The sequence below is a fragment of the Erysipelatoclostridium sp. DFI.2.3 genome (genome assembly GCF_019132535.1).
Taxonomy (GTDB): domain Bacteria; phylum Bacillota_I; class Bacilli_A; order Erysipelotrichales; family Erysipelotrichaceae; genus Clostridium_AQ; species Clostridium_AQ innocuum.
In genome coordinates this window covers 57,672-139,536 of sequence record NZ_JAHOOJ010000013.1, presented here as the reverse complement: position 1 = coordinate 139,536, position 81,865 = coordinate 57,672, and the positions used below count along the sequence as shown (strand labels likewise).

The window sequence follows — 81,865 nt, the reverse complement described above, 5'->3', positions numbered from 1 at the left end:
TAGATATAAAAAAGGATATATGAAAGACTAAATGCAATTGTAAGTGTAAATTCAACTAGATTGTTGTGTAAGAGTCTTTTCTACTTAGCTACTTTGAAAGTGGAATTTAACTTTTCACTTCAGCAAAAGTTTGAAAACCATAGGAAAAACTAACAAAAAACCTTTAAATATGATATAATATATAGGAATGTGAAAGAGGTTTTATAATGGATATAAAGATAACCGGTGAATACATAACATTAGGTCAGCTGCTTAAAATGACGGATTTTATCCAGAGCGGCGGTGAAGCAAAATTTGCGGTAAAATCCCTGAAAATCAAAGTGAACGGGGAACAGGAAAACCGCAGAGGACGCAAGCTGTATGCAGGTGATGTCATTGACATTGAGGGCAGCGTATTTTCTTTGTCATGAGACTGGAATCACTTCGTCTTCATGATTTTCGCAATTATGCAGATGTAAATGTCAGTTTTACCGACGGCATTCATATTCTGACAGGAAAGAATGCACAGGGAAAGACCAACCTGCTGGAATCTATCCTTTATTTATCAACGACCAGATCCCATCGAACCAGTGAAGATAAAGATCTAATCAAAGAAGGTGAGCAGGCCTTCTTTATTAAAGCCTTGATTGCAAAGGAACAGAAAACGGAGGAAATCCGTGTGACGGTAAATGAAAAGGGGAAAAATCTTTTTATTTATCAGAGTCCCGTGAATCGCGTCAGTGACTTCATAGGTGAATTTAACTCCGTTATGTTCTGTCCGGATGATATGAATCTGTTCCAGGCCTCTCCCCGCGTCAGAAGACGCTTTGTGGACATGGAGCTGAGTAAGATAAGTAAGAAGTATGTATCAACGCTTTACGTCGCTACACGGCTCTTAAAAGAGCGGAATGCTTATCTGAAGCAGGAACGGGTGGACCGCTCCTATCTCGAGGTCTTAACCTCACAGCTTGTGGATGCATCTGTTGTCATCATGAAGCAGCGGCATTTCTTTCTGGAGGAGCTGCTGGACAAATGCAGGACATTTTACCGCCAGCTTTCCAATGATGATACGGATATAACGGTTCGCTATCTCAGCTGTGTTCCTTTTTCGGACAGTGAGGAAGCGCTGAAGGAAGCTCTGCTGAAGAAATATCAAAAGCATCAGGATCGTGACCTGCTGTTGAAACAGACGACGGCCGGTATTCATAAAGAGGATTTTATCTTTGAAATGAATGGGCACGAGCTTGTCAGCTTTGCTTCCCAGGGACAGAAGCGAAGTGTATTGCTGGCATTGAAAATCGGTATGATTCATATGATTCATGAAATCATACAGGAATATCCGGTGTTATTGCTGGATGATGTATTTTCGGAGCTGGACAGCTATCGGAAACAGGAATTATTAAAATCTCTGCCCAAAGAGGTGCAGATTTTCATCTCCACAACAGATTTTGTGGAAATGGATGATATGAAAAGTGATCGCAGAGTCACGTTGTGGAATGTAAGCAACGGTACAATCGAGAGATGTTAGGAGGATGAACTATGGATGAGAATCAGATGAAAGAAATCGAAGAAATGGAAGATAAGGTTGATCATTCTTATACGGCTGATGATATTCAGGTCCTGGAAGGACTGGAAGCTGTACGGAAACGACCTGGTATGTATATCGGTTCTACCAGTGAGAGAGGTCTTCATCACCTTGTCTGGGAAATTGTTGATAACTCGATCGATGAGGCTCTTGCCGGATTCGCTACGGATATTGAAATAACGATTGAAAAAAATAACATCATCCGTGTAGAGGATAATGGTCGAGGAATGCCGACGGGAATCGTTGAAAAGACAGGAATATCCGGTGTGGAAACGATTTTTACTGTACTGCATGCCGGTGGTAAATTCGGCGGTGGTGCTTATAAGGTTTCCGGAGGTCTGCATGGTGTCGGTGCCAGTGTTGTTAATGCATTGAGTGAATGGCTGGAGGTTAACGTACATCAGAACGGACATGAGTTTTTCCTTCGTTTTGAAGACGGAGGCAAGGCAACAGGACCTTTGAAAATCATCAATGACAGCGAAAAGCATGGTTCCATTGTGCGTTTCAAGGCAGATCCTGAAATCTTTCAGGAAACACAGGAATATGATTTTGATACTTTGAATGCACGTATTCGTCAGCTGGCTTTCCTGAACAAAAGCATTCGTCTGGTGCTTTGTGATGAACGGGAAGCGGAGCCGAAACGAATTGAATATAAATACGATGGCGGTATCCGCCAGTATGTGGAATATCTGAACAAGAACAAGACGCCGCTGCATGAAGAGGTTGTGTATGTGGAAGGGATAGAGGACGGGATTCTTGCGGAAATCGCCATGCAGTATAACGATGGCTACATTCCAAGCATCTATTCCTTCTGTAACAACATCAACACGATGGAAGGCGGGACGCATGAGGATGGCTTCCGACTCGCTCTGACAAGGATTATCAATGCCTATGCGAGAGAGCAGGGAATGATAAAAAAAGACGAGACACTGGCTGGAGATGATGTGCGTGAGGGATTAACGGCTATTATCTCGGTAAAGCACCCCGATCCGCAGTATGAAGGACAGACAAAGACGAAGCTGGGAAACTCAGAGGTACGAAAAATTGTTTCCAGTATACTGGGTGAACAGCTGGATCGTTTCTTCATGGAGAATCCGGAAACAGCAAAGATTATTGTAGATAAGGCGATTCTTGCGAGCAAGGCACGTCTTGCGGCAAAAAAGGCAAGAGAGCTGACAAGAAGAAAATCAGCCCTGGAAATCACATCACTGCCCGGTAAGCTTGCGGATTGTTCCAGCAAGGATGCCTCGGAATGTGAAATCTATATCGTCGAGGGTGATTCCGCCGGCGGAAGTGCAAAGCAGGGAAGAAATTCCAAGTTTCAGGCAATTCTGCCACTGCGTGGTAAGATATTGAACGTCGAGAAGGCGCGTTTGCAGAGAATCTTCGAAAATAATGAAATTCGCTCTATGATCACAGCATTCGGCTGTGGAATCGGAGAGGAAATGGATGTCAGTAAGCTGCGTTATCATAAAATTATTATCATGACCGATGCCGATGTCGATGGTGCGCATATCTGTACACTGATGCTGACGTTCTTCTACCGTTACCTGCGTCCGATCATTGAGGGTGGCTATGTATATATCGCCATGCCACCGCTGTTCAAGGTTGCCAAGGGAAACCGTGTGGAATATGTGTATAAAGAGGAAGAAGTGGAAACGGTACGTGCTTCTATGGGGGAGAATGTAAACGTACAGCGATATAAAGGTCTGGGAGAGATGAATCCGGAGCAGCTGTGGGAGACAACCATGGACCCAGCATTCCGTACGCTGAAGCAGGTAAATATTGATGATGCTATGGAAGCTGACAGTATTTTTGAAATGCTGATGGGAGAAGAGGTTGAACCAAGACGTGACTTTATTCAGGAAAATGCAATCTATGCAACACTGGATATCTAAGGAGGTGTAAGGGAACATGGATTTAAACAAGGAAAAACTGATTCAGGTAGATATTTCAAAAGAAATGAAAACCTCCTTTCTGGACTATTCAATGTCTGTAATCGTAGATCGTGCACTGCCTGATGTTCGTGATGGAATGAAGCCTGTTCATCGCCGTATTCTGCATGCGATGAATGAGCTGGGAATTGTGGCAAGCAAGCCGTTTAAAAAGTCAGCGCGTATCGTTGGTGAAGTAATCGGTAAGTATCATCCGCACGGTGATACAGCCGTATATGATGCCATGGTTCGTATGGCACAGGACTTCAGCTACCGCTACATGCTGGTACAGGGACATGGTAACTTCGGTTCCATGGATGGTGACGGTGCGGCGGCAATGCGTTATACCGAAGCCCGTATGTCTAAAATCGCTATGGAAATGATGAAGGATATCAATAAGGATACCGTTGATTTCATACCCAACTATGACAATGAGGAAACTGAGCCGGCTGTGCTGCCTGCCAGATTCCCGAATCTGCTGGTAAACGGTTCTGTCGGTATTGCGGTAGGTATGGCGACCAATATACCGCCGCATAATCTTACAGAAACAATAGACGCAACCTTTGCCATTATGGATAATCCGGAGATTTCCGTTGTGGAGCTGATGGACAATTATATCAAGGGTCCTGATTTTCCAACAGGCGGTATCATTCTGGGAAGAGCCGGAATTCGACAGGCATTTGAAACAGGCCGCGGCTCTATCATGGTACGCAGTAAGCATCATCTGGAGGATATGGGCAACGGTAAGACAAGAATTGTTGTGACTGAAATCCCGTATCAGGTGAATAAAGCGAATCTGATTACCAAAATCGCAGACCTGGTAAGAGAAAAGCAGATTGAAGGTATCACCTATCTGAATGACGAATCAAACCGTGAGGGTATTCGAATCGTGATTGAGCTGCGTAAGGATGCTCAACCGGATGTTATTTTGAATCAGCTGTATCGTATGACACAGCTTCAGACCTCTTTCGGTGTCAACATGCTGGCACTGGTAGAGAAAACACCGAAGCAGATGGGAATCCGGGAGGCACTTCAGCATTATGTGAATCATCAGATTGACGTTACGGTACGCCGTACAAAATTTGAATTGAAAAAAGCTGAGGATCGTGCTCATATATTGGAAGGTTTGCGTATCGCACTGGATCACATTGATGAAATTATTCATCTGATTCGCTCCAGTCAGAATGATGCGGAAGCAAGAACTGGTCTGATGGAGCAGTTTAAACTCACGGAGATTCAGGCAAATGCAATCCTGGAGATGCGTTTGCGTCGTTTAACAGGCTTGGAACGCGATAAGATTGAAAATGAATATCGTGAGCTGATGAATACGATAGCAGATTTACGTGATATTCTTGCAAACCATGATCGTGTTCTCGGGATTATCCGTGATGAGCTGACTGAGGTTAAAAATCGCTTTGGCGATGAGCGTCGTACAGAAATCAGTGAGGCAGATTACGATATGCAGGATGAAGATTTAATTCCTGTTGAGGATGTTGTTATCACAATGACAACAAACGGTTATATCAAGCGTATGCCGACAGATACCTATCGTACACAGAACCGTGGAGGCCGCGGTGTGAAGGGTATGTCTGTAAATGAGGATGATATTGTTGATCTGCTGATTACAATGTCCACTCACGACTATCTGATGCTGTTTACCAATCTTGGCAAGGTTTACCGTATCAAGGGGTATAAGGTGCCGAATTCTGGTAGAACGGCTAAGGGCCTTCCGGTCGTGAATCTGTTAAATCTGGACAAGGAGGAGAAGGTGCGTGCACTTGTTCCTGTTCGTCCGGATAGTGAATCCTCCTTCCTGCTGTTTGTCACAAAGAACGGACTGGTTAAGCGAACACCGATGAGTGAATTCGATTCTATACGTCAGAATGGTAAAATCGCCATTACACTACGTGAATTTGATGAGCTGGTTGGTGTGAAGGAAACAACCGGAGATGATGAAATTATTATCGCAGGCTCCAATGGTAAGGCAGTTCGATTCCATGAAGATGATATTCGTGCTATGGGACGTACGGCAAGCGGTGTGAAGGGCTTTAATGTTGATGGCTCAATCGTAGTAGGTGCTGCCACTTCTAAAGAGGGAACACATCTGCTGGCTGTTAGTGAAAATGGTTATGGTAAGCGTACCGCTATTGAGGAATACCGTCTGACAACACGTGGAGCGAAGGGTGTAAAGACAATCAATGTTACCAATAAAACTGGTGAGCTTGTTTCCGTTCGCGCTGTAAATGGTGATGAGGATGCCATGATTGTTACAAACTCCGGTATTATTATCCGAATATCTGTTGATGATATTGGTATTTACAGCCGTAATACTCAGGGTGTTAAGCTGATCAACGTGGCAGATGAAGAATCTGTTGCCAAGGTGGCTATTGTTGAAAAGGAAGAAGAGGAGCCGGAAGAAGCTGCAGCTGGTGAAGCTTTGGAAAATAATGAAGAAACTACGGAACAGATAATTGACAATCCTGTAGAAGAATGATATAAAATAATAAAACGTTGAAAAGGTCAAGTAAGAAAGCAGGCTACTTTCAGAGATATAACGGTAGGTGTGAGTTATAATAGCTGCTTATGAAATCCGCCTTTGAGTGAATCAATGAACTATTAGTAGTTGATTACGGTAGCACCGTTATAGCTATGAGAGGGTATATCTTTATAGGTATATCAAAAAGGGTGGCAACACGAGGTATCGTCCCTTTATGGACATACCTCTTTTTTATATTCTAGGAGGTTATGATTATGCTTGATATGAAATTTTTACGCGAAAATCCTGAAATTGTAAAAGAAAACATAAAAAAGAAGTTTCAGGATCACAAGATTGAGCTTGTAGATAAAGTGATTGCTATGGATAAAGAGAATCGCTCTCTTAAACAACGAGGGGATGAGCTGCGAAGCAAGAGAAATGCTATGAGCAAGGAAATCGGCGGTCTGATGGCCAAAGGTTTAAAGGATGAGGCAAATGCTATTAAAGCCAAGGTTCAGGCTATGGCAGATGAAATGAAGGAAACAGAGGTTAAGGAAACTGAGCTTGCTGAGAAAATCAAGGAAATGATGATGCAGATTCCAAATATCATTCATCCTACGGTCCCGGTTGGTAAGGATGATTCAGAAAATGTTGAACTGCAGAAGTACGGCGAGCCTGTGATTCCTGATTTTGAAATTCCATATCATACAGATATTATGGAACGGTTTGAAGGTATTGATCTGGATAGTGCAAGAAAAGTTGCAGGGAACGGGTTCTATTATCTGATGGGAGATATTGCACGACTTCATTCTGCTGTCATTTCATATGCACGTGATTTTATGATTGATAGAGGATTTACATATGTTGTACCGCCTTTTATGATTCGTAGTAATGTTGTGACCGGGGTTATGAGCTTTGCGGAAATGGAAGGAATGATGTATAAGATTGAGGGCGAGGATTTGTATCTGATCGGTACCAGTGAGCATTCTATGATTGGAAAATTCATTGATACAATTCTTGATGAGAAAAAACTTCCTTATACTTATACAAGCTATTCTCCTTGCTTCCGTAAAGAAAAAGGTGCACACGGTATTGAAGAAAGAGGAGTTTACCGCATTCACCAGTTTGAGAAACAGGAAATGATTGTTGTTTGCAAACCGGAAGAAAGTGCAGACTGGTTTGTAAAGCTGTATACGAATACTGTTGATTTATTCAGAAGTCTGGATATACCAGTGAGAACCTTAGAGTGCTGTTCCGGTGATCTTGCTGATTTGAAGAATAAGTCTGTTGATGTCGAAGCATGGAGTCCACGTCAGAAAAAATATTTTGAAGTGGGAAGCTGTTCTAATTTGACAGATGCACAGGCAAGACGTCTTGGCATTCGCGTAAAGGGTGAGAATGGAAAATATTTTGCTCATACTTTGAATAATACGGTGGTAGCTCCACCTCGAATGCTGATTGCTTTTTTAGAGAATAATCTGAACAAGGACGGCAGTGTGAATATTCCGGAAAAATTGCAGCCATATATGGGAGGCACAAAAATATTGATGCCAAAAAATTAAGCAGTATTGAAAAGGTGATTTTTATATAAATTTCACCTTTTTTTAGTATCTAAAACAGCTTATTATTTGTTGGTTAAAAATAGCAGAAAAGCCTTTGTTTATCGTATTATTTGGATAAATAATACGATATTGTGACTCTCTGATTTACATCGATATTTGAATAATTGGACAATTGGTCATGTCGTTGCAAATGATTGCACAGCTTTTTTAGGCATTTTTGTTTCACGTGAAACAATTAAGGATAAATCAAGGAATTTCAGCTGTTACTTATGCTTGTTTCATAATGTTTTAAAAGAGATAATAAAAAATGTGTAAGCAAATAGAAGATAAGTTATAATGATGCTATACATAAAAAGGTAACCTTATATATGAAAATTATTTTTATACGAAGTAGGCGCAAATCCAATGTTAAGACAATTTCAAACTTTCTTATGTATGCACTAATGATTTTCTAATAATAAAATAAGAAAGCTTCCTCCAGTTGTAACGTGTTTGAGAAAAGAAAGTATCAAATTCTGTTGAATAATATAATGGTGATAAGTACTCAATGTAGTTATGTTCAACCTGAGTTTATGAACTGTTTAGAAAATTAGCCTGCTCACTTTTCTTAAAGAGGATAAAAAGTATTCCGTTTCATTACAATATATTGTATTTGAAATACAATTCATATTACTATCTTGTTAATAGCTCAGATAAAAAAAATAGTGTTAATCTTAAGGATAAAGGAGTTTCCTTTATGAAATACAGGATAGACTTGTTCATCACTTGTAAAAGTCAAAATGGCAATTATAAAATATGTGAAAGCAAATTAACTGTTGAAAAAATCAGAGAATATGCTATAATATATAAGCTACTACAATGGTATCTACTGAATTAGGTCAGATTGGGAACAAAGCAGCCTTAAGGGAGCTCTATCATGTGTGGTAGCCCTTTTTTATATCTGAGGTAATTTTATGAAAGAAGAATATATGCGGGCTGCTTTAAGAGAGGCAGAGAAGGCTAAAAAAATAGATGAGGTACCCATTGGCTGTGTTATTGTTAAGGATGATAAAATTATAGCAAGAGGTCATAATCTCAGAGAAACAAAACAGCAGTCAATAAACCATGCTGAAATCATTGCAATTCAAAAAGCTTGTAAAAAGGTAGGAAGCTGGCGTCTTGAGGATTGTGATTTATATGTTACTCTGGAGCCCTGTTGCATGTGTGCCGGTGCTATTCTGCAATCACGTATCAGAACTGTTATCTATGGAACTGCTGATCCAAAGGGTGGAAGCATTGAAAGTACCTTGCATATGTATGAACAGCCGGGATATAACCATTATCCGAAAGTTGAATCCGGTGTTCTTCAAAACGAATGTTCACAGCTCTTAAAGAATTTCTTTAAAGAAAAAAGACTAAAAAAGAAATAAAAGCAAATACTGTAAGAAAGAAAAGTATTTGCTTTTCTTATGTAAAATTCATTGTCAGCATGATATAATTGACAGTGGAGAAAGCAGGTGAAGTATGGCATATAAAGCGCTATATCGTACTTATCGTCCAAACAGTTTTGATGAAGTAGCAGGACAAAAGCACGTTGTACAAACCTTGCAGCATGCAGTGGAACAGCATAAGATTGCACATGCTTATTTGTTCTGCGGCCCCCGTGGTACAGGAAAAACATCAATTGCGAAAATCTTTGCGAAAACTATAAATTGTGAGAATCCAAATCATAAACCATGTTTGGAATGTGATAACTGTAGGGCAGTACAGGATGGAAGCCATCCGGATATTATTGAGATAGATGCTGCCAGCAATAATGGTGTAGAAGAAGTACGTACACTGATAGAAAAAGTTAAGTATGCGCCATTGAAGGGTAAATATAAAATTTATATTATTGATGAGGTCCATATGATGTCAACGGGTGCATTTAATGCGCTGTTAAAGACGATTGAGGAACCACCGGAACATGTTATTTTTATTTTAGCTACGACAGAGCCGCATAAGGTGCTGCCTACGATTATTTCACGTTGTCAGCGATTTGATTTTACTAAAGTTCCACGTGAAGAAATCGTTCAGAGGATACATACTATTCTGGAGAGAGAACAGATTACGTGTGAAGAGGAAGTAATTCGGATTATTGCACAGCTTGCTGATGGCGGATTGCGTGATGCTTTATCTATTCTTGATCAATGTATTGCTTATGCACAGAATCATATCCAGGTGCATCATATCAATGAAATTTATGGCATTACAACCATACAGGAAAAATTAGATTTGTATCGTTATATCTATGGAAAAGATGCAGTATCCCTGTTAAATGCGATAGATCAGCTTATTGAAAAAGGTATTGATATCAAAAGGCTGACTGTTGATTTAATTGAAATATTAAAGGAGAGTATCATTTTCGAGTATACAAAGGATGCATCTCTGCTGCATATTCTAAATAGTGAAGAGGTTTTAACTCTGATTGATGGAAAATCTATTGCAGAGAGGTTTCAAATGATACATCTTCTAATGGAAACATATGATAAATATAGAAGTGCAGCAAATGCAGGATCTTATTTTGAGGTCTGTTTACTGCAAATGCTGGATGTAAAGGCAACTGTGGTGACAACGACGATATCACATCCATTGGAGACTCCTAGGCAGGAACAAAAACCAGTAAGCACTGTTAATAATGTTTCACGTGAAACATCTAAGAAGAAACCTATACTTGAGGTTCCTATGGATGATGAACCATTTACACCATATGATACACCAGTATTTGATTCACCAGTAACAAAGAGTGCGAAGTCTTCACATATACCGGAAAATATAGTAAGCAAGGAAATTACTGCTGTTTCAACAAAAGCTTTAAAACCATTGGATAATGAATTTGTTCTTGGACTTCTTGCCGGGGCAAATAAACCTGAAAAAGCAAAGGATAGTCAGCATTTTCAGAAAATACCTGAATTCATGCTCGATTTTAAATATGCTAAATATGGAAGTCTTTTAAAGAATGCAGGTATTGTAGGCAGTGGTAATACCTATATAGTGGTATGTGTCGATAATCAGGCAGTAGCAAATGAAATAAATGAGATGGACAGTAAAAATGAATTTCATGATTTCATTACTGAATTGATGGAAAAGAATAAAAAAATATTTGCTATTTCTGCTGATCAGCAGAAATATGTTATCAAAGAGTTTAAAGACCGTATGATTGCAGGTACATTGCCGGAGCCTATACAGATTGAAGCTGTGACGATTGAAAGAAAAGAAGTAAAAGAATTAACACAGGAAGAAGCTGTATTGGATTTGTTCGGTCAGGAAAATATAATAATAACGGAGGAATAAGATTATGAATATGCAGGGATTATTAAAACAGGCACAGAAAATGCAAAAGGAACTTACTAAGCTGGAAGATGAATTAAATGAAAAAGTATATGAAACAACAATGGGTGGTGGCGTTATCAAGGTAGAAGTAAAAGGAAGCATGTCTGTAGAAAGTATCTCAATTGATGAAAGCTTGCTGGAGAAAGATAACAAAGAAGATTTAGAGGATATGCTGAAATCTGCCTTGAATGATGCATTCGCTAAAGCAGTCGAGGATAAAGAAAAAAATATGAATCAAATTACAGGCGGAGTGAAAATGCCAGGTGGCTTCTAATGTATCCTAAGAAATTTGAAGCACTTGTTGAATGCTATCGGAGACTACCGGGTGTAGGAATAAAAACTGCAGAACGCTATGCATTTCAAACGCTCGAATGGGATGATGAAACTATGGACTCTTGGATTCATGCATTTCAAAACGCAAAAGAAGGCTTAAAAAAATGCGCGGTATGCGGCAACTTATCGGAAGATGACACATGTGATATTTGTGGAGATCAAAGTAGAAATAGTCAGATTATATGTGTTGTACAAAGTCCAAAGGATGTTATTGCAATGGAGAAAACAAAAGAATACTCTGGAGTATATCATGTGTTGAATGGTGTAATCTCAACATCAAAAGGTATACTGCCTGAGGACATCAACATAGACTCTCTATTAAACAGAATTAGTGAGGAAACCGAGGAAATTATTATTGCAACCAATCCGACAGTCGAAGGTGAAACTACAGCATTGTACTTATCAAAGCTGCTGGAAAAATATCCGGTTACTGTAACAAGGATTGCACATGGTCTTCCAATGGGCGGACATTTGGACTATGCGGATGAATTAACCTTGATTAAAGCAATTGAAGGAAGAAAGAAAATGGAACCATAATGTTGGTTCTTTTCTTTACTGTATTATAAAACGTAAGAAGTATATAGTAAATGAGGAAGGACAGGAATACCCTGCTTTCAAATGTATGGATGTTTAAATAGCGTTTAAATCAAGAATATGAAAAAGGGAACAACCTCCTACAGCAACAGCAAAATAGGCGATACACAGAAAAAGCATCATCACTATATGAACTAATTGTATAAATCCAAAATCACCAGCACCTTACATATATAGAAAAGAAATATTTTCATTTTACTGCAAGCGCTATCATGGTAAAATGGATATATAGGAAGAAGGCGAACATATGGGCTCAATTGCTTATATTACTGATAAAAATATGATGGAGTACCATAGACTTCATGGTAACTCTGTTATCAATTTCTGGAAGCCAAGTATCAAAAGTATTACTGATTTTAAAAAGGGAGACATGCTGTTTTTCTTGACAAAGGGGACAGAGCGTGGGAAAAAAAGAGAAAAGGGAATACTTGGATACGGTCATCTTCGAAAGCAACAAAACATGGGGTTTACACAAATGTGGAATGTATATAAAACTCTGAGTGGCTATCCGGATAAGGAATCATTAAAGCAGGCAATCTGCAAAATTACAAAACAGGAGGAAGTACCTGAGCTACTTTCCTGCATGGAATTAGAAAATGTTATCTATTTTCAATATCCGATTTACCTAAGTGAAATCGGTATGAAAATTTCCAATAATATTGAAAGCTTTTTCTATATAGATAAAGAGGATATACAAAATACAGGAAGACTACTGCATCTGGCATCCTCTATTGGTACGGATATGTGGGTGAACAGTACTGTTATTACAAAGGAAAAGAATATGCAGGAGGATGCTGTACTTCAAATACTGGAGAACCTGAGCAGACGTATAGAGACTAGCTTCTATTCAGAATATGAAGAATCAAAAATACGTCATTATATACAAAAACTTCAGGATGCAAATATACAGTCAATTAGAAACAGTAAAACAGAGTATTGGACAAAACGCGATGGAAAAATAATGATTCTACTTCCATGCCTCTTAAACTTTATAGATGCTGAAAGTAAAATGCAGTATAGCATTGGTCATTATCAGTTATTTAAAGTATATATAAATCAAAGTGAATATGCTGATCAGATTTCCATCAAACTATTGTTTAACCAAAAGATCCACAGTAATTGGAGACTTGCTCTCAGCTATTTAAAGATAGAATATGAAGAAAGGCTAGTCGAAGAGGACTAGCCTTATAGCTATTACCTGAAGAATACAAAAGAAAGGGACCATAAGAATGAATTTTGTTTTCCTTATTTTGTGTCGGAAAGCAATCATTCCAAGACCAATACCAAAAGCTCCTCCAAGGAATGCATACAGTAATAGAAATCGCTCAGGTATTCGATAACGCTTATGAATGGCTTTCCATTTATCAATTCCCATCATACAAAATGAAATCACGTTCCAGAAGACGACGTAGATCATTCCTCCACTGCCTGCAAAGCACGCTGAATCTTAGATGTGCAGTTTTTTTCATAAACAAGCTGCACATGAGAAAGAAGCTTCTGAAAAACAGAAAGCCCGTCATGTGGCTGCTTATATTCATATTCAATTTCATAATCTGTATGATTTCCATAGGTGCTGATATCAAAGCATAGTTCAGCATTCTCTGTTTCTACAACAGCTCTTTTTGTCACGAGAGTAGTTAACGGAATGATTGCAGCTTCAATTTGATACTCATGCAATAGCTGAACAATTTCCTCTGATTGCAGAGCATGAATACTGTTTTCAGATACTTCACACTCACACTCGCACAGCCCATCAAGATTCTCCTGCCGCATCTTTAATGTAAACAGAAACCTTCCATTTCGCTCACGTATACGCATTGCACCCTTCTTTTTCTGAATGTCCCCGTTTACCGTATCATAATAGGTATTGGTCTGGGTTATAAAATTCAGATTTTCATACAAACTACACAGCTTATCAAACTGTTCCTTGTTCACAAGCATTTTATATTCTTTTTCAACATGTTTATTCATCTTTCATCACCTTATAGGATATGATACAATAGTACCATAACAAAAGGAAGTGATTTGTGATGAAATATTCAGTAGTTGCGAAAAAAGATGCAAAATCACATGCAGTAGAGGAGAAAATCAAAGAGCGTCTGCAGTCTTCTGGCTGGATTTATGACAAAGCAGAACCACAGCTTGTTATCTGTGTGGGAGGGGACGGTACACTGCTGTATGGCGTGCATCAGTATCTGCATCGAATCAGCGAAGTAAACTTCCTTGGCATTCATACAGGAACCCTTGGCTTTTTCACGGACTATACGGAAGAGGAACTGGAGGAATGCCTGCATGATGTATTGGAAAAGGAGCCTGTGATATTTGAATCCGGTTTATTGAAAATAAAGCTGGATAATAATCCAAACCCTTATTATGCATTAAATGAGATGCGTGTTGAGAATATTGTGAAATCTCAAATCATGGATATATATGTAGACGGTGAGTTTTTTGAAACCTGCAGAGGCTCCGGCATCTGTCTATCCACTCAGGCAGGCTCCACTGCATATAATCGATCTCTTGGAGGAGCAGTTATAGACTGTGGATTATCTCTTATGCAGCTGGCGGAAATAACAGCTATTCAGCACTCCAAGCACCGCTCCCTCGGAAATCCGTATATCATGATGGAGAACCGTCATGTAACAATGAAAAGTGAAACCTTTGATACAGCAATACTCTGCTATGATCATTTGAATGTGCCGTTGGAAGCCACCAAAGAAATCTATTGCGAGATGTCTGATCGGAAGGTTAGATTCGCACGTTATCGTCATTACAGTTATTTGAGAAGATTAAAAAATTTATACTGACAGATAGTATGGATGAAGGGATATGATTTAGTCATAAGCTGCTTCATTAGTCTATTCAGCTGCAGGGAGAACGAGGATTATCGCATCATGAAAAGTAAAAAAACAGATACGCGGGGAATCTGTTTTTTATATCCGTTTATTCCTGTATCACCCATTATTTACTTTTGAGAAATGTATCAAATATCAATAAATTGAAGTAGCATGCGCATTTCATTCGTTATAAAAAAAGCAAGCAAAATAAAACCAATCACAAAACTTATGATTGGCTTATTCATATACATAATCAGAGAGCTTTTTTGCTTTTGCACTGGCATTCATAATGATTCCAAATGCAATCAGATATGACAGTAATGATGAACCGCCATACGATATCATAGGAAGCGTGATTCCGGTAATCGGCAATAAACCGATTATCATCCCGATATTTTGTATCTGTTGATACAGCAGCATCCCCAGAATACCCAGAATGAAATACTTTTCAAACATATTCTTTGACATGCTGGCAATACGGCATAAATGAATATCAAGCCCAAGACACAGAACCACTATGAATAATGTTCCGATCAAGCCCCAGCTTTGTCCAATAACAGCAAAGATAAAGTCGGTCTGTGCTTCCGGTATGGATACCAGCTCGATTCCCATACCATGACCTGTAAGGCCGGCCGAGCCAAGAGCAAGCAGGGCCATATACAGCTGATGCCCCTCTCCATTGATATCTGTTTCCGGATTCAGCCATGCTGTTATTCGTTTCAGACGATATCCTCCTTCACCACCAATCAGCTCATTCAGAACATTGAAATGATAGTAATACATATAGAAGAATAATACCAGCACAATGACAATCAGGATACCTATGATGACAAACCATTGTTTTTTTATACCGGAACATACGATCATCGCCACCAGTGAAATAGCGATAATCAATACCACTCCGGTATCTGGCTGAGCAAGAATCAGAAGGATAGGGGGAACTGCCCATTTCGCTACATTCATAAACAAAGAGAAATCCATTTCATAGGACTCTGTTAATTTGTTATTGTTATGCTCATCAATCACACCGGCAGTTATTAAAATCAAAACGATTTTCATAAACTCACTGGGCTGAAAAGAACCAAACGGCCCCAGCTTAAACCAGGATGTGGCACCGTTTGTTGTGATGATCATTCCCAGCAGACTGCCTCCGGTCAACATATTGTATACCTTACCAATCAGCAGCACCACAAGACAAACCATAAGAAACCAGTATCCTATTTTTGCGAACTGCAGCATAGAATCATTACCGAGATACATAATCACACCGATCGCGATTGATCCGATAATAAACCACATTGCCTGCTTCATCATATAGTCAATACCGGCAGCCTGACCGATAATACCAAAAGCGGAATAGATGGACAGAAGGCTCATGACAATCATTAAAATCAAATATGTAACTAAAACAAAATCGAACTTATCCGGACTCTTTGCCCTGGATAATCCTACTTTCATTTGCACCACTCCAGACAAAAACCTTTTTGAAACAAGGTTGTACTTATTATAACACGGTTTATATTTCTTATGTTGCAGCATGGTCAATTATTTTCTGAATTTCTATTAAGAAATGAGAATAAGCATACACTGCAGGTTAGGATGATTGTATGAAAAAACAAAAGCATATAGGATTATACCCAATGGTCATGTTATAATAATAAGCAGTGAGTGGAGTTGATAAAATGACTAAAAAAGCTACCTATACACCGATGATGAAGCATTATCTGGAATTAAAAGAACAGCATGAGGATGCAATCATATTCTATCGTCTCGGTGATTTTTATGAAATGTTTTTCGAAGATGCAAAGACGGCATCCAGTGAGCTTGATCTGGTTCTGACAGGAAGAAATGCCGGTGTTGAAGAACGGGTACCGATGTGTGGAATTCCACATCACGCCGCAAAGGGATATATACAGCGACTGATTCAAAAAGGATATAAAGTCGCAATTGTTGAGCAGCTGGAGGATCCGGCACTGGCAAAGGGACTGGTGAAGCGGGATGTCATCAAAATCGTTACACCCGGAACCATCATGGATGAAGTAAGTGATGAGAAAACAACTGTCTATATTGCTTCTCTGCATGACTTTCAATTCGGTCTTGCCGTCATACTCTGTGAAATGACAACCGGAGAGCTGCGTGCGCAGCTGATTGATAAGCATGTCATGGCAATACAGAAGGTTCTGCTGGGAAACAATGTACGAGAAATTGTAATACAGGAGAAGTTTGATAAGAAAATCGTGAAGATGATAGAAGAAATGCAGACGATTACCGTTTCCTATCATAATGATAACGCATTAAAGGAAGAATACCGTCATTTGCTGAATGGAATTGAAGATGATCGTGTGGAAACTGCCTTTGGCGTTCTCACCAATTATCTGGATGAAACACAGAAGCGAAATATGGCTCATCTGAATGCTGTTGAAATGGTATATGAAAATGATTTTCTTCAGATGGATTTTTCGACAAAGCAGAATCTGGAGCTGACCTCCAGTCTGCGCAGCAATTCACGCTCACAGACATTATGGAGCTTTCTTGATAAATGCCGCAGCTCCATGGGCTCTCGGTTATTAAAAAAATGGATTGAATACCCGCTGGTTGATACAGCGATGATTAACCGGCGTCTGGATGCTGTTGAATATTTGAATGATAACTTCATTACGAAGGATGAACTGCGTGAGCATCTGGGCTTTGTCTATGATATGGAGAGACTGAGTGCCAGAGTGGCCTATGGTTCTGCAAATCCGCGGGATATCCTGCGACTGATCAAAACGCTGGAGCATACACCGCAGATTTTTGAATTATTTCATGACTGCAGTGCCTATGAGGAATTTCAGAGTATCGATCCATGCCGGGAGCTGTACGATATGATCGAGGGTGCCATTATTGATAATCCTCCTTTGACATTAAAGGATGGCGGTGTGTTTGTGGAGGGCTATAATGAAGAGCTCGATCAGGTGCGCGAAATCGGTAAAAACGGGAAGAACTGGATTCTTGAGCTTGAAAACAAGGAGCGGGAAAGAACCGGTGTAAAGTCTTTGAAAATTGGATACAACCGTGTATTCGGGTATTATATTGAGGTTACAAAAACCAATCTGGATTCTATAAAGGATGAATTTGGTTATGTCAGAAAGCAGACACTGACCAACGCAGAACGCTTTATCACGCAGGAGCTGAAGGATAAAGAGGACGCGATTGTACATGCGCAGGAAAGAAGTATCCGTCTGGAAGCAGAGCTATTCAATCACCTTCTGAATCAAATCAAGGTATATCTGCCTAAGCTGCATGATCTTTCACATGCATTGGCCACAATTGATGCATTATATGCCCTTGCAGAGATTTCCAGTGAAAACGGATATACACGGCCACAGTTTCATACCGGTCATTCCATTCACATGAAGGAGGCAAGACATCCGATTCTGGATCGAATGATGAAAACAACACGTTATGTTTCCAATGATCTGGAGATGGGTGAGGACAATGACATTCTGATGATTACCGGACCGAACATGGGTGGTAAATCCACCTATATGCGACAGACCGTTCTTCTTGTCATCATGGCCCAGATAGGCTGCTTTGTCCCTGCAAAGAAAGCGGAAATGCCAATCTTTGATCAGATATTCACACGGATCGGCGCAAGTGATGATATCATGTCGGGACAGTCAACCTTTATGGTGGAGATGATCGAAGCGAACAATGCATTACAGAATGCCACAGCAAATTCACTCATTTTATTCGATGAGATCGGGCGCGGTACCTCCACATATGACGGTATGGCACTGGCGCAGGCTATGATTGAATATATAATGCGAAATATCAAAGCGAAAACGCTATTCTCTACCCATTACCATGAGCTGACAGAAATGGCAGAAAAGAATGCAGGTATCCGCAATGTGCATGTGGATGTACATGAAGAGGATGATAAGGTTACATTTTTATACCGCGTGCTTGACGGCAAAGCAGATAAATCCTATGGAATCAATGTTGCACGTCTTGCACATCTTCCTTCCTCCGTGCTGGAGCGTGCCAAGCAGATTCTGGACAATCTGGAGCTGCAGCCGAATATGGTAAAAGAGGTGAAGCCACCACTCGTCATAGAAAAAGAGAATCCGCAGCACATGCAAATCATCAATCAGGTTAAACAGGTAGATGTAAATAAAATGACACCGATGGAAGCCATGCAGTTTCTGTATGAGCTGAAGGAAAAAATGTCATAGAAGAGAACTCTGTAATCCCGGATTACAGGTTTTCTGTTTTATAAGAAAGAAGGTGTACTTATGGGTAGAATCAATCGACTGGACGAACATCTCAGCAATATGATTGCGGCTGGAGAGGTCGTGGAACGTCCGCAGGGTATTGTAAAGGAACTGGTTGAAAACTGTATCGATGCACACGCATCAAATATAGAAATACAAATATCACAGGGTGGTATTGCGACCATTACGATTATAGATGATGGTGACGGTATGGATCCTGAGGATGCCACGCTGGCATTTGAGCGGCATGCCACAAGCAAGCTGAAAGAGGTTAATGATCTCTGGAATATACATACAATGGGATTTCGCGGGGAGGCACTGCCTTCCATCGCATCTGTTTCTCATGTACTGCTGCGAACAAATGACGGCACAAGCTCTACCGAGGTGGAGATCAACTACGGCAAGCTGATCAGTGCCAGACCATGCGGGACTCCGAAGGGAACCATGATAGAAATTCAGAATCTGTTTCAGAAAACACCGGCACGCTTCAAGCATCTGAAAAGTCCGCAGTATGAATTTTCTCTTATTTCGGATGTAGTTCAGAAGTTTGCCCTTTCCCATCCGGAAATCGGATTCTGCCTGTCTCATGATGGAAGAACGGTTTTTAAAACCAAGGGCAGCGGTAATCTTTTGGAAGTACTTATGCAGATTTATGGAAGAGACAGTGCGAAGAGTGCGATTTCGCTGGATGGAAGTGATCAGGATTATAAGATAAAAGGCTATATCATGCAGCCGCAGTTTAACCGTGCAACAAAATATTATATGCTGCTGTACATTAATGGTCGTATGATACGTAATTACCATTTGCAGAAGGCAATACTGGATGCATATTCACCTTATATGCCGAAGGACAGATATCCCATCGTTGTCATTGATTTACTGATGGATGCACAGCTGGTGGATGTCAATGTACATCCGTCCAAATGGGAAATTCGTCTGTCCAAGGAAAAGCAGCTGGAAAAGCTCCTCTATGAGACCATTCGCAAAGCACTGCAGGAACAGCTTGAGGTTCCACGCGTTAATATTACAAAGGAAACCGTAAAAGAGAAGGTGGAAGAGCAGGAGCTGCAGTTTACGTATGAACGTGATGATAGCATTTCAAGACTGCATGAGGAAGTAAACGACAGCTTTATACATCCGGAAAAGAATGAAAAGCCCTCTCTGGATATGGAAGAGCTGCGTAGAAAAATCGAAGCAGATAAAAACCGGAGAAAAGAATCAGCTGCTCCGATACAGCCTAAGACTAAGGAACTTCTTCCTGAAATCCGGGAAGAAACAGCATCCTACGAGTCTGAGGATTCAACATCGGTAAAGGCGGAGACAGAGGAAGCAGATGTCAAGGTTCAGCATGAGGACACTGACAAAACAGAAGTGCTGCCCGCTGCCGACACCGGGTCTGAGGCACACACACAAGCTATAGAACCAGACATTTCTTCGGATGCAGCTGTTGCATACATGGAAATCAGTCAGTCCGAGGAGCTTGTCTATGAGAAAAAGGCAGAGGTGGAACAGTCACAGCCTTTGAATCCGAGTCTTCCACAGCTTCGTGTGATTGGTCAGTTCCACAGCTGCTATATCTTGGCAGAGGGTGAAAAGGGCCTGTACATAATTGATCAGCATGCAGCACAGGAGCGCTATCATTATGAAATTATTAGAAAGCAGATTCTTGATGGAAACAATGATACCCAGCCGCTGCTGCTGCCTATAACAATAGAATCTACGATTTCTGCTGTTTCGCAGGCAGATGATTTGAACGCATTGCTGGAACAGCTCGGCATCCATCTTGAGGTGTTTGGAGATCATACCTTTGTGTGCCGTCAGCTGCCGCTGTGGATGAAGGATGTTGAAGAAGAGGCTTTTCTCTGCGATATGATTGATATATGGGAAAAGGATAAGGAAATCAGTCTGGATAAGCTGCGGAAGCATGCAATAGCTACCATGGCATGTCACAGCTCCATACGCTTTAACCGCAGTCTTACACTGGATGAAATGAAGCGTGTCATAGAGGATTTAGCACATTGTGAGCAGCCGTTTCATTGCCCGCATGGAAGACCGACAATGATCTGTATGGAGGATAAGGCATTGATCCATGAATTTGAACGTGGATAAGCAGCAGGAGGAAACAGCCTGCAAGCATATAGCTGCTTGTAGTCGCTGCCTTTTGAAATGGCATACCTCTGGCTACAGTGAGAACGGATACTGTGAATTTTGAGGATATCTTGTGAGAGAACGGAGTTAATTATGGAAAAAGTACTGGTGATTGCAGGTCCCACAGGCGTAGGAAAAACAAGCCTTAGTGTGGAGCTGGCAAAAGCCTGTCATGGAGAGGTTATCAGCGGAGATTCCATGCAGGTTTATAAAGAAATGAGTATCGGAACAGCAAAAATAACAAAGGAGGAAATGCAGGAGGTACCGCATTATCTGATTGATTTCTGTTCCTTTACAGAGGAATACAATGTTAAAATTTTTCAGGAGAAGGCCAGAGAATACATAGCGGAAATCACCAAACATGGGCATCTTCCCATCATATGTGGAGGAACAGGGCTATATATAAAGTCCTGTCTGTATGATTATCAGTTTGTCGATCAGCCGCAGGATACGGAGTTTATGAATTTTCTGGCAGAGCGAAGTACGGATGAAATATGGGGAATGCTGTCAGTCATTGATCCAAAAGCCTGTGAGAATCTGCATCCGCATAACAGGCAGAGAATCGTTCGTGCTCTTGCGATGGCACATACCGGAGAGAAAAAAAGTGAAATCGTTGAGTCACAGGAACACCGTCCTGTTTACGATGCCTATATCATAGGACTTACAATGGATCGTTCGCGGCTGTATGAGAGAATCAATGCAAGAGTCGATACCATGATGGAACAGGGACTGCTGCAGGAAATCGAACAGCTCCATACCCTGCAGGAGGATGTCTGGAGTCTGCAAAGCTTTCAGGGAATCGGCTATAAGGAATGGAAAGCTTACATAGAGGACAGGGAATCAGTTGCCACCTGTGTGGAACGTATTAAGAAAAATTCACGTAATTTTGCGAAACGCCAGTATACATGGTTCCGCAATCAGATGCAGGTGCACTGGTATGATGTTGAAGATGAGAACTATCGCGAAAAGATTTTAGAAGATGTAAAAGCATGGATGGAGAACTGAGATGGAAACACCTTTACAGAGAATGGAGCTTCTGATTGGAGAAAACAATCTGGAAATATTAAAGCGTTCCACCGTCATGGTTGTAGGTGTCGGAGGTGTTGGCTCCTATGCTGCGGAGGCACTGGCAAGAAGTGGAGTCGGAACCCTGATTCTTGTTGATGGTGATACCGTTGCACCCAGCAATCTGAACCGTCAGATACATGCCGTCTATGCTACCATCGGTCGATCAAAAACAGAGGTTATGAAGGAACGGATAGAAAGCTATCGCAGGGACTGTACAATCATCTGCAAGGATATATTTTATAAGGAAGAGGAAAATGCAGTCCTCTTTGATAAACCGGTGGATTTCGTTATCGATGCAATTGATACCATGAGCAGTAAGCTTTCCCTAATCACATACTGCCTGAAACATAAAATACCCTTTATCAGCAGCATGGGGATGGCAAACCGTCTGGATCCGACAAAGGTGGAGTGCTGCGAGCTTATGAAAACAAGCTATGACCCTGTTGCGAAAATTATGCGAAATCTGATTCGGAAGCATCATATAAAAGGAAAGATTCCGGTTGTGTTTTCCAGCGAACAGCCCAGCGTACAAACCAAAATCATAAATGAAAACGGTGTTACCAGAAAGCAGAAAATGCCGCCTGCCAGCTCACCGTTTGTTCCGAGTGCTGCCGGTCTTGCAGCTGCTTCCTATGCTATGCGCATACTGCTTGAGAAAGGAGAACACCATGGACAATGAAACTCTGAAGGTTATTCGTAGCCGTACATCCCTGCGTACCTACGCTGCGAAACCGCTGCGTGAGGAAGAAGAAAACGCCATTATCGAGAGTGCTCTTCTTGCCCCTACTGCTGGAAATCAGATGCTGTATTCCATGATCATCATCCGTGATCAGGAAAAGAAAAAGAAGCTAAGTAAGCTTTGTGACTATCAGATGTTTATACAGGATGCCCCGCTTGTTATTGTATTTGTCGCAGATCATCACCGCTGGTTTGATTATTATCGCATGAACGGCGTAAAGAGGTATGCGGAAAAGCACGGATTATCATTTACATCACCTGCGGAGGGGGATTTAATGCTTGCGGTGGAGGATGCGATGGCTGCAGCGCAAAACAGTGTCATAGCTGCGGAATCTATGGGAATCGGTTCCTGTTATATTGGTGATATACTGGAAAATTATGAAACGGTAAAGGAACTGCTTCAGCTTCCCGATGAGACCTTCCCCATCGCAATGCTATGCTACGGACATTATAAACAAGAGCACAAAAAGGTGTTTAGAAAACGCTTTGATAGAAGGTTTGTGGTATTTGAGGATTCCTATCGGCAGCTGCAAAAAGAGGAATATGAGCAAATGTTTGCCGAGCGTGCGGAAAAGGAATTTCTGACACAGAATAAATACGCAGCGAAAAACTATGCACAGCAGTTCTATGCGAGAAAAACGGGAGCCTCCTTCAGTAAGGAAATGACTAGAAGTGTAAAGGAAGCCTTAAAGGCCTGGACAGGAAAATAACGTCTTATTGCTAACAGACTTTATTTGGAAAGGATATTATGAGACAAATAGATGTTGTCTATTCACCGATGTGTGAAGCTACAGCTGCAATGATTGAAAAGCTTCGGATCTGGCTGGAGGGCACAGACATACAAATCAATTTAATTCCGTATCATCAGCTGCCATCGGATAAAAAAAAATTGCGAAAATGTGAAAATTGCTTTATCGATGTATACGATCGTGGTCGAAAAATAGACACGGTACCGTTGCATAAGCAACAGCTGTATGCAGCCCTGCAGATTGAAAGAAATGCAGAGGATGAAGAACCTGTATTCTCAAAGTGGAATGGTTTGACAGCAGAGCAGTTTAAAAATTGTTTACATAAGGATGAAATTTCATTCATACCTATCACAAAACAAAATTATCTCAGAGAAATGTCGATGTGTCTTACCAATTATCCCTTTGGTAATCCCTCTGAGCAATATCATCAAAGCTGTATATCATTAAAATCCAAGGTGTTTTCAGAGGTATGGCAAAAGGAAGATATTGCTGGAATTTTTGCAGTTTTGGATGATAGGGTAATTGGCTTACTGGAGGTAATGCCAAGAGAGATTTTACAAAAATATGGCTATATGACAGGAACAGCAGGGAATAGCGACAGCTATTTGACAATAGGCTGCTACGAGGTTGGATATGGTGTTCCTCGGGTTGAAATGCTGGATGCTCTGATGGAGAACCTGGAAAAGGTATATCCGCTCTTCCATCGGAAATACCTCGAAGGTATCGGTATTTATGAATGGAGGGATGGATTCAATCCATACTGGGTATATGAAAAATATGGGTACAGCAGAACGGAAAAATTAGCTGACAATATTATTGTAATGCCAAAGAAGCTTTGCAAGTAGTGCAATCCATAGCAGATGAGAAGAGGAACAGCTGTTAAGGATGCAGGGTACTTTGTGTCATAGTAAATATATAACATATAAGGAATCAAATTTATCAGTTTATGATATTTGATTCTTTTTATTATGTTCGCTTAATTTCTTGTTGTTATAGAAAAGCCTTATGATCACTGATTGTATCTATAAATGAATAAAAGGAATGAAGCATGCAGCAGCCTTTGAGACAGCAGAGTCAGTTTCTATTGACATATAGATAGCACTGCGATATAGTATATATAGAGGTTCGATATATAGAGATACAATGTAGTGGAGGTTATCTATGGATGAAAAAATAAGACGTGTTTATGTGCCGATGACAGAAACCGGTTTTTATATTCTGTTTTCCCTGCAGGAGGAACGCCATGGTTATCATGTAATTCAATATGTGAAAAAAATTACAGATAACGAAATCATTATAAGTGCAGGAACCTTGTATGGAACTCTTTCAAAAATGGAAAAGGATCAGCTGATCAGGTTTACAAGAGAGGAAGAAAAAAGAAAATATTATCAAATTACAGAGCTTGGCAGTACGGTACTGCAGCTGGAGCTGGCCCGTATTAACCGCTTATATATCAACAGTAAAGGAGGATGCTATCATGGAAACAAAGAGAATCTTTAGATTCTTCTCACTTGCGGAATATGGCGAAGAACAGAAGTTTCTGGAAGAAATGCATCAAAAGGGCTGGAAGCTGAAAAGCTATACGGTTTTCAGGGGGTATGTCTTTGAGAAATGCATACCGGAAAACTGGATTTATCAACTGGATTATCGTGATGAAGTAGAGGATCTGAATGCTTATATACAGCTGTTTCAGGATTGCGGCTGGGAATATGTCATGATGTTTAATTCCTTCTATTATTTTCGCAGAAAAGAGAATGGGGAAGAAAACAATTCGGAGATTTTCAGTGATCGTGAAACGCGGCGGGAATATTGTGAGTCTATTTATAAGCGAAGTGTATTTCTTACCTTGTTTTGTGCAATCATATTTTCTATTATCATAGTTCCCGGTCTGTGGAAGGCTTTGCAAATGTTTGACAGAGATCCATGGTTTCTTGTTGTATATTCTTTGATTTCCGGTATTATGCTGTTTGAACTCCTGTTTTTAATAAAATGCACGCTGAAATTATATGCGGCAAAGAAAGAGCAGGAAAGCACTTAAAGCGATGCAGTATGCTTCATAATCTGTTACTTTGTGTTTACGAAAAAACCAGAGCTTATTCATAATGAATGTTCTCTGGTTTTTATTATAATTGTTTTACTTATGCGCAGGAGTATTTGTTTTACTGGTTACGTGAGATCAATCAGTATTAGAATCAACAGGCTTTATGAAAATGATATGCTTATATAGAATAATTTCGCTTACCGAAAATCACAGTACCCAGGCGAATCATATTCGAACCATGCTTCAAAGCAATCGGATAATCATCACTCATCCCCATGGACAGATAGCGGATCTGCTCACTTCCATATTCACTTTGCAGCTTGTGAAAGAGGATATTCATCCTTTCAAAGCATTCCTCAATACGGTCACGGTCCGCATCCAGTGGACCAACACACATTAGTCCCTGAACATCCAGGTGTTTATACTGCATGCACTGTTTTACAAAGGCAGGACATTCTTCCATATACACACCAGTCTTGTTTGCTTCTCTTGATATATTTACTTCAATCAGTACCGGCATAATTTTATCGATTTTCGCACACTGCTTTTCTATTTCCTCAGCCAGACGCAGACTGTCGAGACTTTGGATCATATCAGCGAGAGGAACAACATCCTTTACTTTATTGCGCTGTAAATGACCAATCATATGCCATTGATAGCGATCATCATATTTTTCTTTTAATTCCTGTACCTTATTTTCACCAAACACCCGACATCCGCAGGCATAGGCTTCATCAATTTCTTCTTTCGTATGTGTTTTACTTACTGCAATCAGTGTAACATGATCCGGAAGATGTTTCTGTATTTCCTGAAGTTTCTTTTTATCCATTTTGCATCACCTGTATCATATTATAGCACTATTTTGTATAGATAGAAAAGAATCTGTTTCATATGCGGAAAATGAAGAAGAAATTAGATATTGAATCCCAAAATGTTATGCTTATACGCGTTTGCAGTAATCCTTTATTTTACAGTTATTTTGTATAGGATAGGCAGTGAATGTTTACTGCAAAGAAAAATTCAATATATGAAATGGCAAAAGACATTAGGAAGAGGCGAACATCAGAGAACAGAAAAGACAGAATCTATTGACTCTGTCCATCTGGCAGGTATGCTGCCTGTATGTTGAAGGGAATGAATGAAGTTCCCTAACACTATCTTATGCAGGGACTGGTGTTTTATACGAAAATTTTGATCGATAAAGAAAAAAGAGAATGCAGGAGCAATCTTATCATATTTTTTATGCATTCTTAAGTTTGTACTGTGACTGTCAACATAAAAGCCTATGCGTGTATTTTTATTATCCATGTGTATTGTATCCAGTAATCATTCATCGGAACCAGTACAGATAAGACCAGAGCAAAGAACTTAATAGAAAAGCTGTGAGGCTTTCCTTATGATGGAAAATTCAAAGCTTACTCCTCAGTATGAATTCATAATTATGCCTGAAAACATATTCTGCAGCTTATCAGTACACAATGCTGTAAATAGCATGAGAAATCTCTTTGTAGTGCAATAGCTGATTATGCTATAATGATAGGGTCTAGTTAAAGGAGTGTCAGGCTATGAACAAGGGATTGTTTATCACATTTGAAGGAAATGACGGAAGCGGGAAAACAACCATCAGTAAGCTTGCATATGAAAAGCTGAAAGAGATGGGGTATCCTGTACTATATACAAGAGAACCGGGAGGCATAGATATTGCGGAACAGATTCGCAGCATCATACTGGACCCGGCCAATACGGCAATGGATGAACGCTGTGAGGCATTGCTGTATGCCGCCAGCCGCCGCCAGCATCTTATAGAAAAGGTACTGCCTGCGCTGAAGGAAGGAAAAATCGTTCTCTGCGACCGCTTCGTGGACAGCTCTCTGGTTTATCAGGGAATTGCCAGAGGTATCGGTGTTGAGGAGGTCTTTGCTATCAATCAGTTCGCAATTGAAGGGCATCTGCCGGATGCTACGGTATTTCTTTCTGTTGATTTTGAAACAGGACTGTCCCGCGTCACAAGCCGTGGCAATAAGGATCGACTGGACAATGAAAGTATGGAGTTCCATAAGCTGGTTGCACAGGGCTATGAGCTGATCAAAGACAAATTTAAGGAACGTATGCATATTGTGGATGCCAATCCTGATGTGGATACAGTTTTGAACAATACAGTAGCCTGTCTTATGGAGATTATAAAAAACCATGTTTAAAGATATTCTGAGAGAACAGCAGCCGGTGGTATATCACACTCTGCGAAATGCTCTGGAGCATAACCGTCTTGCGCATGCCTATATGTTCAGCGGTCCCAGCGGTACGCCTAAAAAAGAAACAGCATATCTGCTGGCCCAGAGTCTGGTTTGCAGGGAATCAGGCTTCGCCTGTGAGGTATGTGATACGTGTGAGCGTATTGCACACAACGAATATGCCGATATGATATATCTGGATGGAACAAGTGTTTCCATTAAGAAGGACGATATTCTGAAGCTGCAGCATGCATTCGCAAAAACCGGCCTTGAAAAAACCGGAAAGAAAATATATGTGCTGGATCATGCGGAAAATGCGACACCGGATGCATTAAACTCCCTGTTGAAATTTCTGGAGGAACCGGGAAGTGATATGATTGCAATACTGATTGTGGAACAGCTGGACAGAGTTCTTCCTACCATCATATCCCGCTGTCAGAATATCCCCTTTACCCCGTTGAGCGCATCACAGTGCCATGCGGCGGTACAGGAGGATCTGGAGGCGCTGGATGCCTATCTGCTCAGCAGCATGATCCGCCAGAAATCGGAAATTCTGGAGGCTTCGGAAAGTGAGGATTATCAGCATGCCCGCTTTTTAATGAAGGGAATGCTGGAGCGTTATCTTTCCTCACCATATGATGCTTTGCTGTTTCTGCAGTTGGAAGGCTTTCCTTCAAAACAGAAAAAGCACGGAAAGCAGGCAATGCTCTATCTGCTTGATATGCTTACTATATTCTTCCGTGACTGTCTGCGTGGCAGTCATCGGCAATCGGATACATGGTATCAGAATATGCTTAAGGAATATCAGAAGAAAAATATGGATATGGCGGCAATTCTGCAGATTCTCATGCAGACGAAGGATACATTACTGCGTTCGGTCAACCTGCAGCTGCTCGTTGATCAGATGCTATACAGAATGAAAGAGGTGACAGAATGAATCAGTCGGAAGACAGGAACTGGATTTCAAAAGGAAATCCGAATCCGAAGCAGGATAAAAAGAAGCATCATGACAGAGGCTTTGAACAGAAACGGGATATGAAGCATCATCCCAAGCATGATGGAAAACCCAATATGAAGTCGGAAGCGAAGGAACCACGACAGGAAGTAAAGAAGGAAATGAAGCAGGAACAAAGGCCTGCACAAAAGCCGGAGCACAAGAAGGCAAACCACAATGAACGCAAGCCGGAAGGCAGAATTTATAAATACATCGCGTTTGTATCCTTTAAGGATTCAAAAAAAATCTATACCTTCGGTACCGATGTGGATGAGTACCGGGTGGGTGATGATGTGGTGGTTGAAACGATTCGTGGTCTGGAGCTTGGAAAAATCGTTAAGGAAACAGAAACCTTTTTGTCCAACGGAATGGAGATCAAGCCAATCACACGCAAAGCAACAGAGCGTGATTTAAAGCAGGCACAGGAAAATATTGAAAAGGCCGGTAAGGCTATGGAGATATGTGCGGAATGTATCCGTAAGCTTGGATTGGATATGAATCTGATTGAAGCGGAGTATACGCTGGATTGCAGTAAAATCATCTTTGTTTATGTTGCGGATGAGCGTGTGGATTTCCGTGAGCTTCTCAAGGAGCTGGCAAGTATTTTTAAATGCCGCATTGAGCTTCGTCAGATTGGTCCCCGTAACAAATCAAAAATCATTGGTGGTCTGGGAACCTGCGGTATGGAAACTTGCTGTTCCAGATTTATGAATGACTTTGATGTCGTATCTATCAATATGGCAAAGAATCAGCTGCTGGCATTGAATATTCAAAAGCTGAGCGGACAGTGCGGCAAGCTGATGTGCTGTCTGAAATTTGAAGACAGTCAGTATAAGCGGCTGCGTGAGGGTCTGCCGAAAATGAATTCCCAGATTGAATACAAGGGAAGCCGGTATCGAATTACCAGTATGAATGTACTGCTTCAGCAGGTAAAGATTGAAAATAAAGAGGATGTACAGTTTCTTTCCTTTAAGGAATTGTGGCCGGATATAGATTTCTCCGATCGGTAGGTGAACAAAATGAATCGTCAGAAGAGCTTCGAAAACGAGAAAGCAACCCTGTATGTGGTGGCAACGCCAATCGGGAATCTGCAGGAAATGACACCAAGAGCATTGAAAGTGCTGGAGTCTGTCGATGTAATTGCGGCAGAGGATACCAGAAACACACTGAAGCTGTTAACGCATTTCGGTATTCATACCAGACTGATTTCCCATCATCAGCATAATGAGACTCAAAGTGCGAACGGTCTTTTGGAGCTGCTGCGTCAGGGACAGGATATCGCGCTTGTGAGTGATGCCGGCTATCCTTTGATCAGCGATCCGGGCTGTGTTGTAACACAGAAGGTAATCGAGGAGGGCTTTAATGTCGTTCCGATATCCGGAAGCAATGCGATGCTGAATGCCCTGGTATCCAGTGGCATGGACACCAGACATTTTCTGTTTTACGGATTTTTGAAATCCGGTGAAAAGGAACGGATTCGTGAATTGTATGAATTAAAATACTATCCGTTTACCATGGTCTTTTATGAAGCACCGCACCGTGTGAAAAAAATGCTTGCTTCCTGTCTTGAGGTACTGGGCAACCGCAATATCTGTCTGGCTCGTGAGCTTACAAAAAAGCATGAGGAGTTTCTGAGAGGTACTATCGAAGAAATTCTGGAAATTGCGGAGGAGCTTAAGGGTGAAATGGTAATTGTTATGGAGGGCTCCAGAGAAACCAAGGATCCGGGAGAAGATTCCGCAATGCCGCTTGTTCATGAACAGATCAATACCTATATTAAAGAAGGATTGACTACCAATGAAGCAATCAAGCGTGTCGCAAGAGAGCGCGGCCTCAGTAAAAATGAAATATATAAGCAGTACCACGGATTATGTTAAAATACCTGAACGTAAGTGAATCAATTGTTTGAACTACGTTATTGAGCTGTTAATAAGGATTGATTTCTGTATGGAACAGGAGTTAATCCTTTTTTAAAAGGAGAAGAGCATGAATTTAACAAAGGAACCCTGTCTGTATGCGGATATGCTGCAGTGCAGAAATGCAGGCGGGTTAGTTTTATATGAAACAGAGACAGCCCTGCTTTTACAGGGAAGAATTTCAAAGATTTTATACAGTGCTGCGGCAGATAATCAGGCAGGGAAAGAAATCGTGGAGCACCTTCCAAAGCAGTTTGGCATACTGGTTGCCCATGACACCTATACGGATCCCTGGCTGAAATCCATGCGAAAGCTGGAAAGCGAGCTGGAGTGTGTTCACTGTGTATATGTTGAGGATGTACCCCCTGCAGTAGCCCTGCCGGAAGGCTTTGTAATAAATAGGCTGGATGCATCACATACACAGAAAATCATTGCATTATACAGGCATTCAATGGAATCTCTGGCAAATGAACAGTATATCGGTGAATGTCTGCAGGATGGTATGTATGGTGCATTTTACAAGGGTGAGCTATGCGGATTTATCGGGGTACATGAGCAGGAAAGTATCGGAATTCTGGAGGTTCATCCCAAATGGCGGAGAAAAGGATTAGCTGTGGCTCTGGAGCAGGTGATGATTGGCAAACAGCTGGAGCGCGGCAGACTGCCCTATGGTGAAATTGTAAAGGATAATACTGCCAGTATCCGGCTTCAGAAAAAAGCAGGGATGATTACAGATGAAAAGCTTACCTACTGGTATTTTCCCTGAATATTCATGAAATCATCACATAAGGGTATGGCATTCAAGTTATAATACAGATAGAGGTGATAACATGAGCAAACTGCTGGTTGTGGACGATGAGGAACGTATCAGAAGCATGATTCGTAAGTATGGTGAATTTGAGGGACATGAAATTGAGGAAGCAGTGGATGGAATGGATGCCATCGAAAAGTGTAAGCAGGCGGAATATGATCTAATCATTATGGATATCATGATGCCGAATCTGGACGGCTTTTCTGCGGTAAAGGAAATCCGTAAGGATGTGCAGACTCCTGTCATTATGCTCTCCGCAAGAGGAGAGGAATATGATAGAATCCACGGCTTTGAAATCGGTGTTGATGATTATGTGGTAAAACCGTTTTCTCCTAAGGAGCTGATGATGCGTGTCAGTGCCATATTAAAGCGATATCATGGTGATGTAAACACCAGAAAAAAGGATATCTATACCTATGAAGGCTTGAAAATCGATTTTACGGCACGCAAGGTCTTTATTGATGATAAAGAGGTGGAAATGTCGCCAAAGGAATATGTTCTATTATTTTATCTGGTACGCAATGAAGGAATCGCACTGACAAGAGAACAGCTGATTCATGATGTATGGGGGTATGATTTCTATGGGGATGACAGAACGCTGGATACGCATATCAAGCTGCTGAGAAAAAGTCTGCAGGATTACAGCCGCCTGATTATTACACTGCGCGGAGTAGGGTATCGTTTTGAAGCTGAAAAATAAACAGGTGGCAGGCGTCGACAGAAAAGAGCGCAAACCAATCAGCGTCAAGTGGAAGATTTTTGTCACACTGGTGTTCTTTATTGTCATTATCATTGCAGTACTATGGTTTTTTCAGGTATTTTTTCTGGAAAAATTTTATATGTTTATCAAATCCAATTCCGTAAAAAAGGCCGCCAGTGAAGTAAATGAAGTCATTACGCAGAAGCTGGATGGCTCACTGGATATGGAATCCTATAAAACAAAAATTTCAAACATTTCCCGCAATGGGGATTTCTGTGTCATCGTTTATGATGAGGATACGAGCAAGGATCCGATTATGGGCAATGAAAGCGATGGCAAATGTATGCTCAGCAAATCTGCCAGCTATGCTGCCCATGCAGATGTTATTGATGAACTGAAGGGGGAAGCCCTGTCACAGAAGGATGGAATAGCTTCCAGACTGATTGAGGATACTGCCAAGGTGGAGGTGCCCTTTGAATCCTTTCGTTTCTCTTTGACAAAGGAAGGTCTTATGATACCGCGTCCGGAGGCATTTCCATCACGGCTTACATCGGATATCAGAGACAACGGCAGAAATAAACAGAATATGAAAATTTCCAAGGGTGTGCAGAATATGACCTACATCAGTGTGGTCACAGGAAGCAATTCCCATATGAAAATCAGTGTGATCAATGCACAGCTGACACCGGTAAATGCTACGATTGAAACAATCAAGACACAGTTTATCATCATTGCGGCAATATTGACTGTAGTGGCGCTTATGCTGGCCTTTTATCTTTCAAGAAAGATTGCACGTCCCATCATCTCCATTAACAACGGAGCGAAAACGCTTGCGACCGGTCAGTATGATGTTGCCTTCAGCGGTAAGGGATATCTGGAAATTGAGGAGCTGAGCAATACGCTGAACTATGCTTCCAGAGAGCTGAGGAAGGTGGAGAATCTGCGGCGTGAGCTGATTGCGAATATGAGCCATGACCTGCGAACACCGCTGACAATGATCAGCGGATACGGGGAGGTTATGCGGGATATCCCCGGTGAGAACACACCGGAGAATGTACAGATTATCATTGATGAGACAAAACGTCTGACCAATCTGGTGAACGATATGCTGGATCTATCCAAGCTGCAGGCAGGTGTACAGGAGCTGCATGCGGTTTCCATGAATCTGACGGATGAAATCCGCAGCATCATCGAACGCTATGAAACCCTTTTAAAGCAGGATGAGTATGATATTCGCTTTGAATATAGAGAAGATGTCATAATTCAGGGAGATGTAATCAAGCTTGATCAGGTTATCTATAATCTGATTAACAATGCCATCAACTACAGCGGAGAGGATCATCAGGTCATCGTGAAGCAGCTGCTTGAACAGGGAAGGGTTCGTATCGAAATAATCGATCATGGTCCGGGTATCGAAAAGGATAAGCTTGCGTATATCTGGGAACGGTATTACAAGGTGGATAAGACGCATGTGCGCTCCCGGGTTGGCAGCGGTCTGGGTCTGAGCATTGTTAAAGCTGTTCTGGAGCTTCATAAGGCTGAATACGGCGTACTTAGTGAAGAAGGAGTAGGAAGTACCTTCTGGTTCTCTCTGCCTTACAGCAAAAGCCAAAACGAGGATGGATAGTGTCTGTATCAAGCTGAATCACTAGAAACTATGATAATAAACACAGCTGTTTTAAAACGATGTCAGGGAGGCAGCAGGTACAGACTCAAAACAAGGGGTGCTCGTTATAAAATACATACCATACATATTCATATAGAATAAAAATATCTGTGGATGACATTTCATGGATATTTTTTATTAAACCTCACGTAAATGGAAGAAAAATATCAGGAAAAATGCTTACACTTTTTCATGTAAATAAAAAAAAGCATTTACAGTCCCACAAACACTGAAATTGAGGTATAATAAGTGTCAGAGCAAATAGAGATGAAGGTTCATCTACAATATAAACAATCTGAATACACGTAAATGCCGCGTGTATTTTCTATTGTCATTGTTCTAGGTTAAGGAGGATTCTATGATCACTAGCATTAAGAAAAGGGACGGACGTGAAATACATTTCTCTCCGGAAAAAATCACAAGAGCTATTTTCCTGGCAGCAAGCAGAGTAGCACAGGAGGAAGGCAGCAAAGCAGATTATGAAACAGCGGAAATACTGACGGAGAAAGTCGTAAATCTTCTGAATAATACATACCAGGGCACAACACCAACCGTGGAAAATGTGCAGGATGCAGTTATTAAGGTATTGATTGAAACCGGTCATGCGAGAACCAGTGAAGCATATATCCTGTATCGTGCAGAACGTACAAGAATCCGCAGCATGAAGACAAGACTGATGAAATCCATTGAGGAAATTACGTTTGCGGACAGCAACGATGCGGATATCAAGCGTGAGAATGCCAATATTGACGGAAATACGGCAATGGGTACCATGCTGCAGTACGGAAGTGCTGTATCCAAGGAATTCTGTATGAGTCAGCTGATGAATCCGCAGCATGCGGCGCTTCATGAAAACGGAGATATCCATATTCATGATATGGATTTTATGAATATGGGGACGCTGACCTGCTGTCAGATTGATTTGGAAAAGCTGTTTGACGGCGGTTTTTCAACCGGTCACGGGCATTTGCGTGAACCGCAGGATATCACCAGCTATGCAGCTCTTGCGGCAATCGCAATCCAGAGTAACCAGAACGATCAGCATGGCGGTCAGAGTATACCTGCCTTTGATTTCTACCTGGCAAAGGGTGTCGCAAAAACCTTCCGCAAGGAATATATCAGTAATCTCAACAAAGCGCTGGAGCTGTTTATCAATCTGGATGCTGATGTGAGAGAACCGTTCAAGGCAGTGGAGAAGGAAACAGGAAAAACTGCAGCTATGATCATGGACGACAGCTTCCTGAACAGCCTGAATGCCATGCTGAAGGAAACCTTCGGTCTTGGTGAGGAACAAATCGAGCTGATCAATAAATTCGCTTATAAAGAAGCAAACGTTGCCACAAGAAGAAAAACCTATCAGGCAATGGAAGCCTTTGTACATAATCTGAACACCATGCATTCACGTGCCGGTGCACAGGTACCGTTTTCCAGTATAAACTTCGGTACGGATATGACACCGGAGGGTAGACTGATCAGTGAAAATCTGATGCTGGCACAGGAAGCAGGTTTAGGGAACGGAGAAACACCGATTTTCCCGATTCTGATTTTCAAGGTTAAGGAAGGCATTAACTATAATCCTGAGGATCCTAACTACGACCTGTTTAAGCTGGCAATGCGTGTATCCGCAAAACGTCTGTTTCCGAATTTCAGCTTTATGGATGCTCCGTTCAACAAGCAGTATTACAAGGAAGGACATCCGGAAACAGAAACAACCTATATGGGATGCCGTACCCGCGTTATGGGAAATATCAACGGTCCGGAAATTGCGACAGGAAGAGGAAACAACTCCTTTACCTCCATCAACCTGCCGCGTCTTGGAATCAAGCACGGAGTTGCTGTAAATGGTGATTTCAATGAGGCTGCTTTCTTTAATGAGCTGGATGAAAAGATGGAAATCGTTATTCAGCAGCTGCTGGAGCGTCTGGAAATTCAGGGAAGAAAGAAAGTGAAAAACTTCCCATTCCTGATGGGACAGGGTGTCTGGATCGGCAGTGAGAATCTGAGCTGGGAGGATACGCTGGAGGAAATCATCAAGCAGGGAACGCTGACGATTGGTTTCATCGGTCTGGCGGAATGTTTAAAGGCGCTGATCGGAGAACATCACGGAGAAAGTGAAGAAGCGCAGAAGCTTGGTCTGAAAATCGTAGGGCATATGCGTGAAATCTGTGATGAAGCTACAGAGAAATACGGTCTGAACTTCTCTCTTATTGCAACTCCTGCAGAAGGTCTGTCTGGAAGATTTACACGGATTGATAAGAAAATCTACGGTATCATACCGGGTGTTACAGATCGTGATTACTATACAAATTCCTTCCATGTACCGGTATACTATCACATAACAGCATTTAAGAAGATTCAGAAGGAAGCTCCTTATCATGAATTCACAAACGGCGGACATATCTCCTATGTGGAAGTGGACGGAGATCCTACAAATAATCTGGAAGCATTTGAATCCATCGTTCGCTGTATGAAGGATGCGGGAATCGGTTACGGCAGCATCAACCATCCGGTAGACCGTGATCCATGCTGCGGCTACAGTGGTGTAATTGAAGGGCATGTCTGTCCAAAATGCGGAAGAGACGAGCGTGAGGAAGAATATAAGTTTGAGAAAATCCGCCGTATTACCGGTTATCTGGTAGGTACGGTAGACCGTTTCAATGATGCAAAGGCATCTGAAGAACGGGATCGTGTAAAGCATGGATAGCAAAACCATCCGACTGGCTTCCCCTATGCAGGAGGACAGCTTTGTAGATGGTCCCGGTGTTCGTATGGTTATCTGGACGCAGGGGTGCAGACATCACTGCCCAAACTGTCACAATCCGCAAACCTGGGATACGGAAGGCGGCACCCTGTATTCCGTTGAACAGCTGCAGCAGCAGATTCGTGATGCACAGCTGCAGAGCGGTCTGACACTTTCAGGCGGAGAGCCGTTTCTGCAGGTTGAGCCATTGCTGGAAATCGTAAGAACGGCAAAGGAAAAACAGCTGAACATCTGGGCTTACAGCGGGTTCACCTATGAAGAGCTTCTTGCGGATGAGCGTAAGAAAAGGCTGCTTGTGCAACTTGATGTGCTGGTTGACGGTAAGTTTGTGAATGAGCTGAAGGATTACCGTCTTGTCTTTAAGGGAAGCCGGAATCAGAGAATCATCGATGTACAGAAATCACTGCAAAGCGGCAGTGTCATCCTGTCAGAAAAGGATGAACAGAATCAGAAGCTGAAGGAAGAGGATATGATCAATGCATGACCATATCCTTTCTTTTATCTCTTTCTATAGCATAAGAGGAATAGCTGAATCATCGATTCTCTGTGAAACTGCAAACAGCGTCATATGAGCCAAAAGGAAGAGGGAATGCGGCTGTTCTTAATTACTGCATACCTTTTTCCAAAGGTGATGCTTTGTGCCCTTGTTATTATAATTTCATTCTATACAGAAAACTTTATAGATAATTATTTTGATGTGTGAACTATACAGGCACTGAAGCTGTACAGCAAGATTGCATATATGCTATGGAAGTTCTTCCATAAGATTTTAAGGAATAGATTGCATGACAGATAAGTGTGTTGATACGAATATAATGTAAAAGGCTGTTGTAAAAGGAAATATGGGGAATTCTACTATTGGTTGAGAAGCAGACAACGAGCAGTTGTGACATTCAACCAGCTCTATCTTCCTTTAGGAAGGAATCATTTCTATAATGAGGGTGTGAAGAAAGGTGGAACACTATATGAAAGCATTAGGAACCAAAATAAGTGAATTGAGAAAAGCAAGGGGTATGACACAGGATGAGCTTGCAGATAAAATGGGAGTTTCGCCGCAGGCTGTATCAAAATGGGAGAATGATCTTTCTATGCCGGATCTTCCAGTATTGATTGAGCTGTCAGACTTCTTCCATATTTCTCTGGATGATTTTCTAAAAGAAAAGGTGCAGACAGTCGAACTGCTTCCGGAAGATAAGCGAAAGGATATCGAACAGATGTTTTTGAGAGTGTATGTGGATTCAGAGAATGGAGACAGAGTACGTGTCAACCTGCCGCTGGCTCTGGTAAAAATGGCCAGAGATATGGGGCTGGACATCCCGCAGATGACAGACAATCCAATGATGCAGAAAATCGATCTGGGAATGATTATGCAGCTGATAGAGAGTGGTGTGATCGGGAAGCTTGTAGAAGTCGATTCTGCAAACGGAGATCATGTTGAAGTGATTGTCGAATAGCATGAAGATACGGATTCATGCACAGTCCTGCCGTCTAAATCTTCGCATTCCCGATAGCATGCTTTATAATATGCTCACCTGTACAGTGATTAGAAAGACAATACAGGAGAATACGGAAATAGCATGGACAATGGATAAGGAGACCACAAGAAAGATGATGCGGCTTCTAAAGCATTTCAGTAAGGAATACAGGGGATTAACCATCGTTGATGTAGAAACGGCTGATGGGGAAATTGTGCAGATAACATTATAAAAGGATCATGGCTATGATCTTTTTTCTGTTTACACCTGTGCTCCTGAACAAAGAAGAGAAGCATTTTGAAAAAAAGAAACAGGTGCCGTTGACCTGTTTCTAAGCTGCTTCCTATCTTTTACTGATTATGTAACATGCAAAGCTGTAGTTTTATCTTCAGCTAATGCTGCATTCTTCCAGCAGCTGCAGACAGCCGTCCGGATTGTCTGAATGAAGAAGCGCATTTGTAAATCCCAAATCCATCAGCTTTCTTGCCAGGTTGGAAAGGATTCTAAGATGCTCATTCCCGCTGTTTTCCTTGCGTACAGCAATACCGAATACCATCTGAACCTGATCATCATCCCATTGAATTGGATTTTGTAGTCGAAGAAAGACCAGAGATGTATGCCTGACGCCCAATGACAATGCATGCGGTATAGCGATGCTGGAGCCCATGGCTGTAGATATTTCGTCCTCTCTTGAATAAACATCGTCTATATATTGCTGCTTATCACACAGCCGCTGATTATTCTCCAGTGTATCCGCAATGCAGGAAATAATGTCATCCTTGGACTGCAGATTCATATCAAGGAGAATCAGATTCTCATTGATCAACTTCATGTCTTACTCCTGATCCGGTTCATTTCTGATAAAGAAATAAATCATACAGACAGCAACTGCTGTCCCTGCTGCAAACGATAACAGATATAATGGGATATTGCTGACAAGAAGCAATGTTTCCAGACCGCCAATCGGTGCAGATAGTGTAATTCCAAACATGGCTACCAAGGCTCCTGTTACTGCTGCTCCAACACATAAGGAAGGAAGAATTTTCTTAGGCCGGTCTGCTACAAAGGGAATGGCTCCTTCAACAAAGAAACTGAGTCCCATAATATATGCAGCAATTTTTGCCCCCCGTAAATTTTCGCTGAACTTTTTAGGAAACAGCGTACAGGCGACAGCACAGCTTGTAGCAATTACCATGGCACTGCAGCCGCAGGAAGCCATGACAACAGACGGTACGGTTCCTCCATCTGCTGCAGTCAGTGTTGCAACAGAGAACAGATATGCAGTTTTGTTGATGGGACCGCCAAGATCAAGTGCCAGCATACCGCCGATTACTGCCCCAAGCAGTGCAGCATTTGTACCGCTGAGACCGGACAGGAAATCTGTAAGCGCATTGCTGACAGGGGCAACGACAGAATTGATTGCCAGCATGGCAAGACTTGTTAATGCAAGACCCAGTATCGGGAATAACAGCAGTGTTTTGATTCCCTCCAGAGATCGAGGTATCCCGGCAGTCAACTTTTTCAGACCGAGAATGATATAACCCGCTGCGAAGCCGCCGATCACAGCGCCAAGAAAACTAGAGCCGCCGTTTGCTGCCAAAGCACCGGCTACCATACCGGTCAGCAATCCCGGCCGATCCGCTATGGAATAGGCAATATAAGCTCCCATAATCGGAAACATATACCCCATAGCCAGCCCGCCAATCTGATTCAGCCAGGAAACGAAAACATTGGATGAGCCGAAGGTCGCTGTGTTGGCATTCTGAAAATCAAACAGATAGGCACATGCCAGCATAATTCCACCACCTACAACAAATGGCAGGAAGTAAGAAACACCGGACATCAGATGATTATAGCTTTTTTTCCAATTCATAATTTTCTCCTCTTTCTCATTTAATATTCTTTTAGTGCATCATTCAGTTTTTCATATACGCTTTCTACTTTTCTAACGGCATCTGTTACAGAAACCTCCAGGAGCTTTTTCCCTCGAAAGCGCTCCATTTCCACACGGGTATCTGCCGCAATGATAACGTAGTCTGCTTCCTTAATATCTTCCTCACGTAATCGGTTCTCTACACCTCCGGAACCATTTGTTTCAATTTTTACCTGAAAGCCCAGTTTCTTACCCTGCCGCTCCAGATTCTCAGCGGCCATATACGTATGGGCAATTCCTGCCGGGCAGGCACATACTCCGATAATGCGTTTCATAAACAAGTCCTCCTTTATGTTCTTTCTATCTGTATCATTCTGAGCTCACCCTTACGCAGAGGCTCCAGCTCATTGGACAGCGGTTTGTGTATTGTATGATCCAGTGTCGTCAGTGTGTAAACAAGCGCTTCATCACTATGTATTATGCCGCAGGATACCGGCTCTATTTCATTGTTATACAGACGAAGCAGCCAGTAATCTTTTTCCTTCACCAGTGATCCGAAGCAGCCCTGAAGCTCATCCATATTCAGAAAGCTCCAGGAATCCGGAAGTCTCTGCTCTGGTGGATTGGTAGGAAAATAGGATATCGGATGCACGGACTTATCAAAATGCTGTCCTTCAAAACAGAGTTGCGGGCAGGCATATTGAATGTAGTCTTGGCAGATACGATTACCGTCATAGCTTTCATACCACGTTAAGGCCAGATCAAAGCTGTTTTCTTTCAGCATCTGACATTTCGGTGTTTGGAATATCATGTAGTCCAGACCGCTGGGCCTGCCCGGACGACGATGCAGATCCGGATAGCCCATAGCACCATAGGAACGAAACAATACTACAGCGATATCCTTGTTACCTTCGTCTATCAGCTCATATTCCTTACTGCTTTTCGTCATAACAGTCATGACTTCATCATCCTCTACCGATACATAATTCAATAACGGCCATGTTGGACTGGGCTCTTCAAACCAGCCATCCGCCTTCCAGGTCTTTAAAGCTGCCGGAGTGCTTTCGCGTTTGATGTAGCTGTATTGTGTCCCTGCAAGTGAATACGTATGCGGTGCCTGTCCGGTGAAAACCAGACGTACACGATGATCCGTTGCATGATTATCAATCGTTCCCGAAATACGGATATTATTCTTATCTATCAGCTCAAGCTTAATTTTATATCGCATACCGGAATTTCGTATTCTATCTTTTCTATTCTTCAGATTCTGAGGTATCTCCAAGGTACCTGTCAGGGTCATACAGCTGTAAGTCATATTCTGTACGCAGGAAACTTCTGCATGTTCAAAGTAATCTGTAAGAATCCAGTCATATTCTGGAGGAGAATAGTCAAAGCTGTCTCCCTCATCCCCGGACTCCTCCAGATAGATAGCGCTGCGATGCTCCCTATGACTCCTGTAATCAAAGATATGTACACCCTCTTCATCCTTGTGAATACGGAAACGGTTATTTTCAATATAAGGAACCTGCGCCAGTTCATAGCTGACAGATGGCTGATCAATATCCTGAATATACAATGTGCGATAGGAAAGCCCCTTCATATGATCAATCTGCAATATGATTTCTGTTTCATAGAAATAGCCCTTGGGATCCATATCACGGATATCTTTACGTAAAACACCACAGTTCTTTTTTACTGTCCCTGCACGCGTATACGGCAGCTCCTTTCCATCCAGAAGGATTCGGAAATCAGGTTTTCCAGTCTGTACAGTTGTATGCAGTGTCTGTGTTCTTGTATATGGCAGCGTATTGCATACCAGCAGAGGATATCCATCCTCCCTCTTCTGTACAGAAAGAGAAAGCAGCTTCATCAGAAATACCGTTTGAGAGGTTATCAGATTGTAAGCATTCTGTGTTTCCTGCTGAATATAGTCATTTGTTTCATCTGTCAGTGTCGCAGAGGAATGTGTCTGGCAGCGCAGCAGACGATTCCATATTTCATCGATCAGTCCGTGGTCATACGGGATACCCTGTGCATCCAGCATGGACATAAGAGGCTGAAGACCGTATGTGATCTTTCGCTCACAGGCATCCTGCAGTGCTTTGATATCTGCGCGTGCGGAGAAAATGGAACGGTGAACCCGATGATACTGCGTCGAGAACAGTTCATGCTCATGGCATTTTAAATTGTGACCATGCTCTCTTACACGATTGCAGAAGTCCTGCCATGTTGTTGATACAAATGCAATGTCTGTTTGCTGTGCGTTATACTCTGCTATTCGTTTTGGTATATCCAGCATTGCCGGATTTTGATCAAAGCCCAGCGGAAATACAAATTCGTGATCCAGTGTGGAATAGGACAGGAGCCGGTCAATCAGACTTTGTACACTGATTTTATTGTAGTCAAGAGCTGATTCATCAAATAATGTACCATTACGGAATGCATAGCATCCGTATCCATAGCCTGCAATCATTGTGCATACCAGCAGCTCACTGCCATCATTTGATTTCATGTAAAATTCGCTGCCAAGCTTATAATCATCTCCAACACCGCGTGTTATGACAAAATCCTTAATTCCAAACTGATGAAATATCTTGGGAAAATCCCAGGAATGTCCAAAGGAATCCGGCAGATATGCAACCCTGGAAACATATCCGAGATTTTCGGCAGACTGCATGCCGAGTCTCAGGTTGTTAATGACAGATTCACCATTGCAGATAAAGCAGTCAAGCTGTGAGTGAAAGGGTCCGATTACGAGCTTTTTTTCCGTTACGAGAGTTCGTATGTATGCTTCGTCCTCCGGGTGAAGCTTTCTGTACTCATCCATCGGCGCACTCTGTCCGTCGAAAAAGAAATCTGTAATTCTTCCGCTTCGAAAGCCTTCCAGCATCTCCTTCATATTATAGCACAGCTGAACAGTTGCATCCTGTGCTGTGAAATACCAGATCAGATCCCAATGTGTATGATGAATACAATGTGCTGTTTTCTTCATTGCTGTTCCTCCTTGCACCTCTACTATATCAACCGCTGTCTTCAACAATCAATAGAGCACGGCACTTCCTTTTTTCAACATCTACAGGTATTCCTGCAATTTTTTCCAGACAGCTGTATATAGAAATTATGATATAATTTCTATGGAAGAAAGCGGATATCAGATGCTGTTTATTTTAGGCATACAGCTCTCACCTTCGGTATGCGTTCCGAAAGAAAAGCAGAAATTAAATCTGTATCTTTTCCGCAGGATCGAGATAGATACCGTATGGAAGGCTCTTGGCATACTATAATGGGTGATAAAAACAAAAAGGACAGTGAACTGGAGGCTTATCATGAAAAAAACACAAAGGTGGATGGAACTTCTGAATATACTTGTAGAGGAACAGAATTTTCAGACTGTGGCAGAGCTTGCAGAACAGGTCGCAGTATCTTCGCGAACGATACACAGCGATTTGCAGGATACCAGTTTTCTACAGCTCCTTCATGGTGCCGAGCTGATAAAAAAACCGAACATCGGAATACGTCTTCACTGTACACAAAAACAGAGAGAGGCGATTTACCGGCAGCTTCAAAAAAATCGCTTTGAGACATCTGTCCCCTTGGAAAAGGGAAATGATTTACATACGGTTTTGCATATGCTTTTAACTTATAGGGATGCGATCCGTATGGAGGATCTTGCAGATGCATTATACCGTTCAAAGTCCTCACTGACCACTGTTCTGGAGGAAGCTGAGAGACTTGCTGAGAACTATGACTGCAGACTTCGAAAACGTTCAAACTATGGTCTGTCTCTGGAAGGTCACGAAGAGGATATCCGAAATCTTTTTTACCGTTTTGTAGACACTCTTCCGGTGCAGGGATATCAGCATAATGATCTGGATGTCCGTCTGCCGGATGCATTATATGAAAAAATGAAAATGGTATTTGATGTTCAGATGATTCGAATGATTATCCCGATTGTAAAATCATCGGAAATCAATCTGAATACTCATTATTGTGATTATGATTTCGGTATGCTGATTCTCAAATGCTGTATATTACTTACGCGCTGTCAGATTGACAGGTCAGTACAAAAGCAGACAACCATCAGCACCGATCTTCAGGAATATTATGTAGCCACCATCATGAAGCTGAAAATGGAGCAGACATTTCATGTAAGCCTACCCGAAGAGGAAATATATTATCTGGAACGGGTGATTCTTTCAACCCGCAAGCAGCAAAACCAGGAGCAGTTTCAGGAGCTGGACAGTGCCATGCTGGATAGATTCATTTATCTGGTATCGGAACGTCTGAATGTCGATCTGTCAGAAGATAAACAGCTCAAACAAAACCTTTGCAATCATATGAAACCGGCAATCCGGAGAATGAAGTATGGTATCTCAAGTGAGAATCCTCTGCTGGAAGCAATCAAAACGAAATACACGGAGGTCTATGTCGCAATCATGACAACGATTGATAAGATAGAGGAAAGGGAACACATCTATTTTGACGCCAATGAGCTTGGCTTTATCTGTCTGCATATCGTCGGAGCCTTAAACCGCTCCAGGAATATCCGTTCCATACGCTGTTTATTGATCTGTGATGCCGGAATCACCTTTGAATCCTATATTAAAAGCATGGTTGAAACATCCTTTCGTGAAATAGAAATTGTGAACATTATAGGCAGTGATGAAATGAAAAAAGAAACGGGGCACCAGCATGATCTTATACTGAATGCTACAACGAACCGTCTGCATGCTTCCAATATTATAAATATCGATCACTTGTTTACAGAAGCATCCTGTTCGCAGGTTCGTCATTGGATTTTTGCAAGAGAAATCAAGCATACGCTGGAGCTTCGCACAAAGTTTGACAGCTATCTTTCTTATTTTCAGGACAGCTGTGAAAATCGCAGAAGTCTCATTCATAAATACTGCACATATCTGGAGGATAACGGATATGTTACAGAAGCGTTTGAGGCGTCGGTTTATGATCGTATTCAGTATTCTTCAACAGCAATCGGACGTGGTGTTGCAGTCCCTCACGGTACGAAAAAAGCAGTGAAGAATTCCGTTATTTTAATTATCAAACTCGATCATACGATCACATGGGATGATCAGCTTGTTGACCTTGTATTCTTTGCGGCCATCGGTGAGGATATCAGTACGGAATACAGTAAAATATTTCGCCGCATTGTACGGATTGTCTCTGATGATGAGCAGACGCACATGCTGAAAAGCTGTAACAGTCTTGAAGAAATCAGAAAATATCTGTTTGATACCGAACAAAAAGCATAAGCTTTTTATATTTGCTCTTGCAATCCTTTCAGCTGCGTGTAGGATTTATGGTGAGGTGGTTACTATGAAAGAATTGGAAAGCTATATACAATCCGTCAATACCTGCAGTGATTCGCTGATTCGTGAGGTGTGGAGTGATCAGGATGAATGCTCCATGATATTTCCAAAAGGGGAAGTGGAAGGACTGGACGCTATCCTTGCTTCCTTTTATCACGGAGCGATGGCTCAGTATGAAACGCGCGACCTTCAACAGGATGATGTTAAGATTCAGGAATTCTGTGATATTACAATCGTACGCTTTTACTGGACGCTGTATGCGACGATGAAGGACAGCGGGGAACATATCATGAACAAGGGAAGGGAAACACAGATTTACCGCAGCTATCCGCAGGGGAAAAAGCTGGTGCATGTGCATTATTCCAAACTGCCGTAAGGAATGGCGTTAACACCTGTGAACATTCGTATATATCGACATGATTGCTGAACAGCAGAACAAGAAAAAAGCACGATTTTTCACAACCGTGCTTTTTCTATTGTCTGGAATGTAGTGTTTCACGAGTCTGTTCATCAAAATCCAGACCTTCAAACTGCATATGATAATACTTGGCATAGGTGCCGCCCTTCGCAAGCAGTTCATTGTGTGTTCCTCTTTCTTCCATGCCGTTTTCAGAGATAACGATAATTTCATCTGCATTGCGTATGGTGGAAAGACGGTGCGCAATTGTGATACAGGTTCTGTTTTTTGCCAGCTCTTCCAGACTTTTCTGAATATGCCGTTCACTTTCATTATCCAGTGCACTTGTGGCCTCATCCAGAATCAATATTCTTGGATCCTTCAGGAAGACGCGGGCAATACTGATGCGCTGCTTCTGTCCTCCTGACAGTCGTGTACCACGCTCACCGACATAGGTATCATAGCCATCCGGCAGTCCCATAATGAAATCATGAATATTTGCCTTTTTGGCTGCTTCGATGATTTCCTCATCCGTGCATCCGGGTTTTCCATATGCAATGTTTTCTTTTACACTTCCGGTAAACAGATATACATCCTGCTGAACGATACCGATTGCCTTGCGAAGGCTTTCCAGTGTCAGCGTTCGAATATCCTGACCATCCACACGAACAGCTCCGTTCTTCACATCATAAAACCTTGGAAGCAGGGAACAGATTGTCGTTTTCCCTCCGCCGCTTGGTCCAACCAGAGCAATGGAACGGCCTGCTTCGATATGTATAGAAACATCATCCAAAACATGCTCTTCCTCATTATAAGAGAAGGTCACATGATCATAATCTATGACACCCTGAACATTCTTCAGCTCCTGTGCATCCGGTGCATCCTGAATATCCGGCTCTGTTTCAATGACTTCAAGGAATCGTTTAAACCCGGAATAGCCCTTTTGAAACATCTCTGTAAATTCAACGAGCACCTCAATCGGGGCAACAAAGATGTTGATATACAGGGCATAGGTCGCAAGAGAAATTGGATCGAGTGTTCCGTTGGCAATAAAATATCCACCCGCAACCAGAATCGTCAGGTACAGCATCCCCTGAAAGAAATTATTTCCTGCATGAAACAGTCCCATCCGGTAATAGTTATTCGTCTTGGATTGCAGAAACAGCTGATTGCTGTGAGAAAATTTATCACGCTCAATGTCTTCATTGGCGAAGGATTTGACAACACGGATACCGGCCAGAGAATCCTGCAGGCTTGCATTGACACCGGCAATCTTACGGCGGTTATCCATAAAGGTTGCCTGCATTTTCTTATTCTGAAGCATACTGAAAATCAGCATGACCAGCGTTACTGCAATCAGAATCAGGGTCAGCGGTACGTGGATGTACAGCAGCAACAGAAAGGAACCGATAATTTTCAATAGCGAGATAAATACATTTTCCGGTCCGTGATGCGCGAATTCTGAAATATCAAACAAATCAGAAACCAGCTTGCTCATCATTTCCCCGGTATTGTTACGGTCATAATAGGAGAAGGACAGGCGCTCAAACTGATCAAACAGATCCTGACGCATATCGCTCTCCATACGTGCTCCCATAATATGTCCCTGCGCTGTTACATAATACCGGCAGATTGCACGAACGATATACATTACAAGCAGTCCTGCCCCAAGCAGAAGCAGACTGTCCATAATCATATCCTTTGGTTGAATATAAAATGTAGTATTCAGATAGCTCAGAATCTGCGGAAATGCAAGATCAACCGCACTGATCATAAGTGCACAGAACATATCAAGAAAGAACACAGTCTTATATGGCTTATAATAGCTTATAAATTTCTTCATAACTTCCATTCAAAAATCCCTCCGTTTCGCATACTGCATTATTATACACGAATTAGAAGCGGCTTACAATTCATATCCACTGATTCCAAATCGTATAAAAACAGCTGTAAGCAAAAAAGGAGATATCTCCCTCCTGCATGCGGTCTGTGGAAACATACGCATGCAATCATGCAGTTTAGATTTCTCATTCCGATACAATGGTAATTTGATTATCGTATTTTTTAAATCTGGCGGCAGATGTATCCTGTTCGATAAGAATGATATCGCCATTGGAATCCTTAACGATGTAGGCATCCTTCAAATGCCCGGATAGCAGCTTGAAAACCTGTTCATTAAGCTTTTTATATGTACCATGAGATACACGATCACCAGATAAATAATAAAGCTGATCCTCATCATCCAGACTGATATTCGTAAAGCTATCGGCACTGGTATAGGTTCCACGGATACCTTTTGCGAATCGATGCTCTTCCTTGCGTTCACTGACATAGGTGCCTATGGCATACAGCACAATAAAAAATAAGCAGGATACGAGGATGAAAGAGATTTTAACAATACGGTACTTTTTCTCTAAATTCATGATTTTCCTTTCTATGAATACCTGACTGCGATTTACAGCCTCTGAAAATATAGTGTATACAGCTGTGTAATCATCAGTAATCATTTCAACCGTAATCATCATAGCATACCGTCTATAGGGATTAAACTCCATTTAAGCATTATTAAGATTGTTTCAGGCAAGTCTTTTTGCATAAAATGAGAGCTGCATGCAATATAAAAAGATCTAAGTATTTACTTTGAAAATAATCAAAAACCCCTTATAATGAAAAAAGGGTGATACGATGGGCATACGAATGTTAACAATCAACGTGAATGGGTATGGCATACAGGCAAAATACAGGGAAGAGGATATCAAAACAGTATTTATGCCATTTCTTCAACATGTCATACAGCTGCAAAAGGAATCAGGAAAAAGACTCATAGTCTTTCTGGCGGCTCCTCCTGCAACAGGGAAATCCACACTTGCGATAGCACTCTGTCAGTTCGCCAGAGAATTGGGCTGTATGGATATGCAGTATGCCGGTATGGATGGATTTCATTATACGAATGCCTGGCTCGATAACCATTTTCAGTATGGAAAAAAACTAAAGGAACTAAAAGGCGCTCCGGAAACATTTGATGCAGAAGCAATGTATGCATTGATAAAGGAAACAAAAGGAAGCGATACCTGGTGGCCGGTATATGACCGTAATCTGCATGAGCCGCTGAAGCATAGGCTGCATATTACAGGCAGTATTCTTCTTGTGGAAGGTAATTATCTTCTGTTGGACGAGAAACCCTATCGCTCCCTTTCTGCACTATGCGACTATTGTGTGTTTATTCAAGCGGAGGAAAACCTGCTGCGTGACAGACTCATTGACAGAAAAAGCCGCGGTGGGCTAAGCAAGGAGCAGGCAGAGTTTTTTTATGAAAAAAGTGATCGCTGCAATGTACAGCGTGTCTTACATAACCGTTTGAATAGTGATGAGGTGTGGAAGCTTTGTACAGATGGAGGGTATCGGCTCATTTCTCGCAGCTTTGACGAATCGTGGCAAACATTCTGTGAATGAGAAAGGCAGCGATACACATTGCCGTGATATAAAAGAGATTGCCTATCCATATCCCGGTACGCTTCATAATTTGAGAGAATACAGGCTGGGTAGTGATTTTGTAAGGACTGATATAAAACATATTGATATCCCCGTAGGAATGAAATAAAACATTGAGCAGTGTGGCAGCTCCTATGCAGATAAGTAAAATCGGAAGGGTTTTTATAAACCCTGAAAGAGAGGTATCACCGTGTCTTGAAAAGCCGATGAAAAAGCCGACAAACAGAAGAAGAAAGTGCCAGACAAAGGCATGCAGCGTCAAGGTGATATAAGGATGCATGAGGCCATCCGGAACCAGCAGCGCCATAAGACCGCCAAGCAGATTGAAATCCATCAGGAAGGTTTCCAGAGGAATCAGCTATCTGCTTTTTTTCATAAAGGGAAGAATTGCACAAAGATACATGGGAAGACTGCATAGCTGAAAAGGGAAAATCCACCAGTCATAGGTTTTGTTATCCATAACATAAAAATGAAAGAGCTGCTTGTATAGTTCGGAAAGCAGTAAAATAACTGCAATAGCAAACAATATACGGTGATAGCTGCGATCACTCACCCTGCGCAGCTTCCATGTCAGCGCAATAGACACAGGGATACCGCCTAGCAGCATAACGATATGAAATAGTCCATAGGGCTTTGTCTCAGCCATTGTCCATGCCGTCGCATTCAGAAAATTCTCCATGCGATCACCTCCTGCCTATAGTATGGACACGATAGTATGAAACTGCAATAGAAAAAAGTGTTTTCACTGGAAGCAGCATTGAATCAGGAGGTATTCCATACTGCTTAGCAATTTTCCTTCCTGTATGTTCCCCCTTGTGATACATAGGGATCGTTCCATGATTTCACTTGATAAACTGCATACCCGCTTTATGGTTCATGCAGACTTGAGAAACTCAAATCATAACAGCATACTGCGTCTATCAATTCTGTTATACATATGTCCGCTAGAAAGAAATAAAAGGGATGCTCCTTTCTGCCGTGAGTGTGCAGGCAGGCGCATCCTTGTTTTATGTACGTTGAAAGCTTGTAATCATAATGAAAACACATAAGACCAGAAAGAGGATCGATATCCAGTTACTGAAAAAGGTACGAACACGGGAACCTCTGTTATGAATTATATAATTCCGTATGATCAGTCTTTTCTGATAGAGAGTAAACATCGCATACAGCAGAAACAGCGCTTCCAGTATAAGAAAGACTGTAGAAATCTGGCCGTTGTCTGAAAGCAGTGAGACTTCCATGATTGCGAAAGCGTTATTCAGAAAATGAATCGCTATACCTGGCAGGATACTACCCGACGTTAAAACAACATAGCAAATCATCATACTGAGAGCAAAAACAGGGACACTCTGCGGAAGATTTCCATGCAGCAATGCAAACAGCAGACTTGTCACAAGAATAGCGAAGACATTTCCATATCTTTTCAGCGTTTGCAGTATCAATCCGCGAAAGAGAAGCTCTTCCATGATCGGCGCAATGATACAGGTGGAGAGTACAATGCTTAGATTGTAGGTGATATCCGGCTTCATGGAGAAATCCGGCGTTGTCATGACCCAGCCAAAATGGATGAGGATCTGATTTATCAGCTGTATAAGAATTCCAGCTGCTCCAGACAATCCCATAGCGATAATCGTATAGCGAAGGATGGAAAGAAAATTCCATTCCTTGCATAGAGAGTACGGTATTGTTACATGCAGCTTCTTTTTATATATTACAAGCGTTAAAATCGTTACAAAGCAGGTTGCTATCATACTGAAGATGTTTGTGATTGTTTCAAGCTCTGTTTGCGAAGCGCCTGACATGATGTATGCACTGCTTATGATTCCTAAGGTAAAGGCACAGGCAAATAATAAAATATAATAGAAAAGCAGAGAGCCGGCTATACGTTTACAGTCCTTTTTGCATAGCTGATCTTTATGTTCCTCTTCCAGATACGGCTCATGTTCCATTCGGATACCTCCTATCGGTCAAAGAGCTTACGTCTTGCAGTAGATTGAATAAACAGCTCCTTTAGCCCGTCCACATCATCCTGCTCCAGGGTTGCTTTCAGATGATTGACCTCCTGTATGAAATCATCAATTTCCCGAATCAGGTTCTCTTTATTCAGAAAGAATACCTCACTCCACAGATTCTCGTTGATTTTCGCAATTCTTGTCAGATCACGAAAGGAGTCACCGGTGTATTCTACCAGGTGGGTGTTGTCATTGGTGTTCATAAGAGAAACCGCAATAGCATGTGTCAGATGTGAAACAAAGCCGATCATTTCATCATGCTGTGCAACGGTCAGCTCGGAGATGTTACTGAATCCGAGTATTTCGGCAAACTGGCGCATGGTCGCAACTGCTTCCTTCGTATTGCTTTCTGTGGGCAGAATAATGAAGTTGGCAATATGGAAGATGGAATCGTCTGCGAATTTTACTCCGCTGACTTCCTTACCTGCCATTGGATGGGAGCTTATGAACTCCACATCCCTGCGAATGATTTTCTGAATGGGTTCTACAACACCTGTTTTCACGGAGCTTACATCTGTAATCAGAGCACCGGGCTTGAAATATTTCTGATAGGTGGTTATCCAGTCTACCGTCATATTTGGATATAGTCCGCTTATTATGATATCAGCTTCCTTTATATAGTCAATATCAAATGTTGAACCGCGATCGATGATGTTATGCTTGATTGCATAGTCAATGCTGAGCTGGTTGATTTCAATGGCATCAACATGATAGCCGTTTTTCTTTAAGCCCATGGCATAGCTGCCACCGATCAGACCTAATCCGACAATAAGAAATCGTGTATTCTCCTGTATCATAACAGCTCCACCTTTCCACCAATGGACTGTAAATCTTCAAAGAATGTAGGATAGCTTTTTTGAATTGCCTGAGCACCATCAATGATGCAGGAGATGTTGCTGCAGGTCGCTGCGACACTGAGCGCCATAACGATACGGTGATCATTATGGGAGGAAAGCTCGCTCGTACAGGTATAGGAGGAGTTGCCGGTAATAAAGATTTCATCCTCTGTGGAATGAATATCCACACCGAATTTGCGCAGCTCCTGTTCCATTGCTTCAATGCGGTCACTTTCCTTGATACGCAGTCTGCCTGCATTGTAGATATTGGTATTTCCCGGGGAATACATAGCAAGGACAGTTAGGATCGGCCCGAGATCCGGGCAGTCCGCAAGATCGATTCTACAGCCATGCAGGCTGCTTTTATAAATATGATAGCCGTTTTTTACCTCTTCAATGCGTACACCAAAGTCCTTTAGTATCGAGAGAATTTTTTTATCTCCCTGCCTGGAATCGTGATGAACACCGGTAATGGTAAGATCATGATTGCATGCGGCAAGCACAGCAAAGAAGGCAAGCTGGGAATAGTCTCCTTCGATCGTATAGTCACATGCTGTATACTGCTGATTGCCCGGAATATGAATGGTCAGATCATCTTCGAAGGAAGCTTGTATGCCATAGGTTTTCAGCATTTGCAGCGTGAGATCAACATAGCTTCTGGATTCAAAGGGTGGAAGGATGTGAATGGTGGAATCCTCCTGCAGGAGTGGCAGTGTGAACAGCAATCCGCTGATAAACTGTGAGCTGACATCACCTTGCAATGTAATATCACCGGATTTCAGACATTCACGGATCGTGATACCGGATGCATCCTGTCGGAAGGTGAGCCCCTGCGCGTGGAACAAATCCTCATAAACCTTCTGCGGGCGCTGCAGCAGTCTGCCTTGACCGGTGAAGGTGATTTCCTGATTGCAGAGAGAGAAAATCGGAATGAAGAAACGAAGAGTGGAGCCGGATTCACAGCAAAACACTTCTTTGTTCTTTATTGTAAAATCTTTGATTCCGGTAACAGTAACCTGATCTGCTTCCATGCGGATATCGGCACCAAGCTGCTGCATGCCGGCAATCGTGGTTTTGATATCCTGCGAATAGGCAACGTTTTTTATGACGCTGGTGCCGTTCGCCAGAGAGGCACAGATAATCGCACGATGTGCCATGCTTTTACTTGGCGGAATGACAACATGACCACTGCAGATGGATGGTGCTACATGGGCTTTCATTTACATCGCCCTCCCGATTACACCTGCGATAGCCTTTCCCTTGCGGATCAGCTCTTTAAAGTTATCCGGCTTGAGAGACTGTGCGCCATCACTCCATGCGCATTCCGGATGATCGTGTACCTCCACAATCAGTCCGTCGGCACCAGCTGCGATTGCTGCAAGCGAAGCTGCCTCCACCAGCTCCCAATCACCGGTCGCATGACTTGGATCAATGATAATCGGAAGATGTGTTTTTTTCTTGATAATAGGAACTACACTCAAATCGAGGGTATTTCGTGTATAAGGTTCAAAGGTGCGGATACCACGCTCACACAGCATGACATTCGTATTTCCTTCAGAAAGAATATACTCTGCGGACATGATCCATTCTTCAATCGTATTGGCCAGTCCACGTTTCAGCAGTACCGGCTTGTTTGTTTTTCCAACAGCCTTTAAAAGGTCAAAGTTCTGCATATTTCTGGCACCGATCTGAATGACATCGACATACTCTACAAATTCATCCAGCTTATCGGCACTCATCAGCTCAGTAACAACAGGAAGCCCGGTTTGCTTTCTTGCCTGTGCAAGCGCCAGAATTCCTTCTGTTCCCATACCCTGAAATGCATACGGACTTGTTCTTGGCTTGTAGGCTCCCCCACGAAGCATCACTCCTCCTGCATCCTTTACCTCATGAGCGATATGACAAATCATATCTTTCCCTTCAACAGAGCAGGGACCGCCAATGACAACGATTTTTTCCTTTCCGCCGATGTGAATGCCGTTTACCTCTACTATCGTATCCTCCGGATGAAACATCCGGCTTGCCTTCTTATACGGGGATGATACGCGGACAACACTTTCCACATGCTTGTTCGCCTCAATGCGCTTCGGGTCAACCTGTGATGTATCTCCAACAACGCCGAAGACATTGAGGTTTTCACCAATACTCTCATGAATCTGAAGCCCCTTATCCTTCAGCTGCTTCATGACATGCTCAATATCTGCTTTTGTTGCACTTTTCTTCATTGTGATAATCATATCTGCTTCCTCCTCTTATATATGTTACTGTGCCGGTGTTTTTTTTATTTCATTGTCAGGGTTGCTGATCGCTCCATCAGCTGATCCAGAATGCCAATGGCAAGCACACTGTCCACGACGATTCTTGCCCGATGAATAATTGCCGGATCATGACGCCCCTGAATCTGAAGCTTCACTGCTTCGTGAGTCTTTAAATCCACCGTATTCTGTTCCTTATATATAGACGCTGTCGGCTTGATAACCGTACGGATGCGAATCGGCATTCCATTGGAAATCCCGCCGTTGATTCCACCATTGTTATTTGTAGCGGTATGAAATCCCTTGTCATAGGTGATCGGATCATTGGCTTCACTTCCATACACATCCGAAAAACCAAAGCCCAGACCGAATTCAATTCCCTTTACCGCTGGAACACTGAATAACAGATGACTCAGTGTGCTTTCCAGCGAATCGAAGAACGGTTCTCCCAGACCTGCCGGAACGTTCAGAATACAGCTCTCCAGAATACCGCCCACACTGTCGCCTTCATTTGCCGCTTCCTCTATCATCGCTTTCATATCTGCAGCTGCTGTATCATCCAGTACCGCAAAATCCATTGTATTGACACGTTCCACCTGTTTCTGTAATTCCTCTATATTCTCAGAAAACGGAATATCCTCTATGGTTCTGCTTTTCTGAATATGGCTTCCTATCAGAATTCCCTTTTCCTTCAGTACCTGCATAGCGATTGCACCTGCCGCTACCAGCGGTGCAGTGATTCTGCCGCTGAAATGACCGCCACCGCGATAGTCCTGCCAGCCCATATACTTTTCATTGGCAGTATAGTCTGCATGAGAAGGGCGCAGCCGATATTTCGTCTTTTCGTAATCATGACTTCTTGTGTTTGTATTTTCAATGAGAATCGTCAACGGTGTACCGGTTGTATGACCATTGAAATAGCCACTGACGATATGCAGCTCATCTGCCTCTTTTCGCTGTGTGGATATTCTGCCCTTTGCTTTTCGCTTTTCCATGACGGAGGCTATAAAATCCATATCCAGTTTAATTCCCGGCGCAAGACCGTCAATCACGCAGCCGATGGCTTCCCCATGGCTTTCTCCAAAAATTGTCACAGAATAATTATGTCCGAATGTATTTTTCATGCTTGTGTTCCTTTCAATATAGTACGTACTTCATCAAGCGGGGTTTCTATCAGTTCCGCTGTTCCTGCCTTTGGAACATGAACGATCGTTACATGATCACCGTCCGCTTTCTTATCTCTGCATAAAAGCTGATATACCGCTTCCGGGTCAAAGTCCACATGTGTGGGGATACCCAGACGCTCATACACGCTGATAACACGCTGCTTCAGCTGTTCATCCTCGATAAAATACAGCATTCCCAAAGCAACACATTCCCCGTGCAGATACTCACTCAGGTGATAATAGCTTTCAATGGCATGTCCGATGGTATGACCGAAGTTCAGAATCTTGCGCAGTCCCTGTTCCCGTTCATCCTGCTCGACAACACTCTTTTTCACATACAAAGCTTTTTCAATAATCGTATCCAGATCTTTTTCAATATCTCCATGCTCAAACAATGCAAACAGGGAGGCATCATAGATCAGTCCGGCTTTCAGTGCTTCCATCAGGCCGTTGATATAGTGCCTTCTGGGAAGCGTATGCAATGTTTCCGGATCGATAAAGACCATTTTTGGCTGATAGAAGGCACCGACGATATTTTTAACCTCATCCAGATTGATAGCAACCTTTCCACCGATACTGGAGTCTATCTGTGAAAGTGTGGTTGTCGGTATCTGTATGAAGTCGATTCCCCGCATATAGGAGGCTGCCACATAACCTGCCAGATCACCGACGACTCCTCCTCCAAGAGCGACTACACAATCCTTTCTGGAAAACTTGTGTGCCAGCAGATCCTCATTGATTTCCTTGAAGACGGCAAGGTCCTTGGAATCCTCCCCCTGTTCTATGACATGCACATACCCTTTCTTACATTGTTCCCGTACGATATTTGCATAGGCCTCCGGTACGCCGCTGTCTGTAACAATCATCACCTTGCGGTTTAAATCAATATAGTCATTTAAACGATACAGTATCCCGTGTTCCATCAGGATGTCATATCCGTTCTCCTTTAAATCAACGTGTAATTTCATAACAATATCCTCCCTTTTATGAAAAAAAAGCATCCTGTGTGTATCGCAGATGCTTTTGTGTGCTCGTTATAAAGTGAAAATAACCATGACTTCTTCAATGGCTTTATAACGGACTATTCAAAGTAATAAAAGTATGCTTTCTGTATCATGGTCAAATCACTCCAATTACCAATATGATAATATACTTTATGCATAATTACAAGAAAAAAACACAAATTTATGAAAATAATTTCAGTTTATGAAAATGCAATGAAAACATGATGCCGCTATTGCTGATGACAGAGTTAAGACGGTATAGGAGGACTCTATACAGCTATCCGTTACAGCACAATGAGTTTTGGATGATACTATTTGCACACAATTTGTAAAACTTTTCATAAATTCATGTAAGTTTTGAATTTATGATAGGAAGTTAAATAGAATTATTGTATAATATTGTGGAAACAGGGGTGAGTTTATGAGTTTATTGGATGATGCCCGAAAACGGATCAATGCGATTGATGAGGAAATGGCAAAACTTTTTGAACAGCGCATGCAGGCGGTTGAAGATGTTATCCGTTACAAACAGGCGCATCAGATGAAGGTTTTGGATACATCAAGAGAACAGTATGTTATTGAACATAATACAGCATTTATTCAGCGTGAGGAATACAGGGACAGCTACATAGAATTTATCAGTGAAATGATGGCAATCTCTAGAAAATATCAGCGATCGATCATTAACCGGGATCTTATCGGTTATTCCGGGACAGAAGGAGCATTTTCCCATATTGCTGCTGAGCGGGTGTTTTTGGATCACCGAAAGAAAAGCTATGCCTCCTTTGAAGACGTATTTCATGCAGTAACGGAGCGGGAAGTGGCCTATGGAGTCATTCCGTTTGAAAATTCATATACTGGTGAAGTGGGAGAGGTACTGGATCTTCTGATGCGTTATGATGTATATATCAATGATATATACGATTTGCAGATATCACAGAATCTGCTAGGTGTAAAGGGAGCATCTCTAGCGGATATCAAACAGGTGTATTCCAAGGATCAGGCGATATATCAGTCAAAGAAATTTCTGGAGGGACGCGGCTATGAGCTGATACCATATCCGAACACTGCGCTTGCGGCAGAGTATGTTGCGAAAGAAAATGATAAATCCAAGGCTGCCATTGCCGCGAAGGAAAATGCAGAGCTGTATGGTCTGGATATACTTGCGGAGGATATCAATACAAGTGAACAGAATACGACACGCTTCATCATCATCAGTAAACAGCTGATACAGCAGGGCAATCGCTTCTCGCTCGCTTTTACCACACACCACAAGGCAGGTGCACTCGTACATGCGATGAATATTATCGCTCAGTATGGATTTAACATGCAGAGTATTAAGTCCAGGTCGATAAAGGAACGTCCATGGGAATACTATTTCTATGTGGAAATAGAAGGAAATCTGAAGGATGCAAAGGAACAGCATCTGATCCACGATTTAAAGGAAGCATGTGAAGAGGTAAAGATACTCGGAGCATATCAAAACGATGAAAGAAAGCAGGGATGAATATGAGTTTTGTAAAACAGAACGTCAATAAGGCGCCAATCGAAGATACAGTATTCGCTATTGTGAAAAAGGCAAAGGAAGCCAAGGCTGCCATCGGTGCAGAGCAGGTTGTCGATGCGACCATCGGCTCTTTATATAATGAAGAAGGGAACATCGTTGCCTTTGACAGCGTGTTTACACCTTATAACGAAATAGCAAAGGAAACAAAGGCTACCTACGCGGCCAGCTTTGTCGGCAATGATTCTTTCCGTAAGCAGGTTTATGAATGGATCGTGGGCGGCACGGGCTCAACTCTGGTACACAGTGTGATTGCCACACCGGGGGGGACCGGGGCAGTAGCGATCACCATGCAGGAAATACTGGATGAAGGGGAAACGGTTATTCTCCCTGAAATCGCATGGGGCAGCTATAGGCTGATGGCGACCATGGATAATCTGAAGGTGAAAACCTATTCTCTGTTTGAGGGAGATCATTTCAATGTAGAGTCCTTAAAGGAAGCTTGCCGTGAGGTTATGAAAACGCAGAAGAAGCTGCTGCTGGTAATCAATGATCCATGTCATAATCCAACTGGTTACTCTATGAGTATGGAGGAATGGCAGGAGATTGTGGCATTCCTGAACGAATGTGGAAAGGAAGTGCCGGTAGTGCTTCTCAATGACATTGCTTATATTGATTTTTCTTATGATTTAGAGCATTGCCGAAATTATATAAAGACATTTAATGATTTTTCAGAAAATGTTATGGCTGTAATTGCCTTCAGCTGCAGCAAGGCGCTGACCTCCTATGGCTTGCGTTGTGGTGCCGCTATTCTGTTGGCACAGACAAAGGAAGCTGTACGCGATGTGGAAATCGTATTTGAGAAGGCGGCCAGAGCTACCTGGAGCAATGTGCCGAATGCTGCTATGGAAAATTTCACATATGTTACAACAACCAATTATGATGCGTATATGAAGGAAAAGGCGATGTATGTGGAGCTTCTGAAAAAGAGAAGTGACATCTTTACAGAAGAAGCAGATGCCTGCGGATTGGATTACTATCCTTATAAAGAGGGCTTCTTCGTAACTGTGAGAATCGAGGACAATGCATTGCGTGATGTCTTCCACGAAAGCCTGATGAAGCAGCATATTTATACAGTAAAGGTAAATAAGGGCATTCGTGTTGCGGTGTGCTCTCTAAGCAGTGAGAAATGCAGAGGGCTTGCGAAGCGCATGAAGGAAATACTTGATACATGTAAATAGACGCATATTACATTAGCATGATATAGATAAGCAGACCGGGTATTGCGGTCTGCTTTTACGCTTTTCGTAATCCGATGTATTCACTTTGTATATCGTTTTTTTAGCTTTTCCAGTTCATAAAAATATAATCCTATAATCGGTAAATCGCTTTTTGTAATAATCTCCGCATTCTGACTTTAAAAGCTGCATCCTGAATACCATCTTCTAAATCCGGTAAGACATTGTAAAAAGTGCCGTTTTTTTCTGCTGCTTTTCTGAATTTACTATCATGGAGATACGGAGCTGTTATATATGACAAAATCAAGCACGCCTGTTGTTGCTGTCTGTCTGGGACAAGTCACCATGAACGCTTATTCCCATACATAATTCCTTCATCAGAGTCATTGTTATCGTTCAGTACTTCTCAGCTTCCTGTAACTTTTCCACCCTTATAATGGCGTAGTTTTGCAGCTTTACTTACCATTTTAAATTTCAATTTTACAATTTTCCCATCTTTTCAGTATTCGAAGGAATATGTAAATCAGAATATACATCATAGAAACCAAATTCGTGCAGTTCGAATGAAGGTTATGGTATAGTATAAGAAAAGAAATGAGGGATAGCATGATACTTTTTGTAAGCGGACGCTGTGATATACCGGCATTCTACAGCACATGGTTTTTCAATCGGCTTCAGGAAGGCTTCGTGGATGTTAGAAACCCGTTCAATCCTCATCAAATCAGTCGTATTTATCTGAATGAACAAAATATTGATGGTATTCTGTTTTGTACAAAAAATCCGATTCCCATGATGAACAGACTGGAGGAAGTACCCTTTCTCTATCAGTTTCAGATTACGCTGACACCTTATCATGAGGATATCGAGGAACATGTAGCATCCAAAAAGGAAATCGTAAATGCGGTAAGAGAAATGTCACTGCGACTGGGAAAGGATCGTGTAATCGTTCGCTATGACCCGATCCTGCTTACTCCCAAATATACCGTGGAGTACCATCGGCGGGCATTTGAAAAGCTGTGCAGCCAGTTGGAGGGCTATGTGGATACAATTATCATTTCATTTGTGGATATGTATAAGAATACGGCAGGCAATCAGAAGCGTATGCAGCTACAGGAAATGCGCCGACAGGATATGCTGGATGTCGGAAAGGCACTGGGCAGTGTCGCTGAGCGCTATGCTGTACATATACAAACATGTGCAGAGGATATTGATCTTTCCCCCTATCATATTCACAAGGGACTCTGTATGGATCGTAAAAAGCTTGAGAGACTGGTACAGCATTCCTTGGATCATATTCAGGGAAAGGGTGTGCGATCTGTCTGTGGCTGCATGCCGACGGTTGATATCGGTGATTATAACTGTTGTCCGCACGGCTGTCGGTACTGCTATGCCAATTATAATGAAAAACAGATTGCGGAAAGAATGAAGCTCCATGATCCGCAAAGCAGCGTCCTGCTGGGACACCTTGATGAAGAGGACAAGATTACGATACGGGAGGATAAGCATATCCGTCAGATTTCACTGCTGTAGGACGAAAATATTTTCAGGTATGATAAGGGAATCCTAACTTGAAGTTTCTATTGCATAACTTGTTCTATCCATGCCATTTTCCTTTTGTTCGTGATTCATAGCGTGGTATAATAAACACACAAGGGAGAATGAATTGTTTGCCAATTGGTATAGAGAACTTCAAACTATGATAGATGAAGGTTATTATTATGTTGATAAAACCCTATTCATTAAGGAAGTGCTTAATGAAAAAGTTGCACTGTACACAAGACCGCGTCGGTTTCACAGAATAGTATCGATACCTTTGGTATCCGACAAGAGGCGCGCTAGTAGCGGGAAAAACATTAAATATGAGTAGGCGCTGCCCATCCAGGCGTGCTATATTATTTCTTTTCTATGAAAGAGAAAGAGAATGCGTATCTTTTTGATAATCTTGAAATTTCAAATGATTGTGATGCTTTGCTTCATCAGCATGCATATCCAGTTGATTCATCACCTTAAAGGATATGAAAAGAGCTGATTATAAGATGCAGATTGAGAAATTCGGTTCTATAATTTCAGACATTGTTAATGCAAATCCGGAATTGCTGAATAGTCCAATGTTAAATACTGCACAGAAAAATTTGTTGACACAGTATCAAAATGAGACCTCAACCATAAGCAACTTAATGGATGCTTTGTTTAAAATCAGTATTTGTATGCAACTGCATTTTCAGAAAAAAGTCATTATTCTGATTGATGAATAGGCGCTGCCCGCCCATGGCGTGATGTTCCTTTACAGACTGCATATTTGAATGGCTACTATGATGAAATGGTAGACTTTCTCAGGCATGTGTTTAGTGCAGCCCTTAAAACAAATGATGCTTTAGAAAAAGGTATTTTGACAGGTTGCGGACCTAAAGCCGATGGCAGAAAAGGCTTGTGAACAAATCAAAAATCAGAAATATATAGAGGGATTGTATGCAGATGGCTATGAAGATATTATAGGATATGGAATAGCATTCCATAAAAAGTCCTGTGTAATTACATCCTTGAAAGATATTTGAATGCTTTACATTAAAAAAAGCTGTGATAACTAGAAAGTCTGGTTTCACGGTTTTTTTAAATAATTGTTTGCTATTTTTCATCGCTTATTTGTTAGTCGAAATTATAATGTTCTCTGAAACCTCTTTATTGCGTCTTATGATTCAAAAATTATCAGAATAAAGATGCAAGAAAATGCTTTTTATGGATATAGGATGCGTATGGAGTTGATATAATACGATATGATAAGTAATTTGGATAGGATAATTTTGAAAGTATATAGTTATAAAGCATGAAAAAGAATACGCCTATATTCTGAATAAACCGCATACATATCCCGTAGTTTCCTCAGGAATCCGAAATTGAGAAAATCAGATAAGAAAATTCACTTTATCTATTGTAATAAAATCAGGTTTCTAGTAAAATAGACATGTATTGACATACATGCTTGTATATACCCTGTAATAAGGTCAGGGAGTTTCTAGCCGTTCACCGTAAACGAACGGGCTACAAGCAAACAATTACTCTTTCTTTTTGTTCTGGGACGTACTTGTTTGCTTTTTATATTGCAGGCAGGTGCGTCTTTATAATTTTTATAGGAGGTCTTACTTATGGTCTTAAGAAGATACGCTATAACAATTACACAATTTAACGGTTTTTAGTGTACATATTGGTGAAAACGATATGTATTTTTTTATTTCAAGGAGGAAAAACAAATGAGTGAAATCAAACCTGTCGTCAGTATTTTAATGGGAAGCCGTTCCGACTTGCCAACAATGGAGAACTGTTTCAACCAGCTGAAGGAATTCGGTATTCCTTTTGAAGCACATGCATTAAGTGCCCATCGGACACCGAATGAAGTTATCAAACTGGCAGAAGGTGCCAAGGATCGTGGAATCAAGGTTATTATTGCGGCTGCAGGCGGAGCTGCTCATTTGGGTGGAGTTATCGCATCCAGCACAACACTGCCGGTAATCGGCGTTCCGATTCAAACAAGTGCACTGGGTGGAATGGATTCCTTGCTGTCCACTGTCCAGATGCCTGGAGGAATCCCGGTCGCAACAGTCGCAATCGGAAAAGCAGGCGCAAAGAATGCCGCTATTCTGGCAGCACAGATGCTTGCGTTAAGCGACGAAGCAATGGCTGAAAAAATGGTCGCATTCAAGGCTTCCATGGCAGAAAAAGTAATCAAAGATTCCGTGATTGAAGTGGAATAGGGAAAGGTGAATATACTATGAATTATCGCGTATTTGTGAAGAAAAAGGAAGCATTTCAGGTGGAATCCGCTTCTTTGTTTCATGAACTGAAGCAGAATCTGAATCTTTCAGGATTGCAGGGTGTACAGATGTATAACGTATATGATGTCTTCCATGGGGATAAACATGACATGGAGCTTCTGAAAGAAAAGGTTCTGAGTGAGAAGGTAACGGATGAGGTTTTTGATGAGATTGATCTGAAGGGAAAAACCTTTATTGCATATGAATGCCTGCCAGGACAGTATGACCAGCGTGCGGACAGCGCACAGCAGTGTCTGATGCTGTTGAATAACAAGCAGGATGTTGTAATCAAAAGCGGACGTATCGTCATTCTGGAGGGCAGTGTTACAGATGAAGAAATTCAGGCTGTCAAGAAATACCTGATCAACCCGGTAGAGATGAGAGAAAAGGATCTTGCCGTACTTGGGTATGAGGAGGATGTGGAGATTGAACCGGTACCTGTTTTAAGTGGCTTCCGTGATCTGGATGAAGCAGGTCTGGAGGCATTGCGCAGTGAACAGGGGCTGGCTATGACGCTGGCGGATGTTCAGCATATTCAGAAATACTTCAGGGAAGAGGAAGAGCGTGATCTGACGCTGACAGAGCTGAAGGTACTGGATACCTACTGGTCTGATCACTGTCGTCATACAACCTTTGAAACGATCCTTCAGAATGTAAAGATTGATGCAGGCAGTCTGCAGGATACCATACAGAAGGCATATGAGCTGTATCTGAAGCTGAGAAAAGATGTACATGATAATAAGAAATTTGTGACGCTGATGGATATGGCTACCATCGCGGGTAAATATCTGCGGAAAACAGGTAAGCTGGATGATATGGAAATCAGCGATGAAATCAATGCATGTTCCATTGAAGTAACCGTGGATGTAGATGGTGAGGATCAGCAGTGGCTGTTGATGTTTAAAAATGAAACACACAATCATCCGACGGAGATTGAACCGTTCGGCGGTGCAAGCACGTGCATCGGCGGAGCAATTCGTGATCCGCTGTCCGGAAGAAGCTATGTATATCAGGCAATGCGTATCACAGGTGCCGGAGATATTACAAAGGATATTAAAGAAGCACTTCCAAACAAGCTGCCGCAGAGCCGCATATCAAAGGGGGCTGCCGCAGGATATTCCTCCTACGGGAACCAGATTGGTCTGGCAACTACCTATGTAAAGGAAATCTTCAATGACGGCTATGTCGCAAAACGTATGGAGGTAGGTGCAGTCGTAGGCGCCGCACCAAAAGAAAATGTTGTGCGTAAAAAACCGGAAACCGGAGATATTGTCGTACTGATTGGTGGAGCAACCGGTCGTGACGGTGTCGGTGGAGCAACCGGTTCCAGTAAGGAGCATAACGATACCTCTCTTACAAAATGTTCCAGCGAGGTTCAGAAGGGAAATGCGCCAATCGAGCGTAAGCTGCAAAGATTGTTCCGTAATCCGAAGGCAACGAAACTGATCAAAAAGGCAAATGACTTCGGTGCCGGCGGTGTGAGTGTCGCAGTAGGTGAAATTGCGGATGGATTGAGAATTGACCTGGATAAGGTTCCTGTAAAATACAGTGGTTTATCCGGAACAGAGCTTGCCATTTCTGAATCACAGGAACGTATGGCTGTTTTGATTGAAGCGGATAAATTTGAGGAATTCAAGCAGCTTGCATATGAAGAGAATCTGGATTCCTGCATTGTCGCAGTCGTTACAGAGGAGCGCCGTCTGGTGATGAGCTTCCATGGAGAAGAAATCGTAAACATCTCCCGTGATTTTCTGGATACCAACGGTGTCCGCGGACTCCAGGATGTACTGATCCGTGAGGGCCTGAGTGATACCGACCCATTCCACAGCAAAGTGACCTCTGTGGAAGAAAACCTGAAACAGCCCAATGTGGCGTCCCAGATCGGACTTGCGGAAATGTTTGATGCTTCCATTGGAAAATCAACCGTACTCATGCCATTTGGCGGAAAATATCAGTTAACGGAAACTGAAGGAAGTGTACAGAAGCTGCCGGTATTCGGCTTTACCAATACATGCTCCATCATGACACACGGCTATCATCCGGAGCTGTCGCTATACTCTCCGTATCTTGGTGCCAGCTATTCTGTTGTTGAAGCACTTGCCCGTGTTACTGCCATGGGTGGCAACTATGAAACCTGCCGTCTGACAAATCAGGAGTACTTTGAGCGACTGCATACCGATCCTGAAAAATGGGGAAAACCAATGCAGGCACTGCTGGGGCTGATTGAAGCGGAAATGGCATTTGAAACTCCAGCCATCGGTGGTAAGGATTCCATGTCCGGAACATTTAACGACATCAGTGTTCCGCCAACCTTGATTACCTTTGCGGTCACAACGGAAAAAACAGAGCATATTATTTCACCGGAGTTCAAGGAAGCCGGACATCATATCTATTACATAAAGCATACACCGAACGATAATCAAACACCGAATTATGAAGAACTGAAAGCAAACTTCGCCAAGGTGCGTGAGCTGATTCGTAAAGGCGTGATTTGCTCAGCCGCAACTGTGAAATTCGGAGGACTTGCGGAAGCACTATGCAAGATGAGCTTCGGTAATAAAATCGGTGTTGAGGTGAAGACAAGCGAACATATCTTTGATCTCAGTATCGGAAGCATTGTTGTGGAGAGCAGTGAAGCGATTTACGATGAAGCCTTTGTATTACTTGGGAAAACGACGGATGCCGACACGATCTGCATCAATGAGGAATGCATCACAATCGATAAAGCTATCACCGCATGGTGTGAGCGCTACAACACCATGTATCCAATGACAGTGGATCAGGAAAAGGGTGTTATTGAAACACCGGAGTATACTGCAAACGAGCGTGTTCATGCGAAAAAGACGATAGACAAGCCTAAGGTTATTATTCCGGTATTCCCTGGACAGAACTGTGAATATGATACAAAACAGCAGTTTGAGCGCGCAGGTGCGGAAGCTGAAATCTATGTCTTTAACAATCTGAATGTAGAAAGCATTGAACGCAGTTTGAAGGAGCTGAGTGAAAAAATTGCATCGGCTCAGATTCTGATGGTTGTCGGCGGCTTCTCCAGTGGGGATGAACCGGATGGAAGCGGTAAATTTATCGCCAATGTCTTAAGCAATCCTTCCGTAAACAAGGCTGTGCAGACACTGTTGGCAAATGATGGTCTGATTCTCGGTATCTGTAATGGATTCCAGGCACTGATCAAATCCGGTCTGCTGCCATATGGAGATATTACCAAGCTGAGTGAGGAATCACCAACTCTGTTCAGAAACAATATCAATCGTCATGTATCCCATATGGCGACAACGAAAATAACCTCCAACAAATCACCATGGCTGTCCAGCTTTACACCGGGACAGGGACATTCCATCGCGATGTCACATGGCGAAGGTAAATTTGTCGTTAGTGATGAGGTTGCTAAGCAGCTGTTTGAAAACGGACAGGTTGCTACACAGTATGTAGATCTGGATGGCAATCCAACGATGAATGGTACTTATAATATCAACGGTTCCAGCTATGCCATTGAAGGTATTACTTCCTTGGATGGTAGAATCTTCGGTAAGATGGGACACAGTGAGCGTTATGAAGACGGACTGTTTAAAAATATTGATGGGGATAAATATCAGAATATTTTCCAGAATGGCGTAAACTACTTCAGAAATAAATAAAAACAAAACCTATATAGGAATAGGCAAAATGCGTAAAAGAGAAGCAATTGAAGCAAAACCTATATAGGATAACGCAAAATGCGTAGAAGAGGAGCAATTATGGATATACAATCCTTACTGCCTTATATCGGTGGGGCGATCGTTATTATTTTGCTTCTTCTGATCGTAACAATAGGCTATGTTAAGGCACCGCCTGACACAGCCTATATCATTTCCGGTTTGAGGAAGAAAATTATCGTGGGAAAGGCAAGTATCAAGATTCCGTTTCTGGAGCGTCTGGATAAGCTGAGTCTGAAGCTGATTCCAATTGATGTTAAAACAAGCAGTATGGTACCTACCGCTGATTATATCAATATTCAGGTAGATGCCGCAGTAAATGTTAAGGTTGGCAGTGACAGCAATAAGCTGGAGCTTGCAGCACAGAACTTCCTGAATCAGAACAGTGACTACATGGCACGCGTTGCCCGTGAGGTTCTGGAGGGAAATATGCGTGAAATCGTTGGACGTATGCGTCTGGAGGAAATGGTGAGTGACCGTCAGAAATTCGCTGAGCTGGTAAAAGAAAATGCGATGCCGGATTTAGCGGCCATGGGTCTGAATATCGTCAGCTTCAATGTTCAGAATTTCACAGATGCAAACGGGGTTATTGACGATCTGGGTATTGATAATATTTCACAGATCAAGAAGAAAGCCGCAATCGCAAAGGCGGAAGCCGATCGTCAGGCAAACGATGCCAGAGTTGCGGCAGAGCGTGAAATTGCAATCAAGAACAATGATTTGAGTATCCAGAAGGCAGAGCTGAAAAAGGTTGCCGATGTGAAGCAGGCGACAGCAGATGCGGCTTATGAAATTGAAAAGGAAAATCAGAGAAAAACGATTGAGGTCACCTCGGCGGATGCCAATATTGCGAAGCAGGAACGGGAAGTTCTTCTGAAGTCAAAAGAGGCAGAGGTTAAGGAAAAGGCACTGGAGGCAGAGGTCAAGAAACAGGCGGAGGCTGAAAAATTCGCAGTACAGCAGAAAGCAGATGCAGAGCTGTATACGCGTCAGAAGGAAGCAGAAGCAAAGAAGTTCGAAATTCAGCAGGAAGCGGAAGCACAGCGCGCAAAAGCGGATGCGGACCGATACAGCCGTGAACGGGAAGCACAGGGTATTCAGCTGGTTGGTGAAGCGGAGGCGGAAGCATTCGCGCAAAGGGTATTGCCGAGGCAGAGGCAATGGATAAAAAAGCAGAGGCATACCAGAAATATACCGGAGCTGCCGTGGCGGAAATGCTGATCAAGGTTCTTCCGGATGTGGCAGGTAAGATTGCAGAGCCGTTAACACAGATTGATAAGATCACCGTTATCGGTTCCGGAAATGATTCCAGCAGCATTGATTCTGTGGCCGGAAATGTTCCCGGTGTCATGACGAAGCTGTTTGAATCCATGAAGGAAACGACCGGTATTGATCTTGGTGAAATCGTCAGAGCGAATACATATGATGCCAAGGTCACAAGAAATGTGAATTTCTCCGGAATCCCAGCCAGTGATAACGATACAAATGTTGTGGTACAGGCAGTGGACAGCGTAAGGAAGCAGGATGAAAAAAAGCCTGAAAAACCGGTAAAGCCGGTAGAGGAAAAACCGGTTGAAAAGAAAGCGGACAATGATAAAATGTCCTGGGAAAAATAAAAGAAGAAAGCGAGAACGTGTATGAGTGATAAGTATAGAGAAGCCGGAGTCGATCTGGAAGCCGGATATGAATCCGTTCGTCTGATTAAGAGTCATGTCGCTAGAACAAAGGTAAGGGGAGCAATTGATTCCATCGGTGCCTTTGGCGGTATGTTTGATCTTTCCGTATTAAACATGAAGGAACCGGTTCTGGTAAGCGGAACCGATGGTGTTGGTACAAAGCTGCTTGTGGCATTTGAAATGGATAAGCATGACACAGTTGGTATTGATGCTGTGGCAATGTGCGTCAATGATGTTCTGGTACAGGGGGCAGCACCAATCTTCTTCCTGGATTATCTGGCAGTAGGCAAAAATGAACCGAAGAAAATCGAACAGCTGGTAAAGGGTGTAGCGGATGGCTGTGTGCAGGCAGAGTGTGCCCTGATCGGCGGGGAAACTGCCGAAATGCCGGATATGTATGATGTGAAGCATTATGATATTGCCGGCTTCTGTGTGGGTGCCGTGGATAAATGCAATCTGCTGGACGGACAGAAAATCGAGGAAGGCAATGTACTGATCGGTCTTCCAAGTACCGGCGTACATTCCAATGGATTCTCTTTGATCCGCAAGGTATTGTTAAAGGATGCCAAGCTGGATCTGCATAAGGAGTATGAAGAAATCGGAAATCAGAAGCTGGGAGATGTGCTGTTAACTCCGACGAAGATCTATGTCAAGGCAATCAAGCATCTGCTAGGCAAGGTTGATATCAAGGGAATGAGTCACATCACCGGAGGCGGCTTCTATGAAAATGTGCCTAGAATGCTGAAGGAAGGACAGGGTGTTACCATTGATACAACAGCTTATCCTCACAAGCCTATCTTTGATATGATTGCGAAATATGGAAATATTCCGATGGATGAAATGTGCAATGTATTCAACATGGGTATCGGCTTTATGATGGCTGTCGATAAAAAAGACGTGGACACCGTACAGAGCCTGTTGAAGGAAATTCATGAGGAATCCTATGTCATCGGTGAAGTTACAAATAGTGGAAGCGTGGATGTAAAATGGTAAATATTGCGATTTTTGCGAGCGGAAACGGCTCCAATTTCGAGAATATTATTCAGGAAATAAACAACGGACATGTAAACAATGCAGTCTGCAAGGTTCTGATTATCGATAAGGAGCATGCCTATGCGAAAGAGCGTGCTGAAAAGCTGCATATACCCTGTGTATACGTAAATCCGAAGGCATATGCAGGCAAGGAGCCTTACGAACAGAAAATTCTGAGTATATTGAAGGAGCATCAGGTGGAGCTGATTGTTCTTGCCGGATATATGCGTTTTATCGGTAAGGTCCTGCTGGAAAGCTTTCCAAGACGCATCATCAATCTGCATCCGGCATATCTTCCCAATTTCCCGGGAGCCCACAGTATTCAGGATGCGTATGAGGCAAAGGTCGATTTCACAGGGGTTACCGTTCATTTTGTAGATGAAGGTGTGGATACGGGCGAAATCATCCATCAGGAAAAGATTACGATCGATTCCACCTGGTCACTGGAAACCCTGGAAGAGCATGTGCATGCCCTGGAGTATGACATGTTTCCAAAAGTAATAAAGCATGTATGTAAAATGATAGAAAGCGAGGAAGCATAATGAAGCGAGCATTAGTCAGTGTTTCTGATAAAACAAATCTGGTTCCGTTTGTATCTAGTCTGGTAGAGCTGGGATATGAAATCATCTCTACCGGTGGTACAAAAAAAGCGCTGGAAGCTGCAGGTATCAAGACAATCGGAATTTCCGAGGTAACGGATTTTCCGGAAATCATGGATGGGCGTGTAAAAACACTGCATCCAAAGGTTCACGGGGCATTGCTTTGTGTGAGGGATAACCCTGATCATGTACGACAGATTGAAGAGCTGGGAATCCAGTATATCGATCTGGTATGTGTGAATCTGTATCCATTCAAGGAAACCGTGCAGAAGCCGGGTGTCAGTCATGAGGAAATCATTGAGAATATCGATATCGGCGGTCCAAGCATGCTGCGCAGTGCTTCAAAAAATTATAAGTTTATTCCGGTTCTCTGTGATCCGTCAGATTATGATGCTGTAGTAAAGGAGCTGCGTGAAAACGGGGAAACTTCTCTTACAACAAGAGAATACCTTGCAGCGAAGGTATTCCGTCATACCGCAAGCTATGACACGATGATTGCAAGCTATCTGACAGAAAGAACAGGCGAGAAATATCCGGAGAAGTTTACCATCACCTTTGACAAGGTACAGGAGCTTCGCTACGGAGAAAACCCGCATCAGAGTGCTGCTTTCTATAAGGGAATGAATCCACAGTATTCTCTGGCAAATGCAAAGCAGCTCCATGGCAAGGAGCTTTCCTATAATAATATACAGGACGGAAATGCAGCGATTGAAATTTTGAAGGACTTTGAAGGGCAGCCGGCAGTTGTCGGCTTGAAGCATATGAATCCTTGCGGTGTCGGTATTGGAAAAACGATTGAGGAAGCATGGGATAAGGCGTATGAGGCCGATCCGGTTTCTATCTTCGGTGGTATTGTTGCCTTCAATGAACCGATTCATGCGTCAGTGGCAGAAAAGCTGTCTAAAATCTTCCTTGAAATTATTATCGCACCTGCATTTGATGAAGATGCATTTGAAATTTTGTCCAAGAAGAAGAATATCCGTCTGATGCAGCTGGATACCTCATTGGAGGTAAATGCCAAATACAAGGTTACCAATGTAAATGACGGTCTGCTTGTGCAGGATATTGATGATCATAAAATTACAGCAGAGGATCTTCGCTGTGTGACAAACCGCAAACCAACGGAGGAAGAGCTGGAACAGCTGTTGTTCGCATGGAAGGTGGTTAAGCATGTCAAATCCAATGCCATTGTTCTTGTAAAGGACAATATGACGATTGGTGTCGGTGCCGGTCAGATGAACCGTGTCGGTGCTGCGAAGATTGCCATTGAACAGGCAGGAGAAAAAGCAAAAGGCTCAATCATGAGCTCCGATGCGTTCTTCCCGATGCCGGATACCGTTGAGGAGGCTGTAAAAGCAGGCGTTACTGCTATCATTCAGCCTGGTGGTTCCATTAAGGATCAGCTATCCATTGACGTATGCAATGAGCATGGAATTGCGATGGTTTATACAGGAGTACGACACTTTAAGCATTAATTTATAAAAAGAGGCTTAGCAAAACAGATTCTTTCCACGTACAGAAAAAAGAATTCAACAGCCGTATGCTATAAACGGATTGAATTCTTAGCTTCTATAAGAGTGTATGAATTTGTGATGCAGCTTCTTTTTTTCTGCCCGCAGCTTTTGACTCTGTGAGATATCTGTATTTCACAATTTTCAAAAGACTGTGATCCATGGTTTTAAAGGTTTTATGAATGAGATAGGCAGAAACTGACAATATGCAACAAGCGGCTGGATGAAAGAATAATAACGTGGTCTGGTCTGTGGATAAGGGGGGATTTAATGTGCTTATCGTGAGAATACATAACAGTGATAAGAAAATTTCTCCACCAAGGCAGATCAGTATTTTATAGGTGCCTGCCTGTTTCAGAAAAAACTTTTTATAACTATGATATGATAAAAGCAGGAACAGGAGCAGCGCTGCAGGATAGCTGTCAATAATGATCAGGACATCAAATACAAATGCAGCAATCCATGCTGCATAGGGGATTGCGAATATTTTACCTTGCACAGACAGACCTCCTCATATATTTATTTCTTTACAGCTGGTCGATAAGGATCCAGCAGAGCTCGTAAATCCTTACCACTTTCATTTAGTTCATCCATTGTGATATCTTCTTTGATCATTCCATCATCTAGGACAACACAGCGGTCAATCACAGCTTCAATCTCTTCTATGTTATGCGTGGAAATCAAAATGATGACATCTTCTTTCACCTGCTCGATCAATTGTCTGACAGTATCCTCCTTGGCATAGATATCCAGTGTGGTAAACGGTTCATCCAGAATAATGAGCTTTGCGTTCATTGCAAATCCAGCACTGATTTCCACCTTTAGCTGCTGACCCTTGGAAAGCGTGCGTATAGTATCTGTTTTGCTTACCTCAAATTGATCGAGTAATTCAAAATAGCGTTCTTTGGAGAAAGCAGGATAATACAGAGATAGAAAATCTCCGTATTCCTTTGAAGACATATAGGGGAAATAACTGCCATCCTCTGTAATGAAGGCAACCTTGTCAAACTGCTCCTCTACGGATTTATCATTCCATGTAATGATTCCATCATCCAGAGGCAGAAGGTTTAGAATACCTTTCAGCAATGTAGTCTTACCGCTGCCGTTTCTTCCCAGAATGCCTGTAATCTCACCTTCCTGAAAATCAATAGTGGTATTGCGCAGACCCCGGTTATTGGAGTACAGCTTTTTTACGTTTTCCAGCTTCAGCATTTGTAACCTCCCGGCTGTTTATAATCACAGCATTTTTTAAGTTGTATGATAAATATTGCACTGTACAATAAGGAAATAAACAGCATGAGTAGATATGATTTCCATGAGGTGTAGCTCAGATACATCAACAGCAGATAGCTCGGATACAGCCAACCACTCATGCAGGATATTTCTGATCGGCACGCATATATCACAGAGGTGCCGCCTGTAACAACAGATACATAAAAACTGATTAGAAACAGTATAGATGTAACAGATGTAGGATATAAGAAGGGGAAAGCAAGCTGCATGGAGAGCATTGTTGTAAATGATTGATATTTCTCAGGGAGAAACAGATGCTGATTTTCCAGCAGCTGTAAGTGATATTGAAATCCAAAATATAAAATTGTTAGACTAATCAGATAAAAGACAAGCAATAGGATGGCCAACAGGAGAGCATCTGCGACAATGCGCGGCTTTTGTGTATAAGCCAGCAGCATCCATCGCGTCTTGCCCTGACGGTAATCAAACAGTGTCCGCAGGATATAGTAGAAAAATATAAGTACAAAGAAACAAACCGTAACACCATAAAAGAGGTTATAGACTAACGGCAATAGCTCAATCCATGAATCGCTGCTGTATAGCAAACGGATATTTGATGCGATACTCTGCATGATGAAGGCAGAGACCATGAAATAGGCGAGAATGGTTATCAGCAGAATTCTCCAAAGGCGGCGTATATGTTGTATAAATTCACGTTTCAGCATGCTCCTTCACCTCCTGAATTTAACTGGAAAACAGTCCGCGGGCAGTTCTGTAAGAGAAGGCTTTAGTTTTAAGAAATCCAGAGAACCGACATACAGGGTCTTACCGTTTTCTATAACAAGGACCTTGTTCATAAAGTATTCAGCATCTGCGTTCATAGAAACATAAATTCTGCCATTCTTATATAAAATATCATAAATGCTGACATACTCCTGATTAGCGCTATCTGAAAGAAGCTGCTTGTTTTTAACACTGATGAGCTGCATGGTATCCGTATTCAATGTCTGAATAGTATCATCATAGCTGAAGCAAAGATAGTTGTCATTCTTATAAATGGTATCAAAATAATGGAAGTCCTTTATGCTGATTTCATCCTTCAAATTACCGTTAAGATCATACTTTGTAATATACAGCTTTTGATTTTTTTCGCTGAATACGAACATATGGTCTGATGAAATCTGCAATGCAAGATAATTTCGGTCCATGCTTACGTTTGTCAGCTTTTCTGTCTTCAGAGATGTGCTCATAGCGTAATAGCCGTGCTCCGTATCTGTATTAATGCTATAGCTTTCAGGATATTTCATTTTTTTTGCACGATAGATATAATTCTGACCGCTCATCGCCGTGGTACTCGGTGGAAGAATATAATAATACCCATTATGATAAACAGGCTGCGTGGTACCACCGGATTCTGCCATGTTTTCCGGCTCGATCCATCCGGGAGTTAACTTTTTATCCTCCGCATCATACATACCGTCTTCTAGAAGGATATGCTTTTGATCTGCGATATAAGACAATTCGGTTTTTATAAAGCCAAGATCATTCCCCAGCTGTTGAGTATCTGCCAGCATTACGGATACATACAGGGATGCTTTATTCAGCTTCCGTTTATAGGAGGTTACATCTGTCTGATTTTGATCCTTTTCCTTCTCCCAGCCACTGATCGCCTTACAGTCATCCTCACATACATACGTGAAGGATGTATAGGAGGAGCCCGGATAAATCTGTGGTTTTGTAATCTTATGAGACTCTCTGGCACGCTCATCATAGGATATCAAAATGGATGCCTCCTCCAGATTTACGGTACCATCAAAGCTGACACCATGCAGTGCGGAGGCATTTCCTATTACATCCTGTAAAGGAAAGGCTGCCTGTCTGGCAATTATAAGAGGCAGACTCAAACATAAAATGGAAACAAGAGCTATGAAAATCATAAAATTCGTTGTCTTTTTCATTTCATCACCCTCCTTTTCCACATGAAGAAAGCCTTCAATTGTATTGCATGTATAGGGAGAAGCAGCAGCATAGCAGCAACTGCGTACCAGTCCTCAATCACCTGAAAATCCGGCATCATTTGTGCCAGAATCAACTTAATAAAGAGGAAAATAATCAGAAGACCAACATACAGCAGGACTGTTTGTAATCCTTTATATGTTTCCATACCGATTAACAAAAGGGTACTGATACAGGTTAGCGTGATCAGCTTTAATAAATCAAGAAGAATGACAGCTGTAGTAAAGGGCATATAGGTAGTTGCGGTTGCCTGAGAAAGCTGAAAAAACAGAAAGGTGTTGCTTAGGAACGGCTGTTTATCTGCCATAAGGAAGTAAAGAGCAGTCCATGTCAGAAAATGCGTGCAAAGCAAACCAAGATAGGTCATGAATTGAAACAGCAGTTCACTGTAAAGAAAAGTGGATTTCCGGATTGGCAGAAGACGAACCCGGGTTAAGCCTCCTTCACTCATAAAGGTTTTATAGCGCTTCCTGTGTATCAGAAACAGGAGCAGAAAGCTTGGATAGAATGCCAGAAGCATAATAGAGTTGATATCCTCAGTAATTCCGATAAAGCATAGCGCGACCTGAACGAGGAAGATATCCACGTACAGGAATATGATCTTATTCACATAAGGCGCAGAGGTATTTTCAATAAATAAGCGAATCTCTTTCATCGCAGTCTCCTTTCTGTATTGCGCACGCAATACACTTGATGGAAATAAAAATTACGTGTTCCATAGCTTTGTAAGCCAGACAATCGTCTGCTGAAAATCCAGGCCGCTTGTCTGACACTCCTTTACAAATTCCTTCATCGTTTCCTCTATCATTTCACTGCGCAGCTTTTCCAGAATTTTCTCATTGACGATAACTACACTTTTCACATTGCTTATCGTCTTTATAATACCTTCATCTTCCAGCTGTTTATAGGCTTTTTGTACCGTGTTAGGATTGATGGAGAGCTGAAGTGCAAGCTCACGGCGGCTTGGCAGCTCTTCATAATGCTTCAGCTCATCCGCAAGGATTAGCTTTTTGATATAGCGACTGAGCTGTGGATACATTGGTTCTTTCTTGTTAAACTGTATATCCTGTAAGTTCATGCACATTCACCTCTCTTCAAGTGTATTATAACCGCAATACACTGCACAGTCAAGAAAAGCCTGTTTGTTTTTACAGACAGGCAGACTGTAAATGCATTCAAAAGATAGTTTCCTCAGCATTAAGAACACCGGTTTTTATCCATTCTGATAGATACTCGCGAATCAGATGCTCGTGTGTGTTTTTATCATTGGACACATAATTCGCAAGGAATGTAGCGAGTGTAACATGCTCCGTACGAAAGGCTCTGCTTTTATCCTTTGTTGTGTTCTGAATCCAGAAAATATAATTGTATGCTTTATACCAGGGGGAAACATATACGTTTATATGATATTGAACATTTGAACGCATATCGATGTAGGCATGAAAAATAGGCTGCTCAGATACAATCATATGCTTATAGTTCTCGAATTCTTCCTTTTGCATCATACTGTCCTCCTTTCTTTTCATCACAGAGGTTAGAAAGCATTTGACAGCGGAACAGCTGCGGATGGACTGACCTCTGTACTTAATCATAAAGAATATTATGAAAAAAACAAGCTTTCTGGGACAAGCGGTATTCTACAGGGTGGAAACGGTCATTTTATGCTGTTAAAATGAAAACTCTATGAGTTCTTTAGCTTTCAGAAAATACAGCATTGCAATTCCCTTTGAACCGTGGTAACATTTTATCGTGATAAAAAAGGGGAGCTGGAAACGGCTGAGAGGAAGCGCTCGCTTCGACCCATAACCTGATTCGGATAATGCCGACGTAGGGAACTGTGTACAATATGAGTGACTGCATATTGAGATATGGCCTGCGTTTGCTGTATCTCTTTTTTATTGCTGCATACGGAAGGGGAGCTCCAACCGTACAAAGAACTTCAGCGAGGGAGCCTGCCAGACAGGCTGAGAGGAAGCTGTATGGCTTCGACCGATCTTGGGATATCAACCGGGAAAGCTGTTTTCTTTGTGCTTCCTGTTCTTATCCCTAAGGAAAGCAAACAGGAGGTAAGTAGAAATGAAAAATGAGAATCGTGTTTTCCGCCATGTATTTCTGGCAATGATGGTAGCCGTTGGAGTTGTCATATCGCCAATTCTGCGTGTGGAGGGAATGTGCCCGATGGCACACTTTATCAATATTACAGTGGCAGTGTTGATGGGACCCTGGTATTCGTTTCTGTGTGCGGTACTGATCGGGGTAATTCGTATGGCAGTCATGGGGATTCCGCCGCTAGCATTAACAGGAGCTGTATTTGGTGCAGCATTGTCAGGTATCTTTTATAAAATCAGCAAGGGAAACATATGGGCAGCTGTGCTGGGGGAGATTATCGGAACAGGAATCATCGGGGCGATTGTTTCCTTTCCGGTCATGGCGTTGCTATGGGGAAGAAACGGTCTGACCTGGATGTTCTACGTTCCTAGCTTCTTTATGGGAACAGTTATCGGCGGTAGTATTGCATTCGTATTTCTGACATCCATGCAGCACAGCGGTATGCTGCTTAAGATGCAGAGAAAGCTGGGAGGAGAACAGAATGTACGAGAAACTCTGGAGTCTGAGAAAACAGCTGCAGCACAGTCATAATCTGATTCACTGCATCACCAATCCAATCAGTATGAACGATTGTGCAAATGCTGTACTGGCACTGGGAGCGAAGCCGATTATGGCACAGCATCCGATGGAATGTGAACAGATAACCGCATGCAGTAAGGCACTGGCACTGAATCTTGGTAACTTTGATGACAGTCGTGCGATTGCTATGAAGAAAAGTCTTCATTGTGCAAATGAGAACGGTATTCCGGTAATTGTTGACATGGTTGGTGCTGGCTGCAGTGACCTGCGTGAAGCGTTTGCAGAGAAGCTGTTGCATGAAGGAAAATTCTCCATCATAAAAGGTAATCTTTCCGAGCTGAAGGCAGTTAGTGGCCGTGACAGTCATGCTCTGGGGATTGATGTGGGTGATGATGATCGGGAAGCTCCTGCAAAGAGTGCTGAATGGCTGGCCGAGCTTGCACGCAAATATGGTACTACTGTCTTGTGCAGTGGAGAGGTGGACATTCTAACGGATGGAAAGCAGATATATTTTGTAGAGAACGGGGATTCCATGATGACGCTTTGTACAGGAACAGGCTGTATGCTGAATGTGATTGCAGCAGCATTTTTATCCGTTACAGAGACTGCGCTTGATGCAGCATTGGCAGCATGTATAACCTTTGAGCTGGCTGCGGAGAAAAGTGTTTCAATCACAGAGGGACCGGGCAGCTTTCATGCATCACTGTTTGATTCTTTATATGAAATAAATACGCTGGATTTTGCGAAAGCAAGGATTAGGAGAGAGCTATGAGATTTGATTTAACATTATATCTGGTAAGTGATTCAACAGGTTTATCAGAAGATGAGTTTCTTAGACGACTTGAACAGGCGTTACGCGGCGGTGTTACTCTATTGCAGTTAAGAGAAAAAAACAGAACAACGCTGGAATACTATGAGCTTGCCCGCAAAGTAAAAAAGCTGACGGATGCTTATGGGGTACCGCTTATGATTGACGATCGTGTGGATATCGCTCTTGCAGTGGATGCGGCTGGCGTCCATGTCGGTGCAGAGGATATGCCAGTCAGAGAAGCACGCAGACTCATGGGGCCGGATAAAATTGTAGGTGCAACAGCGAAGCGTGTGGATACTGCCATGCAGGCAGAAGCAGATGGTGCTGATTATCTGGGAGTCGGCGCAATTTATCCGACTACGACAAAGGTGAAGACTGTATTAACCAGCGTGGAAACACTGCAGGATATCTGTGCACATGTTTCGATTCCGGTTGGTGCTATCGGTGGCTTGAATGCAGAGAATTGTGAGATTCTAAAGGGAACGGGTATTAAGGGAATCTGTGTTGTATCTGCCATTATGAAGCAGGAAAATTCCTATGATGCAGCGAAAGCATTAAAAGCTAAAATCATGACAATCTGTAAATAGCATTGTGGATAAGATAAGAAAAAGACAACTTCTAAGGGGTTAAAAGCTCTTAAAAGATGTCTTTTTTATGAAGCTTCCTACAGCCTTTCAACTGTTATTGCAGATGCTTCAGATAATTCATACTGTGTAGTATTCAACCTTACCTTTCTGTTAACGTGTAATCCGATATAATATGAGGCACATTCTAGTTAGCTGCTTCCGTAGTTCTCTATATCATAGCTGTTATCTATTGTTATTCATATGAAAATATAGTAACAGGATATCCAAAAAAGCAGCTGTAAAAATCCCATGTATATAAAATGTGCATAGATACTTTTATTTGATAAATATCGTTTCGTTAAATTCAAAATGATGAGTGGTGCTATCGAAGTTAATAACAACAACAGCAAATAGAGAAAAACAGGCAGTTTCGTTAGCAGGTTAACAAAGCTTACTATGATACATGAATTTGTAAGAACTAAATATATCTTATGAAAACCGATCGTTGAATTTAATTTCAATCTTGAAAATGCAGAGGCATATACCGGTATCTTAAAGAGAAGTGGAAGAAACATAAGGAATTGAAATATTGATTCTAATTCTCCTTCTACAAATTTCATATAAAATCCTATCCTTTATATTGCTAAAACGATCAGATCAGGAGTCTTTGGAAAGTGTCAGATTGTTATCAGAAATATAATCTTTAATTTTTCCGTAAAACTTAAAGGTATGATATAGCCTTGTATCTTGAATGAAGGCTTCTGTAACATCTTTATTTTCCTCATTTACTACTCTATAGGATTTATCTCCTTCATAAATAGGGTTGATAAATCTTTTCAGATCATCGAATTCCGGATTCATAATGTACATTATATAACCAAAGCACAAAATGCATACAATCGCCAGACATACATGCCATTTTTTCAGCTTCATACAGCATCCTCCTTATTTGTTTTTTTGTACAAGTAAAGCATTTGTAAATTCATCCTGTTATTGTAAGTTTCAGAAATAGCAAGGTGTGTAAATTCTTTATCATACACGCATCTCTGTATCACTTTCATACTATATCCTTACCTATGGAATGACCAGTATTTGGTATTGAATGGCATAATAGCGGGAATCAATGGTTAACAGAATATGATAAAACAGTTAATTCGTATGTATGCCCGCTATGCAACCATCCTTCATGGTATAGACAGTATCGCAGCGTTTTGCCAATTCCATATTATGAGTCACAAATACAATTGCCTTCTCCTGCTTTCTTAAATCTAAGAGTATCTGAAAAACGCGTTCAGAATTTTCGGCATCAAGCGCTCCTGTGGGTTCATCCGCCAGCAATATCGACGGATTATTGACTAGCGCTCTTGCGATTGCAGTCCTTTGGCGTTCACCACCTGAAAAATCATGGGCTTTTTTCTTTAAAAGCTGCTGTATTCCCAGTGCTTCGCTCAAAGATGATAGTATCGTTTGCTGCTTCGTCTCCGGGATTTTCTTCTTACTATATACGAATGGCAATGCAATATTTTCCATCACTGTGTCCTGTTCCATTAACGCATATTCCTGAAATATATATCCGAAGCTTTCATTGCGTATTGCCGGAAGATCTTTTCCTTCTTTCACCTCCTGTCCGTTTATGATGATTTTTCCCTCATCCGGCTTCATGAGCAGACCGAGCATGTGAAGCAGGGTTGATTTCCCGCATCCGCTGGGACCGCAAATTGCAGTTATTTTATGCGGACAGATATCCATGCTCACATGATTAACTGCTGTAATTGCCTGTTTTCCCTGATGAAATCTTTTTGTTAAATCTTCACAATGTATGAGTGCCATAAAATTCCTTCCTTTCAGTTATCGCGTATTTCAATAAGTAAGTGTTCAAGCTCGATGGAGCGGATGCTAAAATAACAAATACCTCCCTGAACGAGCAGGAGAATAACAGCAGTTATTAGAATCAGTGCAAAGGACAGACCTTGTGCACTGAAGGTAAAAAGCAGAAGGAAAGGAAGGCCGAATAGGAATGTTATGTACCAATAAAGCCGAAGCCATATATCCTTTCTGCAAGCACCGTATATCAGGTGAATTGTATATTCTTTTCTATTATTTCGAATCAATAGCTTCAATATATAAAAGAGAAAGATTATGCAGAGTATAAACATGGCAGCATAATAAAGCAGAAAATACAGGTTCTCCTGATAAGTACTTTGATAGAGACGGCTTTTAACCAGATTATTTTGCGGAACCATGGTTCTGGATTCAGGAAGAGAAGTAAGTAATTGATTTATTTCTGCATTCTGATTTTTTGTAATCGTCAGGTGATCCAGTATTTCCATGTCATAGCTGCTATCCATTGTGTGAAAGGAATTAAAATCACAGATCAGAACCAGCTCGTTGTCCAGGGATATCCTACCCATACCATTATCCAGATAGCTGCTTCCTTTTTTCAGCTTGTCGATTACCGGTATTTCTTTTCCATGGAAGGGGTAGCCTGTCTGATCTGATTGCTTGTCATTACCAACAAGTATGCCGATCGCGTTTATATCTTTTCCAGTAAGTTGAAAGAAAGCCGGAAAGGAACCAAAGACTATAAAATATTCATTTCCATCTTCATCAAAGTAATCGGATATATAAGAATATGCGTTCCCGTTGTATCGAAGAGCTGTGGAAAGATACTGCAGAGTATCCCTGTTGCTTTCACTATCATCTACCTGAAAAGAGGAAAACTGCACCGGTGCCGCTTTCTGTATATGATTGAAAAACTGATACTCACGATAGCTGATTGAAATCTGAGTGCTGAAGATACCGCAGCATGTCGCAATCATAATTACAAACAGTGCCGTAGTGAAGGAGCGCAGCTTATGATATTTGATATCCTTTAATGCAAAGTGAATTTGCTTATTCATAAAGGTAGCCCTCCTTGTTGAGGTTCCTGAAAAGGATGAGTATACACGCCGCTGTTAGAAATAGTAAGGAA

General features: G+C 42.0%; 77 protein-coding genes, 1 other RNA gene, 2 riboswitches and 1 other annotated feature (1 of these 81 running past the window's edge). Of the genes, 50 read left to right on the top strand and 28 right to left on the bottom strand.

The window, feature by feature from the left end; genetic code table 11:
* The first annotated feature begins 206 nt into the window (after positions 1–206).
* From yaaA to KSZ58_RS14435, 11 genes are all read left to right on the top strand, one after another.
* Positions 207–410: a S4 domain-containing protein YaaA gene (yaaA, locus tag KSZ58_RS14485; protein WP_009270080.1), complete on the top strand. Its 204-nt coding sequence runs from the start codon at positions 207–209 to the stop codon at positions 408–410.
* On the top strand, positions 407–1,507 hold the full coding sequence (gene recF, locus KSZ58_RS14480) for a DNA replication/repair protein RecF (protein WP_009270081.1): 1,101 nt from the start codon (positions 407–409) through the stop codon (positions 1,505–1,507). Before yaaA ends, recF begins: the two co-directional genes overlap by 4 nt.
* A gap of 11 nt (positions 1,508–1,518) precedes the next feature.
* Complete coding sequence (gene gyrB / locus KSZ58_RS14475; protein ID WP_002606682.1) at positions 1,519–3,462, top strand: DNA topoisomerase (ATP-hydrolyzing) subunit B; 1,944 nt, start codon at positions 1,519–1,521, stop codon at positions 3,460–3,462.
* Positions 3,463–3,478: 16 nt separating this feature from the next.
* Positions 3,479–5,992 (top strand): DNA gyrase subunit A, encoded by a 2,514-nt coding sequence (gyrA, locus tag KSZ58_RS14470; protein WP_008816040.1) that lies wholly within the window; start codon positions 3,479–3,481, stop codon positions 5,990–5,992.
* An 8-nt stretch (positions 5,993–6,000) separates the two neighbouring features.
* Positions 6,001–6,210, top strand: a binding site (T-box leader).
* Positions 6,211–6,249: 39 nt separating this feature from the next.
* Entirely contained in the window at positions 6,250–7,536 is a 1,287-nt protein-coding gene (gene serS, locus KSZ58_RS14465; protein ID WP_008816039.1) for a serine--tRNA ligase, read from the top strand.
* Positions 7,537–8,378: 842 nt separating this feature from the next.
* Positions 8,379–8,476, top strand: an RNA gene (gene ffs, locus KSZ58_RS14460) — signal recognition particle sRNA small type.
* Positions 8,477–8,489: 13 nt separating this feature from the next.
* On the top strand, positions 8,490–8,945 hold the full coding sequence (gene tadA / locus KSZ58_RS14455; RefSeq protein WP_008816038.1) for a tRNA adenosine(34) deaminase TadA: 456 nt from the start codon (positions 8,490–8,492) through the stop codon (positions 8,943–8,945).
* Positions 8,946–9,039: 94 nt separating this feature from the next.
* On the top strand, positions 9,040–10,848 hold the full coding sequence (gene dnaX, locus KSZ58_RS14450) for a DNA polymerase III subunit gamma/tau (RefSeq protein ID WP_008816037.1): 1,809 nt from the start codon (positions 9,040–9,042) through the stop codon (positions 10,846–10,848).
* Positions 10,849–10,852: 4 nt separating this feature from the next.
* Entirely contained in the window at positions 10,853–11,161 is a 309-nt protein-coding gene (locus KSZ58_RS14445) for a YbaB/EbfC family nucleoid-associated protein (protein ID WP_002606688.1), read from the top strand.
* Positions 11,161–11,757 carry a recombination mediator RecR gene (gene recR / locus KSZ58_RS14440; protein WP_009270082.1) on the top strand — a complete coding sequence of 199 codons (597 nt, stop codon included), beginning with the start codon at positions 11,161–11,163 and terminating at the stop codon, positions 11,755–11,757. The genes KSZ58_RS14445 and recR overlap by 1 nt, the downstream gene beginning before the upstream one ends.
* Before the next feature lie 304 nt (positions 11,758–12,061).
* A complete protein-coding gene (locus tag KSZ58_RS14435) occupies positions 12,062–12,997 on the top strand; it encodes a hypothetical protein (protein WP_008816035.1) in 936 nt (311 codons plus the stop codon).
* Here the strand turns inward: KSZ58_RS14435 and KSZ58_RS14430 are convergent.
* Together KSZ58_RS14430 and KSZ58_RS14425 are read right to left on the bottom strand one after the other, a co-directional pair.
* Positions 12,980–13,231, bottom strand: coding sequence for a DUF1294 domain-containing protein (locus tag KSZ58_RS14430; protein ID WP_035303967.1), 252 nt, complete (start codon positions 13,229–13,231; stop codon positions 12,980–12,982). The two genes, KSZ58_RS14435 and KSZ58_RS14430, sit on opposite strands and share 18 nt — an antisense overlap.
* Positions 13,228–13,785, bottom strand: a complete 558-nt coding sequence (locus KSZ58_RS14425) for a CYTH domain-containing protein (protein WP_009270083.1) — start codon at positions 13,783–13,785, stop codon at positions 13,228–13,230. Before KSZ58_RS14425 ends, KSZ58_RS14430 begins: the two co-directional genes overlap by 4 nt.
* Positions 13,786–13,844: 59 nt before the next feature.
* Between KSZ58_RS14425 and KSZ58_RS14420 the strand changes: the two genes are divergently transcribed.
* On the top strand, positions 13,845–14,618 hold the full coding sequence (locus KSZ58_RS14420) for an NAD kinase (RefSeq protein WP_008816032.1): 774 nt from the start codon (positions 13,845–13,847) through the stop codon (positions 14,616–14,618).
* 267 nt (positions 14,619–14,885) lie between these two features.
* On the opposite strand, the gene KSZ58_RS14415 is transcribed toward KSZ58_RS14420, so the two are convergent.
* Entirely contained in the window at positions 14,886–16,106 is a 1,221-nt protein-coding gene (locus KSZ58_RS14415; protein WP_009270084.1) for an FtsW/RodA/SpoVE family cell cycle protein, read from the bottom strand.
* Positions 16,107–16,330: 224 nt separating this feature from the next.
* Between KSZ58_RS14415 and mutS the strand changes: the two genes are divergently transcribed.
* The 8 genes from mutS to KSZ58_RS14375 all read left to right on the top strand — a co-directional run bounded on the left by mutS (position 16,331) and on the right by KSZ58_RS14375 (position 25,642).
* A complete protein-coding gene (mutS, locus tag KSZ58_RS14410) occupies positions 16,331–18,862 on the top strand; it encodes a DNA mismatch repair protein MutS (protein ID WP_009270085.1) in 2,532 nt (843 codons plus the stop codon).
* Positions 18,863–18,922: 60 nt separating this feature from the next.
* A complete protein-coding gene (gene mutL / locus KSZ58_RS14405; RefSeq protein WP_009270086.1) occupies positions 18,923–21,010 on the top strand; it encodes a DNA mismatch repair endonuclease MutL in 2,088 nt (695 codons plus the stop codon).
* Between the two features lie 132 nt (positions 21,011–21,142).
* Positions 21,143–22,054, top strand: a complete 912-nt coding sequence (miaA, locus tag KSZ58_RS14400; RefSeq protein ID WP_002606696.1) for a tRNA (adenosine(37)-N6)-dimethylallyltransferase MiaA — start codon at positions 21,143–21,145, stop codon at positions 22,052–22,054.
* Between the two features lies 1 nt (position 22,055).
* Positions 22,056–22,796: a ThiF family adenylyltransferase gene (locus KSZ58_RS14395; RefSeq protein ID WP_009270087.1), complete on the top strand. Its 741-nt coding sequence runs from the start codon at positions 22,056–22,058 to the stop codon at positions 22,794–22,796.
* Positions 22,786–23,565: a nitroreductase family protein gene (locus KSZ58_RS14390; protein ID WP_002606698.1), complete on the top strand. Its 780-nt coding sequence runs from the start codon at positions 22,786–22,788 to the stop codon at positions 23,563–23,565. The genes KSZ58_RS14395 and KSZ58_RS14390 overlap by 11 nt, the downstream gene beginning before the upstream one ends.
* 38 nt (positions 23,566–23,603) lie before the next feature.
* Positions 23,604–24,449 (top strand): hypothetical protein, encoded by an 846-nt coding sequence (locus KSZ58_RS14385; protein WP_009270088.1) that lies wholly within the window; start codon positions 23,604–23,606, stop codon positions 24,447–24,449.
* 316 nt (positions 24,450–24,765) lie between these two features.
* Positions 24,766–25,104 (top strand): PadR family transcriptional regulator, encoded by a 339-nt coding sequence (locus KSZ58_RS14380; RefSeq protein WP_002606701.1) that lies wholly within the window; start codon positions 24,766–24,768, stop codon positions 25,102–25,104.
* The gene (locus KSZ58_RS14375; protein WP_009270089.1) at positions 25,082–25,642 is read left to right on the top strand and encodes a DUF2812 domain-containing protein; all 561 of its coding nucleotides are present in this window, start codon (positions 25,082–25,084) and stop codon (positions 25,640–25,642) included. The genes KSZ58_RS14380 and KSZ58_RS14375 overlap by 23 nt, the downstream gene beginning before the upstream one ends.
* Before the next feature lie 181 nt (positions 25,643–25,823).
* Here the strand turns inward: KSZ58_RS14375 and KSZ58_RS14370 are convergent, their stop codons facing one another.
* Positions 25,824–26,474, bottom strand: a complete 651-nt coding sequence (locus KSZ58_RS14370; protein ID WP_002606703.1) for a YggS family pyridoxal phosphate-dependent enzyme — start codon at positions 26,472–26,474, stop codon at positions 25,824–25,826.
* Positions 26,475–27,210: 736 nt separating this feature from the next.
* Between KSZ58_RS14370 and tmk the strand changes: the two genes are divergently transcribed.
* From tmk to KSZ58_RS14315, 11 genes are all read left to right on the top strand, one after another.
* On the top strand, positions 27,211–27,843 hold the full coding sequence (tmk, locus tag KSZ58_RS14365; RefSeq protein ID WP_008816023.1) for a dTMP kinase: 633 nt from the start codon (positions 27,211–27,213) through the stop codon (positions 27,841–27,843).
* Positions 27,836–28,813 (top strand): DNA polymerase III subunit delta, encoded by a 978-nt coding sequence (locus KSZ58_RS14360; protein ID WP_217752788.1) that lies wholly within the window; start codon positions 27,836–27,838, stop codon positions 28,811–28,813. Before tmk ends, KSZ58_RS14360 begins: the two co-directional genes overlap by 8 nt.
* On the top strand, positions 28,810–29,880 hold the full coding sequence (ricT, locus tag KSZ58_RS14355) for a regulatory iron-sulfur-containing complex subunit RicT (protein WP_065530293.1): 1,071 nt from the start codon (positions 28,810–28,812) through the stop codon (positions 29,878–29,880). Before KSZ58_RS14360 ends, ricT begins: the two co-directional genes overlap by 4 nt.
* Positions 29,881–29,889: 9 nt before the next feature.
* Positions 29,890–30,747: a 16S rRNA (cytidine(1402)-2'-O)-methyltransferase gene (gene rsmI, locus KSZ58_RS14350; protein ID WP_065530292.1), complete on the top strand. Its 858-nt coding sequence runs from the start codon at positions 29,890–29,892 to the stop codon at positions 30,745–30,747.
* A 109-nt stretch (positions 30,748–30,856) separates the two neighbouring features.
* Positions 30,857–31,552 (top strand): GNAT family N-acetyltransferase, encoded by a 696-nt coding sequence (locus KSZ58_RS14345; protein WP_009589005.1) that lies wholly within the window; start codon positions 30,857–30,859, stop codon positions 31,550–31,552.
* Between the two features lie 64 nt (positions 31,553–31,616).
* On the top strand, positions 31,617–32,297 hold the full coding sequence (locus tag KSZ58_RS14340; RefSeq protein ID WP_008816019.1) for a response regulator transcription factor: 681 nt from the start codon (positions 31,617–31,619) through the stop codon (positions 32,295–32,297).
* On the top strand, positions 32,281–33,924 hold the full coding sequence (locus KSZ58_RS14335) for a cell wall metabolism sensor histidine kinase WalK (RefSeq protein ID WP_021420140.1): 1,644 nt from the start codon (positions 32,281–32,283) through the stop codon (positions 33,922–33,924). Before KSZ58_RS14340 ends, KSZ58_RS14335 begins: the two co-directional genes overlap by 17 nt.
* Before the next feature lie 397 nt (positions 33,925–34,321).
* Positions 34,322–36,667, top strand: a complete 2,346-nt coding sequence (locus tag KSZ58_RS14330) for an anaerobic ribonucleoside triphosphate reductase (RefSeq protein WP_009270091.1) — start codon at positions 34,322–34,324, stop codon at positions 36,665–36,667.
* Positions 36,660–37,208, top strand: coding sequence for an anaerobic ribonucleoside-triphosphate reductase activating protein (gene nrdG, locus KSZ58_RS14325; RefSeq protein WP_008816016.1), 549 nt, complete (start codon positions 36,660–36,662; stop codon positions 37,206–37,208). The genes KSZ58_RS14330 and nrdG overlap by 8 nt, the downstream gene beginning before the upstream one ends.
* Before the next feature lie 481 nt (positions 37,209–37,689).
* On the top strand, positions 37,690–38,178 hold the full coding sequence (locus tag KSZ58_RS14320) for a helix-turn-helix domain-containing protein (RefSeq protein ID WP_002606719.1): 489 nt from the start codon (positions 37,690–37,692) through the stop codon (positions 38,176–38,178).
* Position 38,179: 1 nt separating this feature from the next.
* On the top strand, positions 38,180–38,431 hold the full coding sequence (locus KSZ58_RS14315; protein ID WP_009270092.1) for a hypothetical protein: 252 nt from the start codon (positions 38,180–38,182) through the stop codon (positions 38,429–38,431).
* Positions 38,432–38,587: 156 nt separating this feature from the next.
* On the opposite strand, the gene KSZ58_RS14310 is transcribed toward KSZ58_RS14315, so the two are convergent.
* Genes KSZ58_RS14310 through KSZ58_RS14295 form a run of 4 tightly spaced genes read right to left on the bottom strand, consistent with a single transcriptional unit; the run spans position 38,588 to position 43,064 of the window.
* Positions 38,588–39,031: a PTS sugar transporter subunit IIA gene (locus tag KSZ58_RS14310; protein WP_002606721.1), complete on the bottom strand. Its 444-nt coding sequence runs from the start codon at positions 39,029–39,031 to the stop codon at positions 38,588–38,590.
* Between the two features lie 3 nt (positions 39,032–39,034).
* Positions 39,035–40,072 (bottom strand): PTS fructose transporter subunit IIC, encoded by a 1,038-nt coding sequence (locus KSZ58_RS14305; RefSeq protein WP_008816012.1) that lies wholly within the window; start codon positions 40,070–40,072, stop codon positions 39,035–39,037.
* 20 nt (positions 40,073–40,092) lie between these two features.
* Positions 40,093–40,407 carry a PTS fructose transporter subunit IIB gene (locus KSZ58_RS14300; protein ID WP_002606723.1) on the bottom strand — a complete coding sequence of 105 codons (315 nt, stop codon included), beginning with the start codon at positions 40,405–40,407 and terminating at the stop codon, positions 40,093–40,095.
* A 14-nt stretch (positions 40,408–40,421) separates the two neighbouring features.
* Positions 40,422–43,064 (bottom strand): glycoside hydrolase family 38 C-terminal domain-containing protein, encoded by a 2,643-nt coding sequence (locus KSZ58_RS14295; protein WP_217752787.1) that lies wholly within the window; start codon positions 43,062–43,064, stop codon positions 40,422–40,424.
* Positions 43,065–43,398: 334 nt separating this feature from the next.
* Between KSZ58_RS14295 and KSZ58_RS14290 the strand changes: the two genes are divergently transcribed.
* Positions 43,399–45,342, top strand: coding sequence for a BglG family transcription antiterminator (locus KSZ58_RS14290; RefSeq protein ID WP_065530290.1), 1,944 nt, complete (start codon positions 43,399–43,401; stop codon positions 45,340–45,342).
* Positions 45,343–45,406: 64 nt separating this feature from the next.
* On the top strand, positions 45,407–45,775 hold the full coding sequence (locus tag KSZ58_RS14285) for a nuclear transport factor 2 family protein (RefSeq protein WP_065530289.1): 369 nt from the start codon (positions 45,407–45,409) through the stop codon (positions 45,773–45,775).
* Between the two features lie 97 nt (positions 45,776–45,872).
* Here the strand turns inward: KSZ58_RS14285 and KSZ58_RS14280 are convergent, their stop codons facing one another.
* Complete coding sequence (locus tag KSZ58_RS14280; RefSeq protein ID WP_065530288.1) at positions 45,873–47,648, bottom strand: ABC transporter ATP-binding protein; 1,776 nt, start codon at positions 47,646–47,648, stop codon at positions 45,873–45,875.
* Between the two features lie 175 nt (positions 47,649–47,823).
* Positions 47,824–48,351, bottom strand: coding sequence for a hypothetical protein (locus KSZ58_RS14275; protein ID WP_065530287.1), 528 nt, complete (start codon positions 48,349–48,351; stop codon positions 47,824–47,826).
* Positions 48,352–48,493: 142 nt separating this feature from the next.
* On the opposite strand from KSZ58_RS14275, the gene KSZ58_RS14270 reads away from it, so the two are divergent.
* Positions 48,494–49,249 (top strand): nucleoside/nucleotide kinase family protein, encoded by a 756-nt coding sequence (locus tag KSZ58_RS14270; RefSeq protein ID WP_224727367.1) that lies wholly within the window; start codon positions 48,494–48,496, stop codon positions 49,247–49,249.
* Here KSZ58_RS14270 and KSZ58_RS23505 read toward each other — a convergent pair.
* The 8 genes from KSZ58_RS23505 to aroB all read right to left on the bottom strand — a co-directional run bounded on the left by KSZ58_RS23505 (position 49,203) and on the right by aroB (position 56,525).
* Complete coding sequence (locus KSZ58_RS23505; protein WP_336234581.1) at positions 49,203–49,622, bottom strand: hypothetical protein; 420 nt, start codon at positions 49,620–49,622, stop codon at positions 49,203–49,205. The two genes, KSZ58_RS14270 and KSZ58_RS23505, sit on opposite strands and share 47 nt — an antisense overlap.
* A gap of 24 nt (positions 49,623–49,646) precedes the next feature.
* Entirely contained in the window at positions 49,647–49,967 is a 321-nt protein-coding gene (locus KSZ58_RS23500; protein ID WP_336234580.1) for a hypothetical protein, read from the bottom strand.
* Between the two features lie 328 nt (positions 49,968–50,295).
* A complete protein-coding gene (locus KSZ58_RS14260) occupies positions 50,296–51,237 on the bottom strand; it encodes a CPBP family intramembrane glutamic endopeptidase (protein ID WP_022300451.1) in 942 nt (313 codons plus the stop codon).
* Between the two features lie 11 nt (positions 51,238–51,248).
* Positions 51,249–52,097, bottom strand: coding sequence for a prephenate dehydrogenase (locus tag KSZ58_RS14255; protein ID WP_008818051.1), 849 nt, complete (start codon positions 52,095–52,097; stop codon positions 51,249–51,251).
* A complete protein-coding gene (aroA, locus tag KSZ58_RS14250) occupies positions 52,094–53,356 on the bottom strand; it encodes a 3-phosphoshikimate 1-carboxyvinyltransferase (protein ID WP_009270098.1) in 1,263 nt (420 codons plus the stop codon). The genes KSZ58_RS14255 and aroA overlap by 4 nt, the downstream gene beginning before the upstream one ends.
* Positions 53,357–54,373: a 3-deoxy-7-phosphoheptulonate synthase gene (aroF, locus tag KSZ58_RS14245; RefSeq protein ID WP_008818053.1), complete on the bottom strand. Its 1,017-nt coding sequence runs from the start codon at positions 54,371–54,373 to the stop codon at positions 53,357–53,359.
* A 44-nt stretch (positions 54,374–54,417) separates the two neighbouring features.
* Positions 54,418–55,515, bottom strand: a complete 1,098-nt coding sequence (aroC, locus tag KSZ58_RS14240; protein WP_009270099.1) for a chorismate synthase — start codon at positions 55,513–55,515, stop codon at positions 54,418–54,420.
* Positions 55,512–56,525 (bottom strand): 3-dehydroquinate synthase, encoded by a 1,014-nt coding sequence (aroB, locus tag KSZ58_RS14235; protein ID WP_002606736.1) that lies wholly within the window; start codon positions 56,523–56,525, stop codon positions 55,512–55,514. The genes aroC and aroB overlap by 4 nt, the downstream gene beginning before the upstream one ends.
* 457 nt (positions 56,526–56,982) lie before the next feature.
* Here aroB and KSZ58_RS14230 point away from each other — a divergent pair, with 457 nt between their 5' ends.
* From KSZ58_RS14230 to purH, 13 genes are all read left to right on the top strand, one after another.
* Complete coding sequence (locus KSZ58_RS14230; protein ID WP_002606737.1) at positions 56,983–58,068, top strand: chorismate mutase; 1,086 nt, start codon at positions 56,983–56,985, stop codon at positions 58,066–58,068.
* Between the two features lie 2 nt (positions 58,069–58,070).
* Positions 58,071–59,306, top strand: a complete 1,236-nt coding sequence (locus KSZ58_RS14225) for a pyridoxal phosphate-dependent aminotransferase (RefSeq protein WP_008818055.1) — start codon at positions 58,071–58,073, stop codon at positions 59,304–59,306.
* Positions 59,307–59,909: 603 nt separating this feature from the next.
* Complete coding sequence (locus KSZ58_RS14220) at positions 59,910–60,833, top strand: DUF1848 domain-containing protein (protein ID WP_008818056.1); 924 nt, start codon at positions 59,910–59,912, stop codon at positions 60,831–60,833.
* A gap of 166 nt (positions 60,834–60,999) precedes the next feature.
* Complete coding sequence (locus KSZ58_RS22775) at positions 61,000–61,170, top strand: AAA family ATPase (protein ID WP_224727366.1); 171 nt, start codon at positions 61,000–61,002, stop codon at positions 61,168–61,170.
* Between the two features lie 148 nt (positions 61,171–61,318).
* Positions 61,319–61,558, top strand: coding sequence for a hypothetical protein (locus KSZ58_RS14210; RefSeq protein ID WP_040014062.1), 240 nt, complete (start codon positions 61,319–61,321; stop codon positions 61,556–61,558).
* A 159-nt stretch (positions 61,559–61,717) separates the two neighbouring features.
* Positions 61,718–61,858 carry a hypothetical protein gene (locus KSZ58_RS14205; RefSeq protein WP_009270101.1) on the top strand — a complete coding sequence of 47 codons (141 nt, stop codon included), beginning with the start codon at positions 61,718–61,720 and terminating at the stop codon, positions 61,856–61,858.
* Between the two features lie 405 nt (positions 61,859–62,263).
* A riboswitch (purine riboswitch) is annotated at positions 62,264–62,365 on the top strand.
* A 186-nt stretch (positions 62,366–62,551) separates the two neighbouring features.
* Positions 62,552–63,052 carry a 5-(carboxyamino)imidazole ribonucleotide mutase gene (gene purE, locus KSZ58_RS14200; protein WP_002606742.1) on the top strand — a complete coding sequence of 167 codons (501 nt, stop codon included), beginning with the start codon at positions 62,552–62,554 and terminating at the stop codon, positions 63,050–63,052.
* Positions 63,053–63,069: 17 nt separating this feature from the next.
* A complete protein-coding gene (locus KSZ58_RS14195; protein ID WP_009270102.1) occupies positions 63,070–66,765 on the top strand; it encodes a phosphoribosylformylglycinamidine synthase in 3,696 nt (1,231 codons plus the stop codon).
* 99 nt (positions 66,766–66,864) lie between these two features.
* Positions 66,865–68,043, top strand: coding sequence for a flotillin family protein (locus tag KSZ58_RS14190; RefSeq protein ID WP_021420156.1), 1,179 nt, complete (start codon positions 66,865–66,867; stop codon positions 68,041–68,043).
* Entirely contained in the window at positions 67,983–68,438 is a 456-nt protein-coding gene (locus tag KSZ58_RS23495) for a hypothetical protein (RefSeq protein ID WP_009270104.1), read from the top strand. The genes KSZ58_RS14190 and KSZ58_RS23495 overlap by 61 nt, the downstream gene beginning before the upstream one ends.
* A gap of 21 nt (positions 68,439–68,459) precedes the next feature.
* Positions 68,460–69,491 (top strand): phosphoribosylformylglycinamidine cyclo-ligase, encoded by a 1,032-nt coding sequence (gene purM / locus KSZ58_RS14185; protein WP_008818060.1) that lies wholly within the window; start codon positions 68,460–68,462, stop codon positions 69,489–69,491.
* Complete coding sequence (purN, locus tag KSZ58_RS14180) at positions 69,485–70,072, top strand: phosphoribosylglycinamide formyltransferase (protein ID WP_008818061.1); 588 nt, start codon at positions 69,485–69,487, stop codon at positions 70,070–70,072. The genes purM and purN overlap by 7 nt, the downstream gene beginning before the upstream one ends.
* Complete coding sequence (gene purH / locus KSZ58_RS14175; protein ID WP_008818062.1) at positions 70,072–71,604, top strand: bifunctional phosphoribosylaminoimidazolecarboxamide formyltransferase/IMP cyclohydrolase; 1,533 nt, start codon at positions 70,072–70,074, stop codon at positions 71,602–71,604. Before purN ends, purH begins: the two co-directional genes overlap by 1 nt.
* Before the next feature lie 555 nt (positions 71,605–72,159).
* Here purH and KSZ58_RS14170 read toward each other — a convergent pair.
* The 6 genes from KSZ58_RS14170 to KSZ58_RS14145 all read right to left on the bottom strand — a co-directional run bounded on the left by KSZ58_RS14170 (position 72,160) and on the right by KSZ58_RS14145 (position 76,394).
* Positions 72,160–72,852: an ATP-binding cassette domain-containing protein gene (locus KSZ58_RS14170; protein WP_008818064.1), complete on the bottom strand. Its 693-nt coding sequence runs from the start codon at positions 72,850–72,852 to the stop codon at positions 72,160–72,162.
* Positions 72,846–73,598 carry a hypothetical protein gene (locus KSZ58_RS14165; RefSeq protein WP_008818065.1) on the bottom strand — a complete coding sequence of 251 codons (753 nt, stop codon included), beginning with the start codon at positions 73,596–73,598 and terminating at the stop codon, positions 72,846–72,848. The genes KSZ58_RS14170 and KSZ58_RS14165 overlap by 7 nt, the downstream gene beginning before the upstream one ends.
* A 6-nt stretch (positions 73,599–73,604) precedes the next feature.
* Complete coding sequence (locus KSZ58_RS14160; protein WP_009270106.1) at positions 73,605–74,831, bottom strand: hypothetical protein; 1,227 nt, start codon at positions 74,829–74,831, stop codon at positions 73,605–73,607.
* Positions 74,828–75,544 carry a hypothetical protein gene (locus KSZ58_RS14155; RefSeq protein ID WP_009270107.1) on the bottom strand — a complete coding sequence of 239 codons (717 nt, stop codon included), beginning with the start codon at positions 75,542–75,544 and terminating at the stop codon, positions 74,828–74,830. Before KSZ58_RS14155 ends, KSZ58_RS14160 begins: the two co-directional genes overlap by 4 nt.
* Before the next feature lie 51 nt (positions 75,545–75,595).
* Entirely contained in the window at positions 75,596–75,967 is a 372-nt protein-coding gene (locus KSZ58_RS14150; protein WP_002606753.1) for a GntR family transcriptional regulator, read from the bottom strand.
* A 97-nt stretch (positions 75,968–76,064) separates the two neighbouring features.
* Complete coding sequence (locus KSZ58_RS14145; protein WP_008818070.1) at positions 76,065–76,394, bottom strand: hypothetical protein; 330 nt, start codon at positions 76,392–76,394, stop codon at positions 76,065–76,067.
* Positions 76,395–76,638: 244 nt separating this feature from the next.
* Positions 76,639–76,740: riboswitch (TPP riboswitch) on the top strand.
* A gap of 225 nt (positions 76,741–76,965) precedes the next feature.
* Between KSZ58_RS14145 and thiW the strand changes: the two genes are divergently transcribed.
* From thiW to thiE, 3 genes are read left to right on the top strand one after another with little or no spacing between them, the layout of a single operon-like run.
* Positions 76,966–77,529, top strand: a complete 564-nt coding sequence (thiW, locus tag KSZ58_RS14140) for an energy coupling factor transporter S component ThiW (RefSeq protein ID WP_008818071.1) — start codon at positions 76,966–76,968, stop codon at positions 77,527–77,529.
* Positions 77,480–78,289 (top strand): hydroxyethylthiazole kinase, encoded by an 810-nt coding sequence (gene thiM, locus KSZ58_RS14135; protein WP_008818072.1) that lies wholly within the window; start codon positions 77,480–77,482, stop codon positions 78,287–78,289. Before thiW ends, thiM begins: the two co-directional genes overlap by 50 nt.
* Positions 78,286–78,915, top strand: a complete 630-nt coding sequence (gene thiE, locus KSZ58_RS14130; protein WP_008818073.1) for a thiamine phosphate synthase — start codon at positions 78,286–78,288, stop codon at positions 78,913–78,915. The genes thiM and thiE overlap by 4 nt, the downstream gene beginning before the upstream one ends.
* Positions 78,916–79,551: 636 nt before the next feature.
* Here thiE and KSZ58_RS14125 read toward each other — a convergent pair.
* The 4 genes from KSZ58_RS14125 to KSZ58_RS14110 form a co-directional block, all read right to left on the bottom strand.
* Positions 79,552–79,827 carry a hypothetical protein gene (locus tag KSZ58_RS14125; RefSeq protein WP_009270109.1) on the bottom strand — a complete coding sequence of 92 codons (276 nt, stop codon included), beginning with the start codon at positions 79,825–79,827 and terminating at the stop codon, positions 79,552–79,554.
* A gap of 216 nt (positions 79,828–80,043) precedes the next feature.
* Positions 80,044–80,724 (bottom strand): ABC transporter ATP-binding protein, encoded by a 681-nt coding sequence (locus KSZ58_RS14120; RefSeq protein ID WP_009270110.1) that lies wholly within the window; start codon positions 80,722–80,724, stop codon positions 80,044–80,046.
* 14 nt (positions 80,725–80,738) lie between these two features.
* Positions 80,739–81,794, bottom strand: coding sequence for a hypothetical protein (locus tag KSZ58_RS14115; protein WP_009270111.1), 1,056 nt, complete (start codon positions 81,792–81,794; stop codon positions 80,739–80,741).
* Positions 81,787–81,865: the end of an FtsX-like permease family protein gene (locus KSZ58_RS14110; protein ID WP_009270112.1), read on the bottom strand. 902 nt of this gene lie beyond the right edge of the window; the window shows 79 of its 981 coding nt (coding positions 903–981); its start codon lies off the right edge, out of view — the gene reads right to left on this strand; its stop codon occupies positions 81,787–81,789. The genes KSZ58_RS14115 and KSZ58_RS14110 overlap by 8 nt, the downstream gene beginning before the upstream one ends.

Bases quoted from the DNA above. Each gene is read 5' to 3' on its own strand.
- yaaA (WP_009270080.1), top strand. From the start codon at position 207: ATGGATATAAAGATAACCGGTGAATACATAACATTAGGTCAGCTGCTT.
- recF (WP_009270081.1), top strand. From the start codon at position 407: ATGAGACTGGAATCACTTCGTCTTCATGATTTTCGCAATTATGCAGAT.
- gyrB (WP_002606682.1), top strand. From the start codon at position 1,519: ATGGATGAGAATCAGATGAAAGAAATCGAAGAAATGGAAGATAAGGTT.
- gyrA (WP_008816040.1), top strand. From the start codon at position 3,479: ATGGATTTAAACAAGGAAAAACTGATTCAGGTAGATATTTCAAAAGAA.
- serS (WP_008816039.1), top strand. From the start codon at position 6,250: ATGCTTGATATGAAATTTTTACGCGAAAATCCTGAAATTGTAAAAGAA.
- tadA (WP_008816038.1), top strand. From the start codon at position 8,490: ATGAAAGAAGAATATATGCGGGCTGCTTTAAGAGAGGCAGAGAAGGCT.
- dnaX (WP_008816037.1), top strand. From the start codon at position 9,040: ATGGCATATAAAGCGCTATATCGTACTTATCGTCCAAACAGTTTTGAT.
- KSZ58_RS14445 (WP_002606688.1), top strand. From the start codon at position 10,853: ATGAATATGCAGGGATTATTAAAACAGGCACAGAAAATGCAAAAGGAA.
- recR (WP_009270082.1), top strand. From the start codon at position 11,161: ATGTATCCTAAGAAATTTGAAGCACTTGTTGAATGCTATCGGAGACTA.
- KSZ58_RS14435 (WP_008816035.1), top strand. From the start codon at position 12,062: ATGGGCTCAATTGCTTATATTACTGATAAAAATATGATGGAGTACCAT.
- KSZ58_RS14430 (WP_035303967.1), bottom strand. From the start codon at position 13,231: ATGATCTACGTCGTCTTCTGGAACGTGATTTCATTTTGTATGATGGGA.
- KSZ58_RS14425 (WP_009270083.1), bottom strand. From the start codon at position 13,785: ATGAATAAACATGTTGAAAAAGAATATAAAATGCTTGTGAACAAGGAA.
- KSZ58_RS14420 (WP_008816032.1), top strand. From the start codon at position 13,845: ATGAAATATTCAGTAGTTGCGAAAAAAGATGCAAAATCACATGCAGTA.
- KSZ58_RS14415 (WP_009270084.1), bottom strand. From the start codon at position 16,106: ATGAAAGTAGGATTATCCAGGGCAAAGAGTCCGGATAAGTTCGATTTT.
- mutS (WP_009270085.1), top strand. From the start codon at position 16,331: ATGACTAAAAAAGCTACCTATACACCGATGATGAAGCATTATCTGGAA.
- mutL (WP_009270086.1), top strand. From the start codon at position 18,923: ATGGGTAGAATCAATCGACTGGACGAACATCTCAGCAATATGATTGCG.
- miaA (WP_002606696.1), top strand. From the start codon at position 21,143: ATGGAAAAAGTACTGGTGATTGCAGGTCCCACAGGCGTAGGAAAAACA.
- KSZ58_RS14395 (WP_009270087.1), top strand. From the start codon at position 22,056: ATGGAAACACCTTTACAGAGAATGGAGCTTCTGATTGGAGAAAACAAT.
- KSZ58_RS14390 (WP_002606698.1), top strand. From the start codon at position 22,786: ATGGACAATGAAACTCTGAAGGTTATTCGTAGCCGTACATCCCTGCGT.
- KSZ58_RS14385 (WP_009270088.1), top strand. From the start codon at position 23,604: ATGAGACAAATAGATGTTGTCTATTCACCGATGTGTGAAGCTACAGCT.
- KSZ58_RS14380 (WP_002606701.1), top strand. From the start codon at position 24,766: ATGGATGAAAAAATAAGACGTGTTTATGTGCCGATGACAGAAACCGGT.
- KSZ58_RS14375 (WP_009270089.1), top strand. From the start codon at position 25,082: ATGGAAACAAAGAGAATCTTTAGATTCTTCTCACTTGCGGAATATGGC.
- KSZ58_RS14370 (WP_002606703.1), bottom strand. From the start codon at position 26,474: ATGGATAAAAAGAAACTTCAGGAAATACAGAAACATCTTCCGGATCAT.
- tmk (WP_008816023.1), top strand. From the start codon at position 27,211: ATGAACAAGGGATTGTTTATCACATTTGAAGGAAATGACGGAAGCGGG.
- KSZ58_RS14360 (WP_217752788.1), top strand. From the start codon at position 27,836: ATGTTTAAAGATATTCTGAGAGAACAGCAGCCGGTGGTATATCACACT.
- ricT (WP_065530293.1), top strand. From the start codon at position 28,810: ATGAATCAGTCGGAAGACAGGAACTGGATTTCAAAAGGAAATCCGAAT.
- rsmI (WP_065530292.1), top strand. From the start codon at position 29,890: ATGAATCGTCAGAAGAGCTTCGAAAACGAGAAAGCAACCCTGTATGTG.
- KSZ58_RS14345 (WP_009589005.1), top strand. From the start codon at position 30,857: ATGAATTTAACAAAGGAACCCTGTCTGTATGCGGATATGCTGCAGTGC.
- KSZ58_RS14340 (WP_008816019.1), top strand. From the start codon at position 31,617: ATGAGCAAACTGCTGGTTGTGGACGATGAGGAACGTATCAGAAGCATG.
- KSZ58_RS14330 (WP_009270091.1), top strand. From the start codon at position 34,322: ATGATCACTAGCATTAAGAAAAGGGACGGACGTGAAATACATTTCTCT.
- nrdG (WP_008816016.1), top strand. From the start codon at position 36,660: ATGGATAGCAAAACCATCCGACTGGCTTCCCCTATGCAGGAGGACAGC.
- KSZ58_RS14320 (WP_002606719.1), top strand. From the start codon at position 37,690: ATGAAAGCATTAGGAACCAAAATAAGTGAATTGAGAAAAGCAAGGGGT.
- KSZ58_RS14315 (WP_009270092.1), top strand. From the start codon at position 38,180: ATGAAGATACGGATTCATGCACAGTCCTGCCGTCTAAATCTTCGCATT.
- KSZ58_RS14310 (WP_002606721.1), bottom strand. From the start codon at position 39,031: ATGAAGTTGATCAATGAGAATCTGATTCTCCTTGATATGAATCTGCAG.
- KSZ58_RS14305 (WP_008816012.1), bottom strand. From the start codon at position 40,072: ATGAATTGGAAAAAAAGCTATAATCATCTGATGTCCGGTGTTTCTTAC.
- KSZ58_RS14300 (WP_002606723.1), bottom strand. From the start codon at position 40,407: ATGAAACGCATTATCGGAGTATGTGCCTGCCCGGCAGGAATTGCCCAT.
- KSZ58_RS14295 (WP_217752787.1), bottom strand. From the start codon at position 43,064: ATGAAGAAAACAGCACATTGTATTCATCATACACATTGGGATCTGATC.
- KSZ58_RS14290 (WP_065530290.1), top strand. From the start codon at position 43,399: ATGAAAAAAACACAAAGGTGGATGGAACTTCTGAATATACTTGTAGAG.
- KSZ58_RS14285 (WP_065530289.1), top strand. From the start codon at position 45,407: ATGAAAGAATTGGAAAGCTATATACAATCCGTCAATACCTGCAGTGAT.
- KSZ58_RS14280 (WP_065530288.1), bottom strand. From the start codon at position 47,648: ATGGAAGTTATGAAGAAATTTATAAGCTATTATAAGCCATATAAGACT.
- KSZ58_RS14275 (WP_065530287.1), bottom strand. From the start codon at position 48,351: ATGGAGTTTAATCCCTATAGACGGTATGCTATGATGATTACGGTTGAA.
- KSZ58_RS14270 (WP_224727367.1), top strand. From the start codon at position 48,494: ATGTTAACAATCAACGTGAATGGGTATGGCATACAGGCAAAATACAGG.
- KSZ58_RS23505 (WP_336234581.1), bottom strand. From the start codon at position 49,622: ATGGATTTCAATCTGCTTGGCGGTCTTATGGCGCTGCTGGTTCCGGAT.
- KSZ58_RS23500 (WP_336234580.1), bottom strand. From the start codon at position 49,967: ATGGAGAATTTTCTGAATGCGACGGCATGGACAATGGCTGAGACAAAG.
- KSZ58_RS14260 (WP_022300451.1), bottom strand. From the start codon at position 51,237: ATGGAACATGAGCCGTATCTGGAAGAGGAACATAAAGATCAGCTATGC.
- KSZ58_RS14255 (WP_008818051.1), bottom strand. From the start codon at position 52,097: ATGATACAGGAGAATACACGATTTCTTATTGTCGGATTAGGTCTGATC.
- aroA (WP_009270098.1), bottom strand. From the start codon at position 53,356: ATGAAAGCCCATGTAGCACCATCCATCTGCAGTGGTCATGTTGTCATT.
- aroF (WP_008818053.1), bottom strand. From the start codon at position 54,373: ATGATTATCACAATGAAGAAAAGTGCAACAAAAGCAGATATTGAGCAT.
- aroC (WP_009270099.1), bottom strand. From the start codon at position 55,515: ATGAAAAATACATTCGGACATAATTATTCTGTGACAATTTTTGGAGAA.
- aroB (WP_002606736.1), bottom strand. From the start codon at position 56,525: ATGAAATTACACGTTGATTTAAAGGAGAACGGATATGACATCCTGATG.
- KSZ58_RS14230 (WP_002606737.1), top strand. From the start codon at position 56,983: ATGAGTTTATTGGATGATGCCCGAAAACGGATCAATGCGATTGATGAG.
- KSZ58_RS14225 (WP_008818055.1), top strand. From the start codon at position 58,071: ATGAGTTTTGTAAAACAGAACGTCAATAAGGCGCCAATCGAAGATACA.
- KSZ58_RS14220 (WP_008818056.1), top strand. From the start codon at position 59,910: ATGATACTTTTTGTAAGCGGACGCTGTGATATACCGGCATTCTACAGC.
- KSZ58_RS22775 (WP_224727366.1), top strand. From the start codon at position 61,000: ATGATAGATGAAGGTTATTATTATGTTGATAAAACCCTATTCATTAAG.
- KSZ58_RS14210 (WP_040014062.1), top strand. From the start codon at position 61,319: ATGAAAAGAGCTGATTATAAGATGCAGATTGAGAAATTCGGTTCTATA.
- KSZ58_RS14205 (WP_009270101.1), top strand. From the start codon at position 61,718: ATGGCAGAAAAGGCTTGTGAACAAATCAAAAATCAGAAATATATAGAG.
- purE (WP_002606742.1), top strand. From the start codon at position 62,552: ATGAGTGAAATCAAACCTGTCGTCAGTATTTTAATGGGAAGCCGTTCC.
- KSZ58_RS14195 (WP_009270102.1), top strand. From the start codon at position 63,070: ATGAATTATCGCGTATTTGTGAAGAAAAAGGAAGCATTTCAGGTGGAA.
- KSZ58_RS14190 (WP_021420156.1), top strand. From the start codon at position 66,865: ATGGATATACAATCCTTACTGCCTTATATCGGTGGGGCGATCGTTATT.
- KSZ58_RS23495 (WP_009270104.1), top strand. From the start codon at position 67,983: ATGGATAAAAAAGCAGAGGCATACCAGAAATATACCGGAGCTGCCGTG.
- purM (WP_008818060.1), top strand. From the start codon at position 68,460: ATGAGTGATAAGTATAGAGAAGCCGGAGTCGATCTGGAAGCCGGATAT.
- purN (WP_008818061.1), top strand. From the start codon at position 69,485: ATGGTAAATATTGCGATTTTTGCGAGCGGAAACGGCTCCAATTTCGAG.
- purH (WP_008818062.1), top strand. From the start codon at position 70,072: ATGAAGCGAGCATTAGTCAGTGTTTCTGATAAAACAAATCTGGTTCCG.
- KSZ58_RS14170 (WP_008818064.1), bottom strand. From the start codon at position 72,852: ATGCTGAAGCTGGAAAACGTAAAAAAGCTGTACTCCAATAACCGGGGT.
- KSZ58_RS14165 (WP_008818065.1), bottom strand. From the start codon at position 73,598: ATGCTGAAACGTGAATTTATACAACATATACGCCGCCTTTGGAGAATT.
- KSZ58_RS14160 (WP_009270106.1), bottom strand. From the start codon at position 74,831: ATGAAAAAGACAACGAATTTTATGATTTTCATAGCTCTTGTTTCCATT.
- KSZ58_RS14155 (WP_009270107.1), bottom strand. From the start codon at position 75,544: ATGAAAGAGATTCGCTTATTTATTGAAAATACCTCTGCGCCTTATGTG.
- KSZ58_RS14150 (WP_002606753.1), bottom strand. From the start codon at position 75,967: ATGAACTTACAGGATATACAGTTTAACAAGAAAGAACCAATGTATCCA.
- KSZ58_RS14145 (WP_008818070.1), bottom strand. From the start codon at position 76,394: ATGATGCAAAAGGAAGAATTCGAGAACTATAAGCATATGATTGTATCT.
- thiW (WP_008818071.1), top strand. From the start codon at position 76,966: ATGAAAAATGAGAATCGTGTTTTCCGCCATGTATTTCTGGCAATGATG.
- thiM (WP_008818072.1), top strand. From the start codon at position 77,480: ATGTACGAGAAACTCTGGAGTCTGAGAAAACAGCTGCAGCACAGTCAT.
- thiE (WP_008818073.1), top strand. From the start codon at position 78,286: ATGAGATTTGATTTAACATTATATCTGGTAAGTGATTCAACAGGTTTA.
- KSZ58_RS14125 (WP_009270109.1), bottom strand. From the start codon at position 79,827: ATGAAGCTGAAAAAATGGCATGTATGTCTGGCGATTGTATGCATTTTG.
- KSZ58_RS14120 (WP_009270110.1), bottom strand. From the start codon at position 80,724: ATGGCACTCATACATTGTGAAGATTTAACAAAAAGATTTCATCAGGGA.
- KSZ58_RS14115 (WP_009270111.1), bottom strand. From the start codon at position 81,794: ATGAATAAGCAAATTCACTTTGCATTAAAGGATATCAAATATCATAAG.